This is a genomic window from Streptomyces sp. CB02056 (assembly GCF_001905545.1).
Taxonomy (GTDB): Bacteria; Actinomycetota; Actinomycetes; order Streptomycetales; family Streptomycetaceae; genus Kitasatospora.
Window position 1 is genome coordinate 570,390 of sequence record NZ_LIPD01000009.1, and the last position, 96,308, is coordinate 666,697.

Annotated in this window: 82 protein-coding genes, 1 tRNA gene, 1 pseudogene and 2 riboswitches (1 of these 86 only partly in view); of the genes and pseudogenes, 47 read left to right on the plus strand and 37 right to left on the minus strand. The window is 72.7% G+C overall.

All coding sequences use genetic code 11. The features are described from left to right. On the plus strand, window positions 1-1,496 hold the 3' portion of the coding sequence (locus tag AMK13_RS26520) for a UDP-N-acetylglucosamine 1-carboxyvinyltransferase (RefSeq protein ID WP_049649821.1). Its footprint begins 34 nt before the window's first position; 1,496 of the gene's 1,530 nt are visible here — the last part of the coding sequence; its start codon lies beyond the left edge, outside the window; its stop codon occupies window positions 1,494-1,496. 158 nt (window positions 1,497-1,654) lie between these two features. Here AMK13_RS26520 and AMK13_RS26525 read toward each other — a convergent pair whose 3' ends face one another. The 5 genes from AMK13_RS26525 to AMK13_RS26545 all read right to left on the minus strand — a co-directional run bounded on the left by AMK13_RS26525 (window position 1,655) and on the right by AMK13_RS26545 (window position 5,511). Next, window positions 1,655-2,158: a DinB family protein gene (locus AMK13_RS26525; RefSeq protein ID WP_074004352.1), complete on the minus strand. Its 504-nt coding sequence runs from the start codon at window positions 2,156-2,158 to the stop codon at window positions 1,655-1,657. A 51-nt stretch (window positions 2,159-2,209) separates the two neighbouring features. Beyond that, window positions 2,210-2,947 carry a cobalt-precorrin-6A reductase gene (locus AMK13_RS26530; RefSeq protein WP_074004353.1) on the minus strand — a complete coding sequence of 246 codons (738 nt, stop codon included), beginning with the start codon at window positions 2,945-2,947 and terminating at the stop codon, window positions 2,210-2,212. Continuing rightward, a complete protein-coding gene (gene cobM, locus AMK13_RS26535; RefSeq protein ID WP_074004354.1) occupies window positions 2,947-3,708 on the minus strand; it encodes a precorrin-4 C(11)-methyltransferase in 762 nt (253 codons plus the stop codon). The genes AMK13_RS26530 and cobM overlap by 1 nt, the downstream gene beginning before the upstream one ends. Then, on the minus strand, window positions 3,705-5,006 hold the full coding sequence (gene cbiE, locus AMK13_RS26540) for a precorrin-6y C5,15-methyltransferase (decarboxylating) subunit CbiE (RefSeq protein ID WP_241853034.1): 1,302 nt from the start codon (window positions 5,004-5,006) through the stop codon (window positions 3,705-3,707). Before cbiE ends, cobM begins: the two co-directional genes overlap by 4 nt. A gap of 61 nt (window positions 5,007-5,067) precedes the next feature. Continuing rightward, complete coding sequence (locus tag AMK13_RS26545) at window positions 5,068-5,511, minus strand: gamma-glutamylcyclotransferase family protein (RefSeq protein WP_079272471.1); 444 nt, start codon at window positions 5,509-5,511, stop codon at window positions 5,068-5,070. Window positions 5,512-5,643: 132 nt separating this feature from the next. On the opposite strand from AMK13_RS26545, the gene AMK13_RS26550 reads away from it, so the two are divergent. After that, complete coding sequence (locus AMK13_RS26550; RefSeq protein ID WP_074004355.1) at window positions 5,644-6,816, plus strand: EamA family transporter; 1,173 nt, start codon at window positions 5,644-5,646, stop codon at window positions 6,814-6,816. An 87-nt stretch (window positions 6,817-6,903) separates the two neighbouring features. On the opposite strand, the gene AMK13_RS26555 is transcribed toward AMK13_RS26550, so the two are convergent. The 5 genes from AMK13_RS26555 to AMK13_RS26575 form a co-directional block, all read right to left on the minus strand. Beyond that, a complete protein-coding gene (locus AMK13_RS26555) occupies window positions 6,904-7,467 on the minus strand; it encodes an EF-hand domain-containing protein (RefSeq protein ID WP_049649817.1) in 564 nt (187 codons plus the stop codon). Between the two features lie 136 nt (window positions 7,468-7,603). Beyond that, window positions 7,604-9,319, minus strand: a complete 1,716-nt coding sequence (locus AMK13_RS26560) for a dipeptide ABC transporter ATP-binding protein (protein ID WP_107418850.1) — start codon at window positions 9,317-9,319, stop codon at window positions 7,604-7,606. A gap of 14 nt (window positions 9,320-9,333) precedes the next feature. Further along, a complete protein-coding gene (locus AMK13_RS26565) occupies window positions 9,334-10,326 on the minus strand; it encodes an ABC transporter permease (protein ID WP_049649815.1) in 993 nt (330 codons plus the stop codon). Between the two features lie 141 nt (window positions 10,327-10,467). Then, window positions 10,468-12,225 (minus strand): ABC transporter substrate-binding protein, encoded by a 1,758-nt coding sequence (locus AMK13_RS26570; RefSeq protein ID WP_074004357.1) that lies wholly within the window; start codon window positions 12,223-12,225, stop codon window positions 10,468-10,470. A 115-nt stretch (window positions 12,226-12,340) separates the two neighbouring features. Then, window positions 12,341-13,321, minus strand: coding sequence for an ABC transporter permease (locus tag AMK13_RS26575; protein WP_074004358.1), 981 nt, complete (start codon window positions 13,319-13,321; stop codon window positions 12,341-12,343). Window positions 13,322-13,625: 304 nt separating this feature from the next. Further along, window positions 13,626-13,722, plus strand: a riboswitch (ZMP/ZTP riboswitch). A gap of 19 nt (window positions 13,723-13,741) precedes the next feature. Here AMK13_RS26575 and AMK13_RS26580 point away from each other — a divergent pair. Continuing rightward, window positions 13,742-15,199: a glycine hydroxymethyltransferase gene (locus AMK13_RS26580; protein WP_074004359.1), complete on the plus strand. Its 1,458-nt coding sequence runs from the start codon at window positions 13,742-13,744 to the stop codon at window positions 15,197-15,199. Window positions 15,200-15,331: 132 nt separating this feature from the next. On the opposite strand, the gene AMK13_RS26585 is transcribed toward AMK13_RS26580, so the two are convergent. The 4 genes from AMK13_RS26585 to AMK13_RS26600 all read right to left on the minus strand — a co-directional run bounded on the left by AMK13_RS26585 (window position 15,332) and on the right by AMK13_RS26600 (window position 19,741). Continuing rightward, window positions 15,332-16,759, minus strand: coding sequence for an aldehyde dehydrogenase family protein (locus AMK13_RS26585; RefSeq protein ID WP_074004360.1), 1,428 nt, complete (start codon window positions 16,757-16,759; stop codon window positions 15,332-15,334). A 107-nt stretch (window positions 16,760-16,866) separates the two neighbouring features. After that, entirely contained in the window at window positions 16,867-17,331 is a 465-nt protein-coding gene (locus AMK13_RS26590; protein ID WP_074004455.1) for a DUF6624 domain-containing protein, read from the minus strand. Window positions 17,332-17,702: 371 nt separating this feature from the next. Continuing rightward, window positions 17,703-19,340 carry an APC family permease gene (locus AMK13_RS26595; protein WP_074004361.1) on the minus strand — a complete coding sequence of 546 codons (1,638 nt, stop codon included), beginning with the start codon at window positions 19,338-19,340 and terminating at the stop codon, window positions 17,703-17,705. A 316-nt stretch (window positions 19,341-19,656) separates the two neighbouring features. Then, a tRNA-Leu gene (locus AMK13_RS26600) sits at window positions 19,657-19,741 on the minus strand. Between the two features lie 393 nt (window positions 19,742-20,134). On the opposite strand from AMK13_RS26600, the gene AMK13_RS26605 reads away from it, so the two are divergent. Then, a complete protein-coding gene (locus tag AMK13_RS26605; protein ID WP_380718104.1) occupies window positions 20,135-20,653 on the plus strand; it encodes an ATP-binding protein in 519 nt (172 codons plus the stop codon). A gap of 84 nt (window positions 20,654-20,737) precedes the next feature. Here the strand turns inward: AMK13_RS26605 and idi are convergent, their stop codons facing one another. Continuing rightward, entirely contained in the window at window positions 20,738-21,391 is a 654-nt protein-coding gene (gene idi, locus AMK13_RS26610) for an isopentenyl-diphosphate Delta-isomerase (RefSeq protein WP_079272473.1), read from the minus strand. Window positions 21,392-21,980: 589 nt separating this feature from the next. On the opposite strand from idi, the gene AMK13_RS26615 reads away from it, so the two are divergent. From AMK13_RS26615 to AMK13_RS26685, 15 genes are all read left to right on the plus strand, one after another. Then, a complete protein-coding gene (locus AMK13_RS26615) occupies window positions 21,981-22,736 on the plus strand; it encodes a phosphocholine cytidylyltransferase family protein (protein WP_049649809.1) in 756 nt (251 codons plus the stop codon). Further along, window positions 22,724-23,785, plus strand: coding sequence for an iron-containing alcohol dehydrogenase family protein (locus AMK13_RS26620; protein WP_049649808.1), 1,062 nt, complete (start codon window positions 22,724-22,726; stop codon window positions 23,783-23,785). Before AMK13_RS26615 ends, AMK13_RS26620 begins: the two co-directional genes overlap by 13 nt. Window positions 23,786-23,876: 91 nt before the next feature. Beyond that, complete coding sequence (locus AMK13_RS26625; protein ID WP_049649827.1) at window positions 23,877-24,614, plus strand: CDP-alcohol phosphatidyltransferase family protein; 738 nt, start codon at window positions 23,877-23,879, stop codon at window positions 24,612-24,614. Further along, window positions 24,611-25,510 (plus strand): glycosyltransferase family 2 protein, encoded by a 900-nt coding sequence (locus AMK13_RS26630; protein WP_074004362.1) that lies wholly within the window; start codon window positions 24,611-24,613, stop codon window positions 25,508-25,510. The genes AMK13_RS26625 and AMK13_RS26630 overlap by 4 nt, the downstream gene beginning before the upstream one ends. 155 nt (window positions 25,511-25,665) lie before the next feature. Continuing rightward, a complete protein-coding gene (locus AMK13_RS26635; protein WP_049649806.1) occupies window positions 25,666-26,607 on the plus strand; it encodes an ABC transporter permease in 942 nt (313 codons plus the stop codon). Continuing rightward, the gene (locus AMK13_RS26640; protein WP_234348229.1) at window positions 26,600-27,409 is read left to right on the plus strand and encodes an ABC transporter ATP-binding protein; all 810 of its coding nucleotides are present in this window, start codon (window positions 26,600-26,602) and stop codon (window positions 27,407-27,409) included. The genes AMK13_RS26635 and AMK13_RS26640 overlap by 8 nt, the downstream gene beginning before the upstream one ends. A gap of 272 nt (window positions 27,410-27,681) precedes the next feature. After that, complete coding sequence (gene hpnC, locus AMK13_RS26645) at window positions 27,682-28,647, plus strand: squalene synthase HpnC (protein ID WP_107418851.1); 966 nt, start codon at window positions 27,682-27,684, stop codon at window positions 28,645-28,647. 41 nt (window positions 28,648-28,688) lie between these two features. Then, window positions 28,689-29,546: a presqualene diphosphate synthase HpnD gene (gene hpnD, locus AMK13_RS26650; RefSeq protein WP_074004456.1), complete on the plus strand. Its 858-nt coding sequence runs from the start codon at window positions 28,689-28,691 to the stop codon at window positions 29,544-29,546. A 127-nt stretch (window positions 29,547-29,673) separates the two neighbouring features. Further along, window positions 29,674-31,107, plus strand: a complete 1,434-nt coding sequence (hpnE, locus tag AMK13_RS26655) for a hydroxysqualene dehydroxylase HpnE (RefSeq protein WP_074004364.1) — start codon at window positions 29,674-29,676, stop codon at window positions 31,105-31,107. Window positions 31,108-31,316: 209 nt separating this feature from the next. Further along, complete coding sequence (locus AMK13_RS26660; protein WP_063780402.1) at window positions 31,317-32,405, plus strand: polyprenyl synthetase family protein; 1,089 nt, start codon at window positions 31,317-31,319, stop codon at window positions 32,403-32,405. 64 nt (window positions 32,406-32,469) lie between these two features. Continuing rightward, window positions 32,470-34,494 (plus strand): squalene--hopene cyclase, encoded by a 2,025-nt coding sequence (gene shc, locus AMK13_RS26665; protein ID WP_049659813.1) that lies wholly within the window; start codon window positions 32,470-32,472, stop codon window positions 34,492-34,494. Next, on the plus strand, window positions 34,491-35,171 hold the full coding sequence (locus AMK13_RS26670; RefSeq protein WP_074004365.1) for a 5'-methylthioadenosine/S-adenosylhomocysteine nucleosidase family protein: 681 nt from the start codon (window positions 34,491-34,493) through the stop codon (window positions 35,169-35,171). Before shc ends, AMK13_RS26670 begins: the two co-directional genes overlap by 4 nt. Window positions 35,172-35,173: 2 nt before the next feature. Continuing rightward, complete coding sequence (gene hpnH / locus AMK13_RS26675) at window positions 35,174-36,202, plus strand: adenosyl-hopene transferase HpnH (RefSeq protein WP_049649487.1); 1,029 nt, start codon at window positions 35,174-35,176, stop codon at window positions 36,200-36,202. A 138-nt stretch (window positions 36,203-36,340) separates the two neighbouring features. Next, a complete protein-coding gene (gene dxs, locus AMK13_RS26680) occupies window positions 36,341-38,251 on the plus strand; it encodes a 1-deoxy-D-xylulose-5-phosphate synthase (RefSeq protein WP_049649488.1) in 1,911 nt (636 codons plus the stop codon). Next, window positions 38,241-39,641, plus strand: coding sequence for an aspartate aminotransferase family protein (locus AMK13_RS26685; protein WP_074004366.1), 1,401 nt, complete (start codon window positions 38,241-38,243; stop codon window positions 39,639-39,641). The genes dxs and AMK13_RS26685 overlap by 11 nt, the downstream gene beginning before the upstream one ends. Window positions 39,642-39,750: 109 nt before the next feature. On the opposite strand, the gene AMK13_RS26690 is transcribed toward AMK13_RS26685, so the two are convergent. Next, window positions 39,751-40,023: a DUF6343 family protein gene (locus AMK13_RS26690; RefSeq protein ID WP_074004367.1), complete on the minus strand. Its 273-nt coding sequence runs from the start codon at window positions 40,021-40,023 to the stop codon at window positions 39,751-39,753. 76 nt (window positions 40,024-40,099) lie between these two features. On the opposite strand from AMK13_RS26690, the gene AMK13_RS41240 reads away from it, so the two are divergent. Further along, complete coding sequence (locus tag AMK13_RS41240) at window positions 40,100-40,351, plus strand: I78 family peptidase inhibitor (RefSeq protein WP_079272476.1); 252 nt, start codon at window positions 40,100-40,102, stop codon at window positions 40,349-40,351. Between the two features lie 43 nt (window positions 40,352-40,394). On the opposite strand, the gene AMK13_RS26700 is transcribed toward AMK13_RS41240, so the two are convergent. Continuing rightward, a complete protein-coding gene (locus AMK13_RS26700; RefSeq protein WP_241853035.1) occupies window positions 40,395-41,204 on the minus strand; it encodes a phosphatase PAP2 family protein in 810 nt (269 codons plus the stop codon). A gap of 231 nt (window positions 41,205-41,435) precedes the next feature. Beyond that, on the minus strand, window positions 41,436-42,203 hold the full coding sequence (gene fabG, locus AMK13_RS26705; protein ID WP_074004368.1) for a 3-oxoacyl-ACP reductase FabG: 768 nt from the start codon (window positions 42,201-42,203) through the stop codon (window positions 41,436-41,438). 445 nt (window positions 42,204-42,648) lie between these two features. Here fabG and AMK13_RS45185 point away from each other — a divergent pair, with 445 nt between their 5' ends. Further along, window positions 42,649-43,473, plus strand: coding sequence for a MarR family winged helix-turn-helix transcriptional regulator (locus AMK13_RS45185; protein ID WP_053111942.1), 825 nt, complete (start codon window positions 42,649-42,651; stop codon window positions 43,471-43,473). A 193-nt stretch (window positions 43,474-43,666) separates the two neighbouring features. Here the strand turns inward: AMK13_RS45185 and AMK13_RS26715 are convergent, their stop codons facing one another. Next, on the minus strand, window positions 43,667-44,533 hold the full coding sequence (locus AMK13_RS26715) for an aldo/keto reductase (RefSeq protein ID WP_074004369.1): 867 nt from the start codon (window positions 44,531-44,533) through the stop codon (window positions 43,667-43,669). A gap of 602 nt (window positions 44,534-45,135) precedes the next feature. Between AMK13_RS26715 and AMK13_RS26720 the strand changes: the two genes are divergently transcribed. From AMK13_RS26720 to AMK13_RS26775, 12 genes are all read left to right on the plus strand, one after another. Continuing rightward, entirely contained in the window at window positions 45,136-46,911 is a 1,776-nt protein-coding gene (locus AMK13_RS26720) for an ABC transporter transmembrane domain-containing protein (protein WP_074004370.1), read from the plus strand. A 43-nt stretch (window positions 46,912-46,954) separates the two neighbouring features. Beyond that, window positions 46,955-48,727: an ABC transporter ATP-binding protein gene (locus AMK13_RS26725; RefSeq protein WP_074004371.1), complete on the plus strand. Its 1,773-nt coding sequence runs from the start codon at window positions 46,955-46,957 to the stop codon at window positions 48,725-48,727. A gap of 156 nt (window positions 48,728-48,883) precedes the next feature. After that, entirely contained in the window at window positions 48,884-49,129 is a 246-nt protein-coding gene (locus AMK13_RS26730) for a lipopolysaccharide assembly protein LapA domain-containing protein (protein ID WP_049649495.1), read from the plus strand. 47 nt (window positions 49,130-49,176) lie between these two features. After that, window positions 49,177-49,905, plus strand: a complete 729-nt coding sequence (locus AMK13_RS26735; RefSeq protein WP_206745852.1) for an amino acid ABC transporter ATP-binding protein — start codon at window positions 49,177-49,179, stop codon at window positions 49,903-49,905. 66 nt (window positions 49,906-49,971) lie between these two features. Further along, on the plus strand, window positions 49,972-50,874 hold the full coding sequence (locus tag AMK13_RS26740) for a glutamate ABC transporter substrate-binding protein (protein WP_074004372.1): 903 nt from the start codon (window positions 49,972-49,974) through the stop codon (window positions 50,872-50,874). Window positions 50,875-50,886: 12 nt separating this feature from the next. Further along, window positions 50,887-51,531: an amino acid ABC transporter permease gene (locus AMK13_RS26745; RefSeq protein WP_074004373.1), complete on the plus strand. Its 645-nt coding sequence runs from the start codon at window positions 50,887-50,889 to the stop codon at window positions 51,529-51,531. Next, complete coding sequence (locus tag AMK13_RS26750) at window positions 51,528-52,397, plus strand: amino acid ABC transporter permease (protein WP_074004374.1); 870 nt, start codon at window positions 51,528-51,530, stop codon at window positions 52,395-52,397. Before AMK13_RS26745 ends, AMK13_RS26750 begins: the two co-directional genes overlap by 4 nt. Window positions 52,398-52,598: 201 nt before the next feature. Further along, entirely contained in the window at window positions 52,599-53,504 is a 906-nt protein-coding gene (locus tag AMK13_RS26755) for a LysR family transcriptional regulator (RefSeq protein WP_049649505.1), read from the plus strand. Window positions 53,505-53,628: 124 nt separating this feature from the next. After that, window positions 53,629-54,210, plus strand: a complete 582-nt coding sequence (locus AMK13_RS26760) for a cysteine dioxygenase family protein (RefSeq protein ID WP_074004375.1) — start codon at window positions 53,629-53,631, stop codon at window positions 54,208-54,210. A 58-nt stretch (window positions 54,211-54,268) separates the two neighbouring features. Then, the gene (locus AMK13_RS26765; protein WP_074004459.1) at window positions 54,269-55,414 is read left to right on the plus strand and encodes a YeiH family protein; all 1,146 of its coding nucleotides are present in this window, start codon (window positions 54,269-54,271) and stop codon (window positions 55,412-55,414) included. A gap of 102 nt (window positions 55,415-55,516) precedes the next feature. Beyond that, the gene (locus AMK13_RS26770) at window positions 55,517-56,227 is read left to right on the plus strand and encodes a spermidine synthase (RefSeq protein ID WP_049649508.1); all 711 of its coding nucleotides are present in this window, start codon (window positions 55,517-55,519) and stop codon (window positions 56,225-56,227) included. Window positions 56,228-56,382: 155 nt separating this feature from the next. Beyond that, entirely contained in the window at window positions 56,383-57,408 is a 1,026-nt protein-coding gene (locus AMK13_RS26775) for a TetR/AcrR family transcriptional regulator C-terminal domain-containing protein (protein ID WP_074004376.1), read from the plus strand. A gap of 147 nt (window positions 57,409-57,555) precedes the next feature. Here AMK13_RS26775 and AMK13_RS26780 read toward each other — a convergent pair whose 3' ends face one another. From AMK13_RS26780 to AMK13_RS26790, 3 genes are all read right to left on the minus strand, one after another. Continuing rightward, on the minus strand, window positions 57,556-59,478 hold the full coding sequence (locus AMK13_RS26780; protein WP_074004377.1) for a hypothetical protein: 1,923 nt from the start codon (window positions 59,476-59,478) through the stop codon (window positions 57,556-57,558). Window positions 59,479-59,730: 252 nt separating this feature from the next. After that, complete coding sequence (locus AMK13_RS26785) at window positions 59,731-60,573, minus strand: TetR/AcrR family transcriptional regulator (protein WP_079272477.1); 843 nt, start codon at window positions 60,571-60,573, stop codon at window positions 59,731-59,733. Between the two features lie 111 nt (window positions 60,574-60,684). Continuing rightward, a complete protein-coding gene (locus tag AMK13_RS26790; RefSeq protein WP_049649511.1) occupies window positions 60,685-61,194 on the minus strand; it encodes an NUDIX hydrolase in 510 nt (169 codons plus the stop codon). 122 nt (window positions 61,195-61,316) lie between these two features. On the opposite strand from AMK13_RS26790, the gene AMK13_RS26795 reads away from it, so the two are divergent. After that, entirely contained in the window at window positions 61,317-62,540 is a 1,224-nt protein-coding gene (locus AMK13_RS26795) for a serine hydrolase domain-containing protein (protein ID WP_074004378.1), read from the plus strand. A gap of 79 nt (window positions 62,541-62,619) precedes the next feature. Here AMK13_RS26795 and AMK13_RS26800 read toward each other — a convergent pair. The 3 genes and pseudogenes from AMK13_RS26800 to AMK13_RS26810 all read right to left on the minus strand — a co-directional run bounded on the left by AMK13_RS26800 (window position 62,620) and on the right by AMK13_RS26810 (window position 66,075). After that, window positions 62,620-62,944 (minus strand): annotated as a pseudogene (locus tag AMK13_RS26800) (nuclear transport factor 2 family protein). Window positions 62,945-63,174: 230 nt separating this feature from the next. After that, on the minus strand, window positions 63,175-64,698 hold the full coding sequence (exaC, locus tag AMK13_RS26805) for an acetaldehyde dehydrogenase ExaC (RefSeq protein ID WP_074004379.1): 1,524 nt from the start codon (window positions 64,696-64,698) through the stop codon (window positions 63,175-63,177). Window positions 64,699-65,127: 429 nt separating this feature from the next. Beyond that, window positions 65,128-66,075, minus strand: coding sequence for a terpene synthase family protein (locus AMK13_RS26810; RefSeq protein WP_049649515.1), 948 nt, complete (start codon window positions 66,073-66,075; stop codon window positions 65,128-65,130). 310 nt (window positions 66,076-66,385) lie between these two features. On the opposite strand from AMK13_RS26810, the gene AMK13_RS26815 reads away from it, so the two are divergent. Further along, window positions 66,386-69,400: an ATP-binding protein gene (locus AMK13_RS26815; protein WP_079272478.1), complete on the plus strand. Its 3,015-nt coding sequence runs from the start codon at window positions 66,386-66,388 to the stop codon at window positions 69,398-69,400. A 245-nt stretch (window positions 69,401-69,645) separates the two neighbouring features. Beyond that, entirely contained in the window at window positions 69,646-70,713 is a 1,068-nt protein-coding gene (locus AMK13_RS26820) for an aldose epimerase family protein (RefSeq protein ID WP_079272479.1), read from the plus strand. A 74-nt stretch (window positions 70,714-70,787) separates the two neighbouring features. On the opposite strand, the gene AMK13_RS26825 is transcribed toward AMK13_RS26820, so the two are convergent. Then, a complete protein-coding gene (locus AMK13_RS26825; RefSeq protein WP_074004380.1) occupies window positions 70,788-71,291 on the minus strand; it encodes a GNAT family N-acetyltransferase in 504 nt (167 codons plus the stop codon). Between the two features lie 310 nt (window positions 71,292-71,601). Between AMK13_RS26825 and AMK13_RS26830 the strand changes: the two genes are divergently transcribed. From AMK13_RS26830 to AMK13_RS26850, 5 genes are all read left to right on the plus strand, one after another. Continuing rightward, entirely contained in the window at window positions 71,602-72,879 is a 1,278-nt protein-coding gene (locus AMK13_RS26830; RefSeq protein WP_074004381.1) for an extracellular solute-binding protein, read from the plus strand. A 202-nt stretch (window positions 72,880-73,081) separates the two neighbouring features. Further along, window positions 73,082-74,083, plus strand: coding sequence for a carbohydrate ABC transporter permease (locus AMK13_RS26835; protein ID WP_074004382.1), 1,002 nt, complete (start codon window positions 73,082-73,084; stop codon window positions 74,081-74,083). Window positions 74,084-74,123: 40 nt separating this feature from the next. Next, window positions 74,124-75,029: a sugar ABC transporter permease gene (locus AMK13_RS26840; RefSeq protein WP_049650565.1), complete on the plus strand. Its 906-nt coding sequence runs from the start codon at window positions 74,124-74,126 to the stop codon at window positions 75,027-75,029. 113 nt (window positions 75,030-75,142) lie between these two features. Beyond that, complete coding sequence (locus tag AMK13_RS26845; protein WP_074004383.1) at window positions 75,143-76,840, plus strand: glycoside hydrolase family 13 protein; 1,698 nt, start codon at window positions 75,143-75,145, stop codon at window positions 76,838-76,840. 25 nt (window positions 76,841-76,865) lie between these two features. Beyond that, window positions 76,866-77,885 (plus strand): LacI family DNA-binding transcriptional regulator, encoded by a 1,020-nt coding sequence (locus AMK13_RS26850; protein WP_181970866.1) that lies wholly within the window; start codon window positions 76,866-76,868, stop codon window positions 77,883-77,885. A 119-nt stretch (window positions 77,886-78,004) separates the two neighbouring features. Here AMK13_RS26850 and AMK13_RS26855 read toward each other — a convergent pair whose 3' ends face one another. The 3 genes from AMK13_RS26855 to AMK13_RS26865 form a co-directional block, all read right to left on the minus strand. Then, window positions 78,005-78,205 (minus strand): hypothetical protein, encoded by a 201-nt coding sequence (locus AMK13_RS26855; RefSeq protein ID WP_074004384.1) that lies wholly within the window; start codon window positions 78,203-78,205, stop codon window positions 78,005-78,007. A 296-nt stretch (window positions 78,206-78,501) separates the two neighbouring features. Further along, window positions 78,502-79,902 carry a transglycosylase family protein gene (locus tag AMK13_RS46055; RefSeq protein WP_143204640.1) on the minus strand — a complete coding sequence of 467 codons (1,401 nt, stop codon included), beginning with the start codon at window positions 79,900-79,902 and terminating at the stop codon, window positions 78,502-78,504. After that, a riboswitch (cyclic di-AMP (ydaO/yuaA leader) is annotated at window positions 79,889-80,059 on the minus strand. (Overlaps the previous gene by 14 nt.) A gap of 450 nt (window positions 80,060-80,509) precedes the next feature. Then, a complete protein-coding gene (locus tag AMK13_RS26865) occupies window positions 80,510-81,469 on the minus strand; it encodes a hypothetical protein (protein ID WP_234348297.1) in 960 nt (319 codons plus the stop codon). Window positions 81,470-82,027: 558 nt separating this feature from the next. Between AMK13_RS26865 and AMK13_RS26870 the strand changes: the two genes are divergently transcribed. Further along, the gene (locus AMK13_RS26870; protein ID WP_074004386.1) at window positions 82,028-82,291 is read left to right on the plus strand and encodes a DUF397 domain-containing protein; all 264 of its coding nucleotides are present in this window, start codon (window positions 82,028-82,030) and stop codon (window positions 82,289-82,291) included. Window positions 82,292-82,640: 349 nt separating this feature from the next. On the opposite strand, the gene AMK13_RS26875 is transcribed toward AMK13_RS26870, so the two are convergent. Then, window positions 82,641-83,216, minus strand: a complete 576-nt coding sequence (locus AMK13_RS26875; protein ID WP_241853036.1) for an ATP-binding protein — start codon at window positions 83,214-83,216, stop codon at window positions 82,641-82,643. Between the two features lie 418 nt (window positions 83,217-83,634). Between AMK13_RS26875 and AMK13_RS26880 the strand changes: the two genes are divergently transcribed. Further along, window positions 83,635-84,501 carry a helix-turn-helix domain-containing protein gene (locus AMK13_RS26880; RefSeq protein ID WP_049650560.1) on the plus strand — a complete coding sequence of 289 codons (867 nt, stop codon included), beginning with the start codon at window positions 83,635-83,637 and terminating at the stop codon, window positions 84,499-84,501. A gap of 79 nt (window positions 84,502-84,580) precedes the next feature. Here the strand turns inward: AMK13_RS26880 and AMK13_RS26885 are convergent, their stop codons facing one another. After that, window positions 84,581-85,186 (minus strand): TetR/AcrR family transcriptional regulator, encoded by a 606-nt coding sequence (locus AMK13_RS26885; RefSeq protein WP_049650559.1) that lies wholly within the window; start codon window positions 85,184-85,186, stop codon window positions 84,581-84,583. Window positions 85,187-85,414: 228 nt separating this feature from the next. Then, on the minus strand, window positions 85,415-86,929 hold the full coding sequence (locus AMK13_RS26890) for an MFS transporter (protein WP_074004388.1): 1,515 nt from the start codon (window positions 86,927-86,929) through the stop codon (window positions 85,415-85,417). An 87-nt stretch (window positions 86,930-87,016) separates the two neighbouring features. On the opposite strand from AMK13_RS26890, the gene AMK13_RS26895 reads away from it, so the two are divergent. Further along, window positions 87,017-87,451, plus strand: a complete 435-nt coding sequence (locus tag AMK13_RS26895; RefSeq protein WP_049650557.1) for a MarR family winged helix-turn-helix transcriptional regulator — start codon at window positions 87,017-87,019, stop codon at window positions 87,449-87,451. A gap of 58 nt (window positions 87,452-87,509) precedes the next feature. Here the strand turns inward: AMK13_RS26895 and AMK13_RS26900 are convergent, their stop codons facing one another. From AMK13_RS26900 to AMK13_RS26920, 5 genes are all read right to left on the minus strand, one after another. Next, entirely contained in the window at window positions 87,510-88,457 is a 948-nt protein-coding gene (locus tag AMK13_RS26900; RefSeq protein ID WP_074004389.1) for a M56 family metallopeptidase, read from the minus strand. Between the two features lie 154 nt (window positions 88,458-88,611). Next, the gene (locus AMK13_RS26905; RefSeq protein ID WP_074004390.1) at window positions 88,612-89,166 is read right to left on the minus strand and encodes a DUF5134 domain-containing protein; all 555 of its coding nucleotides are present in this window, start codon (window positions 89,164-89,166) and stop codon (window positions 88,612-88,614) included. A 324-nt stretch (window positions 89,167-89,490) separates the two neighbouring features. Beyond that, complete coding sequence (locus AMK13_RS26910; protein WP_274538702.1) at window positions 89,491-90,249, minus strand: amino acid ABC transporter ATP-binding protein; 759 nt, start codon at window positions 90,247-90,249, stop codon at window positions 89,491-89,493. Further along, on the minus strand, window positions 90,246-91,145 hold the full coding sequence (locus tag AMK13_RS26915) for an amino acid ABC transporter permease (RefSeq protein WP_074004391.1): 900 nt from the start codon (window positions 91,143-91,145) through the stop codon (window positions 90,246-90,248). The genes AMK13_RS26910 and AMK13_RS26915 overlap by 4 nt, the downstream gene beginning before the upstream one ends. A 53-nt stretch (window positions 91,146-91,198) precedes the next feature. Then, entirely contained in the window at window positions 91,199-92,086 is an 888-nt protein-coding gene (locus tag AMK13_RS26920) for an ABC transporter substrate-binding protein (RefSeq protein ID WP_074004392.1), read from the minus strand. A gap of 536 nt (window positions 92,087-92,622) precedes the next feature. On the opposite strand from AMK13_RS26920, the gene AMK13_RS26925 reads away from it, so the two are divergent. Genes AMK13_RS26925 through AMK13_RS26935 form a run of 3 tightly spaced genes read left to right on the plus strand, consistent with a single transcriptional unit; the run spans window position 92,623 to window position 95,851 of the window. After that, window positions 92,623-94,023 (plus strand): DUF6421 family protein, encoded by a 1,401-nt coding sequence (locus tag AMK13_RS26925; RefSeq protein WP_049650551.1) that lies wholly within the window; start codon window positions 92,623-92,625, stop codon window positions 94,021-94,023. Then, window positions 94,020-94,778: an SDR family NAD(P)-dependent oxidoreductase gene (locus AMK13_RS26930; RefSeq protein WP_079272480.1), complete on the plus strand. Its 759-nt coding sequence runs from the start codon at window positions 94,020-94,022 to the stop codon at window positions 94,776-94,778. Before AMK13_RS26925 ends, AMK13_RS26930 begins: the two co-directional genes overlap by 4 nt. Continuing rightward, window positions 94,775-95,851, plus strand: a complete 1,077-nt coding sequence (locus AMK13_RS26935; protein WP_049650550.1) for a threonine aldolase family protein — start codon at window positions 94,775-94,777, stop codon at window positions 95,849-95,851. The genes AMK13_RS26930 and AMK13_RS26935 overlap by 4 nt, the downstream gene beginning before the upstream one ends. Window positions 95,852-96,308 lie beyond the last annotated feature (457 nt).

The following is a 96,308-nucleotide window of genomic DNA, read 5'->3' on the forward strand; positions in this document are numbered from 1 at the left end:
TCATCCGTACCGCGCGCCAGCACCGCGGCTGGTCCCAGGCGCAGCTCGGCGAAGCCCTCGGAACCAGCCAGAGCGCGGTCAACCGCATCGAACAGGGCAAGCAGAACGTCAGCCTTGAGATGATCGCCCGCATCGGCGAAGCCCTCGACAGCGAGATCGTCTCCCTCGGCTACTCCGGCCCGATGCACCTGCGCGTCGCCGGCGGCACCCGGCTCTCCGGCGCGATCGACGTCCGCAGCAGCAAGAACGCCTGCGTGGCGATCCTCTGCGCCTCGCTGCTGACCACCGGCCGCACCACGATCCGCAGCGTCGCCCGGATCGAAGAGGTCTACCGCATCCTCGAGGTGCTCACCAGCATCGGCGTCAAGAGCCGCTGGATCAACGAGGGCCGCGACCTCGAACTCACCCCGCCCGCCGAGCTCGACCTCGCGGCGATGGACGTCGAGGCGGCCCGCCGCACCCGCAGCGTGCTGATGTTCCTCGGCCCGCTGATGCACCGCGCCCAGCGCTTCGCCATCCCGTACGCCGGCGGCTGCGACCTCGGCACCCGCACCGTGCAGCCGCACCTGACCGCGCTGCGCCGCTTCGGCCTGGAGGTCGCCACCACCGGCGGTGCCTACCACGCCTCGGTCGAGCCGGGCACCCCGCAGGACCGCCCGATCGTCCTGACCGAGCGCGGGGACACCGTCACCGAGAACGCCCTGCTGGCCGCCGCCCGGCACGACGGCGTCAGCGTCATCCGCAACGCCTCGCCCAACTACATGGTCCAGGACCTCTGCTTCTTCCTGGAGAAGCTGGGCGTGCGGATCGAGGGCATCGGCACCACCACCCTCACCGTGCACGGCGTCCCGGAGATCACCTGCGACGTCGACTACACCCCGGCCGAGGACCCGGTGGAGGCGATGAGCCTGCTGGCCGCCGCCGTCGTCACCTCCTCCGAGCTGACCATCCGCCGGGTGCCGATCGAGTTCCTGGAGATCGAGCTCGCGGTGCTGGAGGGCATGGGCCTCGACTACGACCGCACCCCCGAGTACCGGGCCCACAACGGTCAGACCCGACTGGTCGACCTCACCGTGCGCCCCTCCAAGCTCACCGCGCCGATCGACACCATCCACCCGATGCCGTTCCCCGGCATCAACATCGACAACGTGCCGTTCTTCGCCGCCATCGCCGCGGCCGCGCACGGCACCACGATGATCCACGACTGGGTGTACGACAACCGCGCGATCTACCTGACCGAGCTGACCCGCCTCGGCGCCGACGTCAAGCTCCTCGACCCGCACCGCGTACTGGTCCAGGGCCCCACCCGCTGGCGCGCCGCCGAGATGATGTGCCCGCCGGCCCTGCGCCCCGCCGTGGTCATCCTGCTCGCCATGCTCGCCGCCCAGGGCACCTCCGTCCTGCGCAACGTCTACGTCATCAACCGCGGCTACGAGGACCTCGCCGAGCGCCTCAACTCCATCGGCGCCCGGATCGAGACCTTCCGCGACATCTGACCGACCGTCACGCTGCTGGCCGGCCTCACCCGTTGAGCCCGGCCAGCAGCACGGAAACCTCCAACCCGGTGTTCAGGTACTCCACGAACACCGGGTTGTCCAGTGCCCGGACGACGTGTTCCCTCCGAGTGCCCGGCGCTGTCCGGTGCCCTGCGCTGCTACTCGCCGGTGGTGCCGTCGAGGTGTTCGCGGAGGAGGTCGGCGTGGCCGTTGTGGCGGGCGTACTCCTCGATCATGTGGGTGAGGATCCAGCGCAGCGAGAAGACCTCCTCGCCGTAGTGGCCCAGGACGTCCAACGACTCCGCGGCGGCCACGAGTTCCCTGGCGTGGTCGCACTCGCGGCGCCAGATCGCGAAGGCCTCGTCGGGGTCGGCGGTCTCGGCGTCGAACTCGGCGAAGGAGCCGTCGGGGTGCGCCCAGAAGCCGCGCGCGTCCTCCTTGTTGAGGACGTTGCGGAACCAGCTGCGCTCCACCTCGGCGAGGTGGCGGACCAGCCCGAGCAGGGAGAGCCCGGACGGCTCCAGCACGCGGGCGCGGAGCTGCTCCGTGCTGAGGCCCTCGCACTTCATCGCGAGGGTGTCGCGCTGGTAGTCCAGGAAGCCTGCCAGTGTGGCGCGTTCGTCGGCGGTGCGGGGGGTCTGCCTACGCTGATCATCGGTCATCGGGCCATCCTGCCCGCCATCCGACGGGCCCGCCGCCCAATTTCCCCGCTCCTAGCCCAGGTGCTCAAGCCAGCGCAGTGCGCCCGGGACGTCGGGTGCGACGGGGACGCCTTCGGGTACGGGCGGGCGTTCCACGATGATGACGGGCAGGCCCAGTCCGCGGGCGGCGGTCAGTTTGGGGGCGGTCGCGGCGCCGCCGCTGTCCTTGGTGACCAGGACGTCGATGTCGTGCCTGCGCAGCAGCGCCTCCTCGCCCTCGATCGTGAACGGGCCGCGGTCCAGCAGGACTTCGAACGAGGGCGGCAGCGGGGGCTCGGGCGGGTCCACCGAGCGGGCGAGGAAGTGGACGCCGTCGAGGTGGGCGAAGGCGGCGACGCCCTGCCGGCCGATGGTGAGGAAGACCCGTTCCCCGCGCCGGGGCAGCAGTTCGGCGGCTGCGGCGAGCGAGGGGGCGGGGAGCCAGTGGTCCCCGTCGACGCGGGTGAAGCCGGGGCGGCGCAGCACCAGCAGGGGGACGCCGGTGGCGGCGGCCGCGAGGGCGGCGTTGTGCGAGATGCCGGCGGCGAACGGGTGGGTGGCGTCCACCACCGCGTCCACGCGTTCCGTGCGCAGCCAGTCGGCCAGGCCCTCCGGTCCGCCGAAGCCGCCGATCCGCACCTCCCCGGCGGGCAGCCGGGGTCGGGCGACCCGGCCGGCCAGCGAGCTGGTGACCCGGAGGGCGGTGGGGGCGAGTTCGGCGGCCAGCGTCCGCCCCTCGGTGGTCCCGCCGAGGACCAGGACGTGTCGCATCACGCCCCGCAGGGCTCGTGCGGGCGCTCGCGGTCCGCCGAGTAGAGGTGGCTGTCGCGGAACTGCTCGGCGGCCAGGGTGCGGCCGACGATGATGACGGCGGTGCGGACCACGCCCGCGGCCTTGACCTGCTCGGCGATGTCGCCGACGGTGCCGCGCAGCACCAGCTCGTCGGGGCGGCTGGCCATCGCGACGACGGCGACCGGGCAGTCGGCGCCGTAGTGCGGGAGCAGCTGCTCGACCACGTCGTCCACGTACCCGGCGGCCAGGTGCAGCACCAGCAGGGCGCCGCTGCGGCCGAGGGTGGCGAGGTCCTCGCCCTCGGGCATCGGGGTGGCGCGCTTGGCGATCCGGGTGAGGATGACGGTCTGGCCGACGGTCGGGACGGTCAGCTCCCGCTTCAGCGCGGCCGCGGCGGCGGCGAAGGCGGGCACGCCGGGGACCACCTCGTAGGGCACGCCGGCCGCGTCCAGGCGGCGCATCTGCTCGGCGACGGCGGAGAAGACGGACGGGTCGCCGGAGTGCAGCCGGGCCACGTCCTGGCCGGCCTCGTGCGCGGCGACCAGCTCGGCGGTGATCTGGTCCAGGTTGAGCTGCGCGGTGTCGATCAGCCGGGCGCCGGGCGGGCACTCGTCCAGCAGTTCGCGCGGGACGAGGCTGCCCGCGTACAGGCAGACCTCGGCGCGGGCCAGGATGCGCTGGCCGCGCAGGGTGATCAGGTCGGCGGCGCCCGGGCCGGCTCCGATGAAGTGGACGGTCACGAGGCGTTCTCCTGAAGGGGGTTGTCGGACGTGCGGGCTTCGGCGGCGCGGGCTTCGGTGGTGCGGGCCTCGGCGGCACGGGCGTCGGGCTTGACGGCGGACCACTGGGTGACCGGCATGGCCTGCCGCCAGCCGGTGAAGCCGCCCACGGGGACGGCGTGGGCGACGGCGAGTTTGACGAGCTCCCCGCCGTGGCGCCGGTACCACTCGGTGAGCAGCGCCTCGGACTCCAGCGTCACGGTGTTGGCGACGATCCGGCCGCCGGGGCGCAGCGCGGCCCAGCAACTCTCCAGCAGGCCGGGCGCGGTGAGGCCGCCGCCGATGAACACGGCGTCGGGGGCGGGGAGTCCGGCGAGCGCGGCGGGGGCGGGTCCGGTCGCCACCCGGAGTCGGGGCACGCCGAGTGCGGCGGCGTTGCGGGTGATCCGCTCGGCCCTCACCGGGTCGCGTTCGACGCTGACGGCCCGGCAGTCGCGGTGGGCGCGCAGCCACTCGATGGCGATCGAGCCGGAGCCGCCGCCGACGTCCCAGAGCAGTTCTCCGGGGGAGGGGGCGAGCGTGGCGAGGGTCGCGGCGCGGACGTGGCGCTTGGTGAGCTGGCCGTCGCTCTCGTACGCGGTGTCGGGCAGACCGGGGACGAGGGAGGTGCGGGGGCCGTCGCCGAGGTCGACGGCGATGACGTTCAGCGGGTCGCCGGGCGGGTGCGGCCAGCCGTCGGCGGGGCCGTCCAGGTGGCGTTCGGCCGGGGCGCCGAGCTGTTCGAGGACCCGCAGGCGGGCGGTGCCGTAGCCGCGGGCGGTGAGCAGTTCGGCGACGGCGGCCGGGGTGGCGGAGTCGGCGCCGAGCACCAGCAGGCGGCGGCCGGGGTGGAGGGCGAGGGAGAGGGTGTCCAGCGGTCGGCCGACCAGGCTGACGACCTCGGTGGCCTCCAGCGGCCAGCCGAGCCGGGCGCAGGCGTAGGAGACGGAGGAGGGGTGCGGCAGGACGCGCAGGCGCTCGGCGCCGACGGTCTCGGCGAGGGTGCGGCCGATGCCGTAGAACATCGGGTCGCCGCTGGCCAGGACGGCGGTGCGGCGGCCGGCGTGGGCGGCGAGCAGCCCGGGGACGGCGGGGCGCAGCGGGGACGGCCAGGGGACGCGCTCGGCGGCGACCTCGTCGCGGGGGAGCAGGTCCAGCTGGCGGGGGCCGCCGACGACGACCTCGGCCTCCCGCAGCACGGCCCGGGAGCCGACGGCGAGGCCGGGCCAGCCGTCGGCCCCGATCCCGACGACGGTGATCGGGGGTGGCAGCTCGGGCACCGGGTGGCTCCTCGTCGTTCGAATGGGCCAATGAGTGGGAAATCTGACTGGCCGGGGCAGCCTACCTGGCGGTCTGTCCCCCACCCGCTCCCCAGTCCCCCGACTCGATCAGTGCCGGCCGCTCCCGCAAGCGCGCCTCGGCCCTCGGCCCGGCGAGGTAGACCCAGGCCGCCCGCGGCTCGCCCGTCGCGGTCCGCACCGTCATCCGCCGCCGGACGTACAGCCCGGTCCCGTCGGCCCGGCACTCCTCCAGCCGGTCCAGGGCCTCCAGGGCTCCGGCGTACGCGCCAGGGCGTACGGTGACGAGCTCACCCACGATCCGACGTCCGGGCGCCGGGTCCGGCACCGCGTACGGGAAGCCGGGGCCCTCGTGCAGTGCGGCGCCCTCCAGTACGGCCGGGCGGACGTCGGCGCAGCGCCCGGCCAGGTGGACGGCATGATTGCGGCCGCCGCTGCGCAGGGTGCCGTACACGAAGAACGGCAGGGCCTCCTCGGATGCGGACACGGGTTCGACCTCCTCGCTGGGGAGCGTTCACGGTACGTCCCGCGGTCCGATTCCTGATACCGACTGGCGCACCGGGCCGTCCATGCGCTGTCATGTCGGATGTTCGGCCAGTACCGTCCAAGGGGGACACACATGACACCGCCCGCTTCACCCTCCCAACCGGCCGCGACCCCCGGCTCAGCCCCCGACACCCCCGCCACCACCAAGGCCGGAGCCGAAGCCAAGACCGAAGCCAAGACCGAAGCCAAGACCGAAGCCAAGACCGAAGCCAAGACCGAAGCCAGGACCGATACCGGGGCCAAGGCCGGGGCGAGCCCCGTCCCCCGCCTCGGCGGCGCGGTCTGGCTGGCCCTCCTCGTGGTCTACATCGTCTGGGGATCGACCTACCTGGCGATCCGGGTCGCGGTCGAGACGATGCCCTCCTTCCTCTCCGCCAGCGCCCGCTTCCTCACCGCCGGCCTGCTGCTGGCCGGCTACCTCCTGGTGCGCCAGGGCCCGGCCGGTCTGAAGGTGACCCGGCGCCAGCTGGCCTCCTCCGTCCTGGTCGGGCTGCTGCTGCTGACCGGCGGCAACGGACTGGTGGTCCTGGGCGAGACCTCCGTCCCCTCCGGCCTGGCGGCCCTGCTGGTGGCCGCGGTCCCGCTGTGGATGGTGGTGCTGACGGCGTTCGGAGGCGATCGCCCGAAGCCCGCCGAGCTGGCCGGGGTGCTGCTCGGACTGGTCGGCCTCGGAGTCCTGTCTGCCCCCGCGATCGGCGGGTCGATCGAGCCGGGCGGCGTGATCCTGATCATCGGCGCCACCCTGCTCTGGGCGACCGGCTCCTTCGTGAGCAAGAAGATCCCGATGCCCGGCAACGTGCTCGCCGCGAGCGCCTACCAGATGCTGGCCGGCGGCCTCGGCGACCTGCTGGTCGGAGTGGGCCGCGGCGAGCAGCACGGGGTGGACCTCGGGGCGGTCTCCGGCCGGTCCTGGCTGGCCCTCGCCTACCTGGTGGTGTTCGGTTCGCTGCTCGCCTTCACCGCGTACGCCTGGCTGCTGCGCTCCGCCCCGCTGACCCTGGTGGCCACGTACGCGTACGTGAACCCGGTGGTCGCGGTGCTGCTGGGCTGGCTGATCCTGGCCGAGCCGCTGACCGGCCCGACCCTCGCGGGCGGCGCGATCGTGGTGGCGGGCGTCTGCCTGGTGGTGAGCGTCAGCCGGCGTCCGGGCCGCTCATCGAGCGCCGGGAGCCGAGCCCGTCCAGCGGAAACGGCCGATCCGGTCGATCCGTCCCGGTCGGTGAAGGGGCCGTCCGCCCGTAGCTGAGCACGACGTCCGCACGCCCGAAGACGTCCTCGGTGGTCCGCCCCCGCGCTTCCGGCTCGCGGGGGCGGACCACCGAGGACGTACGGCTCAGAAGGCGTACGGAGGTTTGCCCGTCCACCAGTTGCCGGGCGCGTCCGGGTCGCGGCTGGTCCAGAACTCGACGATCGCGTTGGTGAACTCGGCCGCGGAGAGCACGCCGTCGCCGTCGGTGTCGAGGTGGCGGAAGGCCTCGTCGGCGTCGTCGCGGGACAGGCCGGCGAAGTGGCCGCGCTGGAAGACGAAGAACTCGCCGGCGTCCACCGTCCCGCTGCGGTCGGCGTCGGCGACGGAGAGGAAGGCCCCGGCGAGCGCGCCGAGGATCTCCTGGGCGGCCTCCGGGTCGTCGGCGAGCGAGCCGGTCGAGGCGACGAACTGCTGCCGGGTGATCGCCTCGGTGCCGGCGGGCAGCCGGGCGAGGTGCAGGTCGTGCCAGGTCGTCAGGTAGGCCCGGACTATCACGGCCTCCGCCTCGGAGCCCTCCTGGTGGCCGAGCGAGCGGGCCACCGAGAGGCCCATCAGGACGTGGTCCCGCTCGGTGAGCAGCCCGTCGCCGTCGGCGTCGAGGTGATCGAAGCCGTGATTGATCTTTGCGATGAGCAGGTCGTCCGACAAAAGTGCCCCCTCGATTGGTGATTCCTTGCCCGGGTCTCCTACGTCACATCGCCTGCACGCTAGCGCCTCGAACCGGACCGGCGCAGCCGAACGACCTGCTGCTTCACCCGCCGGGCCTCGATGATCATCGGTCACCTCAGTGCACCGCGGCCAGCAGTTCCCTCGTGTACTCGGTGTGCGGCGCCGCGAACAACTGGTCCCGGTCGGTGGACTCGACCAGCCGTCCCCGGTGCATCACCGCCACCCGGTCGCAGAAGTGCCGGACCACCGCGAGGTCGTGGGAGACGAACAGGAAGGCGACACCGAGCCGTTCGCGCAGCTCCATCAGCAGGTTGAGCACCTGGGCCTGCACCGACACGTCGAGCGCGGAGACCGGCTCGTCGGCGATGATCAGGCGCGGCTGCGGGGCCAGCGCGCGGGCGATGCCGATCCGCTGGCGCTGCCCGCCGGAGAACTCGTGCGGGTAGCGGTCCAGGTGCCGGGCCTCCAGGCCGACCTGCTCCAGCAACTCGGCGGAGCGCTCCCGCCGTTCGGCCTGGTCCAGCGGGGTGTGCAGGCGCAGCGGGGTGTCCAGGGTCTGGGCGACGGTCCGGCGCGGGTTGAGCGAGGCGTACGGGTCCTGGAAGACCAGCTGGATCTCCCGGCTGAGCCGCTTCCGCAGCTCCCGGTCCGGTCGGGTGACGTCCTGGCCGTCGTACAGCACCCTGCCGCCGGTGGGGCGTTGCAGTCCGGCCAGGACCCGTGAGGTGGTGGACTTGCCGGAGCCGGACTCGCCGACCAGCCCGAGCGTCTCGCCGGGCGCGATCCGCAGGCCGACGCCCTCGACCGCCCGGACCGGTTCGGCCCGCAGGCCGGGGAAGCGCCGGCGCCCGGGGAAGCGCACGGACAGGTCGTCCACCTCGACCAGCCACCGCTCGGGGCGCTCGACGGTCCGCGGCCGGAACGTCCGCGACGGGGCCGGCTCGTCGACCGTCGGCAGGGCGGTGCCCGGCACCGAGTCCAGCCGGAGCGCCGCGCCCACCAGCGCCCGGGTGTACGGCTCGCGCGGTGCGGCCAGCAGTTCGGCGGTCGGCGCGGACTCGACCTCGACCCCGCCGCGCAGCACCAGCGTGCGGTCCGTCGTCCCGGCGACCACGCCCAGGTCGTGGCTGACCAGCAGCACCGCCGTCCCGTGCTCGCGCTGCAACTCGCCGAGCAGGTCGAGGACCTGCCGCTGGACGCGGGCGTCCAGGGCGGTGGTCGGCTCGTCCGCGATGAGCAGCCGGGGGTCGTTCATCAGCGCCATCGCGATCATCACGCGCTGGCGCATGCCGCCGGAGAACTGGTGCGGGTAGTCGCGCGTCCGGGCCGTCGGGATGCCGACCCGGTCGAGCATCTCGGCCGCCCGCCGGCCCGCCTCGGCCCGGCCCGTGCCGGGGTGGTGCAGCCGGTACATCTCGGCGAGCTGGGCGCCCACGCCGTGGAAGGGGCTGAGCGAGGTGAGCGCGTCCTGGAAGACCAGCGCCGCCTTTCCGCCCCGCACCCCGCGCAGCGCGGACTCCTCGGTGCCGACGACCTCCTGCCCGTCGAGCCGGATCGAGCCGGTGACGGTGGTGGTGCGCGGGTCGTGCAGGCCGAGGACGGCGAGCCCGACGGTCGACTTGCCGGAGCCGGACTCGCCGACCAGGCCCAGGACTTCACCCGGGGCGAGGTCGAAGGAGAGGCCCTGGACGGCGGTCACCGGCGCACCGCCGCGCGGGTCGGCGAAGGAGACGGTCAGATCGCGGACGCTCAGCACCGGCTCGACGGTCTCCGCCGCCGTGCTCTCCACCTCTGCGGTCCGCACGCCGGCCCCCGGAACAGTGGAATTCATCGAAGGGCTCCCCATCAGTTCAGCCGGACACGCGGGTCGAGCCAGGCGACCGCGAGGTCGGCCAGCGCGACGAACAGCACCATGAAGCAGGCGGCCAGCAGCACCGCGCCGACCACGGCGGGCAGGTCCTGCCCGGCGACGGCCTCGGCGGCGAACCGCCCGACCCCGTTCAGCCCGAACACCGTCTCGGTGATCACGGCTCCGCCGAGCAGCACCCCGGCCTCCAGCCCGATCAGCTGCACCAGCGGTCCGGCGGCGCCGCGCGAGGTGTACTTGAGGTGGGCGCGCAGCCGTCCCAGGCCCTTGCCGCGGGCCGTGCGGACGTACTCCTCGTTCATCGTCTCCAGCAGCTGCGAGCGCGAAAGCCGGGCGAACACCGCGGAGTTGACGAAGCCGAGGACGAACCAGGGGAGCAGCATCCCGCCCGCCCAGGCGGCCAGGTCGTCGGCCGGCGGGGTGTAGGAGGGCAGCGGCAGCAGCCCGGTGGAGTAGACCAGCAGCCACTGCGCGACGTACCCGAGGAAGTAGATCTGCAGGCTGGCGCCGACCAGGGTGAAGCCGGACAGCAGCCGGTCGGTCCGCCGCCCGTGCCGCAGCGCGGAGACGAACCCGGTGCCGAGGCCGAACACCAGCAGGACGGCGAGCGCCCCGGCGGTCAGCGAGAGGGTGACCGGCAGGTGGTCGGCGAGGGCCTCGCTGACCGGCTGGTGCAGCCGGTAGGAGTAGCCGAGGCAGGGGGCGTCGCAGTGGATGGTCGAGCCGTCCACGTCGCCGATGTCCCGCCCGGCGACGACCCCGGCCAGGTAGTCGGTGTACTGGGTGAGCAGCGGCTGGTCCAGGCCCATGCTCTGGCGCACCGCCGCGACCTGCCCGCTGTCGCAGCGCGGGCCGCAGGCGGCGCGGGCCGGGTCGGCGGGCGCGGCGTAGAAGAGGGCGAAGGCGGCGGCGGAGACCGCGACCAGGACCGCGAGGGCCTGGGCGGTCCGCCGCAGGACGAAGGAGAGCATGGCCGATCCGGGGTCGACGTGACGGGGGAGGCGTGCAAAACGGAGACGGAACCGGAGGCGGAACCGGAACCGGAACCGGAGGCGGAACCGGGGCCCGCCCCCGCCACCGCGCACGGGCGGCGGGAGCGGGCCCCGGTCGGCTCAGGACTTCAGGTACAGCCAGGCCAGCGAGACGGTCCCGTAGATCGGGTGGATGAACGCCCCGCCGACGTTGCTGCCGCGCAGCTGGTTGACCGTCGGGTAGGCGAACGGCAGCACCGGCACGTCCTTCATCACGGTCTGCTCCAGCGCGTACAGCTCCTTGGCCTTGGCGCGCGGCTCGCCGATCTGGTTGATCCGGTCGATCTCCTTGTCGACCTCCGGGTTGCGGTAGAGCGCGGAGTTGATGTCGCTGCCGGCCCGGCCGTCGAAGGAGAACGGGATCAGGGTGGACGGGGTCGGCCAGTCGACCGAGCTGGTCTCCTCGAACAGGTCGTACGGGGCGCCGTCGCGGTGCACCTCGTCGAGGAAGGCCTTGGGGTCGATCGGCTTGGGCACGACGGTGATGCCCGCCTTGCCGAAGCCCTCGACCAGCACCTGGGCGACGCGCTGCCCGGTCGGGGTGTTCCGGTACGCGTAGGTCAGGCTGCCGGGCGCCTGCTTGGCCTTGGCGAGCTGGGCCTTGGCGGCCTCCGGGTCGCCCTCGGGCTTGACCGGGTAGAGGTCGTACTTCTGCCAGTCGATCAGCGCGGGCGAGCTGAGCGTGGTGGCCAGTTCGCCGGTCCGGGCGCCGCCCTGGACCTGGCGGGCCTGCTGGCGCGGGTAGGCCAGGTGCAGCGCCTTGCGGACCTCGACGTCCGACACCCGCTGGTTGTTGATCATCAGCTGGGTGACGAAGGCGCCCTGCCGGCCGGAGACCACCAGCTCCTTGGCCTTCGGGTCGGTGTCGGTGGTCTGGTACAGCTCGGCGGAGAGGGTGTCGGCCGCGGTGGTGGCGTTGGCGCCGCCGTCCCGCCCGGAGAGGATCTCCTGGTTGAGGTTGAGCGCCTCCTTGCCGTACGTGAAGACGAACTTCTCCGGGTACTGGCTGCGGATCGGGTCCGTCTCGGGCTTCCAGGCCGGGTTGCGCTCCAGCACCATGCGGGTGTTCTGGACGTGCTCGACGATCTTGTACGGGCCGGTCGCGAACGGCAGGCGGTCGTAGTCCGTCCCGGTGTCCTTGTCCCGGCGCACCGGGGAGGAGGAGGACTGCGCGGCCATGTACGGGACGTCGGCCTGCGGCTGGGGGAAGTGGAAGACGAGGGTGCGCTCGTCCGGCGTCTCGATCGCGTCGAGGTCGCCGGCCTGCGGGCCCGCGTACTTGGCGCGCGCCGCCTCGTAGCTGGCCTCGCCCGTGAGCCACTGCGGCCAGTACGGCGGGCCGACCTCGTAGCCCTTGCCGAAGGTGCGCTCGATGCCGTACTTGACGTCCTGGGCGGTGATCGGCTGCCCGTCCTCCCAGGCGACGCCCTGCTTGAGCTTGTACGTCCAGGTGCGCCCGCCGTCGGCCGGGGTGCCGGTGTCGGTGGCCAGGTCGCCGACCAGCTTGGCCTTGCCGTCCACGACCTGGTACTGGGTCAGCTGGCGGCCCCAGAGCAGCGAGGCGTTGTAGGTGGCGCCCGCGTAGACCTTCTGCGGGTCGAGGTGGCGGAACTCGACGCTGTTGTACACGTTCACGGTGCCGCCCGCACGGGCGCCCGGGACGGCCGGGGCGGGGCCGGCGCTCTCCTGCTCGCTGCCGAGCACGGCGGTCAGCGGGGAGGTCTCCTTGGCGGAGGCCCCGGCGCCGCCGGAGCCGGTGGTGCTGCCCGCGCCGGCCGAGCAGGAGGTCGCCAGCAGGGCGGTGGCGATGACGGCGAGGGACGGTCTGGTCCAGCGCATGGCGAATCTCTCCTTGCCCCGGCGGTCGTGCCGGGACGGGCTCGGGTGATGGTGGGGAGGGGTGAAGGGTCTTGGGAGCGGCGAGAAGAAACGGCTTCGGAAGGGCCGAGGGGCTTCAGCGGGCAGTGCCGGCGCGCGGGTCCAGCGCGTCCCGGACGGCGTCGCCGAGCAGGTTGAAGGCGATGACGAACAGCAGCAGCGCCACACCGGGGAACACCATGTAGGTGGGGTCGGCCTGGAAGACCTCGGAGCCGCGCGCGATCATCCGCCCCCAGTCCGGGACCGGCTCGGTGACGCCGACGCCGAGGAAGGACAGCGCGGCCTCGGAGGCGACGAAGGTCGGCACCGCCATGGTGGCGTGCACCAGCAGCTGCGAGCGCACATTCGGCAGGAGTTCGTGGACGACGACATGGAATCGGCTCGCGCCCTGGGCCCGCGCGGAGTGCACGAAATCCCTTTCCCGGAGCGAGCGGACGGTGGCCCGCAGGGAAAGCGCGAGCGGAATCCAGCCGAACGCCGAGAAAACCAGGATCAGCACCAGGAACTGCATCCACTCCGGTTCCGCGGTGCCCGGGTCGACCAGCCGGGACTGGATCACCGGGCTGAGCGCGAGCAGTAGGAGCAGCGTGGGAAAGGCCAGCAACACATTGGCGAGGAATCCGAACAACCGGTCGGTGATCCCGCCGAGGTAGCCGACCGCGACGCCGACCAGCACGCCCAGCGTGGTGGTCACCACGGCGGCCGCGAAGGCGATCAGCAGCGAGGTGCGGATGCCGTACAGCAGCTGGGTGAACACGTCCCGGCCGAGGCCGGGCTCCAGGCCGAACCAGAAGTCCCCGGAGATGCCGCCGTTCGGCAGCATCGGCAGGCCGCTGTCGCTGAGCAGGCCCGGAGCGTTCTGGCCGTAGTGGTCGACCGGGTTCTTCCCGTACAGCGCGGCGACCAGCGGAGCGCCGAGGGCGAGCAGCAGGAACAGCACCACCACCGCCAGGGCGGAGGCGCCGACCCGGTCCCGCAGGATCCGGCGGAGCGGGCCGGGGTCGGCGGCGGGCGCGGGCCCGGCCGCGGTGCCTGGGACGGTGTCGACCACTGCCATGAGGCGTAACCCCCGAATTCTCCGCCGCCCCATGGGTGAGGGTGCGCTGGTGTGTATTTCCGGTACGGCCTCCGGGGGTTTCCCGGCGGCTGTTCGAGCGCCATTTGATCGGATGCGTCCGAGGTTCCGCAAATCACCTTTGGCGGACGTTCGGGTCATTCCTTTCGAACTGTTTCGGGAAATGTGGCGGCTTCATTTCGCTGAAACACTCGCGTTGCAAAAGAACGGACATACCATGCTGAAACGGACTGCCCGTTCCGCATTCTGAGACCTCCGCCACAGTCCCTCCGGTGTTGGTACGATCCCGGTGGGCCGCAACTGGCGCGTAGGGATGGAATCAACCATCGGGAAGCGGCCCCGTGAATCCTCACGTGAACTTGCCGAGCGCCTGGGCCCCCGCATCCCCACCAGGAGACCGCCATGGCCCAGCAGCCCCACACCGCCGCCTCCGCCGCGGCCGACACCGCCTTCCGCAGCGCCCTCGACGTGGTCGCCGGCGTCGAACCGCGGATCGCCGCCGCGATCGGACAGGAGCTGGCGGACCAGCGCGGCTCGCTCAAGCTCATCGCCAGCGAGAACTACGCCTCCCCGGCCGTCCTGCTTACGATGGGCAACTGGCTCAGCGACAAGTACGCCGAGGGCACCGTCGGCCGCCGCTTCTACGCGGGCTGCCGCAACGTCGACACCGTCGAGGGCATCGCCGCCGAGCACGCCCGCGAGCTGTTCGGCGCCGACCACGCCTACGTCCAGCCGCACTCCGGCATCGACGCCAACCTCACCGCCTTCTGGGCCGTCCTCTCCCAGCGGGTCGAGAGCCCGGCGCTGGAGCGCGCCGCGGTGCGCAACGTCAACGACCTCACCGAGGAGGACTGGGCGCGGCTGCGCCAGGAGCTCGGCAACCAGCGGATGCTCGGCATGTCCCTGGACACCGGCGGCCACCTCACCCACGGCTTCCGGCCCAACATCTCGGGCAAGATGTTCGAGCAGCGCAGCTACGGCACCGACCCGGCCACCGGCCTGATCGACTACGACGCGCTGCGCGAGACCGCCCGCGAGTTCCGCCCGCTGATCATCGTGGCCGGCTACTCCGCCTACCCGCGGCTGGTGGACTTCCGCCGGATGCGCGAGATCGCGGACGAGGTCGGCGCGACCCTCATGGTCGACATGGCGCACTTCGCCGGCCTGGTCGCGGGCAAGGTGCTGACCGGCGACCACGACCCGGTCCCGCACGCCCACATCGTCACCACGACCACCCACAAGTCCCTGCGCGGCCCGCGCGGCGGCATGGTGCTGTGCCAGTCCGAACTGGCCGAGCACGTCGACCGCGGCTGCCCGCTGGTGCTCGGGGGCCCGCTCTCCCACGTGATGGCCGCCAAGGCGGTCGCCCTCGCCGAGGCCAGCCGCCCCGAGTTCCAGGCCTACGCCCGCGCCGTCGTCGCCAATGCCCAGGCACTGGCCGAGGGCCTGCTGCGCCGCGGCGGGAAGCTGGTCACCGGCGGCACCGACAACCACCTGGTCCTCGCCGACGTCTCCGGCTACGGCCTGACCGGCCGCCAGGCGGAGGCGGCGCTGCTCGACTCGGGCATCGTCACCAACCGCAACTCCGTCCCGCAGGACCCGAACGGCGCCTGGTACACCTCGGGCGTCCGCCTCGGCACCCCGGCCCTCACCACCCGCGGCCTCGGCACCGCCGAGATGGACGAGATCGCCGACCTGATCCACACCGTCCTGCGCGCCACCGCCCCCGCCACCACGGCCAAGGGCTCCCCGTCCAAGGCCGCGTACACCCTGGACGCCGCCCTCCGCGACGCCACCGCCAAGCGCGCCGCCGACCTGCTCGCCCCGTACCCGCTCTACCCGGGCGTCGACCTGGTCTGACGGCGAACGGCGAACAGATGACAGATTTCGAAATCTGTCATCTGTCATCTGTTCGCTGAAAGTTGTCAGCCGTCAGCCGTCAGCCGTCAGCCGTCAGCCGTCCGTCGGCCCCCGCCCCGTGCACCGGGTCCGCTAGTACTGCAGGGACTTGTACTGCAGGAACTCCTCCAGCCCGTGCCGGCCCAGCTCACGGCCGAGGCCGGAGCTCTTGTAGCCGCCGAAGGGCGCGAGCGGGTTGAAGCGGCCGCCGTTGAGGTCCACCTGGCCGGTGTCGAGGCGGCGGGCGAAGGCGGCGGCGGTGTCGGTGTCGCGGGCCCAGACGCCGCCGGCCAGACCGTACGGGGTGCCGTTGGCGAGTTCGGCGGCGTGGTCCTCGTCGCGGTAGCGGAGGATCGCCAGGACCGGGCCGAAGACCTCCTCCTGGGCCACCGTCATCTCCGGGGTCACGTCGGCGAGCACGGTCGGGCGGACGTAGTAGCCGGTGGCGGGTTCGGTGACCGGCTCGGAGCCGCCGACGACCAGCCGGGCGCCCTCGGCCAGCGCGCCGTCGATGTAGCCGCGCACCTGGGCCAGCTGCCTGGCGTTGACCAGCGGGCCGATCCGGGTCTGCGGGTCGGTCGGGTCGCCCGGCCGGTACCGGGCGGCGACCTCCTCGGCCCGGGCGACCGCCTCCTCGTACTGGTCCTCGTGCACCAGCAGGCGGGTCAGCGCGTTGCAGGTCTGGCCCGAGTTGGCGAAGACGTTGGCGACGTTCGCCTTGACCGCCCGGGCCAGGTCGGCGCCGGGCAGCACCACGTTGGCCGACTTGCCGCCCAGCTCCAGGGAGACCCGCTTCAGCCCCCGGCCGGCCGTCTCGGCGACCTGCCGGCCGACGGCGGTGGAACCGGTGAACGAGACCAGGTCCACGTCCCGGTGCCCGACGAGCGCCGCGCCCGCCACCGCCCCGGTGCCGGTCACCAGGTTGAAGACGCCCGCCGGGAACCCGGCCGCGTGCACCAGCCGGGCGAACAGCCGGGCCACCAGCGGGGTGTCCTCGGCCGGCTTGAGGACCACCGGGCAGCCGGCCGCCAGGGCCGGGACGGTCTTGGCGACGATCTGGTGCAGCGGGTAGTTCCACGGCGTGATCGCCGCGACCACCCCGGCCGGCTCGGCGTGCACCACCGAGTTGCCGATCCGCTCCTCGAAGGGGTGCTCGGCGAGCAGGGTCAGGTAGGAGGTCGCCACGGCGAGCGGCAGCCCGGCGTGCACGGCGCCGGCGAAGCCGACCGGAGAGCCCAGCTCGGCGACGACCGTCTCGGTGATCTCGTTCTGCGCGGCGGCGATCCCGTCCCGCAGCCGGGTCAGCAGCGCCAGCCGCTCCTCGGGGGTGGTCGTGCCCCAGGCGCGGGCCGCCCGGCGGGCCGCCGTCACCGCCGTGTCGACGTCGGTCGTGCCGCCGGCCGGCACGGTGGCCAGCACCTGTTCGGTCGCCGGGTTCAGTACGGTGATCGACCCGGCGTCCCCGGAGGGCCGCCACTCGCCGTCGATGTACTGGTCGCTGTACTCCGCGTACTGCCGCACCGATCGTCCTCTCGTCCGCCCTTCAACTAGCAGCGCTAGCCGAAGGTCAGTCAATGCGGCCCGGGCGGCCGCGCGCAAGAGTCAATCCCGACCGGCGGACCTGACGGTTACTTCGGAGCGAACCGCGCGGTGTACTCGTCGAACGGCTCGATGCCCACCTCCGCGCGCCGCTCGTCCAGCCGCTCCGGCTCCTCGCACGGCCACGGCACCGGGCGGCCGTCCGCCACCGCGCCGATCTGCGTCCCGTAGCGCTGCTCCCGGCCCTCGTTGACCGCCAGCCGGTCCTGGAGGAAGGCCAGGTCGCGGGCCCCCGCCTCACCCCGGGCGACGGCCTCGCCCATCAGTGCCGCCGCCCGCCGCTGGACGTCGAGCTGCCGGTCCGCGTGCTGCGCCACCAGCCACGCCGCCCGGGCGGCCTCGGGGCCGACGGCGCGCTCGGTCGGCCAGCCGTGCGCCGCCATGATCTCCGCGAGCCGGTCCCCGTGCCGGGCGGTCAGCCGCCGCCAGGCCGCCTGCTCGGCCAGGTCGGGGCTGTTCGCCAGCCGGGCGGCCGCGCCGTCCTCGGCCATCATCCCGACCAGCTCCCGCGCGAGGGCCGGATCCTGACCGTACCGCTGTGCTTCCGTCACGTCGACGACGCTCCCTGTAGCCGGGCCCTCCTGCCGAGGACCGCCCGCCACCACGCTAGGCGCGGAGAACGCGACGAAGATCATCCCCGAAGACGGTGACCCGGGGGTGCCGCCCACGGCAGAATGGATGCACACCGGGAACGAGGCGCACCGCGCACGCGGGAACGAAGCGCACCGCGCAGACGGGAACGAGGCGCACCGCGCACGCGCCAACGGAGCGCTCCACGCACACGGCGACGGAACGCACACTCCCGCGAGAGACGCCGAAGGGCCGGTCGGAGGAATCCGACCGGCCCTTCACCGTGTGACGAGGATCAGACCCGGGACGGCTCCGCCGCCTCGGCGCCCTCGGCCTCCAGCATCTCCTCGCGGACCGCGGCCAGCGAGGGGTTGGCCCAGGCGCTGGCGACGCCCCAGTAGTAGAACGCCAGCCCGATCGCGGCGACGATCAGCAGGTCCCAGCCCTCCGGCAGGTAGCCGTGCCCGCCGAAGTCGGCGCTGCCCGCCCAGGAGACGCCGGCCATCACGAACAGGTACGCGACCATCCAGGCGCCCGCCTTCAGGTGCGGCTTCAGCACGGCGAACGGCTTGCGCAGCTCGTACCAGGCCCAGATCGGCAGGCCGGCGGCCATCAGCAGGATGACCTTGCCGGTGAGCGGCCAGCGGGCCCAGTAGAGCACCAGCGAGCCGAAGATCATCGCGATCGGGGCGATCACCGGCATGGCGCGCAGCCGGACCGGCCGCGGCAGCTCGGGGGCCAGGCGGCGCAGCGCCATCACGGCGACCGGGCCGGTGATGTACGAGATCACGGTGGCCACCGAGACGATCTCGGCCAGCGAGCCCCAGCCGCGGAAGACCGCGAGGAACATGAACGCGACCACCAGGTTGAGCACCAGCGCCGGGCGCGGGATGCCGGTCTTGGCGTCGACCCTGCCGAAGATCTTCGGCAGGTGGCCGTTCTCCTGCACGCCGTGGATCATGCGCGAGGTGGTGGCGGCGTAGATCATGCCGGTGCCGGAGGGGGAGATGAAGGCGTCCGCGTAGAGCGTGATCGCGAGCCAGTTGAGGCCCCAGGCGATGGCCAGGTCGGCCAGCGGCGAGGTGTAGGAGAGGTTGCTCCAGCCGTTCGCCAGGTCGCCGCCCGGGATGGCGCCGAGGAAGGCGATCTGGAGCGCGACGTAGATCACCAGGGCGATCAGGATCGAGCCGATGACGGCCTTCGGCAGCGACTTGCCGGGGTTCTTGGCCTCGCCGGCCAGGTTCAGCGGGGACTGGAAGCCGTTGAAGGCCCAGACGATGCCGGAGACCGCGACGGCGGTGAACACCGAGCTCCAGCCGTTCGGCGCGAAGCCGCCGTGGTCGGTGAAGTGCGCCGAGTCGAAGTGCGCGAAGAGCAGCGCACCGGCGGTCACCGTCGGGACGACGACCTTGAAGACGGTGATCGCGGTGTTGGTCTTGGCGAACAGCGTGATCGCGAACCAGTTGAGGGCGAAGTAGACGAGCAGCAGCACGCTGGCCAGCGCCACGCCGCTGAGGGTCAGCTCCTTGCCGTCGTACAACCCTTGCGCCCAGCCGAAGTGCCAGGAGCTCATGTACTGCACGGAGGCGGTGGCCTCACCCGGGATGACCGAGACGATGGCGATCCAGTTGGCCCAGGCCGCCAGGTAGCCGGCCAGCGAGCCGTGCGAGTACTGGCCGTACCGGACCATGCCGCCGGCCTTGGGGAACATCGAGCCCAGCTCGCTGTAGGTGAGCGCGATGGTCAGCGCCACCGCGGCACCGATCACCCAGGCGAGGATCGAGGCGGGTCCGGCGAGCTTGGCGGCCCGCTCGGCACCGAACAGCCACCCGGAGCCGATGATCGACCCCAGCCCGACCGCGGTCAGGCTGATCGTTCCGAGCGATCGGCGGTAGTTCTGGTGTGATGCCGTCGACGATTCGGGCTCACTCAACGTATCGGTCCTCTCGCTCGTGGTTCATCGGGTGGTGTCGGTGTTTTTGCGATTTTGCGTCGGTATTTCGGACAAACGGAGAGCAGCCTAAGGTCCAAAAAGGGGCGAAAACCTCAGAGGAAGCTCAAACCATCCGATTGTTGCCATCTCGTGTCCGGCGTCCGGGCCGATGCGGACCGGCGAGGAGACGGACGCCACAGCGCCAGGGAGGGCGGTGGCCAGGGACGGCGACCGGGGCCGGCCCAGGGGAAAGGGGCGGCCCGAAAAACGAAATTCCCCGTGGAAGCCTTTCGGCCTCCACGGGGAATTTCGGCTGTGTCCGAGGGGGGACTTGAACCCCCACGCCCGATAAAGGGCACTAGCACCTCAAGCTAGCGCGTCTGCCATTCCGCCACCCGGACTGGGTGTGTGCTTCGGGGGCTTTTTCCTCGCCCCCTCGGCGACAGAGAGAACATTACCAGGGTTCTGGAGTGCTTCTCACCTGCGCTTCCTCGGGGCCGCGCCGGCCGACATCCTGGTCGGGCCGCTCCGGGGTCGCGGGGCCGCGGCGCACCGCCCGCACAGGTTGGTACGGCCTGTGAACGCGCTCGAATCCGGCCCGAACCGGTGGGGTCCGCGAAGGAACCGGTCGACTCCCGCACCGCCCGCGGTCGGTTGCGGCCGGAAGCGGTCCGACACGGGCAACTTGTCGACGGTGCCGCACCCGCCGCGACGGCTCTCCTAGCCTCTGTGGACCGAGGGCGCCATGAAGCGGATCGCCTGATTCCCGGGTCGCGGACGAAGGGCGGCTGGACGTGGAGCAGATCAGCGGAGCGGCGAAGGCCGAACCGAGACGCGGCAGGCCGGGGGAGGGCCCGGTCGGGGCCACGGCCTCCGCGGGCCCCACCGAGGGCGTGTGGCGCTTCCCGGTGCCCGCCACCGAGGCCTCGGTGCCGCTCACCCGGCACGCGGTGCGCGACCGCCTGCTGGCCCAGGGCATGACCGGGGTGCGCTACCAGGAGCTGGTGGACGACCTGTTGCTGATCGTCTCGGAGCTGGTGAGCAACGCGGTGACGCACGCCGCCGAGCTGTCGCCCGAGGTGGTCACCGAGCTGTCGCTGCGCCGGGCCTGGGTGCGGGTATCGGTCGAGGACGGGGACCCGTACCGGCCGAAGGCGCTGGAGAACGACACCGGACGCACCGGCGGGCGCGGCCTGCTGCTGGTGAAGAGCGTCACCCTGCAGGCCGGCGGGGTGTGCGACGTCGAAGACACGGGGGAGGGCGGCAAGGTCATCTGGGCCTCGCTGCCCGTTCCCCCGGGGCCCGACCACTGACCGGCCGGGCCGGACGCCGGACCGACGGCCGACACCTCCGGACCGCCGGTCGGGACGGCCGGACCACCGGCCGGGGCGGGCGGACTACCAGTCCCGCCCGGCGATCTCCCGGATGCCCGGCAGCGCGGCCTCGAAGACCGTCTCGAACCAGACCGAGAACGGCCGCTCCGCCCGCAGCTCGCGCAGCTCCTGCGCGGTCACGAAGGCGAAGTCGTCCACCTCCTCCGGGGCGGGCTCGACCGGCGCGGTGACCAGTCCCACGAACAGGTGGTTCCACTCCCGCTCGATCAGCCCGGACGCCTCGTCCGGCAGGTCGTAGCGGACGGTGCCCGCCTCGCACAGCAGCGCCGGTGCGACACCCAGCTCCTCGGCGGTGCGCCGGGCGGCGGCGACGAACGGCGGCTCGTCCGGGTACGGGTGGCCGCAGCAGGTGTTCGACCAGACGCCGGGGGAGTGGTACTTGCCGAGGGCCCGGCGCTGGAGCAGCAGCCGGCCCTGGCGGTCGAACAGGAAGACCGAGAAGGCCCGGTGCAGCCGGCCCGGCTGCTGGTGGGCCCAGAGCTTCTCGCCGGTGCCGATCGTGACGCCCGCGTCGTCGACCAGTTCCAGCAGGATCTCGGTTCCGACGGGGGCGGACCCGGTGGCCCGGGGGTCGACCGTCACATCGGTCTCCACGTCGAGACCGGTGTCGATCTCGGCCGCGAAGTGCGTGGGATCGGTCGGAAGACTCTGGGGCATGGGGCCTCTTTCGGGAGCGGGAGCAACGGGAGCATCGGGTGTCTCCGACACACCGGGCGGAGTGCGGCGGACACAGCGGGGGCACCGGCGCCGGCGTCGGCATCCAGTCTGCCGTATGGGTGGCGGTCGGCAGGGGTCCCACGCACAACCGGGCGGATCATGACCCGGAGGAGTCGGAAACCGTCCAGAGAAGGGTCCGGGATGCCCTCGTAAGAGTCACAGAATTCGCAGAACCGTTCGGCGTGCGTTCGGAGCCCGTTCGACCGGCCCGGCGCCTCCTCACGGCCTCCCCGCACTGTCCCGCAGGCGGCGCCCGGGCGGATCCGGTGCGGCCCCCGGGCGGCCCGACGGCCGTTCGACGGGCCCTCCGCGGCCGCCCGTCCGCCGCCCCGCCGCCGCCCCCGGGCAGGGCGGGCGCGTTCTGGCCGGTCGCCCCGGTCGCCTACCATCACATACGACACGGTGCCCGGATCTGTGCCGGCACCGGCGCGCCGCCGCCCGGCCCGGTCGAACACCGGACCGGGGGCCCCGGTGGCGCCGCCGCCCCCGGCACGGCCCCGCGCACAGCACGACGGATCAGGAGACCCGCATGATCGGCCTCGTTCTGGCAGCCGGCGCCGGCCGCCGGCTGCGCCCGTACACCGACACCCTGCCCAAGGCGCTGGTGCCGGTCGACGGGGAACGGACCGTCCTGGACCTCACGCTCGGCAACTTCGCCGAGGTCGGTCTGCGCGATGCCGCGATCGTCGTCGGCTACCGCAAGGAGGCGGTGTACGACCGCAAGGACGCCCTGGAGAGCAAGTACGGCGTCAAGCTCCACCTCGTCGAGAACGACAAGGCCGAGGAGTGGAACAACGCCTACTCGCTCTGGTGCGCCCGCGACCTGTTCGCCGAGGGCCTGCTGCTCGCCAACGGCGACACCGTCCACCCGGCCTCCGTCCAGCGCACCATGCTGGAGGGCAACCGGCGCCTGACCGACGCCGGCGCCGCCCCCGGCATCCTGCTCGCCCTCGACACGGTGAAGAAGCTCGCCGACGAGGAGATGAAGGTCGTCGTCGACCCGGCCACCGGCATGCGCCGGATCACCAAGCTGATGGAGCCGGCCGAGGCGAGCGGCGAGTACATCGGCCTCACGGTGATCAACCCGTCCGCCGCCGCCGACCTGACCGACGCGCTGCGCGCCACCTACGAGCGCGACCCGCAGCTGTACTACGAGGACGGCTACCAGGAGATGGTGAACCGCGGCCTGCGGATCGACGTCCAGCCGATCGGCGAGGTCTCCTGGGTCGAGGTCGACAACCACGACGACCTGGCGAAGGCGCGGGAGATCGCGTGCCGGTACTGACCCGACTGGTCCCGTCGCCGCTGTTCGTCGAGATCCGCCCGGGCGCGCTGGACGCGCTCGGCGGCATCCTCGCGGACCAGCGGCTGTCGGCCTCGGGCCGGATCGCGGTCGCGATCAGCAACGGCTCCGGCTCGGCCATGCGCCGCCGCCTGGAGCCGGCCCTGCCCGGCGCCGACTGGTACAACGTGGACGACGGCAGCCTGGACAGCGCGGTGCGGCTGGCCGAGGCGATGCGCGGCGGCCACTACGACGCGATGGTCGGCCTCGGTGGCGGCAAGATCATCGACGCCGCCAAGTACGCCGCGGCCCGGGTCGGCCTGCCGCTGGTCGCGGTCGCCACCAACCTGGCCCACGACGGCATCTGCTCGCCGGTCTCCACTCTGGACAACGACGCCGGCCGCGGCTCCTACGGGGTGCCCAGCCCGATCGGCATCGTGGTCGACCTGGACGTCATCCGACAGGCCCCGCAGCGCTTCGTGGCGGCCGGTGTGGGCGACGTCGTCTCCAACATCTCCGCGTGCGCGGACTGGGAGCTGTCGCACGCGGTGACCGGCGAGCCGGTGGACGGTCTGGCCGTGGCGATGGCCCGCTCGGCGGGCGAGAACCTGCTGCGGCACCCGGGGAGCACCCAGGACCAGGACCTCCTGACGGCGCTCGCCGAGGCCCTGGTACTGTCCGGCATCGCGATGAACATCGCGGGCAGCACCCGGCCCTCGTCGGGTGCCTGCCACGAGATCTCGCATGCCCTGGACGTGCTGTATCCCAAGCGGTCCGCCCAGCACGGCGAGCAGGTCGGCCTCGGCGCCGCCTTCGCCAGCTTCCTGCGGGGCGAGCGCGAGCTGACCGGTCTGATCGTGGAGCGCCTGGCGAGCCACGGACTGCCGGTGACCGCGGCTCAGATCGGCTTCACCGAGGCGGAGTTCACCGAAGCGGTGCACTACGCTCCGAACACCCGACCGGGGCGCTTCACCATCCTCGAACACCTCGACCTCTCCCCTTCCGCAATCAGGGACGCGTACGCCGACTATGTCCAAGCCGTCAACAGCTGACCCCTCCACCGCGGGCGCCGAACGGCCCCCGGTGGACCTGACCCGCCGGCCCTCGATCGAGGAACTGCGCGCGGTGATCCACCCGGAGGGCATGCTCCAGCGCCGCAGTGCCGAGCACTGGGCCGGTCGCCTGTACATGCGGAAGATCTCGCTGCGGATCACCCGGGTGCTCTCCACCGTGACGGCGATCACGCCCAACGGTCTGACGTACCTGATGATGGTCACCGGCATCCTGGCCGGCGCCGCGCTGGTCCTGCCGGGCATCGCGGGCGCCGTCCTGGGCGCCCTGCTGATCCAGGTCTACCTGCTGCTGGACTGCGTGGACGGCGAGGTGGCCCGCTGGCGGCGGCAGACCTCGCTCACCGGCGTCTACCTGGACCGGGTCGGCCACTACATGTCCGAGGCGGCGCTGCTGACCGGCCTCGGCCTGCGCGCCACCGACCTGCTGCACCGCGAGGGCACCGGGTCGCACTGGGAGTGGGCCTTCCTCGGCACCCTGGCCGCGCTCGGCGCGATCCTGATCAAGTCCGAGACCGACCTGGTGGACGTGGCCCGCGCCCGCAGCGGCCTGACGGCCGTCGAGGACAGCGCCTCGGTGCCGCGTTCGGCCTCCGTCGCCAAGGCCCGCCGGGCGGCCTCCTTCCTGAAGTTCCACCGCCTGGTCGGCGCGGTCGAGGCCTCGCTGCTCATCCTGGCCGCCGGCGTCGCCGACGCCGTGCACGGCGGACTGCTCTTCACCCGGCTCGCGGTGGTCGTCCTGGCCGCGATCGCGATGCTCCAGACCGTGCTGCACCTGCTGAGCATCGTCCTCTCCAGCAGGCTGCGATGAGCGCGCGGGGCACCGCGGAGGACTTCCGCCTCGGCGCCGTGATCATCACCATGGGCAACCGGCCCGCCGAGCTCAACGCCTTGATCGAGGCCGTCCGCGCCCAGGAGGGCCCGGCGGTCGAGCTGGCCGTGGTCGGCCAGGGCGTGGAGCTGCCCCCGCTGCCGGAGGGCGTGCGCACCGTCGAGCTGCCGGAGAACCTGGGCATCCCGGGCGGGCGCAACGTCGGCATCGAGCTGTTCGGCCGGGACGGCGCGGAGGTCGACGCCGTCCTCTTCCTGGACGACGACGGCAACCTGCCGCGCACCGACTCGGCCCGCCTGCTGCGCGAGGCCTTCACCGCCGACCCGGAGCTGGGCATCGTCTCCTTCCGGATCGCCGACCCGGACACCGGTGTCACCCAGCGCCGGCACGTCCCCCGGCTGCGCGCCAGCGACCCGCTGCGCTCGTCCCGGGTGACGACCTTCCTGGGCGGCGCGAGCGCGGTGCGCTGCAAGGTGTTCGAGCAGGCCGGGCAGCTGCCCGCCGAGTTCTTCTACGCCCACGAGGAGACCGACCTCGCGTGGCGCGCGCTGGACGCCGGGTGGGCCATCGACTACCGGGCGGACGTGGTGCTGCACCACCCCACGACCTCGCCCGCCCGCCACGCGAGCTACTTCCACAACGTGGCCCGCAACCGGGTCTGGCTCGCGAGGCGGAACCTTCCGGCCCTGTTGGTGCCTCTCTATCTGGGAACCTGGTTCCTGCTGACCCTGGCCCGCCGCCCCTCCCCGGAGGCGCTGAAGGCCTGGTGGGGCGGGTTCCGGGCGGGCTGGCGCGAACCCTGCGGTGCGCGGCGGCCCATGCGGTGGCGTACCGTCTGGCGACTGACCAGGCTGGGCCGACCTCCGATCATCTGATCACATCTGATGGCATCCGCATCGGATGATCGATCGCTGCGGCCGGTGCCCACACACCGGCCGGCTCCCCCGAGATCCCAGTGGATCCCCATCGGCGCACGACCGGCGGACCCCGCCGACCGGCCGCCCCGACCGATCCCGCGTGAAGGACGAATGTGTCGACAGTGAGTGAACCCGTCAGCCTCTCGGCCCCCAGGGGGGCGGACGCGGGCCTGACCCCCAAGCAGCTTGCGGACAAGTACGGTCTGGCGGTGAGCGGCGCCCGTCCCGGCCTGTTCGCCTACTCCAAGCAGCTCTGGGCCCGGCGCCACTTCATCTGGGCCTTCGCCACCGCCCGCCTGGTGGCCCAGTACACCAACGCCAAGCTCGGCCAGCTGTGGCAGGTGGTGACCCCGCTGCTCAACTGCGCGGTGTTCTACCTGGTCTTCGGCGTGATCCTGGCGAGCAAGCAGGGCTTCCCGGACAACACCTACATCGCCTGGCTGTGCATCGGCGTCTTCGTCTTCCAGTTCACCCAGAACGCGGTGCAGGCCGGCACCCGGGCGATCTCCGACAACCTCGGGCTGATCCGGGCGCTGCACTTCCCCCGGGCCAGCCTCCCGATCGCCTTCACCGTGATCCAGCTCCAGCAGCTGCTGATCTCGATGGTCGTCCTGGTCGTCACCGTGCTCGCCGCCGGCATCACCCCGGGCCGGACCTGGCTGCTGATCATCCCGGCGCTGCTCCTGCAGACGCTCTTCAACACCGGCATCTCCCTGGTGATGGCCCGGCTCGGCTCCCGGACCAGCGACATCTCCCAGCTGATCCCGTTCGTGATGCGCGCCTGGATGTTCCTGTCCGGTGTGATGTTCAGCATCCAGGACAAGATCACGCACTGGCCGCACTACATCCAGACGCTGATGTCGCTGAACCCGGCGTCGATCTACATGGACCTGCTGCGGCACGCCTTCGCGCCGGTCATCTACAACCCGCACCAGCCGGTGCACCAGACCCTCCCGCCGCACCAGTGGGCGTACGGCCTGGCCTGGGGCGTGGGCATGTTCGTCGTCGGATACGTCTTCTTCTGGAAGGCCGAGGAGGAGTACGGCCGTGGCTGACATCGACCTGAGCAACAACGACACCGTCACGGACGCGGACGTCGCCCGCGAGCCCACCGTCGTCGTCGACGACGTGCACATCGTCTACAAGGTGCACGGCGCCGGCTCCGGCAAGGGCAGCGCCACCTCGGCGCTGAGCCGCATCATCAGCCGCAAGCGCGCCTCCGGCGTGCGCGAGGTGCACGCGGTCAAGGGCATCAGCTTCACCGCGTACAAGGGCGAGGCGATCGGCCTGATCGGCTCCAACGGCTCCGGCAAGTCGACCATGCTGGCCGCCATCGCCGGCCTGCTGCCGACCGAGAAGGGCGGCATCTACACCAACGGCCAGCCCTCGCTGCTGGGCGTCAACGCCGCGCTGATGAACGAGCTCACCGGTGAGCGCAACGTCGTCCTCGGCTGCCTGGCCATGGGCATGACCCCGGCCCAGGTGAGGGCCCGCTACCAGGACATCGTCGAGTTCTCCGGCATCAACGACAAGGGCGACTTCATCTCCCTGCCGATGCGCACCTACTCCTCCGGCATGGGCGCCCGGCTGCGCTTCTCGATCGCCGCCGCGAAGACCCACGACGTGCTGCTGATCGACGAGGCCCTCGCCACCGGCGACCAGGCCTTCCAGCAGCGCAGCAAGCGGCGGATCGACGAGCTGCGCAAGTCCGCCGGTACGGTCTTCCTGGTCAGCCACGACAACAACTCGATCCGCGAGGTCTGCGAGCGGACCATATGGATCGAGGCCGGCGAGCTGGTCATGGACGGACCCACCGAGGAGGTCGTGAGCCGCTACGAGCGCGGCGAGCGACCGTAGTCCCCGTCACACTCCCGCGGGGCCGGTTCCGGAGCTTCCGGAGCCGGCCCCGCGCCTTTCCCGCCGCCCGGCGCGGAGGCGAGCGCCCGGTGCCCCGGCGGGGCGCTCTTCTCCGGCGCGCCCGGGCGTGTCAGCCTGGTGGTCGCGGGGGCGGTGTGCCGTGCGTGACGCCCGCGCTCGGACGCGTGTCCGAGTCGGACCGGTCGTGCCAAGCGGTGTAGAACGGGGGAGTGACAGCAGTGTCGGCTTCGGCCCAGCCCAGAGATACGCCGGTGAACGGTTCCGCAGGACAGACCCTGGACAAGGCGGGCGCGGAGAACTTCCCCGTCGCCCCGTTCTTCCTGCCCGCGGCCTGGCGCGACGACCTGATGGCGGTGTACGGCTTCGCCCGCCTGGTCGACGACGCCGGCGACGGCGACCTGGCCGACCCGGCCGCCACCGCCCGGCTGCTCGGGGTCGAGCAGACGCCCCCCGCCACCCCTTCGGACCAGTCCGGCCCGCCGGCTCCGCAGGAGACCGCCTTCCGGCTCGCCCTGCTCGACGGACTGGAGCAGGACCTCGACCGGGTCTTCGAGACGGCCCTGTGCACCGCCGGCGGCTCCGGAGCGGCCGGCGCGGACCGCCCCCGCCACCCGCTGATGAGCGCGCTCGTCCCGCTGGTCGACCGGCACGGCCTGACCCCCGAACCGTTCCGCCGTCTGATCGAGGCCAACCGGGTGGACCAGACCACCTCCCGCTACGCCACCTTCGACGACCTGATCGGCTACTGCACCCTCTCCGCCGACCCGGTCGGCCGCCTCGTGCTGGCCATCGCGGGCGTCTCCACCCCCGAGCGGACCGAACTCTCCGACGCCGTCTGCAGCGGCCTCCAGGTGGTCGAGCACATCCAGGACGTGGCCGAGGACCTGGCCCACGGCCGGATCTACCTGCCCGCGGAGGACCTGGCCCGCTTCGGCGTCACCGAGGCCGACCTGGCCGCGCCCTCCGCCGACGGCGCGGTGCGCGAGCTGATCGCCTTCGAGGTCGAGCGGGCCCGCACCCTGCTCGACCGCGGCGCACCATTGGTAGGTACGGTTCGGGGGAGGCTTCGACTGCTCCTGGCGGGATTCACCGCAGGCGGCTATGCGGCCCTGGCGGCCGTCGAGGACGCCGGGTACGACGTGCTCGCCCAGCAGGCGAAGCCGGACAAGCGCCGCCTCGCAGCGAAGGCGGCGGCCATCTTCGCGAAGGGAAGGTGAACGCCCGCGTGGCGGCATCACCACTGGCGTCGGCCCAGGTCATGGCGGCGTACCGGTACTGCGAGGCAGTCACCGGACTGCAGGCGCGCAACTTCAGCTACGGCATCCGGTTGCTGCCAGAACCCAAGCGGTTGGCCATGTCGGCCCTGTACGCCCTGGCCCGCCGGGTGGACGACATCGGCGACGGCGACCTCCCGGACGACCGCAAGGCCGAGGCGCTGGTGCGCACCCGGGAGCTGGTGGACGAGGTCCGCTCCGGGGTGGTCGCCGAGGACGACACCGACCCGATCAAGGTCGCCCTGGCCGACGCGGCCCGGCGCTTCCCGATCCCGCTCGGCGGTTTCGACGAGCTGATCGACGGCGTCGAGATGGACCTCAAGGGCGCCGAGTACCAGACGTACGACGAGCTGAAGGTCTACTGCCGCTGCGTGGCCGGCGCGATCGGCCGGCTCTCGTTGGGCGTCTACGGCTGCGACGACCCGGAGCTCGGGGCGCGCTACGCGGACACCCTGGGCCTGGCGCTGCAGCTCACCAACATCCTGCGCGACCTGCGCGAGGACGCCCTGACCGGCCGCACCTACCTGCCCGCCGAGGACCTGGTCCGGTTCGGCTGCGAGCAGGGCTTCGCCCTGCCCGAGCCGCCGGTCGGCGCGGACTTCACCGGTCTGGTGGCCTTCGAGGCCGCCCGTGCCCAGGCCGCCTTCGAGGAGGGCCTGCGGCTGCTGCCGATGCTCGACCGCCGGAGCCGCGCCTGCACCGCCGCGATGGCCGGGATCTACCACCGGCTGCTCGGCCGGATCGCCGCCGAACCGGAGTCGGTCCTGCGCGGCCGGGTCTCGCTGCCGGGCTGGGAGAAGGCGTACGTGGCGCTTTCCGGGCTCGCCGGGGGGCGTTCTTGATTCTCGCAACAGTTCTGTCACGCTGTGTCAGCTGGGAATCACGTGCGGGTAGTTCCGTGTTGAACAAACGAGGATCTTCTTCAGGGACCGCCCGCGGGCGGTCCACCGACTGCGAGGGGGAGGGCCGATGACCGGGCGAGCCGATGCCGCGCGCCCGGCCGCCGTGGTGGTCGGCGGCGGTCTCGCCGGGATCACCGCCGCGCTGCGCCTCGCCGAGGCGGGCCACCGGGTCACCCTCGCGGAGGGGCGGCCCCGGCTCGGCGGCCTGGCCTTCTCCTTCCAGCGCGGCGAGCTCACCGTCGACAACGGCCAGCACGTCTACCTGCGCTGCTGCACCGCCTACCGCGGCCTGCTGGAGCGCCTCGGCGCCTCCCGGCTGGTCCACCTCCAGGACCGCCTCGACATCCCGGTGCTCTCCGTCACCGGGCCGCCGGAGGCCCCGGTGCGCACCCTGGGCCGACTGCGCCGGGCCGGCCTGCCCGTCCCGCTGCACCTGGCCGGCAGCCTGGCCCGCTACCCGCACCTGTCCCCGGCCGACCGCGCCCGGGTGGTCCGCGGCGCGCTAGCCCTGCGGGGCCTGGACCTCGCGGACCCGGCCCTGGACGAGGTCTCCTTCGGCGACTGGCTGCGCCGCAACGGGCAGAACGCCGCCACCCAGGCCGCCCTGTGGGACCTGGTCGGCGTCGCCACCCTGAACGCCCGGGCCGACCAGGTCTCGCTGGCGCTCGCCGGGATGGTGTTCAAGACCGGCCTGCTCTCCGACCCGGGCGCCTCGGACATCGGCACCGCCGCCGTCCCGCTCGGCGTGATCCACCACGACCGGGCGCTCACCGAGCTGGAGCGGGCCGGCGTCCGGGTGCTGCTGCGGTCCCGGGTGGCCGAGCTGAAGCCGGCCGCGCCGCAGCACGCCGTCCGGCTGGAGGGCGGGGAACTGCTCACCGCCGACACCGTGGTGCTGGCCGGCGCCCAGGACAGCGCGGCCGCGCTGCTGCCGCCGAACGCGGTCCCCGGGCAGGAGCGGCTGGCCGGCTTCGGCACCGCGCCGATCCTCAACGTGCACGTGGTCTACGACCGCAAGGTGCTGCGCCGGCCGTTCTTCGCCGCGCTCGGCTCCCCGGTGCAGTGGGTCTTCGACCGCACCGCGCACTCCGGCCTGGCCGCCACCCCGACGGGCCGGGCCCACCCGGGCGCCCAGTACCTGGCGCTGTCGCAGTCCGCCGCGCAGGACGAGATCGACCTGCCGGTGGCCGAGCTGCGCGGCCGCTACCTGCCCGAGCTGGGCCGGCTGCTGCCGGCCGCGGCCCAGGCCGAGGTGCTGGACTTCTTCGTCACCCGGGAGCGCACCGCGACCTTCGACCCGGCGCCGGGCAACGGGGCGCTGCGCCCCTCGGCCCGCACCGAGGTCCCCGGCCTGTTGCTGGCCGGCTCGTGGACGGCCACCGGCTGGCCCGCGACCATGGAGGGCGCCGTGCGCAGCGGCCACGCCGCGGCCGACGCCGCGCTCGCCGCGGCCGGCACCCGGACGCCGGTGGACCGCGGCGACGGGAGGTGGCCCAGGTGACGGCGGGCCCCGCCGCCGGAGAGCCCGCCAGAGCCGACGGGCGTACCGTCGAGCGCACCGGCGCATCCACCGGGAGCGGCCCGGCCGGCCGTACCGGCACCACCGGCGCTGCTGGAACCATCGGCACCGGCACTCGATTCGACACCAGCCGCACCGACAGCGCCCGGCCGCCCCGTGCGGCCCGGCACCACGAGGAAGAGGGAACGCACGTGGAGTCACGCACCGGCTACGCCGTCGGAGGCACGGCGCACGCCGAACCGGTCTCGGTGCCGGAGCTGCTCGCCCGCAGCCGTACGCTCTGCACCCCGCCGCTACGGGCCGCCGTCGCCCGACTGGCCGCACCCATGGACACCGTCGCCGCCTACCACTTCGGCTGGATCGACCGGGACGGCACCCCGGTGACGGGGGACGGCGGCAAGGCCGTGCGCCCGGCGCTGGCGCTGCTGTCCGCCCGGGCCACCGGCGCGGCGGCCGAGGTCGGCGTGCCCGGTGGGGTCGCGGTTGAACTGGTGCACAACTTCTCCCTCCTCCATGATGATCTGATGGACGGTGACGAGACCCGACGGCACCGGGCCACCGCCTGGACGGTCTTCGGGCCGGCCCAGGCGATCCTGGTCGGCGACGCCCTGGCGACGCTCGGCACCGAGGTGCTGCTCGACGCCGCCGTGACCGGCGGGGCGAGCGCCACCGACGCCGCGCGCGCCGTCCGGCTGCTCACCACGGCGACCCGCCGGCTGATCGACGGCCAGGCCATGGACGTCGCCTTCGAACAGCGCGACAGCGTCACGGTCGCCGAGTGCCTGGAGATGGAGGGCGGCAAGACGGCGGCACTGCTGGCCGCCGCCTCGGCGATCGGCGCCGTCCTGGCCGGCGCCGACGACAAGGTCTCCGACTCGCTCCAGCGCTACGGCCACCACCTGGGCCTCGCCTTCCAGGCGGTGGACGACCTGCTCGGCATCTGGGGCGCCACCGAGGTCACCGGCAAGCCGCACTGGGGGGACCTGCGCCAGCGCAAGAAGTCCCTTCCGGTCGCCGCCGCCCTGGCCGAGGGCGGAGCGGCCTCGCGCCGGCTCGCCGAAGAGCTGGCCGACCCGAAGGGACGCGGGGAGGAGAGCGAGCCCGAGCTCGCCGCCCGCGCCGCCCTGATCGAGGACGCCGGCGGCCGCGCCTGGACCCGGGAGGAGGCCCGCCGCCAGCACACGACTGCCCTCGCCGCCCTGGACGAGGTGCCCATGACCGACGAGGTGCGGGAGCACTTCGTCGCACTCGCCGAATTCGTGGTGGTACGAGAGAGGTGACGTTACGTTGACAGCAACCGCGGACGGCCGGCTCGACCCTGAGTACGATTCCGAGCCGGTCGCGGTGGGCGACCGCCCCCCGGCCCTGCTGGGCACGGGGCGGTGGCAGCCCGAGGACACCGACCAGCCGCGGCCGGCCGGTGAGACGGACCACGGACCGGCCGACGCGCGGGAGGCCCTGGCCCGCGCCACCACCCACCTGCTCTCCCTGCAGTCGTCCGAGGGCTGGTGGAAGGGCGACCTGGAGACCAACGTCACCATGGACGCCGAGGACTTACTGCTCCGCCAGTTCCTGGGAATCCGCACCGAGGAGCAGACCCGCGCCACCGCCGAATGGATCCGCTCCCAGCAGCGCGAGGACGGCACCTGGTCCACCTTCCACGGCGGGCCGCCCGAGCTGTCCACCACCGTCGAGGCGTACGTCGCCCTCAAGCTGGCCGGGGACGACCCGGAAGCCCCGCACATGCTGGCCGCCGCGCGCTACGTCCGCTCCGCCGGGGGCATCGCGGCCGCCCGGGTGTTCACCCGGATCTGGCTCGCCCTGTTCGGCTGGTGGCCCTGGGAACGGCTGCCCGAGATGCCGCCCGAGATCATCTTCCTGCCCAGGTGGCTGCCGCTGAACATCTACGCCTTCGGCTGCTGGGCCCGCCAGACCATCGTCCCGCTGACGGTCGTCTCCTCCCACCGCCCGGTCCGTCCGGCGCCCTTCCCGCTCACCGAGCTGCACACCGACCCGAACGACCCGTACCCCCACCGGCCGCTCGCCCCCGCCACCACCTGGGACGGCCTGTTCGAACGCCTCGACAAGGCGCTGCACGCCTACCACCGCCGGGCCTTCCGCCCGCTGCGCCGACTGGCCCTCTCGCAGGCCTGCCGCTGGATCGTCGAACGCCAGGAGGCCGACGGCTGCTGGGGCGGCATCCAGCCCCCCGCCGTCTACTCGCTGATCGCCCTGCACCTGGAGGGCTACGAGCTGGAGCACCCGGTGATGAAGGCCGGACTCTCCTCCTTCGACCGCTTCACCGTGCACACCGAGGACGGCAAGCGCTGGCTGGAGGCCTGCCAGTCCCCGGTCTGGGACACCTGCCTGGCCACCATCGCCCTGGTCGACGCCGGGGTGCCGGCCGACCACCCGGCGCTGGTCTCCGCCGTCGACTGGATGCTCGGCGAGGAGATCCGCAAGCCCGGCGACTGGACCGTGAAGCGGCCCGGGCTCGCCCCCGGCGGCTGGGCCTTCGAGTTCGAGAACGACACCTACCCCGACATCGACGACACCGCCGAGGTGGTGCTCGCGCTGCGCCGGGTCGCCCACCCCGACCCGGCCAAGGTCGACGGCGCGGTGGACCGGGGCGTGCTGTGGAACCTCGGCATGCAGTCCAAGAACGGCGCCTGGGGCGCCTTCGACGTGGACAACACCAGCACGCTGCCCAACAAGCTGCCGTTCTGCGACTTCGGCGAGGTGGTCGACCCGCCGTCCGCCGACGTCACCGCGCACGTGGTGGAGATGCTCGCCGAGACCGGCCGCTCCCGCGACCCCCGGACCAGGCGCGGCATCGAGTGGCTGCTGCGCAACCAGGAGGCGGACGGCTCCTGGTTCGGCCGCTGGGGCACCAACTACATCTACGGCACCGGTTCGGTGCTGCCCGCCCTGGTGGCGGCCGGCGTCCCCGACGAGCACCCGGCGATCCGCCGGGCGGTGCGCTGGCTGGAGGACCGGCAGAACGCCGACGGCGGCTGGGGCGAGGACATGCGCTCCTACGACGACCCGGCGCGCTGGGCCGGGCGCGGCGACTCCACCGCCTCGCAGACCGCGTGGGCGCTGATGGCGCTGCTCGCGGCCGGCGAGGGGCCGAAGGACCGGGCCAACCCGGCGGTGGAGCGCGGCGCGGAGTGGTTGGTGCGCACCCAGCTGCCCGAGGGCACCTGGGACGAGCCGCAGTTCACCGGCACCGGCTTCCCGTGGGACTTCTCCATCAACTACCACCTGTACCGGCTGGTCTTCCCGGTCACCGCGCTCGGCCGCTACCTCAACGGCGCCCCGGGCACGATCCGGGCCGACGGAACCCCGGCGATCGGGACGGCGCGGTGACCACCGCGCCCCTGCTGGTGCTCTGCGCCCTGGGCCCCGAGGTCTGGGCCCTGCGCGGCGGCGACTGGCGCGGTGCGACCGGAGGGTCCCCGGTGCTGGTGCGCACCGGGGTCGGCCGGCGCCGCGCCGGGCTGGCCGTCCGGCGCCTGCTCGGCTCCGCGCCCAGCGGCTACGGCGCCGTGGTGGTGGCCGGCTTCGGCGCCGCGCTCGGCCCGGGCGTCCTGCCCGGCGACGTGGTCGCCGCCGACGGCGTGCGCGACGCCGAGGGCCACCTGTACCCGCTCGACTCCGGCGCGGAGCTCACCCGGGCGCTGAAGGAGCGCGGCCTGACCGTGCACACCGGCGTGCACCACACCGCCGACCACGTGGTGCGCGGCATCGAACGGCGGGCGCTGCACCTCCAGGGCGCGCTCGCCGTCGACATGGAGGCCGCCGCCGTCCTGGCCGCGCTGCGCGAGGTCCGGCCCGTGCTGCCGGCGGCCGTTCTGCGGGTGGTGGTGGACACGCCCGAGCACGAGCTGCTGCGGCCCGGCACCCTCCCGGCCGGGGTGCGCGCCTGGCGGACCCTGCGGGCGACGGTACCCGCCCTCGTCGACTGGTACCGGCAGGAGCGCGCGCCCGGCTCCGTAGACCTGAACCACCCCACATCCTCGACGCTCCCCCAGGAGGCGAGCTAGCCATGGCCATGCCGTTGCGCCAGACCGTGCGGGTCGGCACCTACCTCATGCAGCAGAAGCTGCTCAAGCGCCGGGACAAGTTCCCGCTGATCGTGGAGCTGGAACCGCTCTTCGCCTGCAACCTCGCCTGTGAGGGCTGCGGCAAGATCCAGCACCCGGCGGGCGTCCTGAAGCAGCGGATGCCCGTCGCCCAGGCGGTCGGCGCGGTCCTGGAGTCGGGTGCCCCGATGGTCTCGATCGCCGGCGGCGAGCCGCTGATGCACCCGCAGATCGACGAGATCGTCCGGCAGCTGGTCGAGCGCCGCAAGTACGTGTTCCTCTGCACCAACGCGCTGCTGATGCGCAAGAAGATGGACAAGTTCACGCCCTCGCCGTACTTCACCTTCGCGGTGCACATCGACGGCATGCGCGAGCGGCACGACGAGTCGGTGGCCAAGGAGGGCACCTTCGACGAGGCCGTGGCCGCGATCAAGGAGGCCAAGCGGCGCGGCTTCCGGGTCACCACCAACAGCACCTTCTTCAACACCGACACCCCGCAGACCGTCATCGAGGTGCTGGACTACCTCAACGACGAGCTCAAGGTGGACGAGATGATGATCTCGCCCGCCTACGCCTACGAGAAGGCCCCCGACCAGGAGCACTTCCTCGGCGTCGAGCAGACCAGGGCGCTCTTCCGCGCGGCCTTCGCCGACGGCAACCGCAAGCGCTGGCGCCTCAACCACAGCCCGCTCTTCCTGGACTTCCTGGAGGGCAAGGCCGACTTCGAGTGCACCCCCTGGGGCATCCCCAACTACTCGCTGTTCGGCTGGCAGCGGCCCTGCTACCTGATGGCCGACGGCTACGTGCCGACCTATCGCGAGCTGGTCGAGAAGACCGACTGGAGCAAGTACGGCCGCGGCAAGGACCCGCGCTGCGAGAACTGCATGGCCCACTGCGGCTACGAGCCGACCGCCGTCCTCGCGACGATGGGCTCGCTGCAGCAGTCGCTGCGCGCCATCACCGAGACCGTCAACGGCAACAAGGGCCGCTGAGCGGGGAGCCGACCTCCGGGTCGGCGCCCCGGCTCCGGGCCCCGCGCCCGGGGCCGGCTCCGCCCCCGCAGCCAGGCCGGCCCGCGCCCGGGCCGGGTGGAGGCACCACCGCACCGCTCCGAGTCGTGAGGTGAACCCATGTCACTGCTCTCCCGCGTCACGTCCCCGGCCGAGCTGCGCAAGCTCCCGGCCGTCGAACTGCCCCTGCTCGCCGACGAGATCCGCGACTTCCTGATCGAGGCCGTCACCCGCACCGGCGGCCACCTCGGGCCCAATCTCGGCGTGGTGGAGCTGACCATCGCGCTGCACCGGGTCTTCGACTCGCCGTACGACCGGATCGTCTTCGACACCGGCCACCAGAGCTACGTCCACAAACTGCTCACCGGCCGCCAGGACTTCAGCCGGCTGCGGATGCGCGGCGGACTCTCCGGGTACCCCGCGCGGGGCGAGTCCGAGCACGACCTGGTCGAGAACTCGCACGCCTCCACCGCGCTCTCCTACGCCGACGGCCTGGCCAAGGCGGCCCGGCTGCTCGGCCAGCACGACCGGCACACCGTCGCGGTGATCGGCGACGGCGCCCTCACCGGCGGCCTCGCCTGGGAGGCGCTCAACAACATCGCCGAGGCGCGCGACCGGCCGCTGGTCATCGTCGTCAACGACAACGAGCGTTCCTACGCCAGGACCATCGGCGGCCTCGCCAACCACCTGGCCACCCTGCGCACCACCCAGGGCTACGAGCGGTTCCTCGCCCTGGGCAAGGAGGCCCTGCAGCGCACCCCGCTGGTCGGCCAGCCGATCTTCGACGCGCTGCACGGCGCCAAGAAGGGGTTCAAGGACGCCTTCGCTCCGCAGGGCATGTTCGAGGACCTCGGCCTCAAGTACCTCGGGCCGATCGACGGCCACGACCTGGGCGCGGTCGAACAGGCGCTGCGCCAGGCCCGCAACTTCGGCGGACCGGTCATCGTGCACTGCCTGACCGTCAAGGGCCGCGGCTACCGGCCGGCCGAGCAGGACGAGGCCGACCGCTTCCACGCCGTCAACCCGATCGACCCGTACACCTGCCTGCCGATCTCGCCCAGCGGCGGCGTCTCCTGGACCTCGGTGTTCGGGGACGAGCTGCTCACCCTCGGAGCCGAGCGGCCGGACCTCGTGGCGATCACCGCGGCCATGCTCCAGCCGGTGGGCCTGGCCCCGTTCGCCAAGGCCTACCCGGAGCGGACCTTCGACGTCGGGATCGCCGAGCAGCATGCCGTCACCAGCGCGGCGGGGCTGGCCACCGGCGGACTGCACCCGGTGGTCGCGGTCTACGCGACCTTCCTCAACCGGGCCTTCGACCAGGTGCTGATGGACGTCGCCCTGCACCGGCTGGGCGTCACCTTCGTGCTCGACCGCTCCGGGGTGACCGGGCCGGACGGCGCCTCGCACAACGGCATGTGGGACATGTCGATCCTCCAGGTCGTCCCCGGCCTGCGGCTTGCCGCGCCGCGCGACGCGGAACAGCTGCGCGCCCAGCTGCGCGAGGCTGTCGAGGTCGGCGACGCCCCGACCGTCGTCCGCTTCCCGAAGGGGAACGTCGGGCCCGCGGTGCCGGCCGTCGAGCGGACCGGCGGGGTGGACGTGCTGCTGCGCACCGGGCGGGCGCCGGAGATCCTGCTGGTCGCCGTCGGCACCACCGCCTCCGCCTGCCTGGACGCGGCCCGGCTGCTGCTCGCCGAGGGCTTCACCGCGACCGTGGTCGACCCGCGCTGGGTCAAGCCGGTCGACCCGGTGCTGCCCGAACTCGCCGCCGCCCACCGGCTGGTGGTCACCGTCGAGGACAACGGCCGTACCGGAGGCGTCGGTTCGGCCGTCGCCCAGGCGCTGCGCGACGCCGACGTGGACGTGCCGGTGCGGGTGCTCGGCCTGCCCCAGGAGTTCCTCGGCCACGCCTCGCGCGGGGAGATCCTGGAGGAGGCGGGGCTGACCGGGACCGGGGTCGCCGCCCAGACCGCCGTCTTCGCCAAGAACCTGCTACCGACCCGAGGAGCGAACCCGCGCCATGCCGGCTGAACCAGACCGCCCCGCCTTCGACCTCGCCGCGCTGATCGCCGAACGCGGCGGCGAGCGCTACGAGTTGCACGGCCGCTACCTCAACCCGCAGCTGCCGCGGATGCTGCGCACCATCGGCTTCGACAGGTACTACGAGCGCGCCCGGGGCCAGTACTTCTACGACGCCGAGGGCAACGAGTACCTCGACATGCTGGCCGGCTTCGGCATCTTCGCGCTCGGCCGCCACCACCCGGTGGTGCGCTCGGCGGTCCAGCAGGTGATGGACCTCGACCTGCCGGACCTGGTCCGCTTCGACTGCTCACCGCTGCCCGGGCTGCTGGCCGAGCGGCTGCTGTCGTACGCGCCCGGACTGGACCGGGTGTTCTTCGGCAACAGCGGCACCGAAGCGGTGGAGACGGCGCTCAAGTTCGCCCGGTACGCCACCGGACGGAAGCGGATCCTGTACGCCGACCACGCCTTCCACGGGCTGACCACCGGCTCGCTCTCCGTCAACGGGGAGAGCGGCTTCCGCAAGGGCTTCGACCCGCTGCTGCCGGACACCGCCGTCCCGCTCGGCGATCTCGGCGCGCTGGCCAAGGAGTTGAAGCGCGGCGACGTCGCGGGGCTGATCGTCGAGCCGATCCAGGGCAAGGGCGTCCAGGCGCCGCCGCCCGGCTGGCTGCGGGCCGCCCAGGCGCTGCTCCACGAGCACCGGGCGCTGCTGATCTGCGACGAGGTGCAGACCGGCATCGGCCGCACCGGCGAGTTCTTCGCCTACCAGCACGAGGACGGCGTGCTGCCGGACCTGGTCTGCGCCGCCAAGGCGCTGTCCGGCGGGTACGTGCCGGTCGGGGCGACGCTCGGCAAGGGCTGGATCTTCGAGAAGGTGTACTCCTCGATGGACCGGGTGCTGGTGCACTCGGCCAGCTTCGGGTCCAACGCCCAGGCCATGGCGGCCGGGCTGGCGACCCTGGCGGTGATGGGCGACGAGCAGGTGGTGGAGAACGCCCGCAAGGTGGGCGACTACTTCCGTGGACGGCTGACCGCGCTGGTCGACCAGTACGAGCTGCTCGCCGAGGTGCGTGGGCGCGGGCTGATGATCGGGATCGAGTTCGGCCGGCCCAAGTCGCTGAAGCTGCGCACCGGTTGGACCGCGCTCCAGGCGGCGCGCAAGGGGCTGTTCGCGCAGATGGTGGTCGTGCCGCTGCTGCAGCGGCACCGCATCCTGACCCAGGTGTCGGGGGACCACCTGGAAGTGATCAAGCTGATCCCCCCGCTGATCATCACCGAGCGTGACGTGGACCGGTTCGTGGACGCCTTCACCGAGATCATGGACGAGGCCCACCGGGGGAGCGGGCTGATGTGGGACTTCGGGCGGACGCTGGTGAAGCAGGCGGTCGGCGGGCGCTGAGGCTGCCGGGGCCGCCGGGGTCGGGATCGTGGGTGCACGGTGTGGGAAGTCGACGGCACGGAGTGGGAAGTCGGCCGGGTCGACTTCCCACTCCGTGGGAGACACCGCGTCAGAGCTCGGTCCGGCGGCGCCGGATGACAACCACGAGATCGACGGCGGCGAACAGGGTGAGCAGGCCGCAGGCCACGGCGAAGCCGGTGAGGGTGCCCCGGCTGGGCGCACCGTAGGCGGGCGAGACGGCCGCCCAGACGGCGAAGCCCGCCGTGGCCAGCGCGAACAAGGGGGTGAAGGTGAGCGAGAGCAGGTAGCGGAGCTTGAGGTCGCTGCGGGCGGTGGCCGGCTCGGTGCCGCTGCGCCACCGGCACGGGGTGGTGGTGCGCATGCCGTTCACCTCCGGACCGCGTGGGTCGGGCTACGATTCCAGCGTACGTCCGAGGAGGCGAGCCGGGGGAGGCGCGATGTCGGGTTCGGACGCGGTGGGGGCGGGGTCCGGTGCGGCGGGTTCGGGTTCGGGTTCGGGGGCGGCGGGCCAGGACGGCGAGGGGTATGCGGGGCTGCGGATCGAGCGGGCCCGGGAGTTGGCCCGGCGGCACGGCTGGGCGTCGGTCCGGGTGCTGGAGCCGGGGGACCTGATGACCATGGAGTACCGGCAGGGGCGGCTCAACCTCGCGGTGCGCAACGGTGTGGTCGAGCGCAGTTGGGAGGGGTAGGACCGCGGGTGACCCGTCGGCTCTGGTTCGGGCGGGCCCGGGTTCAGCAGAGCAGGTGCCGGCGGCCGAAGCGCCGGTGGAGCCGCTGTTCGGCGGCGGCGACCAGGGGTTCCAGCAGCGGCAGCGAGAGCAGGACGAGCAGTCCGGCGGCCCAGCCGGCCAGGACGTCGGTGACCCAGTGGGTGCCCAGGTAGACCGTGGTCAGACCGATCGAGCAGGCGGTGGCGGCGGCGATCACCGCACCGGTCCGCCGCCAGCGGACGGCGAGGTAGGCGAGCACGCCCCAGGTGACCACCGCGTTGGCGGTGTGGCCGGAGGGGAAGATGGTGCCGCCGGAGAAGAGCTCGGGCGAGCCGACGTACTGGGCGTAGTGCGGGCCGAGCCGACCGGTGACGATCTTGACCGCGCCGACGGTGACGTTGAGCAACAACAGCGCGATGCCCATGACCAGCAGCGGGCGCAGTCGGCCGAGGCGGTGGGCCCGCCAGCCGAGCCAGACGAAGGCGGCGATCGCCGACGGCCCGCGCTGCCCGGCGACCACCCAGGTGTCGAGCAGCGGCTCCAGTCGGGGCCACCGCTCGTAGGGGCGCAGCAGCCGGACCGACCAGTCGAGGTCGACCAGCGCGGTGTTGAGCAGGACACCGGCCAGCACCAGCAGGTAGCCGGCCAGGGTGACGGCGAGGAGGGCGGCCTGCCGTCGGCTCATCGGCGGCCAGCCGGGCTCGCCGGGGTCGGGGCCGAGCGGGGCGAGGTGGCGCGCGGGGGCGGTGGGACGGTCCAGGCGGCCGGTCTCGGCGGTGCGGCGCTCCGGCCCCTGGCGCGGAAGGGGAACGGGGGTACTTCTGGATTGCACGGGGTGACCTTACCCATCCGGACAGGGCTATTCCGGTGGTAATTGTCATTTTCCCGGGAAATCGACAATTGGGCCGACCAGGGGTGGTCCGAGGGGTGATTTCCGCTATTTCAGGATCGAAAGCCAGTGTGGTCGTCGAATGGTTCTGCAAAAGCCCCGGTAAAGCAAACGGAGTGGGAGGCCGGTGCGCCCGGCTTCCCACTCCGTGGTAACCCTGTGTAGGTTCCGTGCTCAGTCGAGGGGGCCGCCCGCGACGTAGATCACCTGGCCGGAGACGAAGCCGGCGCCCTCGCTCGCGAGGAACGCGATGGTGTGGGCGACGTCCTCGGGCTGACCGACCCGCTGGACCGGGATCTGAGAGGCTGCGGCCCGCTTGAAGTCTTCGAAGTCCATGCCGACCCGGGCCGCGGTGGCTGCTGTCATGTCCGTGGCGATGAAGCCCGGGGCGACCGCGTTGGCCGTGATGCCGAACTTGCCCAGCTCGATGGCCAAAGTCTTGGTGAAGCCCTGGAGACCGGCCTTGGCGGCCGAGTAGTTGGCCTGGCCGCGGTTGCCCTGGGCCGAGGACGAGGACAGGTTGACGATGCGGCCGAAACCGGCGTCGACCATGTGCTTCTGCACCGCGCGGGTCATCAGGAAGGCGCCGCGGAGGTGAACGTTGATGACCGTGTCCCAGTCGGACTCGGACATCTTGAAGAGCAGGTTGTCGCGGAGCACACCCGCGTTGTTCACCAGGACGACGGGGGCGCCGAGCTCGGCGGCCACCCGGTCGACGGCGGCCTGGACCTGCTCGGCGTCCGAGACGTCGGCGCCGACGGCGAGCGCCCTGCCGCCGCCGGCGGTGATCCGGTCGACGGTCTCCTGGCCGGCCGCTTCGTCCAGGTCCAGGACGGCGACCGCGTAGCCGTCGGCGGCCAGCCGGACGGCGGTGGCGGCGCCCAGGCCGCGGGCGGCGCCGGTCACGACGGCGACCCGGGGGGCGGTGCTCTGCTCGGTCATGCTCGCTCTCGTCTCTCTCGGGAGTGCCTCCCGGGGAGAGCCCCCGGAGAGGGTGGCCACACCCTACCGGCGGGTAGGGGGAGCGGCCAGGGCGGAGAGACGCAGGTGACGGTGGGTAAGGACCGACCGGTCGGCTTTCTGCTGAGAACGGGTTACTGCAAGCTGTTCGCAGCGAGTAAATATGCCAATGTTGCCGAACCTGCGTCTACTATCCGCCCCTGCCTGCCAGCAAGGGCCCGCCGTTTGTATAGTGTCCGCCAGCAGCCACCGGCTGCACGGCTGGAGCGCCCTCCCTCATAGCTGGACGCCCACTCGCCGTTACTGCCCCACCCGGGTGTCCCACACACACCGGGTGTGACATCGGGACGGATACATGGTGCTGGGGGAGATCCCGACAACCCGCGTGTCTACGCGACTGCAGCAGTCGCCAGGACACCTGATTCGCGTGGCACAGCAGGTCCACACCCGCTTGTGGTCCGAACACGTCGGAGCCGATCTCACGGCTCCGCAGTTCGCCGTGCTGCTGGTCCTGGCCCTGGAACCGGGTGCGGACCAGCGGACGGTCGGCGAGCGGGCCTCGCTCGACAAGGCCACGATGGCCGAGATGGTCGCGCGGCTGGTCCGTCGTGGCCTGGTGCTGCGCAGGCGCGACCCGGCCGACGGCCGGCGCAAGCTGCTGGCCCTCTCGCAGGGCGGCGCCCAGGCGGTGCGCGAGGCCACCGGTGGTGTGGTCCGCGTTCAGCGCGTCCTGTTCGAACCGCTCACGGCGGAGGAACAGGTCGAGATCGTCCGGGTGATGGCCAAGATAGCCAGGCTGGAGCCCGCGGCGGTCGCCGTCATCACCGACGCGCGGCCGATACTGGACGCCCAGCGGGCGATCGGCTACCTGATCAGGGTGAGCCAGCAGGTGCACACCAAGCTCTGGTCGGAGCACGTGGGCGCCGAGCTGACGGCTCCGCAGTACGCGGTGCTGGACGCGTTGGAGCTGGAACCGGGCGCCGACCAGCGCACGGTCGGCGAGCTGGCCTCGCTGGACAAGGCCACGATGGCCGAGATGGTCAGCCGGCTGGTGCGCCGCGGTCTGGTGCAGCGTCGGCGCGACCCCTCGGACGGACGGCGCAACCTGCTCTCGCTCTCACCGGCGGGACAGGACCTGCTGCACCGCTCGGCCGCTGGGGTGGCCGAGGTCCAGCGGCTGCTGCTGGCACCGCTGGAGGAGGGTGAGCACGAGGCCGCGCTCGCGCTCATCGCCAAGGCGGGCAGGCTGTAGGTCAAAAGTTCGCCACCGTAGCCAAAACGATTCGCCAAAACGCTGAGGGTCCATGGCCATGGGCTTTGGCGCATCGGGGCACACCGAAGGCCGCCCGCTCCTGTAGAGGTGCGGGCGGTCTTCGTGCGACCGGTGGTCAGCCGGTCGGGTGCTCAGACGGTTCGGGGGCCCGGGAGCCGGGACCCCGGGCGCGTCAGTTCCAGTCGAACTCCTGCGGGTCCGGGCCGATCCGCTTGCCGGTGGCCACGGCGGCGATCGCCGCGAGGTCCTCGGCGTCCAGCTCGAAGCCGGCGACGTCCAGGTTCTCCCGGATCCGGGACGGGGTGACCGACTTCGGGATGGCGATCACACCGCTCTGGAGGTGCCAGCGCAGCACCACCTGGGCGACCGTGCGGCCGTGCTTCTCGGCGATCTTCACCAGTGCGGGCTCGGCGAGCAGCTCCTTGCCCTGGCCCAGCGGGCTCCACGCCTCGGTGGCGATGCCGTGCTCGGCGTGGAACGCGCGCAGCTCCGTCTGCGGGAAGTACGGGTGCAGCTCGACCTGGTTCAGGGCCGGGGCGACGGAGGCCTCGTCCAGCAGGCGCGTCAGCTGCTCGGTGCCGAAGTTGGAGACGCCGATCGACTTGACCTTGCCGTCCGCCTTCAGCTGCTCGAAGGCCTTCCAGATGTTCAGGTAGCTGTCGCCGTGCATCGGGCGCGGCCAGTGGATCAGGTACAGGTCGAGCTGGTCGAGGCCGAGCTTGGCCAGCGAGGCGTCGAACTCGCGCAGCACCGCGTCGCGGCCCTGCTCGCCGGACCAGTCGCGGGTGCCCGAGTTCCACAGCTTGGTGGTGACGTAGAGGTCCTCGCGGGCCACGCCGCCCGCCAGCGCCTCGGTGATCGCCGCGCCGGTGCCGGCCTCGTTCTCGTAGATGGCCGCGGTGTCGATGGAGCGGTAGCCCGCCTCGATCGCGGCGCGGACGGCGGGGGTGGCCTCGGCGTCCGGGACCTGCCACACGCCGAAGCCGAGCTGCGGGATCTGCGCGCCGTCGTTGAGGGTGACGGTGGGGATGCTGCTCACGGGAAGAGGTGCCCTCCTGATTGTCCTGCTGTTCCAGTGGGGGCAACTGGTGTCCCGGTGTGATTGTTCCCGCCGAACGGGCGAATCTTGGGTGAAGCTTTGCGGGGGTTTGGCCTGGGCGGCGGCCGGCCGGTGACGGGGCGGAACCGCCCTGGTGGGGGACGTGCGGGGGGCTCGCGGGAGGCCTGCCGGGAGCCCGCGGGGGCGCGCAGGGGGAGTGCGGGCCCGGCGCGTGGCGGGCGGGGCGTGGCGCGCGCGGTCGGCGGAGGAAAAACCTGTTGCGCGGATCACATCGAGGTTGGCAGGCTCGCGGCCATGACCTCCTGACTTCCGGGCCCTTCGTGCCCATTCCATGTCCGTCCGGTGTCCGCTCCGGACGCAGCGTCGATGTCGCGCCGGGCGCCGTGCCGCAGCGCCGCGCATCCTCCGCCCGCCGGCCCGGGCCGCCTGCCGCGTTCGGTCGCCGTGCGTGCTGTGCGCACGGCGCTGAGGCGTTCCGTGCGCCCCGGTCCCCCTGCTTCCCGGCTCCCCTTGCTTCCTGGCTCCCTCGCACCCCTGTGCGCCCGTGCCCCGCACCCGCGCACCGCTCGTATCGGAGTGTCATGCTGCTCACCCCCCTGCCGCTGGCCGATCCCGGCCGTCCCGACCTCTCCTCACCCCTGGCCTTCCTGCGCTGGCTGCAGCGCAGCCAGCGGCGCGGGCAGCTGCTCGCCACCCTCTGGGCGCTGATCGAGATGGGGGGCCAGGCCGCCCTGCCGATACCGCTCGGGCTCGGCGTGCAGGCCGCCGTGGACGGCGACGCCGGCGGGATCTGGCGGGCCGCCGGGCTCCTGCTGCTGCTGGGCGCGGGCGCTTCGGTCGGCACCGTGCTGTTGCACCGCCAGGCGGTCTGGAACTGGATCCACGCGGCCACCCACGTACGGCAGTTGGTGGCCCGGCAGGCCTCGCACCTCGGGGCCGGGCTGTCCCGCCGGATCGCCACCGGCGAGGTCGTCGCGGTCGGCAGCGGGGACGTCGAGCGGATCGGCTGGTACGTCGAGCTGGTCGCCCGGGTCCGGTCCGCGGTGATCGTCTGGCTGGCCGTCAGCGTGGTGGTCCTGACGGTCGATCCGGTGCTCGGGGCCGGGGTGCTGCTCGGCGTCCCGGTGCTGGCGGCCTCCGTCTGGCCGCTGATCGGGCCGTTCGAGCGGCGCTACGAACAGCAGCGCGCCCTCGGCGGCAAGGCCACCGAGCTGGCGGCCGACACCGTCGCGGGGCTGCGGGTGCTGCGCGGCATCGGCGGCGAGGAGCTGTTCCTGGAGCGGTACCGGGCCGCGTCCCAGAAGGTCCGGGCGGCGGCCGTCCGGTCGTCCCGGATCTGGTCGCTGATGCAGGCCCAACAGGTGCTGCTGCCCGGCCTGTTCGTGGTCGGCGTCACCTGGTACGGCGCCCGGCTGGTGGCCTCCGGCGAGCTCGCCGTCGGCACCCTGATCGCGGTGTACGGCGCGACGGCCTTCCTGGCCGCTCCGCTGCGCATCCTCGGTGAGGCGGCGCACGCCTGGAGCGTGGCCCGGGTCTCCGCCGGCAGGGCCGTCCGGGTGCTCTCGCTGGACCGGACCACCGGTACGGCCGAGGCCGCGCTGGCCAGGCCGGACAAGGCCGACCTGCACGACCCGGCGAGCGGGCTGACGGCGCGGGCCGGCGAGCTGACCGCGGTGGTCTGCGGGGACCCGGACTACGCCGGGGCGCTGGCCGAGCGGCTCGGCGGCCACGTCCCGTTGGCCGAGGGCGAACGGGCAGAGGCCTCGGCGCGGCTCGGCGGCACGGAGCTGGACGCGGTGCCGTTGGCCGAGGCCAGGGCGGCGGTGCTGGTCCACGACAAGGAGCCGGTGCTGCTCTCCGGCACGCTGGCCGAGCTGTTCGACATCCCGTCCTCGGGGCGGGTCCCGGCGGCCGAGGCCCTCGCGGCGGCCCGGTCCGACGACGTGCTGGAGGCCCTGGTGGAGGGCTCGCCGGAGTGCGGGGGAGACCCGATGCGCGCCCGGATCACCGAGCGCGGACGCTCGCTCTCCGGCGGGCAGCGCCAGCGGCTCGCGCTGGCCCGCGCCCTGCTGGCGGACCCTCCGGTGCTGGTGCTGGACGAGCCCACCAGCGCGGTGGACGCGCACACCGAGTCGCGGATCGCCTCCGGGCTGCGGGACACCCGAGCCGGCCGCACCACCGTGGTGTTCGCGACCAGCCCGCTGCTGCTCGACCAGGCGGACCGGGTGGTGCTGCTGCAGGAGGGCCGGGTCGTCGCGGCCGGGCGGCACCGTGAGCTGATGCGGACCGAGCCGGCCTACCGGGCCGTGGTCACCCGCGACGAGGAAGCGGCCCGCCCGGTGGGTGGGGCCGTATGAGGACCACTGTCAACTTCCCTGCCACGCACGCGAGGAGTACGTCATGAAGCCCCCCGTCCAGGAGGAGCAGGGGCCGGCCACCACCCTGCCGGTCGGCTCCCCGGCCGCCGTGCGCGGGTACCTGCTGCTGCTCGCGCGGCGGCACCGCCGCGGGTTCTCCGCGGTGGTGACACTGCACTCGACGGCCACGCTGGCCGGGCTGGTCGGGCCCTGGGTGCTCGGCCGCCTGGTCGAGTCGCTGGCCACCGGGACGGCCGGGTCCACCATCACGGTGGCGGTCGCCTGGTACCTGCTGGCCCTGGTGGCGCAGGCGGCGTTCACCGGCTGGTCGCGGATGCGCGGCGCGGTGCTCGGCGAGAAGGTGCTGGCCGACCTGCGCGAGGACTTCCTGGTCCGCTCGGTGGCCCTGCCGACCGGGGTGCTGGAGCGGGCCGGCACCGGGGACCTGGTCTCCCGGGGCACCACCGACATCGACCGGCTGGACAAGTCGGTGCGCGAGGCGGTGCCCGAACTCGCCGTCGCCGTGGTGTCGTTGCTCCTGGTGCTCGGTGCGCTGCTGGTCACGTCGCCGCTGCTCGCACTGACCTCGCTGGTCGGCCTGCCGCTGCTGCTGGTCAGCTCCCGCTGGTACTTCCGGCGCGCGCCGCAGTCCTACCGCAGCGAGTCGGCCGGGTACGCGGCGGTGAGCAACGTGCTGGCTGAGACGGTCGACGCCGGGCCGACGGTCGAGGCCCTGCGGCTGGGCGACCAACGGGTCCGGCTGACCGACCGCAAGCTGCGCGAGTGGCTGGCCTGGGAGCGGTACACCCTGTGGCTGCGCTCGGTCTGGTTCCCGACCATCGACGCGGTCTACACCTCGGCGGTGCTCGCCACCCTGGTGCTCGGCGGGCTGTTCACCCTCCGGGGCTGGATCACCGTGGGCCAGTTGACCACCGGCGTGCTCTACGCGCAGATGCTGACCGGCCCGGTGGACCTGATCCTGCGCTGGTACGACGAGCTCCAGATCGGCCAGGCCTCGTTGGCCCGGCTGGTCGGCGTGCGCGAGGTGCCGGAGCACGAGGGGGACGAGTCCGCCCGGCCGGACGGCCGTCGGGTCGAGGCGAAGGACGTCCGGTTCGGCTACCGGGAGGGCGCCGACGTCCTGCACGGCATCAGCCTGGACGTCGCCCCGGGCAGCCGGGTCGCGCTGGTCGGGCCGTCGGGCGCGGGCAAGTCCACGCTCGGCCGGCTGCTGGCGGGGATCTACGCCCCCGGCCGCGGCAGCGTGACCCTCGGCGGTGCGGCGCTGGCGCGGATGCCGGCCGAGCGGGTGCGCGCGCAGGTCGCCCTGGTGAACCAGGAGCACCACGTCTTCGTCGGCACCCTGCGGGACAACCTGCGGCTGGCCGCTCCCGACGCGGACGACACCGAGCTGCGGGCCGCGCTGGACGCGGTGGAGGCCGGGGCCTGGGTGGACGCCCTGTCGGAGGGCCTGGACACCGAGGTCGGCTCCGGCGGCACCTCGCTGACCCCGCCGCAGGCCCAGCAGCTGGCGCTGGCCCGGCTGGTGCTGGCCGATCCGCACACCCTGGTGCTGGACGAGGCCACCTCCCTGCTGGACCCGCGGGCCGCCCGGCACCTGGAGCGCTCGCTCTCCAGGGTGCTGGAGGGCCGGACGGTCATCGCCATCGCCCACCGGCTGCACACCGCGCACGACGCGGACGTGATCGCGGTGGTCGAGGGCGGGCGGATCAGCGAGTACGGCAGTCACCCGGACCTGGTCGCGGCGGGCGGTCCGTACGCGGCGCTCTGGCGGTCCTGGCGGGACGAGCGGTAGCGCGACGGCCCGGGGCGGGACGAGCGGGGAGCGGGCCGTCCCGGCAGGAGGGGGCTTCAAACCCGTACGGGGCCGGATTGCCCCGTACGGGTTACTCCCTGGCCCGGAGGGGCGCGTAACCGGGCAAATCGGCCGCCCGGCCCGCAGACTGCTCCGGTGACCAAGATTTCAGACGGCTCGTCCCGCTCCCCGCGCGGTGAGATCGGCGGGATTCCCACGCGCTACATCGGGATCGGCGCCATCGTCGTCCTCGCCGTGTGGTTCCTGTTCGCCAACCTCGACAAGGTCAAGATCCAGTTCTGGGTCTTCACCGTCACCGCGCCGCTCTGGATCGCGCTGCTGGCCACGCTGATCGCGGGCGTCGCGCTGGGCTGGCTGCTGAAGGGACGGCGCAGCAGGTGACCACAGCCCCCGGGCCGGCTCCGGCCGGCGCATCGGCCTTCACCCCGCTGATCGAGATGCGCGGGGTCAACAAGCACTTCGGGGACCTGCACGTGCTGCAGGACATCGAGCTGACGGTGGGACGCGGCGAGGTCGTCGTCGTCATCGGCCCGTCCGGCTCCGGCAAGTCCACCCTCTGCCGGGCCATCAACCGGCTGGAGCCGATCGAGGACGGCACCATCCTGATCGACGGCCAGCCGCTGCCCGAGGAGGGCAAGGGGCTGGCCAGGCTGCGCGCCGAGGTCGGCATGGTGTTCCAGTCCTTCAACCTGTTCGCGCACAAGACCGTGCTGCAGAACGTCTCGCTCGCGCAGATCAAGGTCCGCGGCCGGCCCAGGGCGGAGGCGGACGACAAGTCCCGCGCGCTGCTGGAGCGGGTGGGCCTCGCCGATCAGGCGGCCAAGTACCCGGCGCAGCTCTCCGGCGGGCAGCAGCAGCGGGTCGCGATCGCCCGCGCGCTGGCGATGGACCCCAAGGCGCTGCTGTTCGACGAGCCCACCTCGGCGCTCGACCCCGAGATGATCAACGAGGTGCTGGACGTCATGCGCCAGCTCGCGAGCGAGGGCATGACGATGATCGTGGTCACCCACGAGATGGGCTTCGCCCGGGCCTCCGCGAACCGGGTCGTGTTCATGGCCGACGGCCGGATCGTCGAGGACCGCGCCCCGGAGGACTTCTTCAGCGCTCCTGAGAGCGATCGTGCCCGGGACTTCCTGTCCAAGATCCTGAAGCACTGAGGCGGCGCCGTGAACCGTGAGACGACGCCGGCGGCGAGGCCCGCGGGAAGATCTGTGGGAAGGCCCGTGGCGCGGGCGGGGCGGCGCGTGCTCGCCGCCGCCCTGCTGTTCACCGCGCTGGTGGCGGGCTGCGGCAAGCCCGGCACCCCGCCGCCCAAGGGCCCGCAGCCCAGCGCCCTGCCCAGCTACCAGGTGCAGGACGCCTCCGCGATCACCGGCTCGCCGACCCTGGACGCCGCCCGCAGCCGGGGCCACCTGGTGGTCGGCGCCAAGGAGGACCAGCCGTACCTGGGCCAGAAGAACCCGGCCACCGGCGTGTACTCCGGCTTCGACATCGAGATCGCCAAGATGGTCGGCGCCTCGTTGGGCTTCCCGCCGGACCGGATCCAGTTCAAGACGATCGCCTCGGCCAACCGCGAGACCGCCCTGCAGAACGGCCAGGTGGACTACTACGTCGGCACCTACACCATCAACGACAACCGGAAGAAGCTGGTCGGCTTCGCCGGCCCGTACTTCATCGCCGGGCAGTCGCTGCTGGTGCGCAAGAACAACACCACCATCCACGGCCCGCAGGACCTGGACGGCAAGAAGGTCTGCTCGGCGGCCGGCTCGACGCCGTACCAGCGCATCCAGTCGCAGTACCCGAAGGCCAAGCTGATCGGCTACGACACCTACTCGGCCTGCGTGGACAACCTGATCACCAACCAGGTCGACGCGGTGACCACGGACAACGCGATCCTGCTCGGCTACGCGGCCAAGGTGCCGGACGAGCTCAAGGTGGTCGGCCCGCTGTTCTCGACCGAGCCGTACGGCATCGGGGTGCCGAAGAACGACACCGTGCTGCGCGGCGCGATCAACGACGCTCTGGAGCACCACATGCAGAACGGCGACTGGAGGAGGGCGTTCGAGGCGACCCTCGGCCTCTCCGGGGAGCCGGCGCCGAACCCGCCGCAGATCGACCGGTACTGAGAGGGCCGCGCCGTGAAAACGCTGACCGACAACTGGTCGACCTACTGGGACGGGTTCCTCGGCACGCTCTCGCTGTTCGCGGTGAGCGCGGTGCTGTCGCTGGTGCTGGGCGTGCTGATCGCGGGCTTCCGGGTCTCGCCGGTGAAACCGCTGCGGGTGTTCGGGACGCTGTGGGTGACGGTGCTGCGCAACACGCCGCTGACCCTGCTGTTCTTCATCGTGGTGCTGGGCCTGCCCCGGTTCGACATCACCCTGCCCTTCTACACCTTCGCGGTGCTCGCGCTGGGCTGCTACACCTCGGCCTTCGTCTGCGAGTCGATGCGGTCGGGCATCAACACGGTGCCGACCGGGCAGGGCGAGGCGGCCCGCAGCCTCGGCATGAACTTCGGGCAGACGATGAGCCTGGTGGTGCTGCCGCAGGCGTACCGCTCGGTGGTGGCGCCGCTCGGCAGTGTGATGATCGCGCTGGCGAAGAACACGGCGATCGCCGGCTCGTTCAGCGTCACCGAGCTGCTGGGCACCTACCGGACCATCAACGAGCTGGGCTACAGCATCATCTGGACCTTCGTCTGGATCGCCGTCGGCTACCTGATCATCACCCTGGCCATCAGCGCCGTCTTCAACCTGCTGGAACGACGAGTGGCGGTGTCCCGATGACGGTCGAATCCTCGGCGCTGTACGACATCCCCGGCCCGAAGGCGCTCTCCCGGCACCGGCTGTACGGCGGGATCGCGCTGCTGCTGATCGCGGCGCTGATCGGCTGGGTGGTCTACATGCTCTTCCACACCCACCAGTTCACGTACGCCAAGTGGCAGCCCTTCGAGTACCGGGGCGTGCAGGAGCTGCTGCTGCGCGGGCTCGGCAACACCTTGCAGGCCTTCGGCTGGACGGTGCTGTTCGCGCTGCCGTTCGGCGCGCTGTTCGCGGCCGGGCGGCTCTCCGACCACCGGGTGGTGCGCTGGCTCGCCACGCTGGTGGTGGAGTTCTTCCGGGCCATGCCGGTGCTGGTGATGATCTTCTTCGTCTTCGTCGCGCTCAAGGTGCAGCCGCTCTGGGCGCTGGTGGCCGGGCTGGTGCTCTACAACGGCTCGGTGCTGGCCGAGGTGTTCCGGGCCGGCGTGCTCGCGGTGCCCAAGGGGCAGCGGGAGGCGGCGTTCGCGCTGGGGATGCGCAAGACCCAGGTGATGACGTACGTCCTGGTGCCGCAGGCCAACCGGGCGATGCTGCCGGCCATCATCAGTCAGCTGGTGGTCGCGCTCAAGGACACCTCGCTGGGCTTCCTGATCACCTTCGAGGAGTTCCTGCACGCGGGCAAGCTGATCGCCACCAACCTGGACTACGACCTGCCGTTCATCCCGGTGGTGATGGTGATCGCGCCGATCTACATCGGCATGTGTCTGCTGCTCTCCTGGCTCGCCCGCTTCGTGGAGCGGCGCAGCCGGCGCAGTCCGAGCGCGCGGGGCGGGGCACCGGTGGCCAAGGCCGGGGTGCCGGTGGGGCTGCCTCCGTCGGCGCAGCTGTGAGGCCGGCGCGGCGATGAGGTCGGCGCAGTTGTGAGAAGGCCGGTTCGGGGCTGAACCATAGGTACGGGTGGGGTTGGGGTCGGTACCTCCAAATTCCTCTTATGATTCTCGGGCGCCCGGGCGCGGCCCGTGGACGACCGGAGCGCGGCCGGAACGGGGCTGCCGACGGTGGACGAGAGGGCGGGAGGGACCATGGAGCCGGTGTTCGATTCGCGGCACATCAGGACGTTCCACGAGGTCGTCCGGGCCGGCTCCTACTCGGCCGCCGCCCGCGAACTGGGCTACACCCAGCCCGCCATCACCCAGCAGATGAAGGCGCTCGAACGCACCGTCGGCGTCCCGCTCTTCACCCGGGCCGGGCGCGGACTGCGGCTCACCGAGGCCGGCGAGGCGCTCTCCCGGCACGCCGAGCTGATCCTCGGCAGCATGTCCGCCGCCCAGCAGCAGCTCGCCGCGCTGGCCCGGCTGCGCGCCGGTCGGGTGCGGGTCTGCGCCTTCCCCAGCGCCAACGCCACCCTGATACCCCAGGCGATGGCCCGGCTGCTGGCCGAGCACCCCGGTGTGCGGGTCGAGCTGCTGGAGGCCGAGCCGCCGGACTCCGTCCAGCGGCTGCTGCGCGGGGAGTGCGACATCGCGCTGGCGTTCCGGTATCCCGGCGCGGCCGCCGAGGTGCCGGAGGGCGTGGACGAGATCCCGCTGATGGAGGACCTGCTCACGGTGCTGCTGCCGGTCGGGCACCCGCTCGGCCGCCGGCACGCCGTACGGCTGGCCGACCTCGGCGGCGAACGCTGGATCGCCGGCTGTCCGCGCTGCCGGGCCAACCTGCTGCACGTCTGTGCGGAGGAGGGCTTCGCGCCGGACATCGTCTTCTCCACCGACGACAACCTCGCGGTGCAGTCGCTCGTCGCCGCCGGGGTCGGGATCGCGCTGATGCCGGCGCTGGTGCTCTCCTTCATGTGCCACCGCAAGGTCACCGGGCGGGCCGTCGAGCCGCACCTGCGGCGGCAGGTGAGCGCGTACGTGCTGCGCGAGCACCGGCGGATCCCGGCCACCGGGCTGGTGCTGGACCACCTGCGGCAGGCAGCGGCGAGCCGGGTCGGGTGCTGACCCGTCGGCGGGCCACATGACCGACGAGCAAGGACTGCCACCCGGCGATCTATAAGCGTTGATGGGGAGATCGCTTACAAACCCTCCTTGGACGTGATGGGTCCATAGGTTCGAACCTGCTGGGATGACACCCTCAGCCACGGTCGGCAGCGACCGGCTCACCGAGCGGATGACCGCGCTGATCAGTGAGATCCGCGCCGTCGTGGACCGCGGGCTCCCGCCGGAGCTCACCGCCTACCTGGTCGGCGAGCGCCTCGCCCCGCACCTGCACGCCGACCCGGACGGGCCCGACGCGCTGCTCACCCCCGCCCAGCGCGAGGGCGACCCGCAGCGCTACCGCCAGCACGTCCTGCACGCCGAGGGGGACGGCAGCTTCTCCGTCGTCGCCCTGGTCTGGCTGCCCGGGCAGCAGACCCCGATCCACGACCACGTCTCCTGGTGCGTGGCCGGCGTCCACCAGGGCCAGGAGAGCGAGACCCGCTACCGGCTGGTCTCCGACGGCCCCACCTCCCGGCTGGTCGAGACCGAGCACGTGGCCGGCCCGGCCGGCACCGTGGCCGCCTTCGCCCCGCCCGGCGACATCCACCTGGTGCGCAACTCCTGTAGCAGCACGGCGATCTCCATCCACGTCTACGGCGCGGACGTCTCGCGGCTCGGCACCAGCATCCGGCGGGTCTACCGGCTGCCCGCCGACCGGCAGCAGTGAGGGCGGCGTGGCACTGACCCTCAGGCACCGCACCGCCGGCACCCGCTCACTGCCCCCGATGCGCGGCGACGCCCCCGGGCTGCTGCTCGCGGCCCTCGGAGTGGCCGCCGCGCTGGGCATCCACGCGCTGGTGCCGGCCGTGCCCGAACTCACCGCCGCCGTCCTGCTCGGCATGCTGGTGGCCCACCTGCCCGGGCTGCGCCCGGTGGTCCGCGGGATCGCCCGGCCGGGGCTGTCCACGGCCGGGAAGCGGCTGATGCGGCTCGGGATCGTCCTGCTCGGGCTCAAGCTCAGCCTGGACGACGTGCTCGGCCTCGGCTGGGCCACCGTCGCCATGGTGCTCGCGGTGGTCGCGGCCACCTTCGCGGGCACGCTCTGGCTGGGCCGGCGGCTCGGCCTGCCCGGGGACCAGCCGCTGCTGGTCGCCACCGGGTACTCGATCTGCGGGGCCTCGGCGATCGGCGCGGTCAGCCAGGCGGCGGGCAGTGAGGAGGAGGACGTCGCGGCCTCGGTGGCGCTGGTGACCCTCTGCGGGACGCTGGCGATCGCCGTGCTGCCGCTGCTCCAGCACCCGCTCGGGCTCGGCGAGCTGGAGTTCGGGCGCTGGGTCGGGGCGAGCGTGCACGACGTCGGGCAGGTGGTCGCCACCGCGCAGACCGGCGGGGCCGGGGCGCTGCGGGAGGCGGTGCTGGTCAAGCTGATGCGCGTGGTGCTGCTGGCGCCGCTGGTCGCGGGGGTGGCCGTGGCGGTGCGGCGGAACCTGCGGGCGGCGCGGGTGGCGGCCTTGGCGGAGGTTCCGGTCGGGGCGCCGGTGGGGGCTCCGGTGGGGGCCTCAGCGGCGGGCGGGGCGGGTGAGGAGGGCGCGGCGGGCGCGGCGTCGGGCGATAAGTCGAGCGCGGAGTCGGGTGAGAAGCCGGCTGAGAAGTCGGTGAAGACCGGCAGCCGTCCGCCGATCGTGCCGCTGTTCGTGGCCGGGTTCCTCGCGATGATCGTCCTGCGGACCACCGGGGTGCTGCCCGAGCGGGCGCTCGACCTGGCCGCGGACGCCCAGGGGCTGCTGCTGGCCGCCGCGCTGTTCGGCCTGGGCAGTGCGGTGCACCTGCCGACCATGGCCCGCACCGGCGGGCGGATCGCCCTGCTCGGACTCGGGTCCTGGGTGGTCGTCGCGGGCGTCTCCTACGTGGGGGTGCTGGTCACGACCTGACGGACCCGGGTGCGGACTCGGCTATTGTCGGGCAGGTGCCCGCCCCGTCCGTACGGGGGCGGCACCGCAGCCGAGTTCGCCCGAGTCCACCAAGGGGGACGGATGACCACCGCACTGCCCGAACGCGACGGCCACGAGGCCGTCGTCACCCTCGACCGGCGGGAGGGTCCGTACGGCGAGGTGGTGCTCCGGCAACGCGGTCGGGACTTCGAGATCATCGCCAACGGCTGCTTCCTGATGGACACCGCCGACGGGCGCTCGGAGCGGCTGCTGATCCAGGCGGCGCTGGACGAGCTGGACCGCACGGGCGGCCCGGTCGAGCGGCCGTCGGTGCTGATCGGGGGCCTCGGGGTCGGCTTCTCGCTGGCGTACGCGGCGGCCGAGCCGCGCTGGGGACGGATCGCCATCGTCGAGCGGGAGACCGCGATCATCGACTGGCACCGGACCGGCCCGCTCGGCGCCTTCTCCGACGGTGCGCTGGAGGACGCGCGGGTCGAGGTGCTCCACACCGACCTGCTGGAGTACCTCGCGGCGGCGGACGGCGAGCGCTACGACGCGCTGTGCCTGGACATCGACAACGGGCCGGACTGGACCGTCACCGAGTCCAACGACGGGCTGTACGGCGCGGACGGGCTCGCGGTGCTGTGGCACCGGCTGCGGACGGGCGGGGTGCTGGCGGTGTGGAGCGCGCAGCCTTCGCCGGCCTTCGAGGAGGCGCTGCGGGCGGTGGGGTTCTCGGACGTGGTGACGCACGAGATCCCGGTCGCCCGGGGGGTGCCGGACGTGGTGCACCTGGCCCGGCGGGCGGACTGAGGGCGCGCCGAGGGCCGGCTGAGGGCGGACGCGGATCGGGCCGGGTGCGGCCGGATCGCGGGTGAACCCGGTTGTGGCGGCCGGTGGTTGGCGCCTGGTGCGTCAACTGCTGTCGGCGCCACGGCTGTTGAACGGCAGGTTGATGGTGGGATCGGGTGGCTGAGAGCGGGAGTCCCTCGGAGCGGATCGCGGCCGAGCTCCGACGTCGCATCGCGGCAGGGGAGTTGGCGCCGGGGGCGCGGGTGCCGTCCACCCGGCGGATCACCCAGGAATGGGGCGTCGCGATGGCCACGGCGACCAAGGTGCTGAACCGCCTCCGGGAGGAAGGGCTCGTACGGGCCGTTCCCGGGGTGGGCACGGTGGTGGCCGGGAAGGCGGCTCCGGAGGAGGTCCGGGCCCGGGAGCCGCGGCGGGAACCGGCGCGGGAAGCGCGGCCGGTGGCGGAGCCGGCCACGGCGCCGGCCGCGGCGCGGCGGGTGAGAGCGGGCGGCGAGGGTGAGCTCACCCGGGAGCGGATCGTCGCGACGGCCGTCCGGGTGGCCGACGAGGAGGGGCTGGCGGCGCTGTCGATGCGCCGGGTCGCGACCGATCTGGGCGTCGCGACGATGTCGCTCTACCGCCATGTGCCCGGCAAGGACGAGCTGTTGCGGCTCATGACGGACGTGGCGTTCGGGGAGCAGCCGCTGCCCGAGCCGCCGGCGGAGGACTGGCGGGAGGGGCTGGAGACGGTCGCCCGGCTGCAGTGGCGGATCTACCGGCGGCACCCGTGGCTGGCCTCCACGATGTCCTTCACCCGGCCCGTGCTGGCGCCGGACGCCGCAGTGCACACCGAGCGGTCGATGGCCGCCCTGGCGGGGCGGGGTCTGAGCGGCGAGGAGATGGCCCAGGCGGCCGTCGCCCTGGCGGCGTTCGTGTGCGGGCTGGCCGTCCACTTCGAGCGGGAGGCGCAGGCCGAGCAGGACAGCGGGCTGTCCGCGGAGGAGTGGATGGACCGGGTGGAGGGTGAGGAGCACGCCCGGCTGATGGCGGATCCGGAGCGGTTCCCGATGTTCGACGCGATGAACCGGGGGCCGGAGATCGACCTGGGCCTGGAGGCGCTGTTCGAGTTCGGGATGGCGCGGATGCTGGACGGGGTCGGTCTGATGATCGAGCGGCGGGGGCAGGGGGCGGCGAACAGCTGACAGATGACAGGTAACAGATTTCAGATTTCGTTCGCTGAAATCTGTCAGCTGTTATCTGTCGGTTGTTACCTGTCAGCCGTCAGCTGTCCGTTGACGGCCGTCGCCTGTTCGCGGTGACGGCGCGCAGCGGCTTCCCCCGCCTCCGGCTCAGCCGAACGGGCGGTTCTGCGGTTCGGCGTCCGCCTCCTCCGCCGGCTCCGGCTCGGGAGCCGACAGGTCCGGGAGGCCCCCGATGGCGAAGGGGTTGAAGTCCGGTGGCGGGACCATCACCGGCGTGCCCTTGCCCGGAGCCGGTTCCTCCGCGTCCCCGCCCTGCCCCGAACTCCGCTCCGCCGCCGCGGCCGCGGCGGGCGGTGCCTGGGCCGGGATGACGGGCGGGGACGAGGGCGGCGGCGGGACGGCCGGGCCCTGGGAGGGGAGAGTCGTGCCGAACGGGTCGGCCTTCTGCTCGGCCGCGACCGTGGTGCCGAACGGATCGGCGACCGGAGCCGCCCCGGCAGGCTGGGTGGCGGGCGCGTCGCCCGATACGTCCGGGACGCCCCCCATGGCGAAGGGGTTGAAGTCCGGCGGCGGGACCATCACCGGGGTGCCCTTCGGTCCGCCCTCGGCGTCCGGTGCCGCCTGGTCCCCACCGGCGGCGGGGACCTCCGGGGTCTCCGCGACCGGCGCGAAGGGGTTGAAGTCCGCGGGAGGCACCCGCACCGGTGTGCCGCGCAGGTGCACCGGCCTCTCCTCCGGCGCCTCCGCCGGGGCCTCCTCGACGGCGGCAGCAAGCGACGGGGTCGGGGCGGGAGCGGGCGCCGGGGTCGGAACACTGCTCACCGCGGCGGCCGGGACGGCGGCCGCGGCACCTGGGACCGGTACGCCGTCCCAGCCGAACTGGATGCTCTTCAGCAGCTCCGCGAACGCCTCCGTGTACAGCTCCCAGTCCTCCGGCCGTGCCGTGGACAGCTGGGCGCACAGCACCGTCCCGCCGTCCGGCAGCGGCACGAAGGCCTGGACGGCCGAGGTGACCACCCAGCGCCGCTGTCCGTCGGCGGCCAGCGGTCCGGGTACCGGGACGGTCCGGCCCTCGACCAGGACGGCGGCCGGTCCGGCCGGCAGCAGTACGGTCCACACCTCGGCGTGCCGCCGGACGGTGGCCAGCTCGGTGGCGAGCGCGGTGATCGGCAGCGGGTGCCGGGCGAGCGAGACGACCAGGGCGGCGTCCGAGGCGCGGTCGTCCAGCTCCAGCGCGCAGACGCCGGCGTACACGACGCCCGCGTCGCGGATCAGGTCGGCCAGGGTGGCGGAGATCACCGCGAAGTCGCGCCGCGGCTCCGTACCGGTCGCGCTGAACAGCTCCTCGGCGACCTCGGCCAGGTGCCGGGCCAGCTCATCGGCGGCCGCCACGGTGGCCGGGGCGCTCCCACCGCTCGCACTCCCACCGCTCGCACTCCCACCGGTCGCGCTGCCGCCGGTCCGGTCCGCGCCGTCGGGCAGCGGGGGCACCGTACGGGCGGAGACGCCGGGCGGGCCGCCCGGGGAGGTCAGCGAGTGGAAGCCGGGCGGTACGACCAGCCGGACCTCGGCGCCCGCGCCGGTGGGCAGTTCGACCGGCTGGCGGGTCTGCTGCCCGGCCGCCAGCGCGGCCAGCGCGGGGGCGAACGGCGGACGCAGCTTGGCGTCGGCGAACTCGCCGGTGACCGGGAGCTGGAACAGCGCGGCCGAGGTGGTGCCCCGGTCGGCGATGGCACCGCGCACCGCGCCGCCGCCGTACCGGGCCTGGAGCGCGGTGACCACCCGGTCGGTGAGCCGCGCGCCGGTGCCCGGCCGTCCGGTGCCCGCGGTGGTCACCGTGCCGAGCCGGTCGAGGGCGGTGTGCACCGGGCCGTTGGGGGCCAGCGGCAGGGCGAACAGCGCCTCGGCGGCGGGGTGTTCGGCCGTCCGCAGGGCGCTCAGCGAGGCCGCCGGGTGGCGCGAGGTGTGTTGGTCGAAGAGGGCGTCGGTGAGGGTGCCGAGGGTCGCGCAGACCTGCTCCGCTGCCGCGAAGGGATTGGCCTCCACGCTGAACTGGACGTCCTGGGTCACCTGGTGAGCCCCCCGCTCTGCTCCGTCTGCTGTCGGTGGTTCGGGTGGGACCGGCCCCGGCGCGGCGGCGCGCCGTCAGATCCCTGCTCATTCCTATCAGAGCCCACTGTCCTGACCGAACCGCAGGATCACCCGATGATCACTTGGACGGTCGGCGAGCGGCGACGAGTCCGGCGCCGACCCCGGACACCGCTCCGCCGGGCACGGTTACCGCTCCGCCGGCCCCGGTCGTCGATCCGTCGACCGCGCGGGTCACTCGGCGGCGGCCCCGGTGGCCTGTGCGGACCCGTCGTCGGGGGTGCCGGCCGCGAGCGCGGTGACCGCCTCGACGATCCCCGGCACGGCGAACAGCCCCGCGAGGTCCCGCACCAGGCGCCCGGTCGGGCCGTCGGGGCGCTCGTCGGCGAAGAAGGAGGCCAGTTCGGCGGCGAGCGCCGGCTCGCGGGCGGCGGTGAGGGTGAGCGCCGCGACGAACTCCTGCACCAGGTGCAGCTGGAGCTCCGCCAGCGGCACCGAGCGCTCGGACAGCCACTCCAGCGAGGTGATCTCGGCGTTGGCGATCCAGGCCCGGACGGTCAGCCGCAGCCCGACGCTCGGCGCGGGGATCGCCAGGTGGGCCAGGATCTGCTCCTGCGCCGCCCGGCGCACGTCGTCGATCACCGCCGAGGTGCCCGCGCTGGCCGCCACCGAGCCGCCGCGCAGCAGGGCGGCGAAGCCCGGCCCGTGGCTCTGTACGAAGTCCAGGTAGCGGCCCATCACCCGGTGCAGCCGCTCCGACAGCGGCCCCTCCATGGGCTCCTCGAACCGCGCCGACAGTTCCCGCCCGGCCCGCCGCAGCGACTCCTCGTACAGCGCCTGCTTGCCGGGGAAGTAGTGGTAGACCAGCGGCCGGGAGGCGCCCGCGGCGGCGGCGATGTCGTCGATCGACACCTCTTCCGGCGGTCGGCGGCTGAACAGCTCCAGCGCCACGGCGATCAGCTGCTCCCGCCGCTCGTCCACGCTCAGCCGCCGACGCGGCCGCCCGCCCGCCGCCCCGGCGGATGCGGAGGTCCGTGCTGCGTGGTCGGCCGTCGGAGACGGCGTACGGGAGGCCATGCGCGCCACCCTAGTTCGTCGCGGGCCCTCCGGTGGAGCCTGGGGCGCGCCGCCCGTCGGCCCGCACGCCGCCCCGCACCGCGAACCGTCGGCCCCGAGGCTGCGGCGGCGCTAGGCGGACCGGAGCTCCAGGTAGCGGCGGTAGGCCTCCAGGCCGTCGGGGACGAAGGTGTCGCGGGTGAGGCGGTCGGCGAGTTCGGCGGGGGTGAGCCAGGCGTGCCAGGCGACCTCGGACTCCTGGGGGGAGACCGGGCCGTCCCACTCCGCCTCGTACATGTCGCACCACCAGGAGAGCCGGTCCTGTTCGAAGAGGAACTTGAACAGGGGCCGCGGGGTGACGCCGTGGACGCCGAGTTCCTCCTCGGCCTCGCGGACGGCGGCCTCGGCGTAGGTCTCGCCGGAGCCGACCACGCCGCCGACGAACATGTCGTACGCGCCGGGGGCGAACAGCTTGGTGTCGGTGCGGCGGTGGACGAAGATCCGTCCGGCCGGGTCGCGGACCAGGATGAAGACGCAGCGGTGGGTGAGCCCGCGCCGGTACACCTCACCGCGCAGGGCGGTCCCGATCACGCGGTCGTGCTCGTCGACGATGTCCAGCAGTTCTTCGGCAGGGTTGGTCATGGGGGACAGGTTAGGGTTTCGGGGCTCGGTTCGAACGAATTCGATCGAAGAAGGATTGAAGGAGATCGAAAGCGAGCGCACATGGCATGAGAAGCAGCGGAACTGGTCGAGGACGGCACGCGGTGGTGGAGATCTGGGGCGAGACGGCCGAGGGGTTCGAGCCCGTACGGGAGGCCTTCGCACGGAACTTCGCCGACTACGGCGAGCTCGGCGCGGCCTTCGCGCTGTACGTGCGCGGCCGCAAGGTGGTCGACCTGTGGGGCGGCGACGCCCGGCCGGAGGTCGGCGGCCGGCCGGCGCCCGCGGTGCCGTGGACGGCGGACACCGCCCAGGTGCTGCGCTCGGTCACCAAGGGCCTCACCGCGACCGCCGCGCTGCTGCTGGTCGAGCGCGGCCTGCTCGACCTGGACGCCCCGGCGGCCTCGTACTGGCCGGAGTTCGCGGCGGCCGGCAAGGGCCGGGTCCCGGTGCGCCAGCTGCTCTCGCACCAGGCCGGGGTGCCCGCGCTGGACGTGCCGCTGCGGCTGGAGGACGTGCTCACCTGGGAGCGCGCGGCCGCCGCCGTCGCCGCGCAGGAGCCCGCCTGGGAACCCGGCACCGCGCACGGCTACCACCCGTACACCTTCGGCTGGCTGGTCGGCGAGGTGGTGCGCCGGGTGAGCGGCCGGACCATAGGCCAGTACTTCGCCGAGGAGGTCGCCCGGCCGCTCGGGCTGGACCTGTGGATCGGGCTGCCGGCCGGCGCCGCGCCCCGGGTCGGCAAGCTGGTCGACCTGCCGGCCCCGGAGGCGGCGCGGACCGGTCCGAGCGGGCTGCGGCTGCGGCCCAGGCAGTCCGTCCGGGACGCCTACCAGGACCCGGCCTCGCTGACCGCCCGCTCCTTCGCCTCGGTGCGCCCCGGCGTGGACCTCAACGACCCGGCGGTGCAGGCCGCCGAGATCCCCGGGGCCGGCGGCATCGGCACCGCCCGGTCGCTGGCCCGGTTCTACGCGGCGCTGATCGGCGCGGCCGACCGTGCGGACGGCTCCGGCGCGCTGCTGCCGCCGCTGCTCGGCCCCGAGGTGCTGGCACGCGCGGTCGGGCCGGCGGTGAGCGGGCCGGACCGGGTGCTGATCGTCAACTCCACCTTCGGCCTGGGCTTCTGGCGGCACGGTCCGACCGCGCCGATGGCCTCCCCGGCGAGCTTCGGCCACCCGGGCCGGGGCGGCTCGCTCGGCTTCGCCGACCCCGACCTGGGGCTGGGCTTCGGCTACGTCACCAACGGCATGCAGCCGGGTGTCACCGGGGACGTCCGCTCGCGGAACCTGATCCGCGCGGTGCGGGGGTGCCTGGGGCTGGACCGGTAGCCCCGGGGTCAGCCTGTAGCCCCGAGGCCAGGCCGGTCGCTTCAGGCCTGGCTGGTGGCCCCGGGCCAGGCCGGTCGCTTCAGGCCTGGCCGGTCTCGAAGCGGCGGATCTTCCCGCCGTCGACGGTGAAGCGCCACGCGGTGCGCATCGTGCCCCAGGTCTCGTTGGTGAACTCGGCGACCAGCGCGTGGCCGCCGTGCGACTCGGTCTGGACGGCCATCCGGCCGTTCGGGCCGAAGATCTCCCGGTCGACCCAGTCCGCCAGGTCGCGCTCGGACCCGTCGTCGGACATGGTCGCGTCCGCGGCGAGCAGCGCGAAGAAGGCCTCGCGGTCACCCGCGTTGACCGCGGTGACGAAGGGCGCGGACGGCGGGGTCGCTGAGTTTCGTGGGGGCGATGGTCACGCGGGACTCCCGGATCGGGGTTGGGGTACGGGGAGTCCTGTCTACGGCTTTCGCGCGGGCCGTCCGGGCATGTCGGCGGCGCGTCGGTGAATTGGGCGCATTCATGTGCTTTGATCCCCGGAACAGGCGAATCGCCCCGGAGCCCGGCACGGGGAGTGGCGAGGAGCGGGAGGCCCCGGTGGGCCTCCCGCTCCGCTTTGCCGCTCCGCTCCCTGGAGGAAGCCGACTTCCTAGAAGAAGCCGACCGCGTCGGGGGAGTAGCTGACCAGCAGGTTCTTGGTCTGCTGGTAATGCTCCAGCAGCGCCTTGTGGTTCTCCCGCCCGATGCCGGAGTTCTTGTAGCCGCCGAAGGCCGCGTGGGCCGGGTAGGCGTGGTAGCAGTTCGTCCAGACCCGGCCCGCCTGGATGGCGCGGCCGGCCCGGTGGGCGGTGTTGAGGCTGCGGGTCCAGACGCCCGCGCCGAGCCCGTACTGGGTGTCGTTGGCGAGGGCGACGGCGTGGTCGAAGCCGTCGAAGCGGGTGACCGAGACGACCGGTCCGAAGATCTCCTCCTGGAAGACCCGCATCGAGTTGTCGCCCTCGAAGACCGTCGGCGTGACGTAGTACCCGCCGGCCAGCGCACCGCCGAGGTCGGCCCGCTCGCCGCCCGCCAGGAGCTTGGCGCCCTCCTCCTGGCCGATCTCGAAGTAGGAGAGGATCTTCTTCAGCTGTTCGACACTGGCCTGGGCGCCGACCTGGGTCTCGGTGTCCAGCGGGTCGCCCTGGCGCATCGCCCGGACCCGCTCCAGGCCGTCGGCGAGCAGCCGCTCGTAGATCGCGGAGTCGATCAGCGCGCGGCTGGGGCAGGTGCAGACCTCGCCCTGGTTGAGGGCGAACATCGCGAAGCCCTCGACGGCCTTGTCGTAGAAGGCGTCCGAGGCGGCGGCGACGTCCGCGAAGAACACGTTCGGGCTCTTGCCGCCGAGCTCCAGCGTGACCGGGATCAGGTTGTAGGCCGCCGAGCGGGCGATCAGTCGGCCGGTGGTGGTCTCGCCGGTGAAGGCGACCTTGCGGACCCGGGGACTGGCGGCGAGCGGGGCGCCGGCCTCCTCGCCGAAGCCGGTGACGATGTTGAGCACGCCGGGCGGCAGCAGGTCGGCGGTCAGCTCGGCGAGCAGCAGCACCGAGGCCGGGGTCTGCTCGGCGGGCTTGAGCACCACCGCGTTGCCGGCCGCGAGCGCCGGGGCGAGCTTCCAGATCGCCATCAGGATCGGGAAGTTCCACGGGATGATCTGGCCGACCACGCCCAGCGGCTCGTGGAAGTGGTACGCCACGGTGTCCTCGTCCAGCTGGGAGAGGCTGCCCTCCTGGGCCCGCAGCGCACCGGCGAAGTAGCGCAGGTGGTCGACGGCGAGCGGGAGGTCGGCGGCCAGCGTCTCGCGCACCGGCTTGCCGTTCTCCCAGCTCTCCGCGACGGCCAGCCGTTCCAGGTTGGCCTCCATCCGGTCGGCGACCCGCAGCAGCACCTGCGCGCGCTCGGCGGCCGAGGTGCGGCCCCAGGCCGGGGCGGCGGCGTGGGCCGCGTCCAGGGCGGCCTCGATGTCCTCGGCGGTGCCCCGGGCGACCTCGGTGAACACCTCGCCGGTGACCGGGGTCGGGTTGCCGAAGTACTCGCCGCGCACCGGGGGCGTCCAGTCGCCGCCGATCCAGTGCTCGTACCGGGAGCGGTAGGCGACGATGCTGCCGGGGGTGCCGGGGGGCTGGTAGACCGTCATGCTCGGTGTCTCCTCGCTGCGTCGGGTGCCGTCGGCGCGGCTCGGGCCGCGGGCGGCACGCCGGACCGCCCGGTCAGGGGGCGGTCCGGCGGGAGGGGTGGGACACGCCATCGGACCGGCGCCCCGCCGGGCGCCCGCCGTCGAGCACGATAACCGCCCGGCGCCCGGCGCGGCTACGGTCCGTACGCCGGGCCCGTACGGAGGGTGTGTCCGCCGGCCGCTCCCGGGGGCGTGCCGACGGGAGTCCGGAGCCGATCACCAGGGGCGCCCCGGAGCGGATCACCTCGGGCGCCCGGAACCGGATCGCTGCGGGGCGCGCGTTCCGGCCGCGTTCCCGCGGCGTGCCGCCGCACGCCGCCGCGTGGCCCGGACGGCGCTCCCGGGGCGGGCCGCCGTACGCCCGTCGGGCGGTTCGGGGCGGGCGCCCGGTCAGACCGCGTGGTACCGCCCGGTGCGGGCCTCCCAGCTGAGGTAGCCGGCCAGCCAGGTCAGCAGTCCGTCCGCGTACCGCTCGGCGATCACGCGTTCGATCCGGGAGAGGCCCAACTCGCGGTGGACGTCCGGCAGTCGGTCGCGCAGCTCGGCGCAGCGGTCGACCATCAGCTGGGCCTCGGCGATGACCGCTGCGCAGGCCTCCTCGGCCGAGCAGCACCGCTCCCGCTGGACGATCATGACCAGGTTGTTCACGTCCCCGCGCGGCGCCTCCAGGGGGTAGGAGCGCACGTCGTTGCTGAGGGACGGTATGTCGGCGGCCAGCTGGCGGAGTTGGCGCAGCACCGGGTGGTGCAGGACGGCGGCCGGGACCTCGAACTGGCCCAGGCGTTCGACCATGTCGAAGATGGTCTCCATGGCCGCGGTGCCCCGTCGGAGCTCCAGGTAGCCGTCGCGGTCCGGCGGCCGGGTGGAGATCCGGCCGGCCGCCTCGGCCGGGTGACTGGCCAGGTAGTACTCCCAGTTGTAGGCGGCGCGGGCCTGCCAGCGGGCCGGCATGCCCTGGACGCTGCGGTCCCACAGGTCGGCGAACGCGGTCTCGACCGGGGAGTCCTGGTCGGGGCGGGCACCGTGCAGGACGGCGATCAGCCGTTCGCAGATCGGGGCGACTTCGGCGGGGCGGCGGCCGAGCGGGCCGTCGAACTGGTCGTCGAAGAGGAAGTAGAAGCCCATCAGGTCGGCGGCCAGGGCGAGTTCGTCCGGACCGGCGTCCGGGTAGCCGAGCGCGGCGAGGTCCACCACTTCCCAGTGGGCGTAGCCGGGGTGGTCGGCGTCGGGTAGCAGGGGGTGGCGGATGAGCCAGTCCCGGTGCAGTGCGGTGGCGCGCGGGCCGTGCGGACTGCGGCGGTGCGGGAACGGAATCTGAAGTGAGGTGTCGTCAGACATCGGACTCCCGGTGCAGCGGAGGTTGGGGGCGCTTTTTGTTCGAGCGCTGATGGTGGGGGGAGTTGACGCGGCGAGGCGCGGGCGGTGGGGGTGGGTTCCGCAAGATCATCCGAACCTCGAAGGCCGTAGGGTATCTGATGCAATGATCGGACGTTAGGGATATAGGGCAGTTGCCCTTGACAAGCCGCCCGAACCCTCACCGTCCGCCCCAGCCTGCACGAATGCCCCACGGGAACGGCCGCGCGGCGCTAACCTCGGCTGCACGCAGTGATGGAGCTGTGACGCGAGCGGGCGAGGCGGAGGCACGACGGTGACCGAGCAGGAGAACGCAATTCGGGCGGGTGCTGGTTCCGCCCACGAGGGCGACGGCACCGCGCCCCGGGTCCGGCTGCACGACCGCGACTCCGAACTGCGCTCGGTGGAGGCCGCCGTGGACCAGCTCTGCCGCGGCTTCGCCGCAGGTGGCACGGAGATCGGTGACCTGCTCACCTTCTCCGGCCGCCCCGGCATCGGAAAGACCAGTCTGCTGCACGAGGTCCGGCGGCTCGCCAAGCTCCGCGACGGCGCCACCGTGCTCTTCGCTCGAGGCGGAGAACGGCAGTTCAAGGATCCGTACCACGTGCTGCGGCAGCTGCTCCAGCCCGTGCTCAGCGACCTGCCGCCGGACGTGTTCGCCCAGGTCATGGGCACCTGGGAGGAGGTCGTCGGACCGGCCATGGGCCTCAAGCAGCCCAAGGCCGGCGCCCGCCGCCTCGACCCGCAGGGCGTGCGCGACGGCCTCGACTACGTCCTCACCCAGCTCGCGCCGCGCCGGGCGCCGATGGTGATGATCGTCGACGACCTGCACTGGGCGGACGGGGAGTCACTCTCCTGGCTGACCAAGTTCGCCATCCGATCGAGTGAACTTCCCGTCCTGCTCGTCTTCGCCTTCCGGGAGGACGAGAGCGACTGGCCCACCGAGACCCAGGAATTCCGCCGGGCCGTCCTCGGACTCAAGGCGCGCAGGCACGAGCTCAACCGCCTCAACCTCAGCTCGGTCACCGACATGATCCGTGCCGAACTCGGCGACAAGGCCGAGGAGGCCTTCTGCTACGAGTTCTGGAACGTCGTCAACGGCAACCCGTTCGAGGTCATCGCCCTGCTCGACCAGGTCCGCGACCAGGAGCTCGAACCGGTCGAGGAGAACTCCCGGCAGCTGCGCGAACTCGCCGTCGACGCCACCGGGATGACCCTCAAGAGCTGGCTGGACCGGCTAGGCGCCAGCACCCTGCGGTATGCCTGGGCCTGCGCGATGCTGGGCACCGACATCCGGGTCGACCTCGCCACCCGGATCTCCACCCAGAGCACCGAGGGCGCCCGCGAGTCCATCAAGCAGCTGCGCAAGCAGCGCGTGCTGACCCAGACCCCCAACGGGAACCTGGAGTTCGTCCACCCGCTGATCGCCAGCTCCATCTACAACACCATGCCTGACGCCACCCGCCTCGGCATGCACGGCATCGCCGCCGCCGAGATCGAGAACGCCGGACTCGGCCTGCTCGCCGCCTCCCGCCACCTGGTCGAGACCCACTCCGGCGAGGGCGACGACCGGATCGTCAAGAAGCTGCGCCGCGCCGCCATCGAACACCAGCTGATCGGAGCCCCCGAGGCCGCCCAGCGCTGTCTGCACCGCGCGCTCAACGAGCCGCCCGCCGACGAGATCAAGGCCGAGGTGATGTACGAACTCGGCTGCTCCGCACTGCTCACCGACCCCGTCGCCACCGTCAACCAGCTCAAGCTGGCCCTCGACCCCGACGAGCTGCCGCTGCGGCCCGAACTGCGCGTGGACGCCACCTTCCGGCTCTCCGAGGTGCTCGCCCACGCCGGTGAGCTGGGCGAGGCCGCCCTGGTCTGCCAGCGCGAGGCCGAGCAGACCGTCGACCCGGCCGGGCGTCAGCGGCTCCAGGCCGCCTCGTTCATGTGGCACGCCTTCCGCAAGTCCGAGGAGGACGGCCCGGGCCGCTCCGCCCGGCTCGGCGAGATGTGCCGGAGCCTGAACGGCAAGGAGGCCTCCGCCCGGGCCGTACTCGCCATGCGCGCCTGGGACCTCACCCTGCGCGGCGCCCCGTCCGCGGAGGCGCTCGCGCTCGCCGACGAGGTCCTCGACGGCGGGCGGCTGCCCAAGGGCCTCGGGTGGACCGACACCACCTGGGGCTTCGAACTGCCCTCGATGCTCTGCCTCACGTACATCTACAACGACCGCATCGCCCAGGCCGAACGGCTGGCCGCGGACGCCATCATCCAGTTCGAGGTGGCCGGTTGGAGCGGTGCCCACCGGGGCTTCGCCTACTTCCTGATGGGCCTGGCCCGGTTCCGCCGCGGCCTGCTCGCCGAAGCCGAGGACTTCCTGCGCCGGGCGCACCGCATCTCCGAGCGGATCGGGGACATGCTGCCGCTGGCCTGGGACGCGGTCGGCGTGCTGGTCGACACCCTGCTCGCCCGCGGCCGGATCGACGAGGCCTGGCAGCTGGCCAACGACTCCGGCTTCCACCCGCCGTACCACGCGACCGCCATGGTGCTGCCGGACGCCGCCTCGTTGTACGGCAAGCTGCTGGTCGCCAAGACCCGCAACGCGGGCGCGGCCGCCGCGCTCACCGAGGCCGGCTCCCAGCTGGAGATCCGCGGCTGGCGCAACACCGTCTGGGCGCCCTGGGCAGGCCACCTCGCCATCGCGATCGCGGGCGACGAGCCCGAGCGTGCCCGGGAGTACGCCCAGAAGGCGGTCCATGACGCGCGGGCCTTCGGCACCGCCTCGGCGATCGGCAGCGCGCTGCGGCTGTACGCGCGGATCGAGCACGGCCGACAGGCGGTCGAGCTGCTGGAGGAGGCCGTGGCGTACCTCGGGCAGTCCCCGGCCGGCTACGAGCACGCCGTCGCGCTGGTCGACCTCGGGGCCGCGCTGCGCCGGGTCGGCCGGCTGGACGACGCCCAGGAGTGCCTGTACCAGGGCATCGAGCTGGCCCAGCACTGCTCGGCGGAGGGGCTGGTCGACCGGGCGCGGCAGGAGCTCGCCAACTACGGCCTGCGGCCCAACCGGGTGGGGCTGCGCGACTTCCGGGACACCCTGGAGACGCTCAGCAGCTCGGAGTGGGAGGTCGCCAAGCGGGCCGTGCAGGGCGTGCCGCCGCAGCGGATCGCCGACGAGCTCGGGGTGCCGATCGGAATCGTCAACCGGCGGCTGGCGGCGGTCTACCGCAAGGCGGGCAGCGGGCCGGACGGCCTGGCCTCGGCGCTCGGGCTGCCGCCGCAGCAGCGGGACCTGGGGCGGCTGGGGGACCTGAACGACTAGGCGGGCGAGGGGCGGGTGCCGGGCGCGGCGGTCAGCGCCCGGCGGTCGGGTCCGGCGCCCGGTGAGCGTGGCGGGCGCCCGGTGGTGGACGGCGGCGCGCGGGGCGGCGCGTGGGCTGGTGGATGCGCCCCCGCTGCCGCCGCCGTCGCTAGGCTGACGGACACGGGGCTGCCGCGGCGCCCCCTCGACGGACCCGGAACCGGGCGGCCGCGGTGCAACGCCCGCCGCCAGTGAGGAGCAGGCCAATGGCGAGCGAGGCCACCAGCGTGCGGCAGGAACCCCTGGACCCTTCGGGCGCGGGTGCCGCGATCGAGCGCTGGACGCTCACGGCCGGCCCGTACGAGGCGAGCGTGCTCACCCTCGGGGCGACCCTGCACACCCTGAGCGCACCGGACCGCTCCGGCCGCTCCGCCCAACTGCTGCTTGCCACCGACCGGTTGTCCGAGATCCTCGGCCCGGCCCGGCACTACGGCACGGTGGTGGGCCGGTACGCCAACCGGATCGACCGCTCGTCGGTCACCATCGACGGCGAGGAGCACCAGCTCGCTCCGACCGGCGGCGGCATGACCATCCACGGCGGTCCGGACGGCTTCGCGCACCGGATGTGGGCGGCCGAGCCGGTCGAGGGCGGGGTGCGGCTGGCGCTGCACAGCCCGGACGGGGACCAGGGCTTCCCCGGCGCGTTGGACGTCACCGTCACGTACACCCTGGACGCCTCCGGTGAGCTGGTGATCGCCTACCGTGCCGTCACCAGCAAGCCGACCGTCGTCAACCTGACCAACCACGCGTACTTCAACCTCGCGGGTGAAGGCAGCGGCGACGTCCTGGGCCACCTGCTCACCCTGGACGCCGACGCGTACACCCCGGCCGACGAGCGGCAGATCCCGTACGGTCGGACCGAGCCGGTGGCCGGCACGCCGTTCGACTTCACGGCGGCCACGCCGATCGGCAAGTCGGTGCACGACGAGCACCCCCAGCTGGCCGGGCCCGGCGGCTACGACCACAACTGGGTGCTGCGCGCCCGTCCCGCGGACGGGGCCCCGGTGCGGGCCGCGCTGCTGGAGGACCCGGTCAGCGGCCGCACCCTGGAGGTGCTGACCACCGAGCCGGGCATCCAGGTCTACACGGCGAACAAGTTCCAGGGCGCGGTCACCGGCGCGAGCGGCGTCCCGTACGGGCCGTTCGCCGGGATCGCCCTGGAGACCCAGCACTTCCCGGACTCCCCGCACCACCCGGCGTTCCCCAGCACGGAGCTGCGGCCGGGGGAGGAGTTCCGCTCGACCACCGTGCTCCGGCTGGGGACCCACCAGTAGGACCGGTGGGAAGGGCTGACGGCTGGGACCGACCGGCAGGGCTGATCAGGAGGACCGGCCGGCCGGGGCCGGCGCTACGGCCGCAGGTCCCGGCGCATGCAGAGCCGGGGCCAGCGGTCCAGGCCGTGCTCGGCCTCCTTGCGGCGGATCTCCCGCAGGCCCGGCGTGAGTTCCTCCTCGGCCAGCGGCCGAAAGCCGCAGCGGGCGTAGTAGGGGGCGTTCCAGGGGACCTCAACGAAGGTCGTGAGGGTGAGCGCGGGGGCGTCGGCGGTTTCGGCGAGGTGCTCGATCAGCGCCCGGCCGATGCCGCGGCGGGCGTGGTCGGGGTGCACGGAGACCTGTTCGATGTGGAGGGCGCCGTCCACCGGTTCGGCGAGCAGGTAGGCGGCGACGGTTCCGTCGGGGGCCTCGGCGAGCAGGGCGACGCCCCGCTCCAGGTAGTGCGCCAGCTCCTCGGGTGCGGGGGGTTCGTCCTCGGCGATCTCCGGCATGCCGATCGCGGCGAAGGGTGCGCCGGCGGCCCGCTCCAGCTCGGCGAGCAGCGGAAGTTCGTCCCTGGTGACGGCTCTGATTCGCATGCGTCCAGTTTGCTGCAGAGCGTTTCCGGCCACGCACGGTGGTTCCGTCGGCCAGCCCACGGAGGGGTGAATCGGGCGAAACGGGACAATCGGTGCCGCCGTCAACTACCGAGTGGCTACGTCCAGGACACGCGGGCGTAACGATCGCGGTTTCTTGCAGAAACTTGCTGCAAGGACTTTCCGTCCCTCTTGCGCCGCTGTTAACTTCCTTCCCGAGCCCGACGGCAGCAACGGTGCGGTCGGCACGAGGCAGCCATTATGCGCCTGTCTCGGAACATCTCGGGCACCCCCACCCTCCCTAGGAGTTCTCATGCGGCGTGGCATCGCGGCCTCTGCCCTCGTTGTGGCCCTCGCGGTCTCGATGGCTGCCTGTGGCAGCAGCGGCTCCAGCTCCGACGGCAAGGCCGACGGGCCGGTCACCCTCACGTACTGGGACACGTCGAACGCCACCAACGAGGCGCCGAACTACCAGGAGCTCGTCAAGAAGTTCGAGGCTGCGAACCCGACCGTCAAGGTCGACTTCGTCAACGTGCCGTTCGACCAGGCGCAGAACAAGCTGCAGACCGCCATGGGGGCCAAGGGTGCTCCGGACGTGTTCCGCTCCGAGGTCGGCTGGACCGCCGCCTTCGCCAAGGCCGGCTTCCTGGAGCCGCTGGACGGCACCCCGGCCGCCGCCGACACCTCCGCCTTCCAGCCGAGCCTGATCCAGCAGGCCAAGTACGAGGGCAAGCTGTACGGCGTTCCGCTGGTGACCGACACGCTCGGCCTGCTCTACAACAAGGAGCTGTTCACCAAGGCCGGCATCACCGAGGCGCCGAAGACCTGGGACGAGCTGAAGACCGACGCCGCCGCCGTCAAGGAGAAGGCCGGCGTGGACGGCTTCTGGCTGAAGGCCGCGGACGGCTACTACGCGATGCCGTTCCTGTACGGCGAGGGCACCGACACCGTCGACGCCGCTGGCAAGAAGATCAGCGTCGCCTCGCCGGAGGCCGTCAAGGCCGTCGAGACCTACAAGACGATGTTCACCTCGCCCGGCACCGTCAAGGCCGACGTCACCACCGACGCCTACGCCCACATGATGGACGCCTTCAACAGCGGCAAGGTCGCGGCGATCGTCCAGGGCCCCTGGGAGATCACCAACATCTACAAGGGCTCGGCCTTCGCCGACAAGAACAACCTCGGCATCGCCGCCGTCCCGGCCGGCTCCAGCGGCAAGGCCGCCGCTCCCACCGGTGGTCACAACATCGCCGTGTACGCGGGTGCCGACAAGGCCCACAAGGCCGCCGCGGAGAAGTTCGCCGCCTTCATGACCTCGGCCGAGAGCCAGGCGTTCATCGCGCAGAAGAACTCCACCCTGCCGACCCGCTCCGACGCCTTCACCGCCGACGTCAAGGCCGACCCGGGCATCGCCGGCTTTCAGGCCGTGCTGAGCAGCGCCAAGCCGCGCCCCGAACTGCCCGAGTACAGCTCGCTGTTCGCCTCGCTGAGCACCAACCTGGGCAAGGCCGTCCAGGGTACGAGCACCCAGGACGCGCTGAACACCGTCTCCACCGACTACGCCAAGCTCCTGCCGGGCTTCGCCAAGTAGTCCCTGTGCCCGGCCCGCCGGTCGACGGGTGACAGCGGACGAGGAGCGGCCGAACGCGTGACGGCGAACGAATAACAGAGAACAGATTTCATCACCTGTCAGTTGTTCGCCGTCCGTCGTTCGGCGCCGCCCCTCACCTGTCGCCCCCCGGAGGGCCGGGCCGTCGGCTCCCCCCGAGAATCCCCCCGAGAAGGTGCAAACGATGTCAGTCGCCGTGCAGGGCGCCACCGGCAAGGGCAGCCGGGAGCGCGAGCAGCGTCCGGGCCTGCTGGAACGCGTCAAGCGGTCCTACGCCAAGCACTGGTACGCCTACGCGATGATCGCCCCGGTCGTGCTGGTGCTCGGCGTGCTGGTGCTCTACCCGCTCGCCGAGGGCATCTGGCTCACCCTCACCGACGCCAACAGCCTCAACATGGCGCGCAAGATCGGCGTCAACGAGATCCCGGCGACCTACCAGTTCGTCGGCTTCCACAACTACACCGACATCCTGTGGGGCCCGGGCTCGTACGACCGCTTCTGGTCGCACTTCGTCTGGACCATCGCCTGGACGGCCGTCTGCGTCTTCCTGCACTACACCCTCGGGCTCGGCCTCGCGCTGCTGCTCAACCAGAAGCTGCGCGGCCGCGCCGCCTACCGGATGCTGCTCATCCTGCCGTGGGCCGTACCGACCTTCGTCACCGTCTTCTCCTGGCGGCTGATGCTCGCCGACGGCGGCGTCGTCAACAGCATCCTCTCCTTCCTGCACCTGCCCGAGCCGGGCTGGCTCACCGAGCCGTGGGCGCAGAAGGCGGCCGCGATCATGGTGAACACCTGGGCCGGCGTGCCGTTCATGATGATCTCGCTGCTCGGCGGCCTCCAGTCGATCCCGGCCGAGCTGTACGAGGCCGCCGAGATGGACGGCGCCACCGCCTGGCAGCGCTTCCGGTACGTCACCCTGCCCGGTCTGCGCTCCGTCTCCTCCACGGTCGTGCTGCTCGGCGTGATCTGGACGTTCAACCAGTTCAACGTGATCTTCCTGCTGTTCGGCACCGGCGCCCCCGACGCCCAGCTGCTGGTCACCTGGGCGTACCGCCTCGGCTTCGGCCAGATCCCGCGGGACTACGCGCAGTCCGCCGCCTACGGCGTGATCCTGCTGTCCATCCTGATCGTCTTCACCGCCTTCTACCGGCGCTGGCTCGCCCGCAACGAGCAGGCCAACGGCTGAGGCCCCGGACCCAGTTGACCCACGAAGGCAGGTACCCCCGATGAGCACCACCACCGAACTCCCGGCCCGTGCGGCGGCCCCGGCCCCGGCGGCCCGGCCCGCCAAGGTCCGCCGCCGCGGCGAGCGCAGCCCGCTGGCCCGGGCGCTGTCCCACGGCACCCTGATCCTGGCCGGCCTGATCGCGCTGTTCCCGGTCGCGTGGATCCTGTTCGTCTCGCTCGGCCCGGACAAGACCGACTACCTCCACCCCGGCCAGATCCTCGACAAGCTGACGCTGTCGAACTACCAGCACGTGCTGTCCGACACCGACTTCTTCACCTGGTTCGGCAACGCCCTGCTGGTCTCCGGGGTCACCACCGTGTTCGGCGTGATGCTCGCCGCCACCACCGGCTACGCCGTCTCCCGGATGAAGTTCCCCGGGCACAAGCCGCTGATGTGGTCGCTGCTGGTCACCCAGATGTTCCCGATCGCGGTGCTGATCGTCCCGATGTACACGATGCTCTCCGAACTCGGCCTGCTGGACAGCTACACCGGCCTGATCCTGGTCTACTCGACCACCACCGTGCCGTACTGCGCCTGGCTGCTGAAGGGCTACTTCGACACCATCCCGGTGGAGATCGACGAGGCCGGCCGGGTCGACGGGCTCAGCCCGTTCGGCACCTTCTGGCGGCTGGTGCTGCCGCTCGCCCGCCCGGGCCTGGCGGTGGCGGCCTTCTACTCGTTCCTCACCTACTGGGCCGAGGTGCCGTTCGCCTCCACGTTCATGCTCAGCTCCGACAAGTACACGCTGGCCGTGGGCCTGCAGACCTTCGTCAGCGAGCACGACGCCCAGTGGAACCTGATGGCCGCGACCGCCGTGCTGATCGCGATCCCGTCCGCGGCCTTCTTCTACCTGGTGCAGCGCCACCTGGTCACCGGTCTGACCGCCGGCGCCTCCAAGTCGTAGCGCGCCACCGCGTCGTCACGCACCACCCGCAACGCCGCCGCTCCCGACCACGTCGTCACGCGCCTCCACGTCCCGGCGCCTTCCGCTCCTCTAGTCCCCAAGGGATACCGTCCATGACCCAGAACCTGGCCGACACCTCCCGGCCTGCCGCCGACACCGCTCACGAGGCGAACGTCAGCGCGTCCAGAGGCTGGTGGCGGGACGCGGTCATCTACCAGGTGTACCCGCGCAGCTTCGCCGACTCCAACGGCGACGGCATGGGCGACCTGCCCGGCGTCCGCAGCCGCCTGCCCTACCTGCGCGACCTCGGGGTGGACGCGGTCTGGCTGTCGCCGTTCTACGCCTCGCCGCAGGCGGACGCCGGCTACGACGTCGCCGACTACCGCGCCGTGGACCCGATGTTCGGCACCCTGCTGGACGCCGACGCCCTCATCCGGGACGCCCACGACCTGGGCCTGCGGATCATCGTCGACCTCGTCCCCAACCACTCCTCGGACCAGCACGAGTGGTTCCAGCGCGCCCTGCGGGAGGGCCCCGGCTCCCCGCTGCGCGACCGCTACCACTTCCGCCCCGGCAAGGGCGAGCAGGGTGAACTCCCGCCCAACGACTGGGAGTCCATTTTCGGCGGCCCGGCCTGGACCCGCAGCGAGAACCCGGACGGCACCCCCGGCGACTGGTACCTGCACCTGTTCGCCCCGGAGCAGCCCGACTTCAACTGGGAGAACCAGGCCGTCGCCGACGAGTTCCGCTCGATCCTGCGGTTCTGGCTCGACATGGGCGTGGACGGCTTCCGCATCGACGTCGCCCATGGCCTGGTCAAGGCCCCCGGCCTGCCCGACCTCGGCGGCGCCGACCAGCTGAAGCTGCTCGGCAACGACGTCATGCCGTTCTTCGACCAGGACGGCGTGCACGAGATCTACCGCAGCTGGCGCACGATCCTCGACGAGTACCCGGGGCAGCGGATCGGCGTCGCCGAGGCCTGGACCCCGACCGTCCAGCGCACCGCCAACTACGTCCGCCCCGACGAGCTGCACCAGGCCTTCAACTTCCAGTACCTGGGCACCGGTTGGGAGGCCGCCACGCTGCGTGAGGTGATCGACCTCTCGCTCGACTCGATGCGCCCGGTCGACGCCCCCACCACCTGGGTGCTGTCCAACCACGACGTCACCCGGCACGCCACCCGGTTCGCCAACGAGCCCGGCCTCGGCACCCAGATCCGCACCCCCGGCGACCGGGCGCTCGGCCTGCGCCGCGCCCGCGCCGCCACCCTGCTGATGCTCGCGCTGCCCGGCTCGGCATACGTCTACCAGGGCGAGGAGCTCGGCCTGCCGGACGTCACCGACCTGCCCGACGAGGTCCGCCAGGACCCGTCCTTCTTCCGCCAGGCCGGCCAGGACGGCTACCGCGACGGCTGCCGCGTCCCGATCCCGTGGTCCGGCACCGAGGCCCCGTACGGCTTCGGCCCGGTGGCCGGCGGGCCGTCCTGGCTGCCGCAGCCGGCCGAGTGGGCCGAGCTGAGCGTCGAGGCGCAGACCGGCGACCCGAACTCCACCCTGGAGCTCTACCGCAGCGCGCTGGCCGTCCGCCGGGCCCAGCCCGACCTCGGCGCCGGCACCGGGGTCGAGTGGCTGGAGAGCCCCGAGGGCACCCTGGCGTTCCGCCGCGGCGCCTTCGTCTGCACCGTGAACACCACCGGCGAGCCGGTGCGGATCGCGGCCCCGGGCACGCTGCTGCTCGCCTCGACCGACCTCGTGGTGGACGGCGGCGAGACGGTGCTCGCTCCGGACAGCACCGGCTGGTGGGCGGTCTGACGTGGTTGGAATAGGCTCTGGGACCGTGACTACGGCGCGACTCTCAGACATCGCGGCGCAGGCGGGGGTCAGCGAAGCCACCGTCTCCCGCGTGCTCAACGGCAAGGCGAACGTTTCCGCCGCCACCCGGCAGACCGTGCTGGCGGCACTCGACGTGCTCGGGTACGAGCGGCCGACCCGCCTTCGCCAGCGCAGCGCCGGGCTGATCGGCCTGATCACGCCGGAGCTCAGCAACCCGATCTTCCCGGCGCTGGCCCAGGTGATCGAGCAGGTGCTCAGCCGGCACGGCTACACCCCGGTGCTGTGCACCCAGACGCCGGGCGGGTCCACCGAGGACGAACTGGTGGACATGCTGGTGGACCGGGGCGTGGCGGGCATCGTCTTCGTCTCCGGCCTGCACGCCGACACCACCGCCGACCACGACCGCTACGCCCGGCTGGCCGGGCGCGGGGTGCCGTTCGTGCTGATCAACGGCTACAGCGAGAAGATCGACGCGCCGTTCATCTCGCCGGACGACCGCGCCGCGATGTGGATGGCCGTCCAGCACCTGGCCGAACTCGGGCACGAGCGGATCGGGCTGGCCGTCGGTCAGCGCCGGTACGTACCGGTGCTGCGCAAGATCGAGGGCTTCACGGCGGCGATGCGCGAGGTGCTCGGGCTCGGCCGGGAGGAAGCCGAGAACCTCGTCCACCACACGCTGTTCAGCGTGGAGGGCGGGCACGCGGCGGCCGGCGCGCTGCTCGACAAGGGCTGCACGGCGATCGTCTGCGGGAGCGACATGATGGCGCTCGGGGCGATCCGGGCGGTGCGGCAGCGCGGGCTGTCGGTGCCGCAGGACGTGTCGGTGGTCGGCTTCGACGACTCGCCGCTGATCGCCTTCACCGAGCCGCCGTTGACCACGATCCGCCAGCCGGTCGAGGCGATGGCCACGGCGGCGGTGGACGCGCTGCTGGAGGAGGTCGGCGGGAACGCCGCCCAGCGCGGCGAGTTCATGTTCCAGCCGGAGCTGGTGATGCGCGGGTCCACCGGGGCCTGCGCGCGCTGAACCCCGGCCGCCACGGCCGTCGGACGGGCCCCGGAGGGCGATCGCTCTCCGGGGCCCGTCGGCGTGCGCGCGGTCGGCCGTGGCGGGCCGTGGCAGGCCGTGCCGGGCCATGGGGTGGCTCAGCCCTCCTGGGCGGTAGGGCGGTCGGCGGTCAGGCGGTGCCCGTCGGCGGCCTCGCCGGTACGGGTCTCGGTACGGCGGCCGCAGGCCAGGTAGTCGCGCAGGACCAGTTCGACGGCGTCCTGGGGGCTCTTGGTGCCGGAAAGCATCATCGCGTCGATCGCGAGGTTCGCGTCGAGGGTGACGGTGACCTGGGCCATGTGACTCCTCCTCGGGTGCAGAGCAGCAGCATGCCCGCTGGGGCGGCGATCCACCACGGAACGGGGCGGAACCGCGGTCGGGAACGGTCGGGCACGCCGTGGCCCCGGGAACGCCGGAACCCCCGGGGAGGAGCGACCAGACTCTCCCCGGGGGTGGTGGGCGGTCAGTGTTCGGACGACGGCCGACAGCTGACGGATAACAGCTGACAGATGTTGAAAGCTGTCAGCTGTTATCTGTTACCCGTCAGCTGTTACCGGCCGTCCGTCGGCCGTGCGCCGTGGACGGTGCGCCGTCCTCAGACCCGGCCGGCGAAGTCCGGGGCCCAGTTGGCGATGCTCTGCTCGCGGACGCCCGAGCTCGGGTTGGCGGCCTCGACGTACTTGCCGTTGCCGACGTAGATCGCGACGTGGTAGACGCCGGAGTCCTTGCCGTTGTTGGACCAGAACAGCAGGTCGCCCGCCTGGAGGCTGTCCAGCGAGACGTGGGTGCTGGCGGCGGCCTGGTCGGCGGCGACGCGCGGGACGGAGATGCCCGCGGCGCGCAGCGCGGCCTGGGTCAGGCCGGAGCAGTCCCAGCCGCCGTTGCCGGTGCCGCCGTAGACGTACGCCTGACCGACCTTCGACTCGGCGAAGGAGACCGCGGCGGCCATGCTGCCGGTCGCGGCCGGCGCCTGGGTCTGGGTCTGCGTCTGGGCCTGGGGCTGCGGGGCGGGCTTGGTGGCGGGCTTCGCGGCCGGCTTGGTGGACGGCTTGGCGGCCGGGGCCTCGGGCTGCGCGGTCGGCTGGGCGTTCACGGCACCGCCGTTCGCGGACTGGCCGGACTTCTGCGAGCGGTCGAACCAGGTGAAGTCCGAGCCGGACGTGCCGGCGGAGGACTGGCCGGCCCGGGCCTGGCCGTTGCCGCCGAAGGACAGCTGCTGGCCCGGGTAGATGGTGTCCGGACCCTCGGTCAGGGTGCCGCGGTTGAGGTCGTACAGCCGCTGCCAGCCGCCCTGCACCTTGTGCTGGTCGGCGATCGCGGACAGCCAGTCGCCCTCGACGACGGTGTAGTCGCCGCCCTGGGCCTGCTGCTGGCGCTTCTGCACCCAGTCGCTCCGGTTGCCGGAGGCGGCGGAGTCGGTGGAGGCCTGCGCGTCGCCCTGGGCGGGCGCGGCGGGCTTCGCGGCGGGGGTCTGGGGCTGCGCGGGCTTGGCGCTGGGCTTCGTGGCCGGAGCGGCCGGAGCGGCCGGCTTGGCGCTCTGGGCGGGCGCGGCGGGCTTGGCGGCGGTCGAACCCGCCGAGGTGTCAACGGCGGCCGCGGCGCCGCCCTTGGTGAGCCCGGCCTGGACCGAGCAGACCGGCCAGGCGCCGGGGCCCTGCGAGGCGAGGACCTTCTCGGCGACGGCGATCTGCTGGTCCTTGGCGGCCAGGTCGGCGCGGGCCGCGTAGGCCGTGCCGCCGAAGGCGGACCAGGTGCTGGAGGTGAACTGGAGGCCGCCGTAGAAGCCGTTGCCGGTGTTGATGCTCCAGTTGCCGCCGCTCTCGCACTGGGCGACCTTGTCCCAGGTGGCGACGGAGGCGGCCGAGGCGGTGCCGGTGGTGAGGCAGGGGACGGTGAGGCCGACGCCCGCGACGCCGAGGGCGGCGATCACGCGACGGGTACGGCCGGACAGACGGGTGCCGTTGGTGGGCAGCATGAAGACGTGGTCCTCTCCCACGCCTGCGAGGTGAGCTGTCGGATTCGGGCTGGAGTTGCCCGGCCGTGCGGTGAGCACGGCTTCACCCCTAGCCCTGGACCGTTCCGGAGAGCGGTCCGGGGCGACTTACCTGTGGGTCCCCCGCTCCTGCCGTGGTGCGTTTTCGCGCTTCCAGGACATCCGACGGCAGGACTCGGCGTTGCGGATGACCGGGTTCGTGTGGTCACGAACGGGGAGCACGTTAATCAGACTTAAGTTCAAACTGCAAACCACTGTGATGTGCATCACGGTTTAGTGGAAACTGCCAAAATTGCCACTCACCATGATCGTAAATGATCGTTTTCAGGCAATGCTGTTGTGGAAGCCGACAACTGGCTCCGCCTCAGGAGTGGCGTGACGGTGCGTCGAATCGCGGAGTGGCGCACTCCGGCGGGTGGGGGAGCGGTCGCGATCGGAGCATGTGAATCCACGCTCCCTATTTCCTTTCAAATAGCGCCAGAACGGACATTCCCCTTCATTGCCGGGTGACTCCCGTACGGGACGGACGGGGTGGGGGAAGTACGCGGAAGGGCCCGGAACGCGATCCGTTCCGGGCCCTTCGGTGCGCGCGAACCCGCGCGCGGTGTCCTTATCGTCCGCCAGGCCCCTCGGCGGCCGCGTGGGCGCCACGGGAGCCCTCCACGACCCCCTCGGCCTCGGCGGCGGCCGCCGCCTCCGCCTCGGCCCGTGCCAGGTCCTCCGGGGACGGCGTGGGCAGCGCGGCCAGGTAGGTGGAGGCGATCAGCTGGCCGACCGACGGGTAGGCGCCCAGCGGCGCGGCCGACGGGCAGCCGGTCTCCTCGGCGGCGGTGGCGAGCAGCTCGGAGTCCGCCTCCGGGCCGATCACCAGCGGGGCCAGGGCCGGGCGCTGCGAGCCGGTGTCCTTGAGGTGGTTGACGGCCGCGGCCACCGAGCCGGGCACGTCGAGCGCGGCGGCGACGACCGGCACGGCCAGCCGGGCGGCCAGCAGCACGCCGGTGATGCCGGCCGCGGCGGCCGCGTCCTCGCCGCCGACGGTGGTCAGTACCACGCCGTCCGCGGCGGTCGCGATGGCGAACAGCCGGGCGCGGTCGGCCCGGGCCAGCCCGGCCTCGGAGAGCCGGACGTGCACGGCCTCGGCCAGCAGCGGGTGCGGGCCCAGCGGGTCGGTGACGGGCGCGCCGTACTCGGCGGCGAGCGCGTGAAGCCCGGTCAGGAAGGTGTGCGGGCCGGGCACCAGCGGCACCAGGACGGGCATCGGCCGCCCGGCCTCGGCGGCCAGGGCCAGCAGCTCGGCCACGGTGCGGTCCTCGCCGCTCGCGCCCGCCGCACCGTCACCGGGGAGGTAGCCGACGGCGGTCTGGACGCCGTTCTGCTCGGTGCGGACGATCGAGAGCAGCTCCTCGACGACCGAGCGGGACTCGGGCCCGGCGGTCGCGGGCACGGCGAGCACCAGGGCCGGGGCGCCGGCCGGGATCTCGGGGCGCTCGGGACGACGGTGGCGCCCCCGCGCACGGGAGCCTGGAGTACGGACGGGCAGTGGCGCGCCCGGAATGGCTGCGGTGCTCATGCCGGAGATCGTAGGACATCGGCCCGTCCGGCTTGCAGTCGGCTGCCGTACGGGTTTCGCGTGCTCGCGGTACGGACCCGGTGCGTCTCCGGCGCCGGTCCGGGCGCTTTGCCTACAATCCGGACATTCTTCGCCCAACCCCCGCGTGGTGGCCGGTGCTTGTCCCGACGCGATCCGAGGGGACGGGCGTTGCACCCGGGGCGCGTGAGATGTCTCACAGCATGGGCCCGGCTTGACGGAGGGTCACGGGCGGGCGACTCCCGGCATTCGAAGATCAACATTCAGCGGGGAGGTGCTCACGGCCGGTTATCGCGGGCTCGACGATTCATCGGCTATGTCCGTTTACGTACCGTCAGGGGAAGGGCCCGTGAAGAGTTCGCGGCTGCGGGTAAAAGGCCTCGTGCACCTGCAATGTCCCGTGCTGATGCACGTGCACTGCGGCTATCATCACGTCAAGTGAGGCGTTGTGCCGGACCGGTACGGGGCCGGTCCGTTCGTTTCGGCGGTGCCGGGGGCGCCGCGCTGGACGACAACTCCGGAGCTCTTCGGGAGATTTCTATGCACGACTCGCAGGACACGCACGGCTCGTACGACACCTACAACGGGATGGCCGCCGCCGATCTCCAGGGGGTGGTCTGGCAGAAGAGCCGGCACAGCAACTCCCAGGGCAACTGCGTCGAGTTCGCGGCCCTGCCGGGCGGCGATGTGGCGATGCGCAACTCGCGGTTCCCGGACGGCCCCGCACTCATCTACACCCGGGCCGAGATCTCCGCCCTGCTGCTGGGGGCGAAGGACGGGGAGTTCGACCACCTGGCGGTCTGACCGGCCGCCGTGCTCCATCATCGGGGGGCCGTCGTGGGTGCCGACACCACGACGGCCTTTGTCTTTGTCTCCTCCGGATGTCTTCGCTCCGGAGGCCTCTCCCGGATCCGTCCGGCCGCCTGGCCCGCCCGGCCGCGCTGAGCCGCTCGCGGTTCCGTGGTGCCGGAGGCTCTCGACGGGGCCTGCTGGAAGCACCCGGGGTGCGGTCCTCCCGGGGTGTCCGTCGCCCGGCCGCGCGCCGTCCGGCGCGGGGTCCGTCCCGAAGGCAGGGCTCGTCCGGAACGCCGGGCCCGCTCGGAGCACGGGGCCCGCTGGGAGTACAGGACCCGCTCGGAGCGCGGGGCCCGTCCTAGGCCGAGCGCCGATGCCGTCCGCCGACGTCGACGGGACCGTCGAGCGGTGAGCGGCCGCCGAGCCCGGGGTGTCCGTCCAGCGGGGAACCGCCGACCGACTCGGCCTCGAACATCGCCCAGACCACCTTGCCGCTGCCCAGCGGGTGCCAGCCCCAGGAGCGGCTGAACGACTCCACCAGGTGCAGCCCGCGGCCCGATTCGGCGACGAAGTCGGCCTCCCGGGCGACCGGGCCGGTGCTGCTCGGATCGCTCACCGCGCAGACCACCTGGGGTGCGCGGTGCACCAGGCTTATTCGGATCGGCAGCCGGCCGTCCGCGGTCGGCTTCATGGGAAAGTCGTACTCGCCCAGGGCGCCGCCCGACGGGTCGGGCCGTGCGCCGATCGCATGCCGGAGCGCGTTGGTCACGAGTTCCGAGGCCACCAGCGCGACGTCGTCGAACAGTTCCGTCAGGCCCCAGAGCTGGAGCGTGCTCCGAGCGAAGTCCCGCGCGGTTCTGACGGCTTCGAAGCGAGGAGCGAGCGTACAGGTGACCACATGGGGGTCAACCGCCAAAGCCGTACCGGTGCTCATGAAGAGCTCCTCCCATAAGGGGGCGGACACGGCTGGACCCGCCGGGGTCATGCCGGTCACCTCCGACTCGCTCGGCCGCTCGGCCGCCCCCTCGACCAGGCGCGCGCGCACTCGAACGCCCGATGACGCGGGGGACGCCGTCGGGTCGGTGCACGGAGTCGCGCGTGGGGTCGACGCGGAGCCCGCGGGATTGCCAGGGATGTGCAGGTGCACGTGCACCATGGTGGTGTGCGCTCACTGCAGATGCAAGAGTCGATTCACGTGCAGTCGCACTATTGGCATATGCAAGCGCCGAATGCACGTGCATCCTGGTGCGTGGAGTGCAGAACTGATAGGAACATCCGTCAGTATCGGCACCGTGAGCGCTCAACTGATGGCAGACTGTGCGCTGTTTGCCCTAGGTGGAGGTTTCGACCGCATGACCACAGTTCAGCCGGGCGGCGGCTCGATGGTCCGCCGGATCCTCCTCGGCTCGCAGCTGCGCCGCCTGCGTGAGGCGCGCGGCATCACCCGCGAGGACGCGGGCTACGCGATCCGGGCCTCCGAGTCCAAGATCAGCCGCATGGAACTCGGCCGCGTCAGCTTCAAGGAGCGCGACGTCGCCGACCTGCTCAGCCTGTACGGCGTGGACGACGGCATCGAGCGGGAAGCCCTGCTCGGCCTCGTCCGCGAGGCCAACAAGTCCGGCTGGTGGCACAGCTTCAACGACGTGCTGCCGGGCTGGTTCCAGACCTACGTCGGCCTGGAGGAGGCCGCCCAGCTCATCCGCACCTACGAGGTGCAGTTCATCCCCGGACTGCTGCAGTCCGAGGAGTACGCACGGGCGGTTTTCGGCCAGAGTCGGCCGGTCATCAGCGAGGAGGAGGTCGAACGGCGGGTCAGCCTCCGGCTGCGCCGTCAGAAGTTGCTGACCGAGGGGGCCAGCCCGCGCCTGTGGGCGGTCATCGACGAGGCCGCGCTGCGCCGGCCGGTCGGCGGGCCCCAGGTGATGCGCGGTCAGGTGCAGTACCTGATCGACGTCGCCGAGCAGGCCAACGTGGTGATCCAGGTCATGCCGTTCCGGTTCGGCGCGCACGCGGGCGAGTCCGGGGCGTTCACGATCCTGCGCTTCCCGGAGCAGGACCTCGCGGACGTGGTCTACCTGGAGCAGCTCACCAGCGCGCTCTACCTGGACAAGCGCGACGACGTCGACGCCTACATCCAGGTCATGGAGCGGCTCTGCGTGGACAGTCTCACGCCGGAGCGCACGATAGACCTGCTCGCCTCGATCCTGAAGGAACGCTGAGCCGCTGCCGTCCGGGGCCTGTGAGATCCCTCCCTCGCGAGGCCCCCGGCAGTCGGTCCGCCAGGCCGCCCACCCGCCGTCAGTCGCGGGCCGGCGGCCTCTCGCGTTCCGGCGGGGACGGTTGCGGCGGGCGGCCCAGCTCCCAGGCCAGGTCGTAGCGGCGGAAGAGGTCGGCCCGGATCGGCGCCAGCGGGATCTCGGCGCCCGGCAGCAGCACCCCGATGCAGCCGCCCATCAGCGCACTGCGCAGGACGGCGTGCTCGGCGACCGGGTCGGGCGCGCCCCAGTCGAGCAGCAGGCCCTGGAGCAGGGCCCCGAGCTGCTGCTGTTCCGGGTCCTGGACGAAGGCGCCGGTATCCGGGTCGAGGATCAGTGCCAGGTGCGAGCGCATCACCCGGGGGTGGTCCAGCGCCAGCCCGAGCACGGTGTCGATCGCCCGGGCCAGCCGGGCGTTCGGCGAGGAACCGGGTGCCAGTTCCGCCAGGGCGCAGGCCAGCGACTGGTGCATCATCCGGTGCGTCGCGGACTGCATCAGCAGCCGTTTGCCATCGAAGTAGTACGAGAGCAGCCCGCGGGCGAGTCCGGCCCGCTCGGCGATGTCCGTCAGCGTGGTGCCCGCGTATCCGCGCTGGTCAACCAGCTCGACGGTGGCCCGCATGATGCGTCGGCGGGAGCGTTGCCGCATCTCCTCATTGACCGAATCCCCGCGAGGTGCCATCGTGTCTGCTCCGAACGTTCGTTGGCTGCGAGCCAATATACTTGCGGAGCCGACAGCCGCACCGAGGAACCGTGCCCCGAGGGGCGCTGCCCGGGCGGCCGCCACGAAGACGGCCGGCTCCACCAACACGGGGGTTTGGTGGAGCCGGCGCCACGGCCCGACGGCCCGGAGATCGGCCGCGGGCGGGGCCCGGGGTCAGCGCTCGGTCAGGACTTCGGCGCGGGCCGCGGTCGACCCGGCTGATGAGTAATCATAATCCGGCACCGGCGCGGGAGTTGAGGCGCGGCGCCGGTCCACCAGGGCGCCCGCCGCCGCGACCACCAGGCCGACCAGGGCGACCATCGTGACGAACAGCAGCGCCGGCCGGTAGCCGTCCAGCTGGGCCTGCGGGCTGTCGCCGCCCGCGCTGCCGGCCGTGATCATCGCGGTCGCTCCGGCCAGGACCACCGCGGTGCCGACCTGGATCGCGGTGTTCACCAGGCCCGAGGCCAGGCCCTGCTCCTCGTCGCCCACGCCGTCGGTGGCGGCGATGTTCACCGAGGGGAAGGCGAAGGCGAAGCCCACGCCGAGCAGCAGCATCGAGGGCAGCACCAGGCCGGGGTACGAGCTGTGCTCGTCCAGCCGCAGGAACAGCGCGAAGGCGGCGACCAGCGAGAGCAGGCCGATCGGCAGCAGCCGCCCGGTGCCGAAGCGGTCCACGATCGGGCCCATGAAGGGTGCCGAGAGCGCGATGAGGGCCGCGGCGGGGAGCAGGCCGAGGGCCATTTCCAGGGCCGACCAGCCGAGCAGGTGCTGGAGGTAGAGGGTGACCACGAACTGGAAACCGCCGTAGGCGCCGGTCATCGCGAAGGCGACCACGTTGGCCCGGGCGACCGAACCGTTGCGGAAGATGCCGAGCCGGACCAGCGGGTGCGCGGCGCGGCTCTCCACCCGCAGGAAGGCGGCGGCCAGCAGGGCGACGACGAGCATCGAGCCGAGCGTGCGCGCGCTCAGCCAGCCGGCGCCCTGGGCCTCGGTGACGGTGAAGACCAGCAGCAGAACGGTCGCGGTGCCGGTGATCGCGCCCAGCGCGTCGTAGCCGCCCTTGGCGCGCTCCTCGACCGGGCGGGGGAGCAGCCGGACGGCGAAGACCAGTGCGAGCAGCGCGACCGGGACGGGCATCAGGAAGGTCCAGCGCCAGCCGACCGAGGTGAGCAGGCCGCTGAGCACCAGGCCGAGCGAGAAGCCGCTGGCACCGCAGGTGGTGTAGATCGACAGGGCGCGGTTGCGGGCCGGGCCCTCCGCGAAGGTCGTGGTGATGATCGACAGGCCGGCCGGGGCGGTGAAGGCGGCGCTGACGCCCTTGAGGAAGCGGGCCGCGATCAGCAGGCCGCCGTCGTCGACCAGGCCGCCGACCAGTGAGGCGGCGGCGAAGACGCCCAGGGCGACCAGGAACACCCGGCGGCGGCCGAGCAGGTCGGCGGCGCGTCCGCCGAGCAGCAGCAGACCGCCGTAACCGAGCACGTAGCCGGAGACCACCCACTGCAGGGTGGAGGTGGACAGGTGCAGGTCGGAGCCGATGGACGGGAGGGCGACGCCCACCATGGAGACGTCCAGGGCGTCCAGGAACATGGCGGCGCAGAGCACGATCAGCGTGCCCCAGAGGCGGGGAGTCCAGTGCGGCCCGCTGGTTGACGGGGCATCGGGTGATGGGAGGGTCGCGGTGGTCATGGGGAGGACAGTACATGCACATGCATTCAATGCAAGTGAATTAGATGTGAACGCAATAATTGTCGATGCACGTGCTAGGGTGGCGGCGTGGCTGAACTCGACTCCCCGGCGGAGACCGGTCTCGTCGCGCAGTGGCGCGAGCTGCTGGCCCGGCACGCTGCCGCTGCCTGCATGCTCGACCGCGAGCTGGGCGACCGGTACGGGCTGGGCATGAGCGAGTTCGAGGTGCTGGAGCGCCTCGTCGAGGAGTGCGGGGGCGGCGGCGGGCCCGCGGTGCGGGTGAGCGAACTGGCCCACACCGTCCACCTGAGCCAGAGCGCGCTCTCCCGGCTGATCGCCCGCCTGGAGAAGGCCGGACTGGTCACCCGGGCGATGTGCGAGAGCGACCGGCGGGGCGTCGTGCTCACCCTCACCGAGGCCGGGCGGGAACGGTACGAGCAGGCCAGGCCGCTCCACCGCCAGGTGCTGGAGCTGACCCTCGGCGGTGGACTCGGGCCGGCCTGCGGATCGTCCACCGACTGACGGATCGGCTTTCCGGCTGACGGAACGTCAAGAACCTTTGGCTGACGCCGGGTTGGCCTCAGAGCAGCGAGTGCAGCCCCGGTGCGGCGGCCAGCAGGACGACCACGGCGGGCGCGGCGAGCGCCCCGACGGTGAGCCGCAGCCGGTGCGGGACGGAGAGCCGCGGACGGCCCGCGAGCAGTCGGTCGACCCGCTTCGGGGACTGCGCCAGGCCGGGCGGACAGGAGCCGAACACCCCGCGGTCCAGGTTGAGTTCGGCCAGCGCGAGGGCGGTGGTGTGCCGGCCGTGCCGACGGGCGGCCCGGTCGTCGGCGGCCAGTTCGACCAGCTCCGCCACCTGGTCCCGGAAGGCGCTGAACACGCCGACCCCGGGGAAGCCGGAGGCGAGCGCCTGGGCGAACTGCTGGAGCCAGTGGTGCCGGGCCCGGACGTGGCCGCGCTCATGGCTCAGCACGGCCGCCAGCTCCCGGTCGGTCAGCTGCCGGAGGGCGCCGGTGGTGACCACCAGCCGGGAGTCCGGTCCGGGCAGCGACCATGCCTCCGGGCGGACGTTCTCCAGAACCACCAGCCGCTCCCGGCGGCTCCGGTCGCTCTCGATGCTGTCCGGCAACTCGGGTGCGCGGGTGGACAGTTGGGCGTGCCGGCGATTGCGCAGCGCCTTGGCCGTGCGGACCTCGCGGGTGAGCGCCAACACCGTCTGCACCCCGCCCGCGGCCAGTGCCGCGGCGCACAGCCGGCCCCAGCCCTCGGCCTCCTGGAGGCCGTACGCCGCCTCCACGCCGTGCGGCGCGCCGCGGAACAGCAGCGCGCGCAGCTCCGGCAGGGCGGCGGAGGCCGCCAGGAGGAGGCCCAGCGCACAGCAGAGCAGGACGGCCACCACCAGGCACTGCCACACCAGCAGTGCCAGCACCGGTTCGCGCTCCGCCCAGCGGGCCCGGGCCAGCGGCCGGGGCGCGACGGTCGAGAGCAGCAGGCCGAGCAGCAGCAGGCCGATCAGGGCAGGCATCGATGGGCTCCCCGAGTACGCACGGAACGCGACAACGCGCTCCCTGCCAACCTATGCGCTGGCGACGTCCGGTGGAACGGCTTTCGTCCGGCCAGTGACCAACGCCACGCCCGGACGGGGCCCTTGGGGCGCCGGAGGTCGTGGCGTGCGGCCGTCACATGGTCAGGAGCATGGCGAACATGCCGATCCCCATGGTGAGTCGGCAGGCCTGTGGCAGACCGGTGGTGCCGACCGCGAGGGCGCCCGCCGGGGTGCGCAGCAGCCGGCTGCCGGTCCAGAGGGTGTATCCGCCGAAGTAGAGGAGGAGCGCCCCGGTCAGCGCCGGAAGGCCCAGGGCGGCGGCCTGGTGGTGCCCGTGGCCGGAGGTGCCCGTCATCGCGAGGGCCATGTACGTCATGGCGAGCGCGCCGACCGCGTGGTGCAGGCGGTGCGCCCGCCCGGCCGGGGCGTGGACGGCGGCGAGCAGGAAGGCGGCGGCGGGGAGGCCGAAGAGCCCGGCCCAGACGGCGGCCGGGACGGTGGCGCCGGTGACGGCCATCGCGGCCATGCCGAGCCCCATCAGGGCCTCGGCGGCGTCGGACTCGCGGGCGAGCGGCCGGTGTGCGCCGCCCGGGGCGCAGGGGGAGTGGCGCAGCCGGGTCAGGCAGGAGGTGCCCGCGCCGGCGGCGAGGAGGGCGAGGAGCCAGTTGACCAGGGCGGGTCCGTGCAACGGAGGCCTCCCGGGGCGGTGGGCGACGGGGCGGCGGGCGGCGAACAGATGACAACGGACAGCGGTCAGCGAACAGATGATGAAATCTGTCGGCTGTCAGTTGTCACCCGTCGGCTGTCGCCCGTGCGCCGCCCCCGTGCGCGGCGACGGACGTCCGGTCCACGATCACCGCACCCGGCCGGGCGTGGCCAGGGCGCGTACGGGGGCGCACAGTGGTGCCCGTCCTCGCGAAAGCCCTGGCCGCACGCCTGCCGCACGCCCACCGCACGCCTCGTGGCAAGCCCCGGCCGCAGAACGCGGTACCCGCCGGCCGGGCGTGCCCGCTCAGCCCTGGAGTCGCCCCGAGGCGACCACCCGGCTGAGGAACTGCCGGGTCCGCTCCTCCCGCGGGTCGCCGAACACCTGCTCCGGCGGCCCCTGTTCGAGCACCACCCCGCCGTCCAGGAAGCAGACCCGGTCGGCGACCTCGCGGGCGAAGCCCATCTCGTGGGTGGAGAGGACCATCGTCATCCCCTGCTCCTTGAGGTCCCGCACCACCGACAGCACCTCGCCGACCAGCACCGGGTCGAGCGCCGCGGTGATCTCGTCCAGGAGCAGCAGCCGCGGCCCGGTGGCCAGCGCGCGCACGATGGCGACCCGCTGCTGCTGCCCGCCGGACAGCCGGTCCGGGTACTCCTTCGCCTTGGCCGCCAGCCCGAGCCGGTCGAGCAGTTCCAGCGCCCGCGCCTCCGCCTCGGCCCGGGCGACCCGGTGCACCCGGCGCGGCGCGAGCGTGATGTTCTCCAGCACCGTCAGATGCGGGAACAGGTTGTACGACTGGAACACCACGCCGATCCGGCGCCGTACGGCGTCCTCGTCCGCGCGCGGATCGGTGATCTCCTCACCGTCCAGGAAGATCGCCCCGTCGTCGATCCCCTCCAGCAGGTTGACGCAGCGCATCAGCGTGGACTTGCCGGAGCCGGACGCCCCGATCAGCGCCGTCACCGAGTGCTCGGCCACGGCGAGGTCCACGTCGCGCAGCACCACCTGCTCGCCGAAGGTCTTGCGCACCGACTCCAGCCGGAGCACCTCGCTCGACGTCACACCGCACCTCCCTGCAGCTGGCGGCGGTTCATCCGGGTGGTCAGCCAGTCGGCGAACCGGGTCAACGGAATGGTCAGCACGATGAACACCAGCCCCGCCACCAGGTACGGCGTGAAGTTGAAGGACCGGGCCGCGATGATCTTCGCCGCGTACACCGCGTCGATCGCCCCGCCGATCGAGACCAGCCCGGTGTCCTTCTGGAGGCTCACCAGGTTGTTGAGCAGCGGCGGCACCACCCGGCGGACGGCCTGCGGCAGCACCACGTACCGCATCGCCTGCGCGTTGGTCAGCCCCAGCGACCGGGCCGCGGCGCGCTGGCTCGGGTGCACCGACTCGATGCCGGAGCGGAACACCTCGGAGACGTACGCGGAGTACGTCAGCACCAGCGCGGCCCCGCCCAGCAGCAGCGGATCGGTGGTCACCCCGGTCAGCCGCAGCGCCGGCACCCCGGTGATCATCACCAGCAGGCAGATGATCATCGGCAGCCCGAGGAAGAAGTCCACGTACGCGGTGGCCAGCAGCCGCACCGGCAGGAAGACCGGCCCGCGCAGCGTCCGCAGCACCGCCAGCAGCAGCCCGAACACCAGGATCAGCGCCCCGCAGCCGAGCATCAGCTCCAGGTTCAGCCGCAGCCCCTTCAGCACCTCGGGCAGTGCCTGGCGGGCGTAGTCGAGGTTGAAGAAGGTCCGCCGGGTCACCTCCCAGCCGGGGGAGTTGACGACCAGCAGGTAGAGCACGACGGCCGTCGCCAGGGTCGACGCGGTGGCGATCAGCGCCGAGCGGCGGGCCCGGGAGCGCCGGTAGGCCTCGTGCGCCAGCCGCCGCTCGGACGGGCGGTAGCCGTCCTCCGCGGCCGGCGCCCCGGTCCGCACCGCCGGGGCCTTGGCGAGGTCCACTGAGCCCTCCCGGCCCGACGACTCCCCGCTCGGCCGGGGGCCCAGGTCAGCACTCACTTCAGCACCGGTGCCGAGACGGCGTCGGAGAGCCACTGCTTCTCCAGCTTCGCCAGCGTGCCGTCGGCGCGCAGCGCGTCCACCGCCTGCGAGACGCAGCCGGTCAGCTTGGAGCCCTTGTCCAGCACCAGGCCGAACTGCTCGGCCCGCGAGGACACCTCGAACTGGCCGACCACCTGGGCCTCCGGCACCTCGGCGCCGGTGATGTAGAAGGCGGTCGGCAGGTCCACCACCAGCGCTTCGATCTGGCCGTTCTTCAGCGCCGCCTTGGCCAGGTCGTTGGAGTCGAAGACGGCCGGCCGGGTGCTCGGCTTGATGGTGTCGGTGATGGTGTCCAGGCTCGTGGTGCCGACCTGCGCGCCGAGCTTGGCGCCCTTGAGGTCGGCGATGCTCCTGGCCCCCGCCGCCTTGGAGTTCTTCAGTGCGATGACGGTCTGGCGCACGTCGTAGTAACCGGAGGAGAAGTCCACCGCCTGCTTGCGCTCGTCGCTGACGGACACCTGGTTGATGTCGAAGTCGAAGTCCTTGGCACCCGGCGAGGTCGCCTTGTTGAACGGCGCCACCACCCAGCTGACCTTCTCCTTCGGGTAGCCGAGCTTCTCGGCGACCGCGTAGGCCACGGCGGACTCGAAGCCCTTGCCGTTCTCCGGCTTGTCCTCGGTGAACCAGGGGTCGTACGCGGGCTTGTCGGTGCCGACGGTCAGCGTCCCGGCGGTACGCGTGGCCAGCGCCCCCGGTGCGCAGCCCGCCGCCGTCCCGGCCGCGCCCGAGGCGCCCGGGGCGGCGTCGGACTTCGAGTCCTGCGGCGCGCAGGCGGTCAGCACGGCCGCGGCGGCGACCAGCGCGGCGATGGGCAGTACGGCGGACGGCTTGCGGAGGGTCATGACGGGGCTCCAGGGAAAGGACCGGCGGGACGGAAGGAAGGTGAGGGGCACGGGAGGGCGCGACGGGCGGCCCGCATCCCGGCGGGTCACTTCCCCCCGGTGGCGGCGCCGGAACACACGCGGCATGGTCGGCGTACGGGCCCGCGTCCGCGGCGCCCCCCGAGCCGGACCGGCGGCAGCCGGGTCGGCGGCAGGCCGGTCAACAACAGCGGCGACAGCGGCAGCAGAGGCCGCGCGCGCGACAGCGACAGCGACGGCAGACGTGCCGACGGGAGGGCGCCCGGAACGGGCTGTCGTGGCGTACGGCCACCGTGATCACCGCCGGGAGCATGCGGGGAGGTTCGCATCAGAACGGCGCATCTGTCCAGAACATCCAGATCACTGTCCACATGCCGGACAACCCGCCTCTCGCCGAAGGTTTCCGCGCCGGAGCGGTGGTGCGCCGGAACTTTGCCCGTCCGGCCCCCCTTGAACGGGAGAACCTTTCGTACTTATGGTGTTCCCGTTGAAATAACTCCTGTCGAAGTGAGTCCACGATGCAGAATCTTTCGCCAAGGCTCGCTGTGGCGGCCGACGCCCCGGTCTCGACCCTCGCCGGCCACCCGGCCTGGCTGCGCCTGAAGGAGGCCGTCGAGACGCTGCGCCCGCTCCAGTCGAAGGACGGCTCGATCGACCTGGCCGCCGTCCAGCGGCACACGGTCGACCCGCTGGTCGCGACCGTCCGCGCCGCCGTCCAGGAGCTCGCTCCGAACTTCCCGCACGACGCCGCCTACCTGGCCGCCGTCGACGCGGACCTCGCCAAGTGGGCCGACACCGGCTACCGCGAGCCCGACTTCCTGGACTCGCTCCTCGCCTTCCAGCCCGCCGCCCAGCGCGAGGACGGGCTGGAGCACCTGGTCGTCTTCCCGATGTACACCCAGAACGGCAACCCGGACCGCAACCTGGAAGCCGTCCTGCTGAGCGTCGTGTGGCCCGACTGGCTGGCCGAGCTGGAGCGCACCCGCTTCGACAACCCGATGTTCGTGCCGATCACCTTCACGGACTTCACCGCCGGCTACGACACCAACTCCGCCGTGCTCTTCCCCGAGACGGTCTCCGTGCGCAAGGCGCCGGAACGTTTCACCTGGGGCGGCATCTTCTGCGACCGCGAGGCCGCGCGCTTCCGCGCCGTCACCACCAGCGCCGTCCAGCAGCTCGGCCTGGAGATCCCGGCCGACGCCGAGGGCCTGCTCCAGGACCAGCAGCGCGCGCAGGAGACCTTCGTCCTGTGGGACCTGGTCCACGACCGCACCCACAGCCACGGCGACCTGCCGTTCGACCCCTTCATGATCAAGCAGCGCAGCCCGTTCTGGATGTACGGCCTGGAGGAGCTCCGCTGCGACCTCACCACCTTCAAGGAGGCGGTGCAGCTGGAGACCGAGGGCAACCCGCACGCCCGCGACGTCCAGTACGCGGTCCTCTTCGACCGCCTGTTCCGCTTCCCGGTCTCCGGCGACCGGGTGCGCAACTACGACGGCCTCGGCGGCCAGCTGCTCTTCGCCTACCTGCACAAGCACGACGCGCTGCGCTGGCGCGACAACCGCCTCAGCATCGACTGGGAGCGCGCCCAGCAGGTCACCAACGCGCTCTGCGCCGAGATCGAGACCCTCTACCGCGACGGCATCGACCGGCCGAAGCCGGCCCACTGGATCGCCGCGTACGAGCTGGTCTCCCGCTACCTCACCCCGCACCCGGCCTCCACCTGGGCGAAGGGCTCCGAGGCCCTGCCGCTCGACATCACCGACGGCAAGGCCCTCAACAAGGCCCTCTGCGACGCCGTGCTCCCGGACGAGTTCCCGCTGAGCATGTTCTACGAGGCCCTCAACAAGAAGCTGAGCGGCGTCATCGCCGCCACCGCCGGCATCACCGGCGCCGGGATCCAGGGAGCCGCCGCGTGACCACCTCCACCAACGCCCCGCTGGCCGGCAAGGTCATCGCCGTCGCCGGAGCCAGCGGCCCGGCCGGCCGCGCCGTGCTGCGCCGCCTCACCGCCGACGGCGCCACCGTGATCGGCGCCGACATCGACGCCCAGCGCCTGGAGTCCGCGCTGGACGCCACCCGGGTGGCCGTCCGCGGGGCCAAGGTCAGCGGCCAGGTGATCGACCTGCTCGACCCCCAGGAGGTCCACGACTGGGCCGACCACCTGGAGTCCGAGCACGGCCACGTCGACGGCCTGTTCCACCTGGTCGGCGGCTGGCGCGGCGGCAAGACCTTCTTCGACACCCGGCTGGACGACTGGGACTTCCTGCACGACACCGTCGTGCGCACCCTCCAGCACACCTCGCTGGCCTTCCAGCCCGCGCTGGTCCGCAGCACCGCCGGCCGCTACGCGATGATCTCCGCCGCGGCCGCGCACAAGCCCACCGCCGGCGGCGCCGCCTACGCGGCCGCCAAGGCCGCCACCGAGGCGTGGACCCTCGCCATGGCCGACTCCTTCAAGAAGGAGACCACCGCCCCCGACGGCGAGCCCACCGCGGCGGCTGCGATCCTGGTCATCAAGGCGCTGGTCAGTCCCGAAATGCGGGCCGAGAAGCCGGAGGCGAAGTTCGCCGGCTTCACCGACACCGCCGACCTCGCCGGACACCTGGCGGGCCTCTGGGACCGCCCCGCAGCAGAACTGAACGGACAGCACCTGTGGCTGACAGCCCGATGACCGACCTCACCCGTACGGACGCGGTACGGCGGCACGACCCCGCCGTCCGCGGCTTCGCCAGCGACAACTACGCCGGCGTGCACCCGGAGGTCCTCGCCGCGATAGCCCTCGCCAACGGCGGCCACCAGATCGCCTACGGCGAGGACGACTACACGGCCCACCTCCAGGACGTCTTCCGTCGCCACTTCGGCGACAAGGCCGAGGCCTACCCCGTCTTCAACGGCACCGGCGCCAACGTGGTCGCCCTCCAGGCCCTGCTCCCGCGCTGGGGCGCGGTGGTCTGCGCCGAGTCCGCCCACATCCACGTGGACGAGGGCGGCGCCCCGGAGAAGATGGGCGGCATCAAGCTGCTCACCGTCCCCACCCCGGACGGCAAGCTCACCCCCGAGCTGCTCGACCAGCAGGCCTGGGGCTTCGGCGACGAGCACCGCGCGCAGCCGCTCGCGGTCTCCATCACCCAGAGCACCGAGCTCGGCACCCTCTACACCGCCGACGAGATCCGCGCGATCACCGAGCACGCCCACCAGCTGGGCATGCTCGTCCACGTGGACGGCTCCCGCCTGGCCAACGCCGCCGCCTCGCTCGGCCAGCCGCTGCGCGCCTTCACCACCGACGTGGGCGTCGACGTGCTCTCCTTCGGCGGGACGAAGAACGGCCTGCTGTTCGGCGAGGTCGTGGTGGTGCTCAACCCGGAGCGGGTTCGCAACATCACGTACCTGCGCAAGACCTCGATGCAGCTCGCCTCGAAGATGCGCTTCGTCTCGGTCCAGTTCGAGGCCCTGCTCTCCGGCGACCTCTACCTGCGCAACGCCGGCCACGCCAACGCGATGGCCAGCCGCCTGGAGGCCGCGGTCCGGAAGATCGACGGCGTCGAGGTGGTCCGCCCGGCCCAGGCGAACGCGGTGTTCGCGATCCTCCCGCGCGAGGTGAGCGAGCGGCTCCAGAAGCGCTACCGCTTCTACTTCTGGAACGAGCACACCGGCGAGGTCCGCTGGATGTGCGCCTTCGACACCACGGAGGCCGACATCGACGCCTTCGCGGCGGCCATCGCCGAGGAGATGGGCCGCGCCTGACGGTGCTCGAACGACGGATCGTCCCGTCCCGCGACAGCGGGGCGGGACGATTTGCATGTGGCGGGCCGGTGCCCGTACAGTTCCGGAGTCGCCGCGGGAGACCGGGGCGGCAAAGCGGAAAGCGAATCCGATGAATGAAACTCCGGAAAACGGAGCGGAAAACGTCTGATAAGCTGGAAACACGAAAGAACGAAGCCCGGAGGGTCCGCTGGAAGGCGGTCCGAAGGAAGCGTCCGTTCCTTGAGAACTCAACAGCGTGCCAAAAGTCAACGCCAGATATGTTGACATCCCCGGCCTCGGTCATTGCGACTGGGGTTGGAGATTCCTTTTGAAACAAACACTAGCGAGGACGCAGTGCGCGGGGCCGCCCTATTCCGGTGGTTGCCGTGCCGCTCAACGCGGGTGTGGACCGGCCCTGCTTGATTGTCGGGGCCGAGTAAACATTCACGGAGAGTTT

Bases quoted from the DNA above. Each gene is read 5' to 3' on its own strand.
- AMK13_RS26525 (WP_074004352.1), bottom strand. From the start codon at position 2,158: ATGACCGATGATCAGCGTAGGCAGACCCCCCGCACCGCCGACGAACGC.
- AMK13_RS26530 (WP_074004353.1), bottom strand. From the start codon at position 2,947: ATGCGACACGTCCTGGTCCTCGGCGGGACCACCGAGGGGCGGACGCTG.
- AMK13_RS26550 (WP_074004355.1), top strand. From the start codon at position 5,644: ATGACACCGCCCGCTTCACCCTCCCAACCGGCCGCGACCCCCGGCTCA.
- AMK13_RS26560 (WP_107418850.1), bottom strand. From the start codon at position 9,319: ATGAATTCCACTGTTCCGGGGGCCGGCGTGCGGACCGCAGAGGTGGAG.
- AMK13_RS26565 (WP_049649815.1), bottom strand. From the start codon at position 10,326: ATGCTCTCCTTCGTCCTGCGGCGGACCGCCCAGGCCCTCGCGGTCCTG.
- AMK13_RS26570 (WP_074004357.1), bottom strand. From the start codon at position 12,225: ATGCGCTGGACCAGACCGTCCCTCGCCGTCATCGCCACCGCCCTGCTG.
- AMK13_RS26575 (WP_074004358.1), bottom strand. From the start codon at position 13,321: ATGGCAGTGGTCGACACCGTCCCAGGCACCGCGGCCGGGCCCGCGCCC.
- AMK13_RS26580 (WP_074004359.1), top strand. From the start codon at position 13,742: ATGGCCCAGCAGCCCCACACCGCCGCCTCCGCCGCGGCCGACACCGCC.
- AMK13_RS26590 (WP_074004455.1), bottom strand. From the start codon at position 17,331: ATGATGGCCGAGGACGGCGCGGCCGCCCGGCTGGCGAACAGCCCCGAC.
- idi (WP_079272473.1), bottom strand. From the start codon at position 21,391: ATGCCCCAGAGTCTTCCGACCGATCCCACGCACTTCGCGGCCGAGATC.
- AMK13_RS26615 (WP_049649809.1), top strand. From the start codon at position 21,981: ATGATCGGCCTCGTTCTGGCAGCCGGCGCCGGCCGCCGGCTGCGCCCG.
- AMK13_RS26625 (WP_049649827.1), top strand. From the start codon at position 23,877: ATGCTCCAGCGCCGCAGTGCCGAGCACTGGGCCGGTCGCCTGTACATG.
- AMK13_RS26630 (WP_074004362.1), top strand. From the start codon at position 24,611: ATGAGCGCGCGGGGCACCGCGGAGGACTTCCGCCTCGGCGCCGTGATC.
- hpnD (WP_074004456.1), top strand. From the start codon at position 28,689: ATGGCGGCGTACCGGTACTGCGAGGCAGTCACCGGACTGCAGGCGCGC.
- hpnE (WP_074004364.1), top strand. From the start codon at position 29,674: ATGACCGGGCGAGCCGATGCCGCGCGCCCGGCCGCCGTGGTGGTCGGC.
- hpnH (WP_049649487.1), top strand. From the start codon at position 35,174: ATGGCCATGCCGTTGCGCCAGACCGTGCGGGTCGGCACCTACCTCATG.
- dxs (WP_049649488.1), top strand. From the start codon at position 36,341: ATGTCACTGCTCTCCCGCGTCACGTCCCCGGCCGAGCTGCGCAAGCTC.
- AMK13_RS26685 (WP_074004366.1), top strand. From the start codon at position 38,241: ATGCCGGCTGAACCAGACCGCCCCGCCTTCGACCTCGCCGCGCTGATC.
- AMK13_RS26690 (WP_074004367.1), bottom strand. From the start codon at position 40,023: ATGCGCACCACCACCCCGTGCCGGTGGCGCAGCGGCACCGAGCCGGCC.
- AMK13_RS41240 (WP_079272476.1), top strand. From the start codon at position 40,100: ATGTCGGGTTCGGACGCGGTGGGGGCGGGGTCCGGTGCGGCGGGTTCG.
- fabG (WP_074004368.1), bottom strand. From the start codon at position 42,203: ATGACCGAGCAGAGCACCGCCCCCCGGGTCGCCGTCGTGACCGGCGCC.
- AMK13_RS26720 (WP_074004370.1), top strand. From the start codon at position 45,136: ATGCTGCTCACCCCCCTGCCGCTGGCCGATCCCGGCCGTCCCGACCTC.
- AMK13_RS26725 (WP_074004371.1), top strand. From the start codon at position 46,955: ATGAAGCCCCCCGTCCAGGAGGAGCAGGGGCCGGCCACCACCCTGCCG.
- AMK13_RS26750 (WP_074004374.1), top strand. From the start codon at position 51,528: ATGACGGTCGAATCCTCGGCGCTGTACGACATCCCCGGCCCGAAGGCG.
- AMK13_RS26760 (WP_074004375.1), top strand. From the start codon at position 53,629: ATGACACCCTCAGCCACGGTCGGCAGCGACCGGCTCACCGAGCGGATG.
- AMK13_RS26765 (WP_074004459.1), top strand. From the start codon at position 54,269: ATGCGCGGCGACGCCCCCGGGCTGCTGCTCGCGGCCCTCGGAGTGGCC.
- AMK13_RS26770 (WP_049649508.1), top strand. From the start codon at position 55,517: ATGACCACCGCACTGCCCGAACGCGACGGCCACGAGGCCGTCGTCACC.
- AMK13_RS26785 (WP_079272477.1), bottom strand. From the start codon at position 60,573: ATGGCCTCCCGTACGCCGTCTCCGACGGCCGACCACGCAGCACGGACC.
- AMK13_RS26790 (WP_049649511.1), bottom strand. From the start codon at position 61,194: ATGACCAACCCTGCCGAAGAACTGCTGGACATCGTCGACGAGCACGAC.
- exaC (WP_074004379.1), bottom strand. From the start codon at position 64,698: ATGACGGTCTACCAGCCCCCCGGCACCCCCGGCAGCATCGTCGCCTAC.
- AMK13_RS26810 (WP_049649515.1), bottom strand. From the start codon at position 66,075: ATGTCTGACGACACCTCACTTCAGATTCCGTTCCCGCACCGCCGCAGT.
- AMK13_RS26820 (WP_079272479.1), top strand. From the start codon at position 69,646: ATGGCGAGCGAGGCCACCAGCGTGCGGCAGGAACCCCTGGACCCTTCG.
- AMK13_RS26825 (WP_074004380.1), bottom strand. From the start codon at position 71,291: ATGCGAATCAGAGCCGTCACCAGGGACGAACTTCCGCTGCTCGCCGAG.
- AMK13_RS26830 (WP_074004381.1), top strand. From the start codon at position 71,602: ATGCGGCGTGGCATCGCGGCCTCTGCCCTCGTTGTGGCCCTCGCGGTC.
- AMK13_RS26835 (WP_074004382.1), top strand. From the start codon at position 73,082: ATGTCAGTCGCCGTGCAGGGCGCCACCGGCAAGGGCAGCCGGGAGCGC.
- AMK13_RS26840 (WP_049650565.1), top strand. From the start codon at position 74,124: ATGAGCACCACCACCGAACTCCCGGCCCGTGCGGCGGCCCCGGCCCCG.
- AMK13_RS26845 (WP_074004383.1), top strand. From the start codon at position 75,143: ATGACCCAGAACCTGGCCGACACCTCCCGGCCTGCCGCCGACACCGCT.
- AMK13_RS26855 (WP_074004384.1), bottom strand. From the start codon at position 78,205: ATGGCCCAGGTCACCGTCACCCTCGACGCGAACCTCGCGATCGACGCG.
- AMK13_RS26865 (WP_234348297.1), bottom strand. From the start codon at position 81,469: ATGAGCACCGCAGCCATTCCGGGCGCGCCACTGCCCGTCCGTACTCCA.
- AMK13_RS26870 (WP_074004386.1), top strand. From the start codon at position 82,028: ATGCACGACTCGCAGGACACGCACGGCTCGTACGACACCTACAACGGG.
- AMK13_RS26875 (WP_241853036.1), bottom strand. From the start codon at position 83,216: ATGAGCACCGGTACGGCTTTGGCGGTTGACCCCCATGTGGTCACCTGT.
- AMK13_RS26880 (WP_049650560.1), top strand. From the start codon at position 83,635: ATGACCACAGTTCAGCCGGGCGGCGGCTCGATGGTCCGCCGGATCCTC.
- AMK13_RS26885 (WP_049650559.1), bottom strand. From the start codon at position 85,186: ATGCGGCAACGCTCCCGCCGACGCATCATGCGGGCCACCGTCGAGCTG.
- AMK13_RS26890 (WP_074004388.1), bottom strand. From the start codon at position 86,929: ATGACCACCGCGACCCTCCCATCACCCGATGCCCCGTCAACCAGCGGG.
- AMK13_RS26900 (WP_074004389.1), bottom strand. From the start codon at position 88,457: ATGCCTGCCCTGATCGGCCTGCTGCTGCTCGGCCTGCTGCTCTCGACC.
- AMK13_RS26920 (WP_074004392.1), bottom strand. From the start codon at position 92,086: ATGACCCTCCGCAAGCCGTCCGCCGTACTGCCCATCGCCGCGCTGGTC.
- AMK13_RS26925 (WP_049650551.1), top strand. From the start codon at position 92,623: ATGCAGAATCTTTCGCCAAGGCTCGCTGTGGCGGCCGACGCCCCGGTC.
- AMK13_RS26935 (WP_049650550.1), top strand. From the start codon at position 94,775: ATGACCGACCTCACCCGTACGGACGCGGTACGGCGGCACGACCCCGCC.